The organism is Falsiroseomonas ponticola (assembly GCF_016805305.1).
Lineage (GTDB): Bacteria > Pseudomonadota > Alphaproteobacteria > Acetobacterales > Acetobacteraceae > Falsiroseomonas > Falsiroseomonas ponticola.
Genome location: NZ_JAERQN010000003.1, coordinates 337,913 through 449,653, shown reverse-complemented (window position 1 = coordinate 449,653; position 111,741 = coordinate 337,913). Strand labels below are relative to the sequence as shown.

110 protein-coding genes (2 of these 110 only partly in view) are annotated in these 111,741 nt (G+C 71.2%); 50 read left to right on the top strand and 60 right to left on the bottom strand.

The window, feature by feature from the left end; genetic code table 11:
- Both JJI54_RS32705 and JJI54_RS12650 read left to right on the top strand, forming a co-directional pair.
- Window positions 1-69 carry the 3' portion of a hypothetical protein gene (locus tag JJI54_RS32705; protein WP_264177176.1) on the top strand. 57 nt of this gene lie to the left of the window's left edge, so the window shows 69 of its 126 coding nt (coding positions 58-126); its start codon lies off the left edge, out of view; it ends in the stop codon at window positions 67-69.
- Window positions 70-85: 16 nt separating this feature from the next.
- The gene (locus JJI54_RS12650) at window positions 86-1,141 is read left to right on the top strand and encodes a C45 family peptidase (protein WP_203073348.1); all 1,056 of its coding nucleotides are present in this window, start codon (window positions 86-88) and stop codon (window positions 1,139-1,141) included.
- 6 nt (window positions 1,142-1,147) lie between these two features.
- Here the strand turns inward: JJI54_RS12650 and JJI54_RS12645 are convergent, their stop codons facing one another.
- The 12 genes from JJI54_RS12645 to JJI54_RS12590 form a co-directional block, all read right to left on the bottom strand.
- A complete protein-coding gene (locus tag JJI54_RS12645) occupies window positions 1,148-2,395 on the bottom strand; it encodes a molybdopterin molybdotransferase MoeA (protein WP_203073347.1) in 1,248 nt (415 codons plus the stop codon).
- Window positions 2,396-2,407: 12 nt separating this feature from the next.
- Window positions 2,408-2,926 (bottom strand): molybdopterin-guanine dinucleotide biosynthesis protein B, encoded by a 519-nt coding sequence (gene mobB / locus JJI54_RS12640; protein ID WP_203073346.1) that lies wholly within the window; start codon window positions 2,924-2,926, stop codon window positions 2,408-2,410.
- Between the two features lie 70 nt (window positions 2,927-2,996).
- A complete protein-coding gene (locus JJI54_RS12635; RefSeq protein ID WP_203073345.1) occupies window positions 2,997-4,028 on the bottom strand; it encodes a formate dehydrogenase subunit gamma in 1,032 nt (343 codons plus the stop codon).
- A gap of 16 nt (window positions 4,029-4,044) precedes the next feature.
- Window positions 4,045-4,641: a formate dehydrogenase FDH3 subunit beta gene (fdh3B, locus tag JJI54_RS12630; RefSeq protein WP_203073344.1), complete on the bottom strand. Its 597-nt coding sequence runs from the start codon at window positions 4,639-4,641 to the stop codon at window positions 4,045-4,047.
- A gap of 18 nt (window positions 4,642-4,659) precedes the next feature.
- Entirely contained in the window at window positions 4,660-7,581 is a 2,922-nt protein-coding gene (locus tag JJI54_RS12625; protein WP_203073343.1) for a formate dehydrogenase subunit alpha, read from the bottom strand.
- 18 nt (window positions 7,582-7,599) lie between these two features.
- Window positions 7,600-7,824, bottom strand: coding sequence for a twin-arginine translocation signal domain-containing protein (locus JJI54_RS12620; protein ID WP_203073342.1), 225 nt, complete (start codon window positions 7,822-7,824; stop codon window positions 7,600-7,602).
- A 26-nt stretch (window positions 7,825-7,850) separates the two neighbouring features.
- Window positions 7,851-8,450, bottom strand: a complete 600-nt coding sequence (locus JJI54_RS12615) for a TorD/DmsD family molecular chaperone (protein WP_203073341.1) — start codon at window positions 8,448-8,450, stop codon at window positions 7,851-7,853.
- A 159-nt stretch (window positions 8,451-8,609) separates the two neighbouring features.
- A complete protein-coding gene (locus tag JJI54_RS12610; protein WP_203073340.1) occupies window positions 8,610-9,302 on the bottom strand; it encodes a DUF3306 domain-containing protein in 693 nt (230 codons plus the stop codon).
- Window positions 9,299-9,919 (bottom strand): DUF3305 domain-containing protein, encoded by a 621-nt coding sequence (locus tag JJI54_RS12605; RefSeq protein WP_203073339.1) that lies wholly within the window; start codon window positions 9,917-9,919, stop codon window positions 9,299-9,301. The genes JJI54_RS12610 and JJI54_RS12605 overlap by 4 nt, the downstream gene beginning before the upstream one ends.
- Window positions 9,916-10,983, bottom strand: coding sequence for a DUF6352 family protein (locus JJI54_RS12600; RefSeq protein ID WP_226381689.1), 1,068 nt, complete (start codon window positions 10,981-10,983; stop codon window positions 9,916-9,918). The genes JJI54_RS12605 and JJI54_RS12600 overlap by 4 nt, the downstream gene beginning before the upstream one ends.
- On the bottom strand, window positions 10,980-11,543 hold the full coding sequence (locus JJI54_RS12595) for a DUF6505 family protein (protein WP_203073338.1): 564 nt from the start codon (window positions 11,541-11,543) through the stop codon (window positions 10,980-10,982). Before JJI54_RS12595 ends, JJI54_RS12600 begins: the two co-directional genes overlap by 4 nt.
- Window positions 11,540-12,262, bottom strand: a complete 723-nt coding sequence (locus JJI54_RS12590; protein ID WP_318987495.1) for a biotin/lipoate--protein ligase family protein — start codon at window positions 12,260-12,262, stop codon at window positions 11,540-11,542. The genes JJI54_RS12595 and JJI54_RS12590 overlap by 4 nt, the downstream gene beginning before the upstream one ends.
- A gap of 110 nt (window positions 12,263-12,372) precedes the next feature.
- Here JJI54_RS12590 and JJI54_RS12585 point away from each other — a divergent pair, with 110 nt between their 5' ends.
- From JJI54_RS12585 to JJI54_RS12575, 3 genes are all read left to right on the top strand, one after another.
- Window positions 12,373-14,418 carry a 4Fe-4S binding protein gene (locus JJI54_RS12585; RefSeq protein ID WP_203073337.1) on the top strand — a complete coding sequence of 682 codons (2,046 nt, stop codon included), beginning with the start codon at window positions 12,373-12,375 and terminating at the stop codon, window positions 14,416-14,418.
- A gap of 98 nt (window positions 14,419-14,516) precedes the next feature.
- A complete protein-coding gene (locus JJI54_RS12580; RefSeq protein ID WP_203073336.1) occupies window positions 14,517-15,533 on the top strand; it encodes an NADP-dependent oxidoreductase in 1,017 nt (338 codons plus the stop codon).
- Window positions 15,533-16,315, top strand: a complete 783-nt coding sequence (locus JJI54_RS12575; protein WP_203073335.1) for a lipase family protein — start codon at window positions 15,533-15,535, stop codon at window positions 16,313-16,315. The genes JJI54_RS12580 and JJI54_RS12575 overlap by 1 nt, the downstream gene beginning before the upstream one ends.
- Before the next feature lie 21 nt (window positions 16,316-16,336).
- On the opposite strand, the gene JJI54_RS12570 is transcribed toward JJI54_RS12575, so the two are convergent.
- From JJI54_RS12570 to JJI54_RS12560, 3 genes are all read right to left on the bottom strand, one after another.
- Complete coding sequence (locus tag JJI54_RS12570; protein ID WP_203073334.1) at window positions 16,337-17,047, bottom strand: pirin family protein; 711 nt, start codon at window positions 17,045-17,047, stop codon at window positions 16,337-16,339.
- Window positions 17,048-17,199: 152 nt separating this feature from the next.
- Window positions 17,200-19,200 carry a S8 family serine peptidase gene (locus JJI54_RS12565; protein ID WP_203073333.1) on the bottom strand — a complete coding sequence of 667 codons (2,001 nt, stop codon included), beginning with the start codon at window positions 19,198-19,200 and terminating at the stop codon, window positions 17,200-17,202.
- A 57-nt stretch (window positions 19,201-19,257) separates the two neighbouring features.
- Window positions 19,258-19,815 (bottom strand): GNAT family N-acetyltransferase, encoded by a 558-nt coding sequence (locus tag JJI54_RS12560; RefSeq protein WP_203073332.1) that lies wholly within the window; start codon window positions 19,813-19,815, stop codon window positions 19,258-19,260.
- A gap of 96 nt (window positions 19,816-19,911) precedes the next feature.
- Between JJI54_RS12560 and JJI54_RS12555 the strand changes: the two genes are divergently transcribed.
- Window positions 19,912-20,403, top strand: coding sequence for a DUF1203 domain-containing protein (locus JJI54_RS12555; RefSeq protein WP_203073331.1), 492 nt, complete (start codon window positions 19,912-19,914; stop codon window positions 20,401-20,403).
- On the opposite strand, the gene JJI54_RS12550 is transcribed toward JJI54_RS12555, so the two are convergent.
- The 5 genes from JJI54_RS12550 to pdxH form a co-directional block, all read right to left on the bottom strand.
- Window positions 20,387-21,025: a hypothetical protein gene (locus JJI54_RS12550; protein WP_203073330.1), complete on the bottom strand. Its 639-nt coding sequence runs from the start codon at window positions 21,023-21,025 to the stop codon at window positions 20,387-20,389. The genes JJI54_RS12555 and JJI54_RS12550 overlap by 17 nt on opposite strands.
- Complete coding sequence (locus tag JJI54_RS12545) at window positions 21,022-21,714, bottom strand: hypothetical protein (RefSeq protein ID WP_203073329.1); 693 nt, start codon at window positions 21,712-21,714, stop codon at window positions 21,022-21,024. Before JJI54_RS12545 ends, JJI54_RS12550 begins: the two co-directional genes overlap by 4 nt.
- A gap of 132 nt (window positions 21,715-21,846) precedes the next feature.
- On the bottom strand, window positions 21,847-22,725 hold the full coding sequence (locus JJI54_RS12540) for a universal stress protein (protein ID WP_203073328.1): 879 nt from the start codon (window positions 22,723-22,725) through the stop codon (window positions 21,847-21,849).
- Between the two features lie 32 nt (window positions 22,726-22,757).
- Window positions 22,758-24,239 (bottom strand): bifunctional aminoglycoside phosphotransferase/ATP-binding protein, encoded by a 1,482-nt coding sequence (locus tag JJI54_RS12535; RefSeq protein ID WP_203073327.1) that lies wholly within the window; start codon window positions 24,237-24,239, stop codon window positions 22,758-22,760.
- Window positions 24,236-24,778, bottom strand: coding sequence for a pyridoxamine 5'-phosphate oxidase (gene pdxH / locus JJI54_RS12530; protein WP_226381736.1), 543 nt, complete (start codon window positions 24,776-24,778; stop codon window positions 24,236-24,238). Before pdxH ends, JJI54_RS12535 begins: the two co-directional genes overlap by 4 nt.
- 213 nt (window positions 24,779-24,991) lie before the next feature.
- Between pdxH and fabI the strand changes: the two genes are divergently transcribed.
- A complete protein-coding gene (gene fabI / locus JJI54_RS12525; RefSeq protein ID WP_203073326.1) occupies window positions 24,992-25,840 on the top strand; it encodes an enoyl-ACP reductase FabI in 849 nt (282 codons plus the stop codon).
- A gap of 48 nt (window positions 25,841-25,888) precedes the next feature.
- On the opposite strand, the gene JJI54_RS12520 is transcribed toward fabI, so the two are convergent.
- The gene (locus JJI54_RS12520) at window positions 25,889-26,356 is read right to left on the bottom strand and encodes a hypothetical protein (protein WP_203073325.1); all 468 of its coding nucleotides are present in this window, start codon (window positions 26,354-26,356) and stop codon (window positions 25,889-25,891) included.
- A 109-nt stretch (window positions 26,357-26,465) separates the two neighbouring features.
- Between JJI54_RS12520 and aroC the strand changes: the two genes are divergently transcribed.
- The 8 genes from aroC to JJI54_RS12480 all read left to right on the top strand — a co-directional run bounded on the left by aroC (window position 26,466) and on the right by JJI54_RS12480 (window position 36,238).
- Window positions 26,466-27,569, top strand: a complete 1,104-nt coding sequence (gene aroC / locus JJI54_RS12515) for a chorismate synthase (RefSeq protein ID WP_203073324.1) — start codon at window positions 26,466-26,468, stop codon at window positions 27,567-27,569.
- A gap of 92 nt (window positions 27,570-27,661) precedes the next feature.
- The gene (locus tag JJI54_RS12510) at window positions 27,662-28,117 is read left to right on the top strand and encodes a hypothetical protein (protein WP_203073323.1); all 456 of its coding nucleotides are present in this window, start codon (window positions 27,662-27,664) and stop codon (window positions 28,115-28,117) included.
- Window positions 28,118-28,119: 2 nt separating this feature from the next.
- Window positions 28,120-29,787: an amidohydrolase gene (locus JJI54_RS12505; RefSeq protein WP_203073322.1), complete on the top strand. Its 1,668-nt coding sequence runs from the start codon at window positions 28,120-28,122 to the stop codon at window positions 29,785-29,787.
- A 109-nt stretch (window positions 29,788-29,896) separates the two neighbouring features.
- The gene (locus JJI54_RS12500) at window positions 29,897-32,761 is read left to right on the top strand and encodes a molybdopterin oxidoreductase family protein (RefSeq protein WP_226381688.1); all 2,865 of its coding nucleotides are present in this window, start codon (window positions 29,897-29,899) and stop codon (window positions 32,759-32,761) included.
- Window positions 32,758-33,495, top strand: coding sequence for a 4Fe-4S dicluster domain-containing protein (locus tag JJI54_RS12495; RefSeq protein WP_318987494.1), 738 nt, complete (start codon window positions 32,758-32,760; stop codon window positions 33,493-33,495). Before JJI54_RS12500 ends, JJI54_RS12495 begins: the two co-directional genes overlap by 4 nt.
- Before the next feature lie 159 nt (window positions 33,496-33,654).
- Entirely contained in the window at window positions 33,655-34,593 is a 939-nt protein-coding gene (locus tag JJI54_RS12490; RefSeq protein WP_203073320.1) for a dimethyl sulfoxide reductase anchor subunit family protein, read from the top strand.
- 134 nt (window positions 34,594-34,727) lie between these two features.
- Window positions 34,728-35,930, top strand: coding sequence for a hypothetical protein (locus JJI54_RS12485; protein ID WP_203073319.1), 1,203 nt, complete (start codon window positions 34,728-34,730; stop codon window positions 35,928-35,930).
- Window positions 35,931-36,079: 149 nt separating this feature from the next.
- Complete coding sequence (locus tag JJI54_RS12480) at window positions 36,080-36,238, top strand: peptide chain release factor 1 (RefSeq protein ID WP_203073318.1); 159 nt, start codon at window positions 36,080-36,082, stop codon at window positions 36,236-36,238.
- A gap of 3 nt (window positions 36,239-36,241) precedes the next feature.
- On the opposite strand, the gene JJI54_RS12475 is transcribed toward JJI54_RS12480, so the two are convergent.
- From JJI54_RS12475 to JJI54_RS12450, 6 genes are all read right to left on the bottom strand, one after another.
- Window positions 36,242-37,012: a TlyA family RNA methyltransferase gene (locus JJI54_RS12475; protein ID WP_318987493.1), complete on the bottom strand. Its 771-nt coding sequence runs from the start codon at window positions 37,010-37,012 to the stop codon at window positions 36,242-36,244.
- Between the two features lie 190 nt (window positions 37,013-37,202).
- Window positions 37,203-39,125, bottom strand: coding sequence for a 1-deoxy-D-xylulose-5-phosphate synthase (gene dxs / locus JJI54_RS12470; protein WP_203073317.1), 1,923 nt, complete (start codon window positions 39,123-39,125; stop codon window positions 37,203-37,205).
- Between the two features lie 5 nt (window positions 39,126-39,130).
- On the bottom strand, window positions 39,131-40,042 hold the full coding sequence (locus JJI54_RS12465; protein ID WP_203073316.1) for a polyprenyl synthetase family protein: 912 nt from the start codon (window positions 40,040-40,042) through the stop codon (window positions 39,131-39,133).
- Complete coding sequence (locus tag JJI54_RS12460; RefSeq protein WP_226381687.1) at window positions 40,042-40,296, bottom strand: exodeoxyribonuclease VII small subunit; 255 nt, start codon at window positions 40,294-40,296, stop codon at window positions 40,042-40,044. Before JJI54_RS12460 ends, JJI54_RS12465 begins: the two co-directional genes overlap by 1 nt.
- Before the next feature lie 161 nt (window positions 40,297-40,457).
- A complete protein-coding gene (locus JJI54_RS12455) occupies window positions 40,458-41,387 on the bottom strand; it encodes a histone deacetylase family protein (protein WP_203073315.1) in 930 nt (309 codons plus the stop codon).
- A 51-nt stretch (window positions 41,388-41,438) separates the two neighbouring features.
- The gene (locus JJI54_RS12450) at window positions 41,439-41,672 is read right to left on the bottom strand and encodes a sulfurtransferase TusA family protein (RefSeq protein WP_203073314.1); all 234 of its coding nucleotides are present in this window, start codon (window positions 41,670-41,672) and stop codon (window positions 41,439-41,441) included.
- An 82-nt stretch (window positions 41,673-41,754) separates the two neighbouring features.
- Between JJI54_RS12450 and JJI54_RS12445 the strand changes: the two genes are divergently transcribed.
- From JJI54_RS12445 to JJI54_RS12430, 4 genes are all read left to right on the top strand, one after another.
- On the top strand, window positions 41,755-42,633 hold the full coding sequence (locus JJI54_RS12445) for an ROK family protein (RefSeq protein ID WP_203073313.1): 879 nt from the start codon (window positions 41,755-41,757) through the stop codon (window positions 42,631-42,633).
- Window position 42,634: 1 nt separating this feature from the next.
- Entirely contained in the window at window positions 42,635-43,015 is a 381-nt protein-coding gene (locus tag JJI54_RS12440) for a hypothetical protein (RefSeq protein WP_203073312.1), read from the top strand.
- Between the two features lies 1 nt (window position 43,016).
- A complete protein-coding gene (locus tag JJI54_RS12435) occupies window positions 43,017-44,297 on the top strand; it encodes a DNA polymerase IV (RefSeq protein ID WP_203073311.1) in 1,281 nt (426 codons plus the stop codon).
- Between the two features lie 124 nt (window positions 44,298-44,421).
- Window positions 44,422-45,075, top strand: a complete 654-nt coding sequence (locus JJI54_RS12430) for a hypothetical protein (protein ID WP_203073310.1) — start codon at window positions 44,422-44,424, stop codon at window positions 45,073-45,075.
- On the opposite strand, the gene mmsB is transcribed toward JJI54_RS12430, so the two are convergent.
- A complete protein-coding gene (gene mmsB, locus JJI54_RS12425; protein WP_203073309.1) occupies window positions 45,065-46,114 on the bottom strand; it encodes a 3-hydroxyisobutyrate dehydrogenase in 1,050 nt (349 codons plus the stop codon). The genes JJI54_RS12430 and mmsB overlap by 11 nt on opposite strands.
- Window positions 46,115-46,670: 556 nt before the next feature.
- Here mmsB and JJI54_RS12420 point away from each other — a divergent pair.
- From JJI54_RS12420 to JJI54_RS32700, 5 genes are all read left to right on the top strand, one after another.
- Window positions 46,671-48,407: a hypothetical protein gene (locus JJI54_RS12420; protein WP_203073308.1), complete on the top strand. Its 1,737-nt coding sequence runs from the start codon at window positions 46,671-46,673 to the stop codon at window positions 48,405-48,407.
- Window positions 48,408-48,750: 343 nt separating this feature from the next.
- Window positions 48,751-50,256 (top strand): alkaline phosphatase D family protein, encoded by a 1,506-nt coding sequence (locus JJI54_RS12415; RefSeq protein ID WP_203073307.1) that lies wholly within the window; start codon window positions 48,751-48,753, stop codon window positions 50,254-50,256.
- A complete protein-coding gene (locus tag JJI54_RS12410; protein ID WP_203073306.1) occupies window positions 50,253-50,957 on the top strand; it encodes a hypothetical protein in 705 nt (234 codons plus the stop codon). The genes JJI54_RS12415 and JJI54_RS12410 overlap by 4 nt, the downstream gene beginning before the upstream one ends.
- A gap of 129 nt (window positions 50,958-51,086) precedes the next feature.
- Window positions 51,087-51,671 carry a hypothetical protein gene (locus tag JJI54_RS12405; protein ID WP_203073305.1) on the top strand — a complete coding sequence of 195 codons (585 nt, stop codon included), beginning with the start codon at window positions 51,087-51,089 and terminating at the stop codon, window positions 51,669-51,671.
- 35 nt (window positions 51,672-51,706) lie between these two features.
- Entirely contained in the window at window positions 51,707-52,438 is a 732-nt protein-coding gene (locus JJI54_RS32700) for a lytic transglycosylase domain-containing protein (RefSeq protein WP_264177175.1), read from the top strand.
- A gap of 261 nt (window positions 52,439-52,699) precedes the next feature.
- Here the strand turns inward: JJI54_RS32700 and JJI54_RS12395 are convergent, their stop codons facing one another.
- Both JJI54_RS12395 and JJI54_RS12390 read right to left on the bottom strand, forming a co-directional pair.
- On the bottom strand, window positions 52,700-53,089 hold the full coding sequence (locus JJI54_RS12395) for a PH domain-containing protein (RefSeq protein ID WP_203073304.1): 390 nt from the start codon (window positions 53,087-53,089) through the stop codon (window positions 52,700-52,702).
- 36 nt (window positions 53,090-53,125) lie between these two features.
- Window positions 53,126-53,830 carry an alpha/beta fold hydrolase gene (locus JJI54_RS12390; protein WP_203073303.1) on the bottom strand — a complete coding sequence of 235 codons (705 nt, stop codon included), beginning with the start codon at window positions 53,828-53,830 and terminating at the stop codon, window positions 53,126-53,128.
- A 620-nt stretch (window positions 53,831-54,450) separates the two neighbouring features.
- Here JJI54_RS12390 and JJI54_RS12385 point away from each other — a divergent pair.
- The 9 genes from JJI54_RS12385 to JJI54_RS12345 all read left to right on the top strand — a co-directional run bounded on the left by JJI54_RS12385 (window position 54,451) and on the right by JJI54_RS12345 (window position 63,732).
- Window positions 54,451-56,091, top strand: coding sequence for a DEAD/DEAH box helicase (locus JJI54_RS12385; protein WP_404817620.1), 1,641 nt, complete (start codon window positions 54,451-54,453; stop codon window positions 56,089-56,091).
- Between the two features lie 128 nt (window positions 56,092-56,219).
- Window positions 56,220-57,434 (top strand): acyl-CoA dehydrogenase, encoded by a 1,215-nt coding sequence (locus JJI54_RS12380; RefSeq protein WP_203073301.1) that lies wholly within the window; start codon window positions 56,220-56,222, stop codon window positions 57,432-57,434.
- 34 nt (window positions 57,435-57,468) lie between these two features.
- Entirely contained in the window at window positions 57,469-58,752 is a 1,284-nt protein-coding gene (locus JJI54_RS12375; protein ID WP_318987492.1) for a class I SAM-dependent RNA methyltransferase, read from the top strand.
- A gap of 106 nt (window positions 58,753-58,858) precedes the next feature.
- The gene (locus tag JJI54_RS12370; protein WP_203073300.1) at window positions 58,859-59,839 is read left to right on the top strand and encodes an MBL fold metallo-hydrolase; all 981 of its coding nucleotides are present in this window, start codon (window positions 58,859-58,861) and stop codon (window positions 59,837-59,839) included.
- 13 nt (window positions 59,840-59,852) lie between these two features.
- On the top strand, window positions 59,853-60,782 hold the full coding sequence (locus JJI54_RS12365; protein ID WP_203073299.1) for an MBL fold metallo-hydrolase: 930 nt from the start codon (window positions 59,853-59,855) through the stop codon (window positions 60,780-60,782).
- A 32-nt stretch (window positions 60,783-60,814) separates the two neighbouring features.
- Entirely contained in the window at window positions 60,815-61,507 is a 693-nt protein-coding gene (locus JJI54_RS12360) for a helix-turn-helix transcriptional regulator (RefSeq protein WP_203073298.1), read from the top strand.
- A gap of 48 nt (window positions 61,508-61,555) precedes the next feature.
- Window positions 61,556-61,927, top strand: coding sequence for a VOC family protein (locus JJI54_RS12355; RefSeq protein WP_203073297.1), 372 nt, complete (start codon window positions 61,556-61,558; stop codon window positions 61,925-61,927).
- Window positions 61,927-62,340, top strand: coding sequence for an EVE domain-containing protein (locus JJI54_RS12350; RefSeq protein WP_203073296.1), 414 nt, complete (start codon window positions 61,927-61,929; stop codon window positions 62,338-62,340). Before JJI54_RS12355 ends, JJI54_RS12350 begins: the two co-directional genes overlap by 1 nt.
- Window positions 62,341-62,388: 48 nt before the next feature.
- Entirely contained in the window at window positions 62,389-63,732 is a 1,344-nt protein-coding gene (locus JJI54_RS12345) for an alpha/beta fold hydrolase (RefSeq protein WP_203073290.1), read from the top strand.
- Here JJI54_RS12345 and JJI54_RS12340 read toward each other — a convergent pair.
- The gene (locus tag JJI54_RS12340; protein WP_203073288.1) at window positions 63,707-64,723 is read right to left on the bottom strand and encodes a hydroxyacid dehydrogenase; all 1,017 of its coding nucleotides are present in this window, start codon (window positions 64,721-64,723) and stop codon (window positions 63,707-63,709) included. The genes JJI54_RS12345 and JJI54_RS12340 overlap by 26 nt on opposite strands.
- A gap of 136 nt (window positions 64,724-64,859) precedes the next feature.
- Between JJI54_RS12340 and JJI54_RS12335 the strand changes: the two genes are divergently transcribed.
- On the top strand, window positions 64,860-65,060 hold the full coding sequence (locus JJI54_RS12335; RefSeq protein WP_203073286.1) for a KGG domain-containing protein: 201 nt from the start codon (window positions 64,860-64,862) through the stop codon (window positions 65,058-65,060).
- A 99-nt stretch (window positions 65,061-65,159) separates the two neighbouring features.
- The gene (locus JJI54_RS33110; protein WP_203073284.1) at window positions 65,160-67,793 is read left to right on the top strand and encodes a M10 family metallopeptidase C-terminal domain-containing protein; all 2,634 of its coding nucleotides are present in this window, start codon (window positions 65,160-65,162) and stop codon (window positions 67,791-67,793) included.
- A gap of 3 nt (window positions 67,794-67,796) precedes the next feature.
- Here JJI54_RS33110 and JJI54_RS12325 read toward each other — a convergent pair whose 3' ends face one another.
- The 9 genes from JJI54_RS12325 to JJI54_RS12285 form a co-directional block, all read right to left on the bottom strand.
- The gene (locus tag JJI54_RS12325; protein WP_226381685.1) at window positions 67,797-68,873 is read right to left on the bottom strand and encodes an MBL fold metallo-hydrolase; all 1,077 of its coding nucleotides are present in this window, start codon (window positions 68,871-68,873) and stop codon (window positions 67,797-67,799) included.
- Window positions 68,874-68,946: 73 nt separating this feature from the next.
- Complete coding sequence (locus JJI54_RS12320) at window positions 68,947-69,318, bottom strand: HesB/IscA family protein (protein ID WP_203073283.1); 372 nt, start codon at window positions 69,316-69,318, stop codon at window positions 68,947-68,949.
- Window positions 69,319-69,339: 21 nt separating this feature from the next.
- Window positions 69,340-69,693, bottom strand: a complete 354-nt coding sequence (locus tag JJI54_RS12315; protein ID WP_226381732.1) for an SUF system Fe-S cluster assembly protein — start codon at window positions 69,691-69,693, stop codon at window positions 69,340-69,342.
- A gap of 10 nt (window positions 69,694-69,703) precedes the next feature.
- The gene (gene sufU, locus JJI54_RS12310; RefSeq protein WP_456305582.1) at window positions 69,704-70,183 is read right to left on the bottom strand and encodes a Fe-S cluster assembly sulfur transfer protein SufU; all 480 of its coding nucleotides are present in this window, start codon (window positions 70,181-70,183) and stop codon (window positions 69,704-69,706) included.
- Window positions 70,180-71,421, bottom strand: a complete 1,242-nt coding sequence (locus JJI54_RS12305; protein ID WP_203073280.1) for an aminotransferase class V-fold PLP-dependent enzyme — start codon at window positions 71,419-71,421, stop codon at window positions 70,180-70,182. Before JJI54_RS12305 ends, sufU begins: the two co-directional genes overlap by 4 nt.
- Window positions 71,421-72,731 carry a Fe-S cluster assembly protein SufD gene (gene sufD, locus JJI54_RS12300; RefSeq protein ID WP_203073279.1) on the bottom strand — a complete coding sequence of 437 codons (1,311 nt, stop codon included), beginning with the start codon at window positions 72,729-72,731 and terminating at the stop codon, window positions 71,421-71,423. The genes JJI54_RS12305 and sufD overlap by 1 nt, the downstream gene beginning before the upstream one ends.
- Entirely contained in the window at window positions 72,728-73,474 is a 747-nt protein-coding gene (gene sufC, locus JJI54_RS12295) for a Fe-S cluster assembly ATPase SufC (RefSeq protein ID WP_203073277.1), read from the bottom strand. The genes sufD and sufC overlap by 4 nt, the downstream gene beginning before the upstream one ends.
- Window positions 73,475-73,490: 16 nt before the next feature.
- Window positions 73,491-74,990 (bottom strand): Fe-S cluster assembly protein SufB, encoded by a 1,500-nt coding sequence (sufB, locus tag JJI54_RS12290; protein WP_203073276.1) that lies wholly within the window; start codon window positions 74,988-74,990, stop codon window positions 73,491-73,493.
- Between the two features lie 10 nt (window positions 74,991-75,000).
- Entirely contained in the window at window positions 75,001-75,465 is a 465-nt protein-coding gene (locus tag JJI54_RS12285; RefSeq protein WP_203073274.1) for an SUF system Fe-S cluster assembly regulator, read from the bottom strand.
- 154 nt (window positions 75,466-75,619) lie between these two features.
- On the opposite strand from JJI54_RS12285, the gene JJI54_RS12280 reads away from it, so the two are divergent.
- Both JJI54_RS12280 and JJI54_RS12275 read left to right on the top strand, forming a co-directional pair.
- Entirely contained in the window at window positions 75,620-76,507 is an 888-nt protein-coding gene (locus JJI54_RS12280) for an alpha/beta fold hydrolase (RefSeq protein ID WP_203073272.1), read from the top strand.
- Window positions 76,508-76,524: 17 nt separating this feature from the next.
- The gene (locus JJI54_RS12275) at window positions 76,525-77,199 is read left to right on the top strand and encodes a Crp/Fnr family transcriptional regulator (protein WP_203073271.1); all 675 of its coding nucleotides are present in this window, start codon (window positions 76,525-76,527) and stop codon (window positions 77,197-77,199) included.
- Here JJI54_RS12275 and JJI54_RS12270 read toward each other — a convergent pair.
- Genes JJI54_RS12270 through JJI54_RS12255 form a run of 4 tightly spaced genes read right to left on the bottom strand, consistent with a single transcriptional unit; the run spans window position 77,196 to window position 80,245 of the window.
- Window positions 77,196-77,738 carry a chlorite dismutase family protein gene (locus JJI54_RS12270; RefSeq protein ID WP_203073270.1) on the bottom strand — a complete coding sequence of 181 codons (543 nt, stop codon included), beginning with the start codon at window positions 77,736-77,738 and terminating at the stop codon, window positions 77,196-77,198. The two genes, JJI54_RS12275 and JJI54_RS12270, sit on opposite strands and share 4 nt — an antisense overlap.
- 2 nt (window positions 77,739-77,740) lie before the next feature.
- Entirely contained in the window at window positions 77,741-78,700 is a 960-nt protein-coding gene (locus JJI54_RS12265) for an ABC transporter substrate-binding protein (RefSeq protein WP_203073269.1), read from the bottom strand.
- Window positions 78,701-78,723: 23 nt separating this feature from the next.
- The gene (locus JJI54_RS12260) at window positions 78,724-79,485 is read right to left on the bottom strand and encodes an ABC transporter permease (protein ID WP_203073268.1); all 762 of its coding nucleotides are present in this window, start codon (window positions 79,483-79,485) and stop codon (window positions 78,724-78,726) included.
- The gene (locus tag JJI54_RS12255; protein WP_203073267.1) at window positions 79,478-80,245 is read right to left on the bottom strand and encodes an ABC transporter ATP-binding protein; all 768 of its coding nucleotides are present in this window, start codon (window positions 80,243-80,245) and stop codon (window positions 79,478-79,480) included. Before JJI54_RS12255 ends, JJI54_RS12260 begins: the two co-directional genes overlap by 8 nt.
- Before the next feature lie 121 nt (window positions 80,246-80,366).
- On the opposite strand from JJI54_RS12255, the gene JJI54_RS12250 reads away from it, so the two are divergent.
- Genes JJI54_RS12250 through JJI54_RS12230 form a run of 5 tightly spaced genes read left to right on the top strand, consistent with a single transcriptional unit; the run spans window position 80,367 to window position 85,998 of the window.
- The gene (locus tag JJI54_RS12250; protein ID WP_203073266.1) at window positions 80,367-81,278 is read left to right on the top strand and encodes an SDR family NAD(P)-dependent oxidoreductase; all 912 of its coding nucleotides are present in this window, start codon (window positions 80,367-80,369) and stop codon (window positions 81,276-81,278) included.
- Window positions 81,278-82,429 (top strand): acyl-CoA dehydrogenase family protein, encoded by a 1,152-nt coding sequence (locus JJI54_RS12245; RefSeq protein ID WP_203073265.1) that lies wholly within the window; start codon window positions 81,278-81,280, stop codon window positions 82,427-82,429. The genes JJI54_RS12250 and JJI54_RS12245 overlap by 1 nt, the downstream gene beginning before the upstream one ends.
- Window positions 82,426-84,468 carry an acetate--CoA ligase family protein gene (locus JJI54_RS12240; RefSeq protein WP_203073264.1) on the top strand — a complete coding sequence of 681 codons (2,043 nt, stop codon included), beginning with the start codon at window positions 82,426-82,428 and terminating at the stop codon, window positions 84,466-84,468. Before JJI54_RS12245 ends, JJI54_RS12240 begins: the two co-directional genes overlap by 4 nt.
- Window positions 84,465-85,310, top strand: coding sequence for a nitroreductase family protein (locus tag JJI54_RS12235; protein WP_203073263.1), 846 nt, complete (start codon window positions 84,465-84,467; stop codon window positions 85,308-85,310). The genes JJI54_RS12240 and JJI54_RS12235 overlap by 4 nt, the downstream gene beginning before the upstream one ends.
- On the top strand, window positions 85,303-85,998 hold the full coding sequence (locus JJI54_RS12230; protein ID WP_226381684.1) for an NUDIX hydrolase: 696 nt from the start codon (window positions 85,303-85,305) through the stop codon (window positions 85,996-85,998). The genes JJI54_RS12235 and JJI54_RS12230 overlap by 8 nt, the downstream gene beginning before the upstream one ends.
- Before the next feature lie 27 nt (window positions 85,999-86,025).
- On the opposite strand, the gene JJI54_RS12225 is transcribed toward JJI54_RS12230, so the two are convergent.
- Genes JJI54_RS12225 through JJI54_RS12205 form a run of 5 tightly spaced genes read right to left on the bottom strand, consistent with a single transcriptional unit; the run spans window position 86,026 to window position 91,292 of the window.
- Window positions 86,026-86,910, bottom strand: a complete 885-nt coding sequence (locus tag JJI54_RS12225) for an MBL fold metallo-hydrolase (protein ID WP_203073262.1) — start codon at window positions 86,908-86,910, stop codon at window positions 86,026-86,028.
- A complete protein-coding gene (locus tag JJI54_RS12220; protein ID WP_203073261.1) occupies window positions 86,907-87,818 on the bottom strand; it encodes a DMT family transporter in 912 nt (303 codons plus the stop codon). Before JJI54_RS12220 ends, JJI54_RS12225 begins: the two co-directional genes overlap by 4 nt.
- The gene (locus tag JJI54_RS12215) at window positions 87,819-88,802 is read right to left on the bottom strand and encodes a DMT family transporter (RefSeq protein WP_226381683.1); all 984 of its coding nucleotides are present in this window, start codon (window positions 88,800-88,802) and stop codon (window positions 87,819-87,821) included. It abuts the gene before it with no gap.
- Window positions 88,795-89,637 carry an FAS1-like dehydratase domain-containing protein gene (locus JJI54_RS12210; RefSeq protein WP_226381682.1) on the bottom strand — a complete coding sequence of 281 codons (843 nt, stop codon included), beginning with the start codon at window positions 89,635-89,637 and terminating at the stop codon, window positions 88,795-88,797. The genes JJI54_RS12215 and JJI54_RS12210 overlap by 8 nt, the downstream gene beginning before the upstream one ends.
- Complete coding sequence (locus JJI54_RS12205) at window positions 89,634-91,292, bottom strand: hypothetical protein (RefSeq protein ID WP_203073260.1); 1,659 nt, start codon at window positions 91,290-91,292, stop codon at window positions 89,634-89,636. Before JJI54_RS12205 ends, JJI54_RS12210 begins: the two co-directional genes overlap by 4 nt.
- A 152-nt stretch (window positions 91,293-91,444) precedes the next feature.
- Between JJI54_RS12205 and JJI54_RS12200 the strand changes: the two genes are divergently transcribed.
- From JJI54_RS12200 to JJI54_RS12180, 5 genes are read left to right on the top strand one after another with little or no spacing between them, the layout of a single operon-like run.
- Entirely contained in the window at window positions 91,445-92,155 is a 711-nt protein-coding gene (locus tag JJI54_RS12200; protein ID WP_226381681.1) for a class I SAM-dependent methyltransferase, read from the top strand.
- A gap of 14 nt (window positions 92,156-92,169) precedes the next feature.
- Window positions 92,170-93,171 carry a glycosyltransferase family 2 protein gene (locus JJI54_RS12195; RefSeq protein WP_226381680.1) on the top strand — a complete coding sequence of 334 codons (1,002 nt, stop codon included), beginning with the start codon at window positions 92,170-92,172 and terminating at the stop codon, window positions 93,169-93,171.
- A 25-nt stretch (window positions 93,172-93,196) separates the two neighbouring features.
- On the top strand, window positions 93,197-93,547 hold the full coding sequence (locus tag JJI54_RS12190; RefSeq protein ID WP_203073257.1) for a DMT family transporter: 351 nt from the start codon (window positions 93,197-93,199) through the stop codon (window positions 93,545-93,547).
- Window positions 93,544-94,764, top strand: coding sequence for an MFS transporter (locus tag JJI54_RS12185; protein WP_203073256.1), 1,221 nt, complete (start codon window positions 93,544-93,546; stop codon window positions 94,762-94,764). Before JJI54_RS12190 ends, JJI54_RS12185 begins: the two co-directional genes overlap by 4 nt.
- Before the next feature lie 10 nt (window positions 94,765-94,774).
- The gene (locus JJI54_RS12180; protein ID WP_203073255.1) at window positions 94,775-95,173 is read left to right on the top strand and encodes a DUF3574 domain-containing protein; all 399 of its coding nucleotides are present in this window, start codon (window positions 94,775-94,777) and stop codon (window positions 95,171-95,173) included.
- Between the two features lie 3 nt (window positions 95,174-95,176).
- On the opposite strand, the gene JJI54_RS12175 is transcribed toward JJI54_RS12180, so the two are convergent.
- Entirely contained in the window at window positions 95,177-97,969 is a 2,793-nt protein-coding gene (locus tag JJI54_RS12175; RefSeq protein WP_203073254.1) for a phosphoenolpyruvate carboxylase, read from the bottom strand.
- 186 nt (window positions 97,970-98,155) lie between these two features.
- On the opposite strand from JJI54_RS12175, the gene JJI54_RS12170 reads away from it, so the two are divergent.
- Entirely contained in the window at window positions 98,156-98,713 is a 558-nt protein-coding gene (locus JJI54_RS12170) for a hypothetical protein (protein WP_203073253.1), read from the top strand.
- A 13-nt stretch (window positions 98,714-98,726) separates the two neighbouring features.
- Here JJI54_RS12170 and JJI54_RS12165 read toward each other — a convergent pair whose 3' ends face one another.
- Complete coding sequence (locus JJI54_RS12165; RefSeq protein ID WP_203073252.1) at window positions 98,727-100,271, bottom strand: ABC transporter substrate-binding protein; 1,545 nt, start codon at window positions 100,269-100,271, stop codon at window positions 98,727-98,729.
- 100 nt (window positions 100,272-100,371) lie between these two features.
- Here JJI54_RS12165 and JJI54_RS12160 point away from each other — a divergent pair, with 100 nt between their 5' ends.
- Window positions 100,372-101,910 (top strand): M81 family metallopeptidase, encoded by a 1,539-nt coding sequence (locus JJI54_RS12160; RefSeq protein WP_203073251.1) that lies wholly within the window; start codon window positions 100,372-100,374, stop codon window positions 101,908-101,910.
- Here JJI54_RS12160 and JJI54_RS32680 read toward each other — a convergent pair.
- The 7 genes from JJI54_RS32680 to JJI54_RS12125 form a co-directional block, all read right to left on the bottom strand.
- Window positions 101,850-104,099: an ATP-binding protein gene (locus JJI54_RS32680; protein ID WP_203073250.1), complete on the bottom strand. Its 2,250-nt coding sequence runs from the start codon at window positions 104,097-104,099 to the stop codon at window positions 101,850-101,852. The two genes, JJI54_RS12160 and JJI54_RS32680, sit on opposite strands and share 61 nt — an antisense overlap.
- A gap of 163 nt (window positions 104,100-104,262) precedes the next feature.
- Window positions 104,263-104,994: an SDR family NAD(P)-dependent oxidoreductase gene (locus tag JJI54_RS12150; protein WP_226381679.1), complete on the bottom strand. Its 732-nt coding sequence runs from the start codon at window positions 104,992-104,994 to the stop codon at window positions 104,263-104,265.
- Window positions 104,995-105,036: 42 nt separating this feature from the next.
- Window positions 105,037-106,167 carry a DegT/DnrJ/EryC1/StrS family aminotransferase gene (locus JJI54_RS12145; RefSeq protein WP_203073248.1) on the bottom strand — a complete coding sequence of 377 codons (1,131 nt, stop codon included), beginning with the start codon at window positions 106,165-106,167 and terminating at the stop codon, window positions 105,037-105,039.
- A gap of 14 nt (window positions 106,168-106,181) precedes the next feature.
- A complete protein-coding gene (locus JJI54_RS12140; RefSeq protein WP_203073247.1) occupies window positions 106,182-107,168 on the bottom strand; it encodes an NAD-dependent epimerase/dehydratase family protein in 987 nt (328 codons plus the stop codon).
- A 45-nt stretch (window positions 107,169-107,213) separates the two neighbouring features.
- Window positions 107,214-108,308, bottom strand: coding sequence for a dTDP-glucose 4,6-dehydratase (gene rfbB / locus JJI54_RS12135; protein ID WP_203073246.1), 1,095 nt, complete (start codon window positions 108,306-108,308; stop codon window positions 107,214-107,216).
- 85 nt (window positions 108,309-108,393) lie between these two features.
- Window positions 108,394-109,407: a potassium channel family protein gene (locus tag JJI54_RS12130; protein ID WP_203073245.1), complete on the bottom strand. Its 1,014-nt coding sequence runs from the start codon at window positions 109,405-109,407 to the stop codon at window positions 108,394-108,396.
- Window positions 109,404-109,754 carry a RidA family protein gene (locus JJI54_RS12125; RefSeq protein ID WP_203073244.1) on the bottom strand — a complete coding sequence of 117 codons (351 nt, stop codon included), beginning with the start codon at window positions 109,752-109,754 and terminating at the stop codon, window positions 109,404-109,406. Before JJI54_RS12125 ends, JJI54_RS12130 begins: the two co-directional genes overlap by 4 nt.
- Window positions 109,755-109,837: 83 nt before the next feature.
- Between JJI54_RS12125 and JJI54_RS12120 the strand changes: the two genes are divergently transcribed.
- The gene (locus tag JJI54_RS12120) at window positions 109,838-110,347 is read left to right on the top strand and encodes a YqhA family protein (RefSeq protein WP_203073243.1); all 510 of its coding nucleotides are present in this window, start codon (window positions 109,838-109,840) and stop codon (window positions 110,345-110,347) included.
- An 8-nt stretch (window positions 110,348-110,355) separates the two neighbouring features.
- Here the strand turns inward: JJI54_RS12120 and JJI54_RS12115 are convergent, their stop codons facing one another.
- Both JJI54_RS12115 and JJI54_RS12110 read right to left on the bottom strand, forming a co-directional pair.
- Window positions 110,356-111,228, bottom strand: a complete 873-nt coding sequence (locus tag JJI54_RS12115) for a metal ABC transporter permease (protein WP_203073242.1) — start codon at window positions 111,226-111,228, stop codon at window positions 110,356-110,358.
- Window positions 111,225-111,741, bottom strand: the 3' portion of a protein-coding gene (locus tag JJI54_RS12110; RefSeq protein WP_318987491.1) for a metal ABC transporter ATP-binding protein. The gene runs 224 nt beyond the window's last position; only the last 517 of its 741 coding nucleotides appear in the window; its start codon lies off the right edge, out of view — the gene reads right to left on this strand; it ends in the stop codon at window positions 111,225-111,227. The genes JJI54_RS12115 and JJI54_RS12110 overlap by 4 nt, the downstream gene beginning before the upstream one ends.

Here is a 111,741-nt window from a genome sequence, read left to right as displayed (position 1 = left end):
GTCGTGCTGGACCAGAACTTCCAGCGCACCGCCGACCAGCGCTTCACGACCGAGGGCGTGCGCCTCTGAGCTGAGGGCGGGGGCCATGGCGTCGCGCCGCATCCCGCTGCTGGATGCGCGCGGGGCCGCCCACCCCGCCGCCGCGACGGCGGCCGCGCAGGCCGCCGATGTCGCCGCCATCCTCGCCATCGCGCGCCGCCGCCACACCGCGGCCGGGCTGCGCCTCGGCGATGCGCTGTCGCGCCGCTGGCTGGCGCGCAACGCCTCGCCCCTCGGGCCGGAGATCGCGGCCGTCGCCCGGCAGATCGGCAGCCCCGGCGCCTGGCTGCTCAACCTCTCCTACGAATGGGCCTGCACCTGCGGCATCGAGGCGACCGGGGAGCCGGTGATGCTGCGCGTGCTGGACTGGCCGATGGAGGGGCTGGGGGAGGCGCTGTGCGTCATCCGCCAGGCGGGCCCCGCCGGCGAATGGTGGCATGTCGGCTGGCCGGGCCTGGCCGGCACCATCACGGCCCTGGCGCCGGGCCGCTTCGCCGCCGCCATCAACCAGCCGCCCCTGCCGCTGACGCGCCTCGGCGCCGCGGCGCGCGCGCGGGGCCTGGGGCTGGCAGGCATCGCGGCGGATTGGCTGGCCTCCCGCCCCGCCCTCTGGCGCAGCCGCGCCCTGCCCCCCGCCCATCTGCTGAGGGTGGTCTGCGACACCGCGCCGGATTTCGGCACGGCGCTCGCCATGCTGCGGGACACGCCGCTCGCCGCCCCCGTCGCCTTCACCCTGGCCGGCACCAGGCCGGGCGAGGCCGTCTGCATCGAACGCACCCCGGATGGCCAGGCGCAGCGCCGGGGCCCCCGGGTGGCGATGGCCAACCACTGGGACGGGCTCGGCCTGCCCGGCGCGGCGCGCTGGATGGAAAGCGGCACGCGCCAGGCGATGATGGCCGGATTGCTGGAGGCTGGCCCGCCGGAGGGCCTGGCCTGGCTCCGCCCGCCCCTGGTCAATCGCGGCACGCGGCTCGCCGCCGTGATGCGCCCGGCCGCCGGCCGCCTCTCCGTCGCCGGCTTCGCGGGTGAGCGGCAGGTGACCGCCCTGCTGCACCTGGCCGCCGGCGGCGCCGACCCGGCGCGGCGGGACGAGGCCGCCTGAGGGCGCTCAGAACACCGCGCGGAAGGGCAGGATGCGCAGCTCGTCGCCCGGCGCGACCGCCGTCACATCCTCCGGCAGTTCCGCGAAGGCGTCGGATTCGGTCAGGGAGGTCAGCAGCCCCGCCCCCTCCCGCGCATATTTCCGCGCCACCGGCAGCCCCGCCCCGAAGGCCAGGCGGACGCGGACATATTCGCGCCGCCCCGCCTTCTTGCGATAGGCGAAGTCGGCCCGCGCGGTGAAGCGCGGCAGGCTGTCCGGCGCCGCGCCCGCCAGGCGCAGCACCAGCGGCCGCGCCAGGTGCAGGAAGGTGACGACGGCCGCCACCGGGTTGCCCGGCAGCCCCACCACGGGAACGCCTTCGACGACCCCCATCGCCGCCGGCCGCCCCGGCTTGATGGCCAGCCGCCAGAACACCAGCCGCCCGCCCTGCCCGATCGCCGCCTTCACATGGTCGGCCTCCCCGGTCGAGACGCCGCCCGAGGTCAGCAGCAGGTCATGCCCCGCCGCCGCCCGCGCCAGCGCCGCCGCCGTCGCCGCCGGCTCATCCGGCAGGATGCCGAGGTCATGCGCCTCCACCGGCAGCCCGGCCAGCAGCGCCAGCAGGGTGAAGCGGTTGCTGTCATAGGTCTGCGCCGGGCCGAGCGGCATGCCGGGATCCGCCAGCTCATCCCCCGTGGAGAAGACGCCGACGCGCACCAGGGGCCTGACCGGCACGTCCCGGAAACCCAGCGCCGCGGCCAGCCCGATCGCCGCCGGGCCGAGCCGCGTGCCCGCCGGCAGCGCGACCTGGCCCGCGGCCACATCCTCCCCGGCCGGGCGGCAATTGGCACCGCGCTTGAGGCCGGGCACCAGCAGCACCGCGCCATCCTCCTCCCGCGCATCCTCCTGCATCATCACCGTATCCGCGCCATCGGGCATGGGCGCGCCGGTGAAGATGCGGATGGCGGTGCCGGGCGAAAGGCCCGCCGCCGCCTGCCCGGCCTGCAGCCGCGCGGCGATGGGCAGGCGCGTCGGCCCCTCCGCCGCCAGGTCGGCATGGCGGAAGGCATAGCCATCGACGGCCGAGTTGAAGAAGGGCGGCAGCGGCGTGCGCGCGCGCAGATCCTCCGCCAGCACGCGACCGGTGGCCTGGCGCAGCGCCACGCTTTCCCGTCCCCCGGCCGGCGGGATCCGCGCCTCGATCAGCGCCTGCGCCTCCTCCACGGACATCAGCTTCCCGCCGAAGGCGAAGCAGTCATCGCTGAGTTGCGCCATGGCTCCCTTCCCCTACCGCCGGAGAAACGCCTCCAGCGTAATCGCGTGGCCCAGCACCAGATCGGCGATCCCCTCGATCTCGTCCAGATGCGCGACCGGCAGCCGCGCCTCCGGCGGGGCGACGTCGCTGGCGATGGCGACGATATGGGGGTCCTCCGGGTGCAGCCAGGGCTTGCCGTTGGCGCCGCGATGCACCTCGATCTTCGGGTGGTGGTCGCGCTTGAAGCCCTCCACGATCACCAGGTCCACCGGCGCCAGCTGCGCCAGCAACGCCTTCAGCGGCGGCTCCGGCTGGCCCCGATGCTCCGTCATCAGCGCCCAGCGATGGGCGGAAGCCACCAGCACCTGCCGCGCCCCCGCCGCGCGATGCTCGTAGCTGTCCTTGCCCGGCCGATCGATGTCGAAGGCGTGGTGCGCGTGCTTCAGGGTGGAGACGCCGATGCCGCGCGCCGCCATGGCGGGGATCAGGCGCGTCATCAGCGTCGTCTTGCCGGCGCCGCTCCAGCCGGCCAGTCCGATCAACCGCGTCATGGGCATGTTCCAGACATGAAAAAGGCCGGCGCGGGGGAAACCCGGCCGGCCTGGTTGGCAGGGCGCGGGGTCAGTCCGCGCCAGCGGCCTTGGCGCCGGCGGGGCCGCCGATGGTCTCCCGCGCCTTCGCCATCTCCTCCTCCACCCAGAGGGAGTGGTGTTCCTTGGCCCAGTTCAGGTCCACCTCGCCCGACCCCATGGCATCGAAGGCGCCTTCCATGCCGACGGAGCCGATGTAGATGTGGGCGATCATCGCGGCCACCATCAGCACGGACAGCACGCCGTGCACGATGTGCGCCAGCTGCATCCCCGCGATGTCCGTGACCGTGAAGGGGAAGATCAGGATGTAGCCGGAAGCCGCGACCAGCGCGCCGCCCAGCACCGTGATCCAGAACACCATCTTCTGCCCGCCGTTGAAGCGGCCGGCTTCCGGGTGGTTGTGCCCGCGGCCCAGCAGCCCGCCACCCGCCTTGAACCAGGCGATGTCGCGCGCATTCGGGATGTTGTCCTTCACCCAGACCAGGAACAGCAGGACGATGCCGAGCGTGAAGGGGAAGGCCAGGTAGTTGTGGGCGATCTTGCCCCAGAGGCTGACGGCGGTGAACGCCTCCGGCCCGATCACCGGCAGCAGCAGGAAGCGGCCGAAGGTCAGGTTGAGGCCGGAGAGCCCCAGCACCACGAAGGACGTCGCCGTCATCCAATGCGCCGCGCGCTCGAACCCGTTGAAGCGCTTGATGGTGCGCCCCGCCGGCCCGGCATCGATGCGGATGCGGCCCTTGGTCATGTAGAAGACGACCAGGATGCCGAGCATGCCGAGCACGGCGATGCCACCCACCCAGGTCAGCGTCCTGTTGTGGAAGTCGCGCCATTCCCGGCCTTCCGGCTGGATCAGGCTGGCGGATTGCGCATCGGGGATGGAGACGCGCCCGGCGATGCGGCCGCCGTTCAGCGCCTTCATCAGCTCCAGCTCATCGGCCGTGCCGGGGCTGGTGATCGGGTTGCTCGGCGTGCCCGTCACGGGCCCGCCGATCTGGGCCAGCGCCGGGCCGCCCAGGCCGAAGGCCAGGACGGCGGCGGCAAGCGCCCGGGTGATGCAGTTCATCGCCATTCCCCCGGGATCAGACCGCGACATTCTCGCGATACGCCGTGCGCCAGCCCCAGGCGCCCGCGCCATAGCCGCGCTTCTGCACGCGCTCCCGGTAGATGGTGGCGATCATCTCGCCATCGCCGGCCAGCAGCGCCTTGGTGGAGCACATCTCCGCGCAGAGCGGCAGCTTGCCTTCCGCGATGCGGTTGGAGCCGTACTGCGTGTATTCCACCAGCGTGCCGTCCTGCTGCGGCCCGCCGGCGCAGTAGGTGCACTTGTCCATCTTGCCGCGGCCGCCGAAGTTGCCGACGCGCGGATACTGCGGCGCGCCGAAGGGGCAGGCGTAGAAGCAGTAGCCGCAGCCGATGCACAGATCCTTGTCATGCAGCACGATGGCATCCGCCGTCGTGTAGAAGCAGGACACCGGGCACACGGCGGCGCAGGGCGCGTCCGTGCAGTGCATGCAGGCCATGGAGATCGAGCGTTCGCCCGGCCGGCCGTCATTGATGGTGACGACGCGGCGCCGGTTGATGCCCCAGGGCACCTCGTGCTCGTTCTTGCAGGCGGTGACGCAGGCGTTGCACTCGATGCAACGGTCGCTGTCGCAGAGGAACTTCATCCGAGCCATTGGTTCTGTCCCCCCTGATCAGGCCGCGCGGATTTGGCAAAGAGTGACCTTGGTTTCCTGCATGAAGGTCACCGGGTCGTAGCCGTAGGTCGTGACGGCATTCACGCTTTCGCCGAGCACGATCGGGTCCGTGCCCTGCGGGTAGCGGCGCCGCTGGTCCTCGCCCATGAAGTGGCCGGCGAAGTGGAAGGGCATCCAGGCCACGCCCCGGCCCACGCGCTCCGTCACCAGCGCCTTCATGCGGGCGCGGGCCTGGTTCTCCGGCCCCGTCACCCAGACCCAGCCGCCGTCGCGGATGTTCCGCGCCGCGGCATCGGCCGGGTTGATCTCGACGAACATGTCCTGCTGCAGCTCGGCCAGCCACTTGTTGGACCGCGTCTCCTCGCCGCCACCCTCGTATTCGACCAGGCGGCCGGAGGAGAGGATGATCGGGAAGTCGCGCGCCACCTGGTGGCTGCGGTTCTGCACCGTCACGCCGAGATGCGGCATGCGGAAGCCGCGGCGGTCCGGCAGCGTCGGGTACTGCGCGATCAGGTCGGTGCGCGGCGTGTAGATCGGCTCGCGGTGCACCGGCACGGGGTCGGGCAGGTTCCACGCGACCGCACGGGCCTTGCCGTTGCCGTAGGGCACGCAGCCATGTTCCATGGCCACGCGGATGATGCCCATGGACAGGTCGGTGGCCCAGGAGAAGTTGCCGCCGTTGCTCTCGATCCAGTTCTTCTCCTCGGCGGTCAGGTCGTCATACCAGCCGAGGCGCCGCAGCACGGCGGTGGTGAATTCGGGGTAGCCGTCCTGGATCTCGGAGCCCTTGGACCAGCTGCCTTCCGCCAGCAGCGTCACGCCGTTGCGCTCCACGCCGAAGCGCGGGCGGAAGGTGCCGCCGCCATCCTTCACATGCAGGTTGGTGTTGTAGAGGATGTGGCTGCCCGGGTGCTTCCACTCCGCCTTGCCCCAGCACGGCCAGGGCATGCCGTAGAACTCGTTCTCCACCGGCGTGCCGGCGCGGCCGCGCAGCGTCACCAGGTCGAACTTGTCCTGGTGCTCCATGTGCAGCTTCAGGCGTTCCGGGGACTGGCCGGTATAGCCGGTGGACAGCGCGCCGCGGTTGATCTCCCGCAGGATGCTCTCGGCCGTCGGCGCGTTGTCCCGCACCTCGAAGGTCTTGAAGATCTCCTGCTGGAAGCGGATCGCCTGGTTGCTGCGCTGCGCCGCGCCGTCCAGCGCGCCGCAGAGCCGGTACATCATCTCGTAGTCGTTCTTGGATTCGAAGATCGGGTTGACGACCTTCGCGCCCCACTGGACGGAGCGGTTGGAGGCGGTGCGGCTGCCGTCGCATTCGAACTGCGTCGAGATCGGCAGCAGGTAGGTGTTCTCCCGCCGGTTGCCGAGCACCGCGAAGGTGGTGGGGTGCGGGTCGGCCACGACCAGCAGGTCCAGCGCCTCCAGCCCCTTCACCGCTTCCGGCATGCGGGTGACGGTGTTGCCGCCATGGCCCACCACCAGCATGCCCTTCACCCGGTCACGCTGCTGGATCTGGTCCTTGGGCAGGGTGATGGCGTCGAAGTAGCGCGTGGTCGGGATGCCCGGCGTGGTCATCATGGCGGGGCTGTCGAAGCGCGCCACCATGTCCTCGTAGCGCACGTTCCAGACGCGGCTCCAGTGACGCCAGGCGCCCTCGTCCAGCCCGTAATAGGCCGGCAGCGTCCCGACATCGAGGCCGAAGTCCGTCGCGCCCTGCACGTTGCAGTGGCCGCGGAAGATGTTGGCGCCGGTGCCTTCCAGGCCGACATTGCCCGTGGCCAGCAGCAGGATGGAGAAGGCGCGGACATTGGCCGTGCCGACCGTCTTCTGCGTGGCGCCCATGCACCAGATCAGCGTCGCGGGCTTCTCGGTCGCGAAGGTCTGCGCCACCTTCTTCAGCTGCTCGCCCGGCACGCCCGTGACGCGCTCGACCTCGGCCGGCGTCCACTTCGCCACCTCGGCGCGGATCTCATCCATGCCGAAGACGCGCTGCGCGATGAACTGCTTGTCTTCCCAGCCATTGGCGAAGATGTGGTGCAGCATGCCCCAGATGATGGGGATGTCCGTGCCCGGGCGGATGCGGACATAGTCCGTCGCATGCGCCGCCGTGCGGGTGAAGCGCGGGTCGATGACGATCAGCTTCGCGCGGTTCCGCTCCTTGCCGCTCAGCACATGCTGCAGCGAGACGGGATGCGCCTCCGCGGGATTCCCGCCCATGATGATCATGGTCTTGGAATTGCGGATGTCGTTGTAGCTGTTCGTCTGGGCGCCATAGCCCCAGGTGTTCGCGACACCCGCCACCGTCGTGGAGTGGCAGATGCGCGCCTGGTGATCGACGGAGTTGGTGCCCCAGAAGGCCGCGAACTTGCGGAACAGGTAGGCGCCCTCGTTGGAGAACTTGGCGCTGCCCAGCAGGAACATGCTGTCCGGCCCGCTCTCCGCCCGGATCTTCATCATCCGGTCGGCGATCTCGTTCAGCGCGACATCCCAGCTGATGCGCTGCCACTGCCCGCCGACGAGCTTCATCGGGTACTTCAGGCGGCGGTCGCCATGCACCAGCTCACGCACGCTGGCGCCCTTGGCGCAATGCGTGCCGCGGTTGATCGGGCTTTCCCAGGCCGGCTCCTGCCCCACCCACACGCCGTTCTGCACCTCGGCCACCACCGTGCAGCCGACGGAGCAATGGGTGCAGATGTTGCGGATGCGCTGGATGGGCTTGGACAGGTCGGCGACGCCGGTCGCCGCGCCACTCGCCTGCGCGCGGCCCGGCCCCATGGCGCCCAGCGCCGCGAGACCCGCGGCGCCGAAGCCCGCCTGGCGGAGGAAGCTGCGACGGTCGAGCCCGCCGGAGGAGAGACCCTGGTAGGCGGCGGCCAGGCGCTGGCGCGCGGCCTTGCCTTCGGAGCGCTTGATCAGCATGCGTGCGTCCCCCGTTTCCTATTCGTAGCCATTGGTGCGGTAGAAGGCCCGCACATGCGCCGAATCCGCCTTGTAGCGGGCGGCCAGGCGCTGCTGCTCATTCTCCTTCCGCGCATCGCGCGAGGGCACGCTATCCGCGCGCTGCGCCAGCGCGGGCGCCGCGGCGGCGGCTGCCGCCGTGCCCAGGCCCAGCGCCTTCAGGAAGCCCCGGCGGATGGACTTTTCCGTCCCTTGTTCGCTCATGGTACCCAACTCCCCTTGGAAACCCATCAGGCCGGCAGGTCGGCTGCCGCGGCCTCGATCTCGATCACGGTGCGGCCCAGCCGGCCCACCGCCTTGTAGAACCCCGCCATCTCCGCGCGTTCGAGGTCGGCGAAGAAGCGCCCGGCCCAGGGGCGCATGTGGCGGGTAAAGAATTCGTTCGCCTGCTCCGGCTCCGCCCCGAAGGCGCCCGCGATCAGCCCGGCCAGCACCTCGCAGACGAAGGCGATGTGGTCCTCGGGCTCCGCGATCCCCTCGGCCTTCTCCACGCCGAGCCGCCCGAGGTCGCCGCGCAGATCGGCCAGCGGCCGTTCATGCAGGAAGCCGGTCAGGTAGTAGGAGGCATAGGGCAGCAGCTCCCCGCGCCCGACGCCGATGAACAGGTCGAAGAATTCGCGCTCCGCGGCCTCGGCGGTGGTGGCGGCGGCGGCGGCGGAGAGCGCCGCATAGGCCTCCCCCAGTTCACCGGGCCCGGGCGGCAGCAGCTTGAGGCGCGCCAGCAGGGCCGCGTCCGGCGCATGCCCGAGGAGACGCCCGAGAAGCGCGAACAGGCGAGCCCGTTCCGCATCCACGGCATCGACCCTGGCCCTGCTTTCCTCGTTTGTCATCCCGCCGTCACGCTTCCCCAGCGGCGGTCCCCTATCGGATTCCGCCAGCGCACGCCAGAGCGTACCAAGTTTTTCGACATTATCCAACCGGGCTGATCGGAATGCAGGCCGGCCATGCCCCGAAAAACAGCACGGCCCCGGCGCCGGCCCCGCGCCAAGTCAGGCCGGCAGGGCCCCGCCATGCCGGCGGCGCAGGGCTGGCGGCGGTGCCCCCTCCTCCGGCGGCAGCGCGGCCAGCGTGGCGGAAGGCAGGGCGGTGGGCGCGGGCGCCGCCAGGGTCGCGTCCGGCGGCAGCATGGCCGGGGCCTGCGCGGGTGGCGCGGCCGCCGGCGCGGGCCCAGGCGCCTCCTCCGCGGGGGCGGCTTCCGGGGCGGTTTCCTGGGCGGTTTCCTCGGCGGTTTCCTGGGCCGGCGGCTTCTCCTCCACCTCCCCGATCGCCTGGGCCAGCAGCTTGCGCACATCGCCCACCAGCTCCGACGCGAAGCCATTGGGCAGCCCGCCGGGGGTGTTGAAGTCCCATTGGTATTCGACCGGGCCGATATAGTCCCGGATCGCCGGGTCCAGGCTCCACATCCGCCGCAGCGCAGCGGACCGCAGCGCCGCCGGGATGCCGGGCCGCAGGAAGGGCGCCAGGTCGCTGGTGACGGAGAGTTCCTCGATCGGCGGCAGGGTCGAAAGGTCGATCGGCTCCATCCCCGGGATGGGGCAGGTGCCGGACTTCGCGACCGGCGCGGGTTCGGGGGCGGCTTCGGGCGCCGCGGCGGCCTCGGCCGGCGGCGGCGCCTCGGCCTCGATCCCCCGCTTGCGGCGGGACCAGCGGCCGAGGAAGCCGGGCTCCTCCGTGCCGCTCACGCCTCATCCTCCGGCATCCGCCGCGCCTGCTCCGGTTTCGCGCTCCGCGGGAGGGCCTCCGGATTCGCGCTCCGCGCGAAGGCCTCCGGATCCGCGCTGCGCGCGAGGGCCTCCGGATTCGCGCTCCGCGCGAGGGCCTCCGGGTTCGCCTGGTCGCGCTTGCGCTTGTAGAAGCCGCGTTCCTTGTGGTGGCGGGCGACGAAGTCGGTCGCCAGGGCGCGCAGCCCCGGCGGCATGGGCAGCGCCTCCAGCAGGTCCTGCCCGACATCGGCGTGCAGATGCGCCTCCCCGGGATCGACCAGCACCGATTGCAGCGCCATGCCCGGCTCGGCCTCCGTCGGTCGCAGCAGCACCCAGACCAGGGGCTGCGCGGATTCCAGGTTGTGCTTGTAGTTGTCCGTGTCGGTGGGGTGCATCACCACCTCCGCGACGCCGGCGAAGAACAGCGCGCGGCCGCCCTCCTCCCGCAGCTTCGTCCAGGCGGGCACGGGGGGCGCATCCTCCAGCACCTCCACCGCCTGCCAGACATGCTCCACCCATTTCGTCACGCCCGGCCGGCGTTCGGCGATGACGGCGACCGGCACCGCGATGGAATCGGGGTGGCGCGGCACGCTCACGCCGCATCCTCCCTTGCCCGCAGCGGCAGCCCGGCCACCAGGTTCTGCGGCTTCATCCGCAGCTTCTGCGCCGCATCCATCGCCACCGCCAGGTACACCGGCTTGCCCGCGACGCGCGGCAGCACGCGCGACGCCTCCGCGAAGTCGAGCACGCCGAGCCAGATGATCCGCGCCAGCCTGGCCTGCTTCACCTTCTTGCCCTGCCAGAGGTCGTTGGCGATCGCCGTCGCCTCCGCATCCAGCCCGACATGCCAGGTCCAGTTGCGGTCCTCGATGACGGGCACGGGGCGGATCGTCACCTGTTCGCCGATGACATGGCCGATGAAGCGTTCCAGCGCGCGGGCCAGCCCGTGCTGCCCCGGCCGCCCCTCCGCGATGTCCAGCGCGAAGTCATGCGCATCCGACCGGCCGGGATAGAGATGGCCATTATCCTCGGAGAGGACATCGACCTCGACCTCCCGCGGCTGGGCGCCGGCCTCCACCAGCAGCTGTCCCAGCGCGCCATAGCCGCCATCGCCGCCCTTGTGGTCCAGGATCTCCTCATCCGCCACCAGCAGCGCGCCCTGGTGGATCGCGACGCGCTGGGTGCGGAACAGCAGTTCCGCGGCGCGCAGCGTGAAGGGATCGCCCACGCCTTCCAGCGCGGACCGCGTCACGAGATGCGTCAGCATCTGCAGGAAGATCGGCGGGATTCCCGCCACGCCCTGCCGGTACAGCGCCAGCCAGGCGGCTTCGAGGCAGGGCTCCGCCACCACGCGATCCCGGAAGCCGAGGAAGACGCGAAAATTCTCCTGCGCGTCGGGGTCGGCCAGCGCCGCGATCTCCGCCTCGCTGACCGCCCGCATCGGCTCCGCCATCAGCGAGGCATGCAGCGCCCGCTCCGCGTCGCAGGCTTCCTCCGGCGGCACCAGCTCCGGCCGGGCGCAGAAGGCGCGCCAGAGGTCCGGCGTGCCATGGATGCGCCCCTCCTCGTCCCGGTCGCAGAGGTGGTGGCCGGAGGCGACCCAGAAATCGCCCGGCAGAAGACCAGGGGGCATCAGCCCGGGCGGCGTGTTGCCGCTCATGCGCGGTCACCCCCGCGGGTACCGAGGTTCATCAGGTCAGGCCGCTCCACCGGGTCATCCTCGCCCTCCACCGTCACCATCCCGAAGACCGGAAGGGCGTTGAAGCTGACATGGGGCGTGTCGCGGAGGTGGAGCGTGCGGAACCGCTCCCGCACCTCCCCCTCCTCCAGGCTGCGGGACAGCGCCAGCACGGTGCCGACCTCATGCCCCTCGCAGAGGCTTTCCGCGAAGCCGATCTCCTCCAGCGCCGCCGCGCGGGCGGCGCCGTCGTCCGGGGCGCCATGCTGCGCGCGGATATGCCGCGCCAGCGCGCCGATGGCCGCCTCCCGCTGCGTGGCGGTCGCCGGCGCCACCTCCACCAGCGTGGACCAGCCGAAGCTCGCAAGCCCGAGGAAGCCCCCCCGGAAGGCCTGCCGCCGCTTGCCCGCCATCCCGGCGGGATCCTCGTCCCAGAATTCGAAGGCGCCGGGCACGGCCCATTCGCCCGGCTCCGCCGCCTGTTCGAAGATCACGGTGTCGGAGGGGTCGAGCCGCAGGGTGCGCGGCAGGCGGCCGCTCATGCCGTCACCGCCAGCGCATCGGCCAGCGGGTAGCGGCTCCGCGTCCCCTCATCCTCGAGCACCAGGTCGCCCGTCGCCGGGTCGATCCCCCGCCGCGCCTCCCCCATCCAGGCCTGGCGCGCCAGCCGGGCCAGGTAGCGCTCCGCCATGCGGGAGAAGCCGGAACCCGGCCCCGTGCGCTGCCATTCCGCGAGGTTCGCCATCAGGTGCCGCGCCCAGGCGGCGGTCAGCTGCGCGGCGGAGACCTCCTCCTCCGACCAGCCTTCCTCGAACACCGCGGTCTGCTGCAACCCGTGGCCGGGCTCCCAGCCCCGCGGGAAGGACAGCCGCGCCTCCATGCCCAGCACCAGCCAGGCGGGCTCCCGCGCCTCGGCCGCGCCCTCCGGCCAGGCCAGGCGGATGCGCCCCACCTGGCCCTCATTCACCAGCACGATCCCCGGCCAGTGGAAGGTCAGCGGCACTTCCGGCGGGCCATAGGCCGCCAGCGCATCGCCCAGCGCGCTGGCGCCGGCGAAGATCGCGCCCCGCGCCGCGGCCAGCGGCATTTCGGGCTCCAGCACCACCGCGGCCTCGATGCGGGACGCGGATCGCACCCAGGCCAGCGTCCCCGCCCCATGCCGGGGCGCCAGCGCGACCGCGCGCGCCATGGCGTCGCCCCCCTCGCGCAGCGCGACCACGGGATCGAAGACGGACGGCAATTCGGGCAGTTCTGACGCCACGGCGGGCTCGCTTCCTCCGGCATCCCTCGCATCGGCGAGAGGACGCGCATATATGCGCGCCCTGTGCCTGGGCCTAGACCCGGCACCTGCCGAGGACGCCCGGGATCCCAATGACCAGCACCGCCGCCAGCAACGGGCGCACGACCTTCGTCTGCTCCTGCGAGGATACGATGCCGCTCGATGGCCGCGCCATCGCCCGCGGCTGCGCCACCCAGCCCCGCCTGGCGGAGCAGCTCTGCCAGGCGCAGCTCGACCGCTTCCTGGCCGCGCTGGCGGAGGACCGCCCCGTCACCGTCGCCTGCACCGCCCAGGCGCCGCTGTTCCAGCAGGAAGCCGAGGCCGCCGGCTTCACCCGCGACCTGTCCTTCGTGAACATCCGGGAGACGGCCGGCTGGTCCGATGACGCCAGGGCGGCCGGCCCCAAGATGGCCGCGCTGCTGGCCGCCGCCGCCGTCCCCATGCCCGCCACGGCCCTGGTCCCCCTGCGGAGCGAGGGCGTGACCCTGGTGCTCGGCCGGGACGAGACGGCGCTGACGGTCGCCGCCCGGCTGGCGGAGACGCTGGACGTGACGGTGCTGCTGGCCGGCGGCGCCAAGGTCGCGCCGCTGCGCAGCGCCGATTTCCCCGTCGCCCGCGGCCGCGCCCGCGCCGCGACCGGCTGGCTCGGCGCCTTCGAGGTCACGGTGGATGGCTACGCGATGCCCCGCCCCTCCTCCCGCGCCTCCTATGACTGGGGCCCGGCGCGGGATGGCGCGACCAGCCGCTGCGACGTGCTGGTGGACCTCACGGGCGGCACGCCCCTGTTCCCGACGCATGAGGTCCGGCAGGGCTACCTCCGCGCCGATCCCGCCGATGCCGCCGCGGTGGAACGCCTGGTGGCCCGCGCCCGCGACCTGGTGGGGGAATTCGACAAGCCCCGCTTCGTCAGCTTCGAGGCCTCGCTCTGCGCCCATTCCCGCAACCGCCGCACCGCCTGCACCCGCTGCCTCGACCTCTGCCCGACCGGCGCCATCACGCCGGGCAAGGACAGCGTGCAGATCAGCGCGGAGATCTGCGCGGGCTGCGGCGCCTGCGCCGCCGTCTGCCCGACCGGCGCCGCGCAATACGCGCTCCCCTCCTCCGAAGCGCTGCTGCGGCGCGTCCGCACCCTGCTGCTGACCTACCGGGAAGCGGGCGGGGAGGCGCCCGCCCTGCTGGTGCATGACGCCGAGCATGGCGAGCCGCTGATCGACGCCCTGGCCCGCCACGGCGATGGCCTGCCCGCCCGCGTGCTGCCGCTGCGGGTCAACGAGGTCTCGCAGCTCGACCTCGCCTTCTTCCTCTCGGCCTTTGCCTGGGGCGCGGCGCAGATCCGCGTGCTGATGAAGGGCCGGCGCGCCCATGGGGCGGAGGGTGTCTTCCGCAACATCGACTACGCCACCACGGTGCTGGCCGGCCTCGGCGTGCAGGACCACGGCGCCCCCCGCGCCGCGGCGATCGAGACCGACGACCCCTTCACGATGGGGGAGGCGCTGCGCGCCCTGCCCCGCCGCGGCCTGCCCTTCCCCCCCGCCACCTTCGCCGCCATCGGCCAGCCGCGGGAGATCCTGCGCCAGGCCGGCCGCGCGCTGGCCGAGGGCGCGGAGAAGCGCGAGGCCGTCATCCCCATGCCGGCGCTCGCCCCCTTCGGCATTGCCAGGGTCGAGACGTCCGGCTGCACCCTCTGCGTCGCCTGCACCACCGTCTGCCCGACCGGCGCGCTCTCGGCCAATCCCGAGAAGCCGCAGCTCCGCTTCCTGGAAGACGCCTGCGTCCAATGCGGCCTCTGCGCCACCACCTGCCCGGAGAAGGTCATCACGCTGGAGCCGCGCCTCAACCTCTCCCCCGCCAGCGCGCAGGTCGCGGTGGTGAAGGAGGAGGAGCCCTTCTGCTGCGAACGCTGCGCCAAGCCCTTTGGCGTGCGGAGCCAGATCGAGCGCGTCTCCGCCAAGCTGACCGCCAGCGGCCACTGGATGTTCAGGGACGGCAAGCAGCTCGCGCTGCTCCGCCTCTGCGAGGATTGCCGCGCCTTCGCCGCGACCGACGGCAAGATGGACCCCTATGCGGGGCCGGAGCGGCCCACCACCAAGACCACCGAGGATTGGCTGCGGGAGGCCGAGCGCGCGAAGCGGCAGTAGCGACGGCGCGTTGTCCCGGGGAAGGCGCCGCCTTCCCCGGACCCCATCCGCCAGGGGCGAGACGCCCCTGGACCGTCTCCAGTGAAAGAGATCGCTCGATGACCAGCAACCACCAGATCCTCCTCGCCCGCCGCCCGAAGGGCGCCCCGGTGCCGGAGGACTTCAAGCTGGTCGAATCCGCCATCCCCGAACCGGCGGAGGGCGAGGTGCTGGTCCGCCACCGCTTCATCTCGCTCGACCCCTACCAGCGCGGGCGGATGGATGACGCGAAATCCTACTCCAAGCCCGTCGAGCTCGGCGCCGTGATGGAATGCAGCGCCGTCGGCCAGGTCGCCGCCAGCCGCGACGCGCGCTTCAAGGAAGGCGACTGGGTCATGGGCGGCTATGGCTGGCAGGCCTTCTCCGCCCGCCCCGCCAGGGCGCTGATCGCCATCGACCCGAAGGAAGCGCCGCCCTCCACCGCCCTCGGCGTGCTCGGCATGCCGGGCCTCACCGCCTGGGTCGGCCTGGAAGACATCGGGGAGCCGAAGGACGGCGAGACGGTCGTCGTCTCCGCGGCCTCCGGTGCCGTCGGCCAGGTGGTCGGGCAGCTCGCGAAGATCCGGGGTGCCCGCGTCATCGGCATCGCCGGCGGCCAGGCCAAATGCGCCTTCGTGAAGGACACGCTGGGCTTCGATGCCGCCATCGACCACCGCGCGGCGCTCGACCCCGCGCTCGATGCCGCCTGCCCCGATGGCATCGACGTCTATTGGGAGAATGTCGGCGGCGCGGTGCAGGCGGCCGTCTTCCCGCGCCTCAATGATTTCGGCCGAATGGTCATGTGCGGCATGATCGCGCAGTACAACACCGCCAGCGGCGCCGCGGCCGCCGGCGCGCCGCCCGGCCCCAATCTCGGCCCCGTGGTGCGCAAGCGGCTCCGCATCCAGGGCTTCATCGTCAGCGACAAGGGCTGGCAGCGCTACGCCCGCTTCCGGGCGGAGATGCTGGGCCACATGGCCGCCGGCCGGATGCAGTGGCGGGAGGATGTGGCCCAGGGCCTGGCCAATGCCCCCGCCGCCTTCATCGGCATGCTGGAGGGGCGGAACTTCGGCAAGCAGGTCGTCGCCCTCGATTGATGGACGACCAGGCCCTCGCCAGCCACCTCGCCGGCACGCGAATCCTGCTCTGCTACGGCCTGCTGGGGGAGGTGATGGCCGGGCTGCGGCCGGTCGGCCTCGACTACATGGCGGGGCAGATCGACTGGCTGCGGCGCATCGGCGTCGCCGCGCAGGTCATCCGCCTGCCGACGGTCGCGCCCATCGGCGTCAATGCCGGGCGGATCGCGGAAGCCGCGCTGGACGGCGACGGCCCCTTCATCCTGGTCGGCCATTCCAAGGGGGGCGTGGAGGCGCTGGCCGCGCTGCTCCGCCCCGGCATGGCTTCGCGGGCGCGGGGCTTCATCGCGCTGCAGGCGCCCTTCCGCGGATCACCCGTGGCGGACCGCATCCTCCGCCTCGGCGCCATCCATGTCGCGGTGCATCACGCCGCGCGCCTGCTCGGCCTCGGCAGCCGCCGCGGCGCCAAGGACCTGACGACCCCGGTGCGGGAAGCCTGGATGCGCGACCATGAGGCCGCGATCGCCGCCCTGGTGCAGGCCGTGCCGGTCGCGACACTCGCCACCGCCATCGGCCCGAACCCAGCGCCGCAGGACCGCGCCCATGCCCCCGTCGCCCGCTGGATGGAGGCATCGGGCGCCGGGCCGAGCGACGGGCTGGTCCCCGTCGCCTCCGCCCTGCTGCCCGGGGCGCGCCAGCTTGTGCTGAAAGGCGGCCACCGGGCGCTGGTCGCCGCGGGCCCCGGGCGGGACCCGATCGGCGTGCTGCGGGGGGAACTGGCCCGCCTGCCGCCGATCAGGTGACGGCGCGGCGGGCCATGCCGGTCATTCCTCCGCGACCTCGACCATGACGATCTCGGCATCCTCGGTCGCGGTGATGGTCACCGCCTCCTCCCGCGCGATGCCCACGCCGTCACGCTCGCCCAGTGCCGCACCGTTCACCGTGGCGGCGCCGCGGGCCAGCACCAGGTAGGCGGCGCGCCCGGCGGCCAGGGGCTGCGTCAGCGTCTGGCCGCGGGCGATGGTGGCCGCCATCACCGCGCCATTCACGTTGATGGGCAGCGCCCCCGTCCCCGCATCGCCGGGACGGCCGGAGGCCAGGACCTCGAAGGCCGCCTCGCGGTTGGCCTTGGGGAAGGTCTTGGCGCCCCAGTTCGGCTTGGCGCCGCGCTGGTCCGGCATGATCCAGATCTGGAAGATCTTCGTCGTCTCCGGCTCCAGATTGTATTCGGCATGCACCACGCCCGTGCCGGCGGACATGATCTGCACGTCGCCCGCGGCGGTCCGGCCCTCATTGCCCAGGTTGTCGCGATGCGTGATCGCGCCTTCGCGGACATAGGTGATGATTTCCATGTCGCGGTGGGGATGCGCGTCGAAGCCCGTGCCGGCCGCGATCTCGTCATCGTTCCACACGCGCAGCCGGCCCCAGTTCATGCGCTTGGGGTCGTGGTAGTTGGCGAAGGAGAAGTGGTGCTTCGCCTTGAGCCAGCCATGGTTCGCACCGCCGAGGCTGGCGAAGGGTCGGACGTCGATCATGGGATATCTCCCGTTCCTGTGGCCTGGGAATGTCCCTTGGCCGTCTTGTCGGGCGGAGAGATAGGACGGTCCTGCGCCTTTCCACAGCCGGCATGTCCGGATCACCCCCATTCAGGCCGTGAATGAAAGGCGTCGGCCCGGTTGAGGGCGACTCAGGCGAAGATGAAGTCGGCCCCGCCCAGGCTGGCGACATTGGCGACATGCCCCACCAGCTCATCCGCCGCATCGTAGCGCCCGTTGCGGTTGAGGTCCGCCAGGATGCCGAGGCCCGCCACGCCGCCCAGCGTCATCGACGCCAGGAAATAGGTCGCCACGTCGTCGGAGAGCTGGATGCGGTCGCCGCGCGTGAAATCCATGATCTGTGCGTAGTCGCCCCGGCCCGCATTGGCGGCGGCGCCATCGTCGTAGAAGACGCCGCGCGCATCGCCGAGGATGAAGGTGTCGTTGCCCGCGCCGCCCGTCAGCCGGTCGATGCTGCCGCGGCCCAGCGTGCCGGCGCCGGCCGGGATGCCGCAGATCACCTCCGCCGCCGCGGTGCCGGCCAGCACGTCGTTCCCGCTGGTGCCGATGATGGCGGCGGGCGTCGCGGGCGGCGTCGGGGTCGTGCCGGGGACGGTCGCCATCAGCGCCCCGATGTCGAGCCGCCCGCCCGTGGCATCCGCCCCCTGCATGGAGGGGGTGGCGGCCGTGCTGCCCAGCAGCGCCGCCTTGATCTGCGCCGCGCTCGCATTGGGGTTGGCCGCGGCATAGAGCACCGCCGCCCCCGTCACATGCGGCGCGGCCATGGAGGTGCCGCTGTAGCTGCCATAGGAATCGCCCGGCAGGGTGGAGAGGATGCCCTGCCCGGGCGCCGCGATATCGACCGTGCTGGCGCCGTAGTTGGAGAAGCCGGCCCGCGCGCCCGTGCTGGTCAGCGCCGCGACCGAGATCACGGCATCATACCCCGCCGCCGCCGAGGTGTTGTGGTTGGACGGCCAGTTGGCGAGGACATCGTTGTTGTCCCCCACGCCATCCGCGCCGCCATTGCCGGCGGCGGCGATGAACAGGATGTCCTGCCTCGCCCCCCGCGCCACCGCATCCGCCACCGCCTGGGAATAGGCGCCGCCGCCCCAGGAATTGTTCGTCGCGACGAAGTTCTCGCCCTTCGTCGCCGCCGCCGCGGCACTGGTGAAATAGTCCAGCGCGCGCACGGCGGCGGAGGTGCTGCCCGACCCGTTCGCGGCCATGAACTTCAGCGCCACCATCTGCACGTTCCACGCGACACCCGCGACGCCCACGGCATTGCCGCCACTCGCGCCGATGGTGCCGGCGACATGCGTGCCATGGCCGTTGTCATCGAAGGGGTCGTTGTCGTTGTTGGCGAAGTCCCAGCCGACCAGGTCGTCGCGCAGGCCGTTGCGATCCTCGTCGATCCCGTTCTCCCAGCGCGAATCGTTCAGCAGGTCACCCGCATCGATGCGGCCGTTGCGGTTGATGTCGCTGACCAGCTTCGCATTGGCGCTGGCGTTCAGGTCGCGGAAGGTGATCAACCCGTCGCGGTCGGTGTCGCTCAGCTGCGACCGCAGCAGCGCCGGGATCTCGTTCTGGTTCAGCCAGACATTCAGGTAGAGGTCCTGGTGGCGGTAGTCGATGCCGGTATCGACCACGCCGACCACCGTCTTCATCGACCCCAGCTGCCCTGCCGCCCAGGCCTCGTTCGCCTGGCTGCCGAAGGCATTCTTCAGCGTGCCGGTATCGCCCAGCATCCCCCACATCCCGCCATTGGCGTAGCGCGGGTCGTTGCTGACGGCGGCGATGGAAAGCTCGGCATCGGCCTCCGCGAAGCTGATGCCGGCGATCGGCGCCAGAAGCTCGATCGCCGCCTCCGCCGTCATGCCCGGCCCGGCCGAGACCGCCGCCAGCGGCCCGGCGCCAGGCTCCGCCGCGCGCAGCCACTGCGTCACCTCCCCGCCCAGCGCCTCCAGCGCCGCCCGGACCGTGGCGGGCGTCGCCTCCGGCGCGAATTGCACGATCAGCCCGGCGGGCTCCGCCAGCGTCGCCATGGCCGCCACCCCGGGCTCCGCCGGCGCCGGGGGCGGCGCCACGGACCAGAGGCGGGGCGCCGTCTCCTCCACGGTCTCGGACAGGGGCGGCAGGGGGGCGATGGGAAGCACGCGGCAGACCTCGGCAAGGAATGCCTCAAAATTTAGACCGCTCGCCTGAACGGATCACTAAAGCGTGATCCGCCAGCGCAGCGCCGCCCCCCCGCCATGTGAGGCCGTCTTGGTGAAGCGCTCCACCAGCACGCCGCCCTGCGCCCGGATCACCGCGATGGAGGCCTCATTGGCGGGATCGGTGGTCAGCTCCACGAAGGGCAAGCCGAGCGGCGCGATTTCCGCCAGCAGCAGGCCGAGCGCCCGGGTCGCATGCCCCTCCCGCCGCCGCCAGGGCACCACGCCGTAGCCGACATGGCCCAGCACATGGGCGGGAAGCTCCGCGGTGCCGGGCTGCCAGCGCATGTTCACGACGCCGCAGAACCCATCCGCCACGATCCAGCGGGAGAAGCCGGGCAGCCGCTTCACCGCGCTGCCATCGGGCAGGATGACCGGCGCGCCCTTCGCCGCCCGGTCATCGAGCGAGGCGAGGAAGGCCGCGCGGTCCGCCGCGATGGCCGCCAGGTGCCGCTGGCGCAGCGCCTCCGGCGCCACCGTCGTCGGCGACCAGAAGCGGGCGAGCGCGGCCTCGTATTCCGGCAGCAGCGCGGCATCGGGGATGCGGAGTTCGGTCATGCCGCCAAGGCTGCCCGGCGAGCATGCCGCCGCAACGCGCGGATGGCGAAGCGCGGCCCCGCGCCGCCAGCATGGCGCCATCGCAGGAGCCCCCGCATGACCGCCTTCCGCTGCATCCCCATCCCCGCCGAAACCGCCGCGCGCTGGCGCGCCACGGGCCGCGACGATCGCGGCAATGCGCTGATCCGGCGCACCGTCGATGGCCCCGGCTTCCCCTGCCGCCACTGCCTGCGGCTGGGCCAGCCCGGCCAGGTCATGCTGCTCGGCAGCTACGACCTGCCGCGCCCGCTTGGCGTCTATTGGACGCCGAGCCCGATCTTCCTCCACGCCGAGGAGGCCGACTGCCCGCGCTTCGAGGAGGCGGACCGCATCGCGCCGACGGTGCTGGCCAACGGCCTCGTCTCCGTCCGCGCCTATGACGGCGACGACCTCTGCCTCTACGATCTGGGCCAGGTGACGGAGGGGGCCGATGTGGCGGCGCCGCTGGCCCGGGCGCTCGCGGACCCGCGCACCGCGCATGTGAACATCCACACCGCACGACCGGGCTGCCTGCTGGTGGCGGTCGCGCGCCTCAGCGATCCAGCATGAAGGGCGCGTAGTGCGCGAGGATGCCGTCGATGGCGCCCTCCCCGTGCTCCTCCTCGATCCCCTCCACCACATCGGCCGTCGCCGCCGCGCCGATCGCCTCGGGAGGCAGCGCTGCGCGGATGAAGTCTTCGGGCCCTGCATAGACGGCGTAGTCGCCCTCATTCGCATGGATGGCGAAGGAAAGGTCTTCCGGGAACAACATGTGGAAGCCCGCGTAGTGCGCCTCGAAGAAGCGCGATGTGGGGTCAGGATCGGCGGACACCCTCCAGACCGCGGACACGCGCAGGAAACCAGGCTGAACCGTGGTGCCCAACAGGAAGTCGTGGCCACGCCGGCGAGTCGCCGCGACAAGGGGAGCGACCCATTTTTCCTCCCACATGTGGTAGTGACCCACGATCTGTACGCGCCACGCCTTCTGCCCGAGCCAAGCATTGGACAGGCGCGTTCCCTGTCGCCCGGCAGGCGTCTCGTAGAGTTCGAGCATTGTCCAGGCGCCATTCTGTAAAGCGATCTGCTGCTCGGGCGTGCCGGCGCGCGGCATCGGACCAAGCGGTTCCATGAAGCATCCCGGACGCGGTTCGGCAGATGGATCATTGGTCATGGAAATGTTCACCTTGCTCACGGATAACGAAACTTGTCGGTCGCGATGAACCGGCCGTTGGCTGCTGGCTGGCCTATTTCGATCGTTGCAACGCCGTTGCTGCCCGGCGATGTGCTTGGCCTCACCATGGCGATCCGGCCATCTTCAAGGGAATAACGAAATACGCCAGGCTCGACCTCCTCCGGGCCGCCTCGCGGCCGCAGGCGCTCCATATCCCGCGCACGACCTGCCTCGCCGCCCGGGCGGTACCAATGATCTATATCCTTCCTGAGGATCCGATCGAACCGCGTCTCCGGATCCGCCCGCAACTCCTGCACCCTGTCGCGCCCATCCGGGCCATAGGTTCGCTGGCCCCGGTCGCGGATCGGCTGCCGCCCACCCGTCCTGGGCCCACCGCCGCCGCGCCCATCCGCCGGGGCGCGGCGCAGCCGGTTGCGCAGGATCGCAGAAAGCCAGCCGACCTGGCGCACCGGCCCGTCATCGGCACCGCGCCCGCCGTCGCGCATCGGCGCGGCACGCCAATGGCCCTCCACGGGATGCCCATCCCGGCGATAGGGCCGCACCCAGACCATCGGGCGCGCTGCGCCGTCGGCGGGATAGAGGCCCTGCCACCCCGTCGTCACCCAATCCGACCAGGCCTGCCGCTCCGGATGGCCGGGCTGCCAATAGCAGCGATCCCGCATCGCCTCCCGCAAATCCTGCTCCGTCACCGGAACCGTCATGCCGTGCCATCCTCCACGACACCGGAGGATTTTCTGAGAACAAATCAAGAACTATCGCAACGAAAAAATGCCCGGCGCCAGCCCCCGAAGGGCCAGCGCCGGGCGTGCCGCCTCAGCCGCTCAGCGGCACATCAGGATCGGGATCTCGCTGTTCTCCAGCACATGCCGCGTCACGCCGCCCAGGATCAGCTGGCGCAGGCGGGAATGGCTGTAGGCGCCCTGGCACATCAAATCGGCGCCGAAATCCCGGGCGGCGCCGAGCAGTCCCGCGCCCACTTCCCGCGTCGCCGGCTTGAAGGGCACCACCTCCGCCTCGATCTCGTGCCAGCGCAGATAGGCGCGGATGCCCTCCGCCAGCGGCCCGCGGCGCTGGTAGTCGTCGGAGCAGAGGATGCGCACCGCCTGCGCCCGGTGCAGCCAGGGCAGCGCCGCGGCGACCGCCGCCGCGCTCTCCGCGCTGCCGTTCCAGGCGATGCAGACGCGGGACCCGATGACGGCGGGCGCCTGGCGCGGCGCGATCAGCACGGGCCGCCCGCTGTCGAACAGCACGGCATGCAGCGCATCGCTGCTGCTGACATCCTCATCGGCCTCGGGATGCGGCACCACCGCCATGTCGTAGAGGCGCGATTGCTGCGCCACCACATCCTCCTCCCGCCCCGCGATGGCTTCGAAGGAGATGGTGACACCCGGCACCTTCAGCGCGGTGTTGGGGTCGGAGGCCAGCGTCAGGTCGCCATGGACGGAGGCGAATTTCTCGAACAGGGACCGCACGCGGCCGGCCCGCTCCCCGCTCTCGCGCTCGGTCGCGGCCATCATCTCCTCGATCATCGCGCCGGACAGGCCCTCGCCCGCCAGGGGCGCGACATCGCGCGCATCCACGCGCACATGCAGGCAGTGCAGATGCGCGTTCCAGATCCGCGCGATCATCAGCGCGGTCGTCATCGCGGCCTCCCCGGTCGCGGTCCCGGTCAATGGCAGCAGCAGGCGGCGATAGGCCATCGCGCCCTCCTCTCTTTGCAAAGCCTTCCCGGTTAACTGTATGCGCCGATTCCGCCAGACAAGGCCAGGGCCGCCCGCGCGGGGTCCAGCGGCGCGGTCGCGTCCAGGCGTTGCCAGGTGATCACGCCGGGGTCGGCGGTGGCCGCGCTTTCCAGCACCGCGACGGTGGCGTCCGAGGCATCGCCCACCCGATTCCCGACACGCTCCCGCAGCAGCGCCATCGGCGCTTCCAGCCAGAAGCCGGTGAAGGGGTGGGGCGCCGCCACCGCCTCGGCCTCCGCCCGCCGGGCCGGGTTCAGGAACACCGCGTCCAGCACCACCGAATGCCCCGCCGCCAACGCCTGCCGGGCCGCGTCGAACATCGCCGCATGCACCGCCTGGCTGACCGATGCGCCATAGGCGGAGGCTGGCAGCCTCTCCTCCGGCGCGACGCCCGCCTGGCGCTTCCTGATCTCGTCGCTGCGCAGGTGCAGCGCGCCGGGCGCCACGCCGATGGCCGGCGCCAGCGCGCGGGCCAGCCAGGTCTTGCCCGTGCCCTGCAGCCCCCCCACCGCGACCAGGCGCGGCGCGACCGGCGCCAGATGCGCCTCCGCCGCCGCCAGGTAGGCCAGGCCATCGCCGCCCCGCCGCGCCTCCACATGCGCCCGCACCATGGCCCGCAGCGCCATCCAGAAGGGCAGCGCCGCCAGCATGCCGATATCGGCATCGCGGGCCAGGTAGCGGTTCATCACCCGGTTCGCCGCGCCCCGCTGGCCGCGCCGCAGCAGGTCCATCAGCAGGAAGGCCAGGTCGTAGCCGGTATCGGTGGTGGCCAGCGCCTCGTCGAATTCCAGCGCGTCGAAGGGCGTCGGCCGCCCCGCCAGCAGCACCAGGTTGCCGAGGTGCAGGTCCCCATGGCAGCGCCGCACCCGCCCGGCCGCCGCCCGCGCCCGCAGCAGCGGCGCCAGCGCCTCCAGCCGCGCGCGCATGGCGGCGCCCAGCGCCTGCACCCGCGCCTCCGGCAGCCCCGTCGCCAGGCAGTCCCGCACATTGCCGGCCAGCACCAGCCCCGCGCGCCCCGGCGCATCGAAGCCCGGCGCCACCGGCACCGCCGCCGCGTGGCTGGCCAGCACCGCATCCGCCGTGGCGTCCAGCAACGGCCCATCCAGCCCGCCCCGATCCGCCACGGCATCCAGGAAATCGGCGGCGGGCACCGGCGCCATGCGCAGCACCCAGTCCACCACCGGGCCCTCGCCGCCCAGCGCCAGCGCGCCATCGGCGCCCCGCGTCACCGGCACCACATCCCGGTAGAGCCCGGGCGCCAGCGGCTGGTTCAGCGCCAGCTCCCGCCGCGCGAATCCCTCCCGCGCCTCCAGGGGCGCGAAGTCCAGGAAACCGAGCGTCACCGCCTTCTTCAGTTTCCAGGCCGTGTCGGCGCCCACGAAGACGGCGGAGATATGCGTCTCGATCGGCTCGGCGCCGGACAGGCGGCGGAGCAGCGCGGCGACCTCGGCCTGCCCCGCCGGGATGCTCACGGGTACAGCATCTCCATCTCCCAGCCCTCGCCGACGCGGTGGAAGACGCGGCGCTCATGCAGCCGGAAGGGCATGTCCCGCCACAGCTCCATCCGGTCCGGCACCAGGCGGAAGCCGGACCAGAAGGCCGGGCGGGGAATCTCGCCGAGGCCGAATTTCAGCGTGTATTCCGCCACCGCCTTCTCCAGCGCGAAGCGGCCCTCCAGCGGGCGGGACTGCCGGCTGGCCCAGGCGCCGATGCGCGACCCCCGGGCGCGGGAGGCATAATAGGCATCCGCCTCCTCCGCGCTCACCGCCTCCACCCGGCCCTCGACCCGGACCGATCGCTGCAGCGTCTTCCAGTGGAAGCACAGCGCCGCGAAGGGGTTGGCCGCCAGCTCCCCCCCCTTCCGGCTCTCGAGGTTGGTGTAGAACACGAAGCCGCGCGCATCGACGCCCTTCAGCAGCACCATCCGGGCACTCGGCCGCCCCTCCGGCGTGGCGGTCGCGAGGCAGACGGCGTTGGGGTCGTTCGGCTCCGTCTTCGCCGCCTCCGCCATCCAGGCCTCGAAGCCTGCGATGGGGTCGTCGGTGGCGGGGATGCGGGTTGCGGGCGTGTCCACGGGTATTCTCCTGGTGCGGCAGGTCGAGGTGGCGGCGCCCCCCGCTTTGGGAAGGGGCCCCCGGCCCGGGTTCGGCACGGCCCCCTTGCCGGGGGCAGGGCCATGTGCCACCACCCCCGGGCCTCCGCAACCACTGCCGGTCCCATTCCCATGCCCGATGCCGAGACGCCCGATACCGCCGCGACTGGCGTGCCCCGCGGCACGCTGATGGCCGGCAAGCGCGGCGTCGTCATGGGCGTCGCGAATGACCGCTCCATCGCCTGGGGCATCGCCCAGGCCGTCGCCGCCCAGGGGGGCGAGATCGCCTTCACCTACCAGGGGGAGGCGCTGGAGAAGCGCGTCCGCCCGCTGGCGGAGGGCATCGGCAGCAGGCTCGTCCTGCCCTGCGACGTCTCCGACGATGCCAGCATCGACGCCGCCTTCGACGCCATCAAGGCGGAATGGGGCGGCATCGATTTCGTCGTCCACGCCATCGGCTTCGCGGACAAGCAGTTCCTGCGCGGCCGCTACATGGACACGCCGAAGGGTGCCTTCCTGCAGGCCATGGACATCTCCGTCTATTCCTTCGTGGCCGTCGCCCAGCGCGCCGTGCCGCTGATGAAGCCGGGCGGCAGCCTGCTGACCATGTCCTACCTCGGCGCGGAGCGTGTGACGCCGCACTACAACGTCATGGGCGTGGCCAAGGCGGCGCTGGAGGCCAGCGTGCGCTACATGGCCGCCGACCTCGGCAAGGCCGGCATCCGCGTGAACGGGATCAGCGCCGGCCCGATCAAGACGCTGGCCGCCAGCGGCATCGGGGACTTCCGCTACATCCTGAAGTGGAACCAGTACAACGCGCCGCTCGAGCGCAACGTCACCATCGAGGATGTGGGCGGCTCGGGCCTCTACCTGCTGTCGGACCTCTCCTCCGGCGTGACGGGCGAGGTCCATCACGTCGATTGCGGCTACCACATCGTCGGCATGAAGAACCCGGACGCGCCGGATATCGCGACGGTGTGAGACAAGGGGGAGCGCCGCTCCCCCTGAAACCCCCTCGCCAGGGGGGGGCTAGCCGCGCAGCAGGCCCAGCAGCGAACCCAGCGTCAGCCCGGCCAGCAGCAGCCCGACCACCGCCGCGGTGATGGTGCGGTTCCACAGCGTCGATAGCGCCAGGTCCGTCGTCAGCAGTTCCGGCCGCGCCGGATCGGCCATCACCGCGACCGTATAAGCGCCGGTATGGAAATCGGCGAAGACGTAGTTCACCGCCCGCGTGTAGCGCCCGGATTTGGACTGCACCGACAGCGTCGCGTTGCAGACATGGATGAAGACCTTGCTGCTGCAGGATCCCTGCGTCACCCGCGCATCGGCATAGGGCATGGCACTGCCCCGCACCTGCCAGTCGGACACCAGGTTCGGCAGCGTGTAGACCGCCAGCGCGATGGTCATGCCGCCGAAAAGCAGCAGGCCCAGCAGGCTCTTCAGCACATCCCCCCATCGGCGGCGCAGCGGGGCGACAGGTTCCGGATTCATCTGCATGCCGCAGCGTTACCGAACCCGGTCCATCCCCCAAGCTGCGGTTTGGTTAAATCCCCGCGATCCGGCCCCCTCGCCCGTCGCCGGTGCTTGCTGTAATCCCGCCGGCACCATGAGCCACAACACCTTCGGCAGCCTGTTCCGCTTCACCACCTGGGGCGAGTCCCACGGCCTCGCCATCGGCTGCGTCGTCGATGGCTGCCCGCCGCGCATCGGCCTGACCGAGGCCGATATCCAGCCCTATCTGGACCGCCGCCGCCCCGGCCAATCCAAGTTCGTGACCCAGCGGCAGGAGCCCGACCAGGTGAAGATCCTGTCCGGCACCTTCGAGGGTGCGACCACCGGCACCCCCATCGCGCTGCACATCGAGAACACCGACCAGCGCAGCAAGGACTATGGCGAGATCAAGGACCGCTTCCGCCCCGGCCATGCGGACCTGACCTATGAACTGAAATACGGCATCCGCGACTATCGCGGCGGCGGCCGGTCCAGCGCCCGCGAAACGGCCATGCGCGTCGCCGCCGGCGCCATCGCCCGCAAGGTGCTGGAAGGCGTGACTATCCGCGGCGCCCTGGTCTGCATGGGCGGGGACTGGATCGACCGGTCCCGCTTCGACTGGGCGGAAGTGGACAACAACCCCTTCTTCTGCCCCGACCCCATCGCCGCCGCGCGGTGGGAGGAGAAGCTGACCGCCATCCGCAAGGCCGGCTCCTCGGTCGGCGCGATCGTGGAGGTGGTGGCGGAGGGCGTGCCCCCCGGCCTCGGCGCGCCGATCTACGGCAAGCTCGATGCCGATATCGCGGCCGGCCTGATGTCCATCAACGCCGTGAAGGCGGTCGAGATCGGGGATGGCTTCTCCGCCGCCTCCCTCTCCGGGGAGGGCAATGCGGATGAGATGCGCATGGGCCCGGATGGAGAGGTCGCGTTCAGCTCCAACCACGCCGGCGGCATCCTGGGCGGCATCTCCACCGGCCAGCCCGTGGTCGCCCGCTTCGCCGTGAAGCCGACCAGCTCGATCCTCACGCCCCGCGCCTCCGTGGACCGCTTCGGCCAGGAGGTCGAGGTGCTGACGAAAGGCCGCCACGACCCCTGCGTCGGCATCCGCGCGGTGCCGGTGGGGGAGGCGATGCTGGCCCTGGTGCTGGCCGACCACCTTCTGCGCCACCGCGCCCAGAACCCGGACGCGCCGCTGCGGGCCAGGCTGCCGCGGAACTGAGGGCGGCCAGACGGCCAGCACCCTTCCCGCCCCGTTCCCCCGCGCGATAGCCTTCCCCCTCAGCGCCCGAACGGCGCGAGGGGAGATGTTCCATGAGCCATCCGCGCATCCTCGGCCGCCGCGCCATCATCGCCGCCGGCACGGGGCTCGCCTGCACCGCCATCGCCGCCGCCACCCCCACCCGCGCCGCCACCACGACGCCGCTGCGCGATCTCTACGACGAGGCCGGCTCCGCCCCCTCCCCGCTCGCGAAGCGGCTGGCGGGCAGCCGCGTCACCCTCACCGGCCTCGTCGCCCCCGTCCCCACCGCCGCCCCCGGCTGGCTCGCGCTGGGGGAGGCCGCCCTCGTCCCCTGCCAGCTCTGCGGCGGCGCGCATGACTGGCCGGTTGGTGTCGTCGCCGTCCACGCCCCGGGCCTGCCCCACATCGCGGACCCCTACACGCGCGTGACGCTCACCGGCGTGCTGGACCTCGGCGACGCCGCCCGCGCCCCCACCGGCCTGCCGGACCGCCTGGTGCTGCGCGACGCCGGCCTGGCCAGCGCCTGACCATGCGGAGCCTCCTCCTCGCGCTGCTGGCGCTCGCCCCGCCAGCCCTGGCGCAGCCGGCGGAGACCCTCCTCCGCAACGGCCGCATCCACACCCAGGATTCCAGCGAAAGCACCACCACCGCCGTCGCCATCCGGGACGGCCGCTTCGTCGCCACCGGCGCCGCCGCCGAAGCCCTGGCCGGCCCGGCGACGACGGTCATCGACCTCGCCGGCCGCACCGCCATCCCCGGGCTGATCGACAGCCATGTCCACCAGCACCAATGGGGCATGAACCTGCCCGCGGTGCAGCTGCTGGACACGCGCTCCATCGCCGATGTCCTCGCCCGCATCGGCGAACGCGCCCGCGCCACGCCGCCGGGCGAATGGGTCATCGCCTCCTCCCTCTGGCATGAGAGCATCCTGGCCGAGGGCCGCCTGCCGACGCGCTGGGAACTCGACAGCGTCGCGCCGGACAACCCGGTCTTCATCCCCCGCGGCGGCCATGTGGTCGCCGTCAACAGCCAGGCCCTGGCCCGCGCCGGCGTGACGCGGGACACGCCCCAGCCCATGGGCGGCGTGATCGTGAAGCGGGAGGATGGGGAGCCCACGGGCGTCCTCCTCATCGCCGGCGCCACCGCCCTGGTCCGCCGCGTCCTGCCGCCCCCGCCCCCGATCCCGGAGCAGACGCGCCTGGTGACGGAGGCGATGAGGGAGCTGAACGCGCTGGGCGTCACCACCGTCGTCGAGCCCGGCATCACGGACGAGATCGCCGGCATCTACCGCGAACTCCGCGATGCCGGGCAGATGACGGTCCGCACCTGGCTGCTCTGGCGCGCCGCGACGGGGGAGCAGATCCGCCGCGGCATCGCCGCCCAATCCGGCTGGCCGCAGCACCCCATGCTCCGCACCGGCGGCATCAAGTGGCTGCTGGATGGCGGGGTGGAGGGCGGCCGCATGAACGACCCCTACCGCATCGTGCCGGGCGAGCAGACCAACCCGGACTACCGCGGCATCCTGCTGCTGCCCGCGGGCGGCGAGCCCGAATTGCTGGAGGGGCTGCGCGCCATCCACCGTGCCGGGCTGCAGATCCAGACCCATGCGGTGGGCGACTACACCATCGACCTCATCACCCGCCTCTACGGCCAGGTGGACCGGGAACTCGGCGCGATCCGCCCGCTGCGCTGGACGGTGATGCACATCTTCCTGCCGACACCCGCCGCGCTGTCGGACATGGCGCGGCTCGGCATCATGGCCACCGCGCAGAACCACCCCGTGCTGCTCGGCCACAACCAGCGCCGCTGGTGGGGCGATGAACGCGCGGCCTATTCCATCCCGATCCGCCGCATCCTCGATGCCGGGGTGCATGTCGGCGGCGGCACGGATGCCCCGGTGGTGCCGGGCGATCCCTTCCAGTCCATGTGGTGGATGACCACGCGCGGGACGCTGGCGGGCTATCGCCTCGGCCCCGAGCACGCGATCACGCCGCGGGAGGCGCTGCGCCTCTACACCATCAACAACGCGGTGCTGCTGGGGGCGGAGGCCGAGCTCGGCTCCATCGAGCCCGGCAAGCGCGCCGACCTGGTCGTGCTGTCCCAGGACATCCTGGCCGTGGAACCGGAGCGGATCCGCGAAACCCGCGCCCTGCTCACCCTGGTCGGCGGCCAGGTGGTGCACCGCCAGGGAATGTGAACGCCGGCACGGGGCGGGAAGGAGGGAAAATCTTCTCCCGCCCCAGGGCTTTGCGACAAGCCGCCCCCATGCGCTAATCGGGCCAGCAAAGAATCAGGCAAGGCCCGTCATGCCGGATACCAACCTGCCCAGCCGGATGACCGGCCATGGCGAGGTGATCGACACCCAGGCGCCGATCGGCGACGAGGTGAAGACCACCACCTGCTACATGTGCGCCTGCCGCTGCGGCATCAAAGTCCATCTGAAGGACGGCCGCGTCCGCTACATCGAGGGCAATCCCGACCACCCCGTGAATCGCGGCGTGCTCTGCGGCAAGGGCAGTGCCGGGATCATGACGCAGTATGCGCCGGCCCGGCTGCGCGCGCCGCTGAAGCGCGTCGGCCCGCGCGGCTCCGGCGAATTCGCGGAGATCAGCTGGGCGGAGGCGATGGAGATCGCGACGGGCTGGCTCGGCCATGTCCGCCGCACGGATCCGAAGCGCCTCGCCTTCTTCACCGGCCGCGACCAGTCGCAGTCGCTGACCGGCTTCTGGGCCGCGCAGTTCGGCACGCCCAATTTCGCGGCCCATGGCGGCTTCTGCTCCGTCAACATGGCGGCCGGCGGCCTCTACACCATCGGCGGCAGCTTCTGGGAATTCGGCGAGCCGGACTGGGATCTCGCAAAATACTTCGTCATGTTCGGCGTGGCGGAGGACCATGACAGCAACCCGATCAAGATCGGCCTCGGCAAGCTGAAGGCGCGCGGCGCGAAGTTCGTCAGCGTCAACCCGGTCCGCACCGGCTATTCCGCCATCGCCGATGAATGGGTCGGCATCCGCCCCGGCACCGACGGCCTGTTCATCATGGCCCTGATGCATGAGCTGCTGCGGACGGATCGCGTCGATCTGCCCTTCCTCGTCCGCTACACCAACGCGACGTGGCTGGTGGTGCGCAACCCCGGCGGCGCGGATGACGGCCTTTTCGCCCGCGACGCCGATGGCAAGCCGCTGGCCTGGGACCGCGTGGCGGGCGCGCCGCGCGATGCCGCGACCGCGGAGATGCAGCCCGCCATCGTCGGCGACTACACGCTGCCCGATGGCCGCAAGGCGGTTCCCGTCTTCCAGCTGATGGCGGAACGCTACCTCGGCGCGGAGTATGCGCCGGAGGCGGTGGCGGAGCGCTGCGGCATCGATGCCGCCCGCATCCGGCGCATCGCGAACGAGATCGCGGACATCGCCTTCAAGCAGACCATCACCCTCGACGTGGCCTGGACCGATGCACTCGGCCGGCGGCATGACAAGATGGTCGGCCGCCCCATCGCCTTCCATGCGATGCGCGGCATCTCCGCGCACAGCAACGGTTTTCATACGTGCCGCGCGCTGCACCTGCTGCAGATGCTGCTCGGCGCCGTCGATACCCCCGGCTCCTGGCGCTACAAATCGCCCTTCCCGCGGCCCATCCCGCCGGGCCCCGGGCCTGCCGGCAAGACCACCGCGCCCAACACCCCGATCGCGGGCAACCTCCTCGCCTTCCCGCATGGGCCGGACGACCTGCTGGTGGATGACGCCGGCACGCCGCTCCGCATCGACAAGGCCTTCTCCTGGGAAGCGCCGCTCGGCCTGCACGGGATGATGCACACCGTCATCGGCAATGCCGGTGCCGAGGATCCCTACTCCATCGACACGCTGTTCATGTTCATGGCGAACATGGCCTGGAACAGCGCGATGAACCCGCTCGAGATCATCCGCATCCTGACGGAGCAGAAGGCGGATGGCGAATACCGCATCCCGCACGTCATCTATGCCGATGCCTATTTCAGCGAGACGGTCCCCTACGCCGACCTGATCCTGCCGGACACCACCTACCTGGAGCGTTGGGACGCGATCAGCCTGCTCGACCGCCCCATCGGCAATGCCCACGGCCCCGGCGATTCCATCCGCCAGCCCGTCATCAAGCCCGATCGCGACGTGCGCCCCTTCCAGGACGTGCTGATCGAGCTCGGCGCGCGCCTCGGCCTGCCCGCCTTCACCAAGGAGGACGGGACCCCGAAGTTCAAGGACTACCCGGACTACATCGTGAACCACCAGCGCATGCCCGGCATCGGCCCGCTGGCGGGATGGCGGGGCGAGGACGGCACCAAGAAGGGCGTCGGCGAGCCGAACAAGGACCAGCTTCAGCGCTACATCGAGAATGGCTGCTTCTGGAAGCACCACCTCACGCCCGAACAGAGCTACTTCAAGCACGCCAACCGCGCCTACCTGGACGAGGCCAAGGCCATGGGCCTGATGGGCGCGGCCAACCAGATCGTCATGCAGATCTGGTCAGAGCCCTTGCAGAAGTTCCGCCTGGCCGCGCAGGGCCATGGCGCGAAGCAGCCGCCCGCGCATCTGCGGAAGCGGGTCGAGACCTATTGCGACCCGCTGCCCATCTGGTACGCGCCGCTGGAACAGGCGGGGCATGACACCACGCCCTACCCCCTCTCCGCCGTCACGCAGCGGCCCATGGCGATGTACCATTCCTGGGGCTCGATGAACGCCTGGCTCCGCCAGATCCATGGCGCCAACCGCCTCTACATGGCGCGCTCCACCGCGACGGCCCAGGGCATCGCGCAGGATGACTGGGTCTGGGTCGAAAGCCGCAACGGCCGCGTGAAGGGCCAGGTGACGCTGATGGAGGGCGTGAACCCCGACACCGTCTGGACCTGGAACGCCATCGGCAAGCGCAGCGGCGCCTGGCAACTCTCGGAAGACAGCCCGGAATCCGCCAAAGGCTTCCTGCTCAACCACGTCATCAGCGAATGGCTGCCGGCGCAGGAGGGATTCCGCGGTGCCAACGCCGACCCGGTCACGGGCCAGGCCGCCTGGTACGACCTCCGCGTCTCCGTCACCAAATGCGCGCCGGAGGAAGCGGCCATCACCGCGCCCCACCCCGCCACGCTGAAGGCCCCGCCCAACATGCCCGCGGTGCCCCTCATCATCCGGGAGCCCGGCAGGTGACCGAACTTCCGCCCGCCAGCGCGAAGAAGCTGGGCCTGGTCATCGACCTCGACACCTGCGTCGGCTGCCAGGCCTGCGCCACCAACTGCAAGCAGTGGAACGCCGGCGGCCACCTGGCGCCCCTGCCCGACATGAAGCCCTACTCCGCGGGCGCGGAGGGCGTCTGGTTCAACCGCGTCCATTCCTACGAGGCCGGCGAGGGCGCGGAAGGCCGCACCGTCCACTTCCCCCGCTCCTGCCTCCACTGCGAGACGCCTGCCTGCGTCACCGTCTGCCCCACCGGCGCGTCCTACAAGCGCGCCGAGGACGGCATCGTGCTGGTGAACACCGATACCTGCATCGGCTGCGGCCTCTGCGCCTGGGCCTGCCCCTATGGCGCGCGCGAACTCGACGAGGATGAGGGGGTCATGAAGAAATGCACCCTCTGCGTCGACCGCATCTACAACGAGACGATCCCGGAGCCCCAGCGCCAGCCCGCCTGCGTCATCACCTGCCCCGTCGGCGCCCGCCATTTCGGCGACCTCGGCGACCCCGGCAGCGATGTCAGCCAGCTCGTCGCCGCGCGCGGCGGCTTCGACCTGATGCCGGAGATGGGCTACGCGCCCACCAACAAGTACCTGCCGCCCCGCCGCCCCATGGCCCCCAACCCCAACCCGCCCGCGGAAGCCGAGCCCACCACGCTTGACATCAAGCACCCGCTGATGCGCTGGCTGGACCGGGCGCTGAGCCGGTGAGGACAGCGATCACCCCCACCCAACCAGCCTTCGGCGCTGCGGCCGTGCCGCAACCCCCCGCAACCGCGGGCGAAGGCTCAACATCGACGCCTCCCTGCCTCCCCCTTCCCCGCCATTGCGGGGAAGGGTCGGGGTGGGGGTCACGAACCGGCTGAGCCCATGAACCCCGCCCCCTCCATCGTCTTCTTCACCACCGCCTCCGGCGCCGGCTACGGGCTGCTCTTCTGGCTCGGCGTGCTCCGCCCGCTGCGCCTCCTGCCCTCCAGCCCCTCCTTCGCCCTCATCGCGCTCGTCCTGGCCCTGCTGCTCATCAGCGCCGGCCTCGCCTCCTCCCTCCTCCATCTCGGCCGGCCGGAACGCGCCTGGCGGGCGCTGTCGCAGTGGCGCTCCTCCTGGCTCTCGCGCGAGGGTGTCGCCGCCATCGCCACCTACATCCCGGCCGGCATCATGGGCATCGCCCTGCTGGCGGACCGCCCGGGCCTCGCCACCGTCGCCGGCATGGCGGCCGCCCTCGGCGCCGCCATGACGGTCTGGTGCACGGGCATGATCTACGCCTCCCTCAAGACCGTGCGGCAATGGCACCACCCCTCCGTCGCGCCGGGCTACCTGCTCTTCGCCGGCTTCACCGGCGCCGCGCTGCTCGCCGTGCTGGGCGCGCTGGCGGGCCGGCCCGTGGTGCCGGCCATGCTCGCCATCCTGCTCGCGCTCTTCGCCCTCTCCGCCAAGCGGTCCTACTGGAAGGCGATGGACGCGCCGAAACCCGCCACGGCGCCCACCATCGAATCCGCCACCGGCCTCGGCTTCATCGGCCGCACCCGGCCGCTCGACCCGCCGCACACCGAACAGAACTGGCTGCTGCGGGAAATGGGCTTCCGCATCGCCCGCAAGCACCGCCTCAAGCTGCGGAACCTGGTCCAGTTCGGCTTCCTCGCCCTCATCCCGCTGGCGCTGCTCGGCATGCTCGCCGGCGGGCCGATCGGCGCGGCGCTGATGATCCTGGCCGCCCTCGCCGCCCTCGCCGCCATGCTGGTGGAGCGCTGGCTGATGTTCGCGGAGGCCACCCACACCGTCACGCTGTATTACAACGGGGAAAGCTGAGCGCCCGCCCCGCGCCACCGCCCCGGAATCCCTCGGAAAAGTGCCAATTCCGATAAACGTGCTATGAATTGTAAGCTTGACGGTCCCCCCCTCGAAAGGGTTAGGGATGGAAGCATTCATTCACGGGGCGCGACATGCCATTCGCCGATCAGCGGCCCTCCCCGGCCGTCCTGGATCGCTTTCGCTCGCTCTGCGGTGCACGCCTCTGGGCCAAACGCCTGGATGAGATCACGCAACGCGCCCGGCAATCCAGCCAGACCGGCCGCGCCGCCCAGCAGCGCCACGCCCTGGAACTCGCCCTTGCCCGCCTGGCCGATCCCAAGGCCATGGCCCGCGCCAACCAGGCCGAACGCCGCGTCATCGGCTTCGCCCGCGAAGCCGTCGCCCTGGCCGAGACCCTGCCCGCCCCCCGCCGCAACCGCCTGCGCGAACAGCTGGAAGCCGGCCTGACCGGGGAAGCCACCCTCGTCCCGCTCTTCCACCTGCTGCACACCGCCGCCCTGGCGCGCTCCCGCGGCTTCGCCGTCGAATACACCGGCCTGGCCGGCGAAACCCCGCATGACCTGGTCATCACCCGCCAGGGCGTCAGCGCGGAAGTGGTCTGCGAAAGCGTCTCCGCCGAGGAAGGCCGCCCCGTGCACCGCGGCGAATGGTGCCAGCTGGTGGACCGGGTGAACCCGGACCTGCAGACCTGGCTCGCCGCCCATCCCGGCCGCTACCTCCTCAAGATGACGCTGCCCGGCGGCATGGCGACGGATGAACAGGTCTCCGAACTCCACCGCAAGATCGCCGGCCTGCTCCAGGCCGAACGCCGCCAGGATGCCAGCGCCGACGCCATCCTAAAGCTCGACCCGCTGGTCCTCGCCGGCGCCCAGGCCGCCGGCCAGGGCCTGCCCGCCCAGCTCCGCGCCCAGTTCGGGGAGGAAGCGCACCTCGCCGTCACCGCCATGCCCGGCGGCGGCTCTGTCTTCGTCATGGCCGCCCGCGCGGGGCAGGAGAACAGCATCGCCGCCGCCGTCGCCCGCCGCTGCGGCCTGGTGGCGCAAAGCCGCCTGAGCGGCACCCAGCCCGGCATCCTCGCCATGCTGGTGGAGGATGTGGAACGCGCCGAATGGCGCGGGCTGCGGGAGCGACTCGAACTGGAAGGCGCCGCCCGCCGCTGGATGACGGACCCCGCCGCCCGCCACGTCGTGGCCGTGACCTGCGCCAGCCGGATGGAGCTGTTCGGCGTGGCACCACCCGATGGCGCGCCGGATGGCGAACTCCGCTTCCGCAACCCCGGCCACCCCGCGGGCAAGCACCCCGCCCTGGCCCCCGCGGTCGTCTCCTCGCCCTGACCACCCCTGGGGTCGCGACATCGTGAGCAACGCGACTCAACGCAACCGCCACCGCGAAGCCACGTTCGTGCTGTGATGTCGTGGTGCAGCATCCCGCCGGGAAGATCCTGGCGACGCTGCGCCGGGGACTCCCACAGCAGGAACGCCCGATGACCGAGCGAGAGTTCGAGACCAAGCTGGCGGAACTCGACCGCCTGCTGAACGACCCCGAAATCCGCATGGACGCGCACCGCGTCTGGGCGCTGCTGGCCGAACTCAGCGCCAAGGCACGCCCCGGCCCCGGCAGCTTCGGCACCGCCGCGGCCTGACCCTCAGCCCTTCCGGGCGGCGATCAGGAACTCCCGGTTCCCCTCGGGGCCGAGCAGCGGGCTCGGCTCCACCCCCAGCACCGTCCAGCCCGGCAAGCCCGCCCACCAGTTGCGGATGGTGCCGCAGACATTGGCGTGCACCTGCGCATCCCGCACCACGCCACCCTTGGCGACATTCGGCCCCACCTCGAATTGCGGCTTGATCAGCGCCACCGCCCAGGCACCCCTCGCCGCCAGTTCCAGCGCCGCCGGCAACACCGTCCGCAACCCGATGAAGCTGGCATCGCAGACCACGGCACCCGGCGCCTCCGGGATCACGCTGGCATCCAGGTAGCGGGCATTCACCCGCTCCATCACCACCACCCGCGCATCATTCCGCAGCTTCCACGCCAGCTGCCCATGCCCCACATCCACGGCGAACACCTTCGCCGCCCCATGGTGCAGCAACACATCCGTGAAGCCGCCGGTGGAAGACCCCACATCCACCGCCACGACCCCCTTCGCCACCAGGCCGAAATGGTCGATCGCATGCGCCAGCTTCACGCCGCCCCGCGACACCCAGGGATGATCCTGCCCCCGGACCTCGAGCGCCTGGCCCTCCTTGATCTGATCCCCCGCCTTGGTGACCCGGGCCTCCCCCGAGAACACCTTCCCCGCCAGGATCAACGCCTGCGCCCGCGTCCGCGTCTCCGCGAGGCCACGGTCAACCAGGGCCTGGTCGGCGCGCTGCTTGGCGGTCAGGGCGTTGATCGCAGGGGGCTTTGCCCCCCGCACCCCCCACCAGGGTCCAGCGGGACCCTGGACCGCGTCGTGATGGGATCGGGGATGAGGGGCCGGAACGCGCCCCGGACATGCGCTACCACCGGCCCCTCATCCCCGATCCCATGAAGGGGGTTCAAAGGGGCCGCTGCCCCTTTGCGGGGAGCGCGAGGGGCAGAGCCCCTCGCGGACAGAGCCCCGACCATCAGGCGCGCGCCGGCTGGGCCTTGGCTTCCGCGACGCCGAGGGCGGAGAGCGCGGTGGCCACGATGTGGCGGGCGTTCAGGCCGGCCTGGTCGTATTGCACCTTGGGCGCCGCGTGGTCGATGAAGCTGTCCGGCAGCACCATGGGGCGGAAGCGCGTCTGCCCGTCCAGCAGGCCCTGGCTGAGCAGGTGGTGTGCCACCTGGGTGCCGAAGCCGCCGATGGAGCCTTCCTCGATGGTGACCAGCACCGGGTGTTCCCGCGCCAGGCGTTCGATGAGCTGGGTGTCGAGCGGCTTGGCGAAGCGGGCATCCGCGACGGTGCAGGACAGGCCCTGTGCCGCCAGGTCGTCCGCCGCCTTCAGGCATTCGGCGAGCCGCGTGCCGTAGGACAGCAGCGCCACCGCATTGCCTTCCCGCAGGATGCGCCCCCGCCCGATCTCGAGCGGCGTGCCCCGCGCCGGAACGGCGACGCCGGTGCCCTCGCCGCGGGGGTAGCGGAAGCCGCAGGGCCGGTCGTCGATGACGGCGGCGGTGGCGACCATATGGGCGAGTTCCGCTTCGTCCGCGGCCGCCATCAGCACCATGTTCGGCAGGCAGCCGAGATAGGCGACGTCAAAGCTGCCGGCATGGGTGGCGCCATCGGCGCCGACCAGGCCCGCGCGGTCCATGGCGAAGCGCACGGGCAGCGATTGCAGCGCCACGTCATGCACCACCTGGTCATAGGCGCGCTGGAGGAAGGTGGAATAGATCGCGACGAAGGGCTTGAGGCCTTCCGTCGCCATGCCCGCCGCGAAGGTCACGGCGTGCTGTTCGGCGATGCCGACATCGAAGCAGCGCTTCGGGAAGCGCTTGGCGAAGAGGTCGAGCCCCGTGCCCGCCGGCATGGCCGCGTTGACGGAGACGATGCGCTCATCGGCCTCCGCTTCCGCGATCAGGGCATTGGCGAAGACCTTGGTGTAGCTCGGCGGGCCGGGCGGCGCCTTGGCCTGTTCGCCGGTGATGACGTTGAACTTGGCGACGCCGTGGTACTTGTCGGCGCTGGCCTCGGCGGGCGCGTAGCCCTTGCCCTTCTGCGTGACCACATGCAGCAGGATGGGCTGGTCTTCCTCCGCGTCGCGCAGGTTGCGCAGCACGGGCAGCAGGTGGTCCAGGTCATGCCCGTCGATCGGGCCGACGTAGTAGAAGCCCAGCTCCTCGAACAGCGTGCCGCCGGTCAGCAGCCCGCGCGCGAATTCCTCGGCGCGGCGCGCCGTGCGCTCGATCGGGCGCGGGAAGCGCTTGGCCAGCCGCCCCATCACGTCCCGCAGCGACAGGAAGGGGCGGGAGGAGATGAGGCGCGAGAGGTAGGCCGACATGGCGCCGACGGGCGGCGCGATCGACATGTCGTTGTCGTTCAGGATGACGATGAGCCGCGCCTTGGCGGCGCCGGCGTTGTTCATCGCCTCATAGGCCATGCCCGCGGACATGGACCCGTCGCCGATGACCGCGATCACCTGCCGGTCGTCGCCCTTCAGGTCGCGGGCCATCGCCATGCCGAGCCCGGCGGAGATGGAGGTGGAGGAATGCGCCGCGCCGAAGGGGTCGTATTCGCTCTCGGACCTGCGGGTGAAGCCGGAAAGCCCGCCTTCGGTGCGCAGCGTGCGGATGCGGTCGCGCCGCCCGGTCAGGATCTTGTGGGGGTAGGCCTGGTGGCCCACGTCCCAGATCAGCCGGTCGCGCGGCGTCTCGAAGATCGCGTGGATCGCGACCGTCAGTTCCACCACGCCGAGGGAGGCGCCGAGATGCCCGCCGGTCTGGGACACGGCGTGGATCGTCTCCGCCCGCAATTCCTCGGCCAGCTGCTTCAGCTGCTCCCCCGACAGGTTCTTCATGTCCGAGGGGTATCGGACCCGGTCCAGCAGGGGGGTGGCGGGTGGCGCCATGGTTTTCAGCTCTTCCTCTCGATGGTGTAGGCGGCAAGGTCCCGCAGCAGATCGGCACGCTCCCCGAAACTGTCGAGATGCTCCCTCGCCTGCGCGACCAATCGTTCCGCCTGCAACCGGGCACGCTCGATGCCGAGCAGGCCGACCAGCGTGGCCTTTCCGGCCTCCGCATCCTTGCCGGTCCGCTTGCCGGTTTCCTCGGCCGAGGCCGTGGCGTCCAGCAAATCGTCCGCGATCTGGAACGCCGCCCCGACATCCCGCCCATAGGCCGCCAGCGCCAGGCGCTGGGGCATGGGGGCCTTGCCGAGGATCGCCCCCGCTTCCGCCGAGAATTCGATCAGCCGTCCGGTCTTCAGCAGTTGCAGCCGACCAACGGCGGCCTCGTCCAGCGGTTCCGCGGCGGCTTCCGCCAGCATGTCCAGCATCTGCCCGCCGCACATGCCCCGCGCGCCGGCCGCCCGCGCCAGGCAGCGCACCAGCTCCACCCGCACCGCCGGGTCGGCATGCGTGTCCTCATCCGCCAGCGTGCCGAAGGCCAGCGTCTGCAGCGCGTCCCCGGCGATGATGGCGGTCGCCTCGTCGAAGGCCTTGTGGACGGTTGGCTTGCCGCGGCGAAGGTCGTCATCGTCCATCGCGGGCAGGTCGTCATGCACCAGCGAATAGGCGTGCAGCATCTCGATCGCCGCCGCGACGCGCAGCGCCGCCTGGCGGGAGACGTTGAACTGCCGCGCCCCTTCCAGCACCAGGAAGCCCCGCATCCGCTTGCCGCCGCCGATCACGGCGTAGCGCATGGCGGCCAGCAGCGGCGCTTCCGGCCCTTCCGCCGGCGGCAGGATGGCGTCCAGCGCCTGGTCGATCTCCGCCGCCGCCTGGGCCAGGGCGTCCTTCAGCGCGGGGCCCTGCATGGTGTCGCCCATCAGCTCATGTCACGCAGGCCGGCGGCCTCGCCGCTGCCCGCTTCCACAATCTTCTGCACCTTGGCCTCGGCGTCGGACAGCTTGGCCTCGCAATGCCGGCGCAGCTCCGCTCCCCGCTGATACGCCGCCACCGCTTCCTCCAGCTTCCCCTTGCCGCCTTCGAGGTCCTTCACGATCCCCTCCAGCTCGGTGAGCGCCTCCTCGAAGGAGAGGGAGGCGACCGGCTTTGCCGTGTCAGGTTTAGTTGACGTCATATCGGGCATCCTGGGAAGAAAAAACGTAATGCCCCGTGCCGGCCGGACGGGGCAAGGGCCGGAAATCAGCGGATTGCCGGGATTCCTGCCACGCTACCCTCCCGCGATGGGAAGGAAGTCGCAGGTGTCAATCCAGCCTGTCACTCCTGCGGAATCGGTCCTCACGCATGCATCAGGGCGCGCACATGGGCGGCGGTGGAGGCCGCCAGCGCCTCCAGGTCGTAGCCGCCTTCCAGCAGGCTGACCACCTTGCCCCCGAAGGCCCGGTCCGCCAGCCGGCAGAGTTCCGTCGTCAGCCAGCCGAAATCGGCCTCCCGCACCCGGAGCTGCGCCAGCGGGTCCCGCGCATGGGCGTCGAAGCCGGCGGAGATGATGACGAGGCCCGGCCGGAAGGCCTCCAGCGCCGGCAGCAGCGTGTCCGCCCAGGCCTGGCGGAAGGCGGCGCCATCGGCGCCCGGCGGCAGGGGCGCGTTGACGATGTTGCCGACCCCCGTCTCATGCGCCTCCCCGGTGCCGGGATAGCAGGGCGACTGGTGGCTGCTGGCGTAGAACAGGGTGGCGTCGGTCTCGAAGCAGGCCTGGGTGCCGTTGCCGTGGTGGACGTCGAAATCGACGACGCCGACGCGTTCGACGCCATGCACCGCCTGCGCATGGCGGGCCGCCACCGCGGCGTTGGCGAACAGGCAGAACCCCATCGGCCGGTTGGGCTCCGCATGGTGGCCGGGCGGCCGCACCGCGCAGAAGGCGCGCCGCACCTCCCCCCGGCAGACCGCATCCACGCCGGCGATCCCGGCGCCCGCCGCCCGCAGCGCGGCTTCCGCGCTGCCCCAGCTCATCACCGTGTCGCCATCCAGCGCCACGCTGTCATCCGGCTCCGGCCGGATGCCGAGGATGGCCTCCACATAGCGTTCGGGATGCACGCGGGAGAGCTGCTCCACCGTCGCCTGCGGCGCCTCGTCCCGGATCAGGTCGGAGAATTCCTCCGTATCCAGCGCCTTCAGCACGGCGCGCAGCCGGTCCGGGCATTCGGGATGGTGCGGCCCGGGGTCGTGGTGCAGGCAGGCCCGATGGCTGAACAGCAGGACGCTCATTCCTTGATCCTCCCCGCCGCGGAGCGGCGAAACGTCATCCCGCGTCGGGGGTCAGCCGTCCTCGCGCTTGCGCAGCGTGAAGCGATAGACGCCCTTCTCCTCCGAGAACCCCACCAGCGCATGCCCCGTCTCCGCGGCATAGGCCCGGAAATCCTTCACGCTGGCCGGGTCGGTCGCCAGCACGGTCAGCCGCGCCCCCGCGGCCAGGGATCGCAGGGCCTTGTTGGCCTTCAGCACGGGCAGCGGGCAGGTCAGCCCCTGCACATCCAGCAATGTCTCGCTCATCCGCTGATTCCACCACCGCCGACCGCCCAGGGCAAGCGACCCGTTCTTGATTCGTCGCCCCCGCCCCGCCACCCTGCGTTGCATGACCTGGCGCATCGGCATCGACCTCGGCGGCACCAAGACGGAGATCGCGGCCCTCGACCCCGGCGGCACGATCCGCCTCCGCCGCCGCGCCCCCACGCCAGCGGGCTACGCGGCGACCGTCGCCCAGATCGCCGCCATGGTCGCCGCGGCGGAGGCCGAGATCGCCAGCACCGCCACCATCGGCATCGGCATCCCGGGCAGCGAGAACCCGGTCACGGGCCTGATCCGCGGCGCCAACTCCACCTGCCTGAACGGCCAGCCCCTGGCCCGCGACCTCGCCGCCGCCATCGGCCGCCCGGTCCGCCTGGCGAATGACGCCAATTGCCTGGCGATGAGCGAATTCCATGACCGCCCCGGATCGGGCTTCGCCGTCATCCTCGGCACCGGCGTCGGCGGCGGGCTGGTGGTGGAAGGCCGCCTGGTGCAGGGCCGCAACCGGGTCGCCGGCGAATGGGGCCACAACCCGCTGCCCTGGATGACGCCGGCCGAACACCCCGGCCCCGCCTGCTGGTGCGGCCAGCGCGGCTGCATCGAAAGCTTCCTCTGCGGCCCCGCGCTCGCCGCCGATGCCGATGGCCCCGGCGCGCGCGACGCATCCCAACTCCCCGCCCGCGCCGCCGCCGGCGATGCCCGCGCCCGCGCCGCGCTGGACCGCCATGCGGACCGCCTGGCCCGCGCGCTCGCCGCCGTCATCAACCTGCTGGACCCGGAGGTCATCGTGCTGGGCGGCGGGCTGTCCAACATGGCGCATCTCTACGAGGCCCTGCCCCGCCTCATCCCGCGCCACGTCTTCTCCGATGTCTGCACCACGGCGATCGAGCCCGCGCGCCATGGCGACAGTTCCGGCGTGCTCGGCGCCGCGCGCCTCTGGCCCTGAGATGACGGTCGCCGCCGGCTGCTTCTGGTTCGCGGCGGTCTTCGCGCTGGGCTTCCTGCTCGGCCCCATCCGCATGCTGGTCCTGGAACCCGTCCTCGGCCCCGCCGGCGCCGTGGCGGTGGAGGCCGTGCCCATGCTGGCCGCCATGGTCGTGCTCGCCCCCCGCATCGCCCGGCTGTTCGAGGTTCCGGCCGAACCGCGCCCGCGGCTGCTGATGGGCCTGACCGGCCTGGCCCTGACCGTCGCCGCCGAGACCGCGCTGGTGGCGCTGCTGCGCGGCCGCGGCCTCGGCTTCTGGGCGGAACGGGTGGAGACGCCGGAGGGCTGGATCTATCTCGGCCTGCTCGCCGCCTTCGCCCTCATGCCCCTGCTCCGGCGCTGAGATGCCCACGCTCTGCCGCGACTGCCTCTGGATGGCGGAGGCCGAACGCCCGCCGCCCTGCCCCGCCTGCGGGTCGCGCCGCCTCGTCGCGCATCCCGCGCTCTTCAGCCTCTCGGTCGCGCATGTCGATTGCGACGCCTTCTACGCCAGCGTGGAGAAGCGGGACCGCCCCGAACTCGCCACCCGCCCCGTCATCATCGGCGGCGGGCGCCGCGGCGTGGTCTCCGCCGCCTGCTACGTCGCCCGCACCAGCGGCGTGCGCAGCGCCATGCCGATGTTCAAGGCGCTGGCCGCCTGCCCGGACGCCGTCGTCATCAAGCCCGACATGGCGAAATACGTCGCCGCCGCCCGCCAGGTGCGCGAACTCATGGAAAGCCTCACCCCCCTGGTCCAGCCGCTCTCGATCGATGAGGCGGTGCTGGACCTCTCGGGCACCGCGGCGCTGCACCGCGCGCCCCCCGCCGCCACCCTCGCCCGCTTCGCCCGGGACGTGGAGCGCCAGGTCGGCATCACCGTCTCCATCGGCCTCGCCCCCAACCGCCTGCTGGCCAAGCTGGCCGCGGAGCGTGACAAGCCCCGCGGCTTCGCCGTGCTGGCGCAGGAGGAAGCGCGCGCCTGGCTGGCCGGCCAGCCCGTGACCCTGCTGCCCGGAATCGGCCCCGCACTGGCCCGGCGATTGGAGGCTTCCGGCTTCACCCGGCTGGGCCAGTTGGCGCTGCTCGACCCCCGCGACGCCGCGAAGCGCTTCGGGGAGGATGGCCCGGCCCTCGCCGCCCGCGCGCGCGGCGAGGACAATCGCCGCATCGACCCGGCGCGGGAGGCCAAGAGCATCTCCGCCGAGACGACCTTCGACACCGACCTCCGCGACCTCGCCGCGCTGGAGGCGCCGCTCTGGCGGCTCTGCGAGAAGCTCGGCCGCCGCCTGGCGGAAAAAGGGCTCGCGGCCTCCGGCGTCGTCCTCAAGCTCAAGACCGCCCAGTTCCAGACCCGCACCCGCAATGTCCGCCTGCCGCGCCCGACGAAGCTGCCCGAGACGCTCTTCGCCGCCGCGAAACCCCTGCTGGCGAAGGAGGCGACGGGCCCGGCCTTCCGCCTGATCGGCATCGGCGCCCAGCCGCTGGCGCCCGCGGACCAGGCGGACCTGCCGGACCTGGCGGACCCCGATGCCGGCCGCCGCGCGGCCCGCTGGGCGGCGGTGGAGAAGCTGCGCGCCCGCTTCGGGGCGGATGCCATCGGCAGCGGGCGCGGCCTGCTGCCCGGCGGCCGGCCGCCCAAGGGGTGATGCCCGCGCCCCGCCGCCGGCGGGCCGGGCGCGACGCCGCTGTTGCGGCGACAGCCCGCGATGCGGGAGGATGGCCGCCGGACCACAACCGAAACTCCCCGCCCGCAGGCCTGTTCCGGATGCCGTGACCATCGCCGCCCCACCCCGCCCCGCCCGCCCCGCCGCCCCTTCCGGGACGCTCCGCGCCACCACCGTGGCGCCGGGGAACCGCTTCGGCCGCCTGGTGGTGACGGCGGAGGAGGAGCCCTATCTCTGGCGGGGCCGCTTCTCCCGCCGCCGCTGGGCCTGCGACTGTGCCTGCGGCGGCAGCGCGGTGGTGCGGGAGGACAGCCTGCTGTCCGGCCACACCACCAGCTGCGGCTGCCGGCGGGATGACGTGGTGCGGGACCGCGCGACGCGGCACGGCGCCCGCAGCGGGGACCGGCGGCGCCCGGAATACCAGGCCTGGCAGACCATGCGCCTGCGCGGCGCCGCCCCGGTCTGCGCCCGCTGGCAGGCGCCGGCGGGGCGGGGATTCCAGAATTTCCTGGCCGATCTCGGCCGCCGGCCCAGCCCCGCCCACCGCCTGGTGCGGCTGGACCCGTCCCGCCCCTTCGCGCCCTCCAATTGCCGCTGGGCGAAGAACCCGCCCCGCGCCGGCGTGCCCCGCCGCCTGATCACCGTGCGCGGCCGGCGGATGACGCTGCGGGAAGCCGCGGCCGAGGCCGGGATCGCCTATGCCACGCTGTGCAAGCGGCTGGAGCGCGGCTGGAGCACGAGGGCCGCCCTCACCCCCTGATCTGGCCCCCCTTGGCCTGCCTCAGATGGTCGATGATGCCGGAGAAGTCGCGCCCCCCGCCGCCCTGTTCCACGAAGGCCTGGTAGAGCTCGAGCGCCCGCGCGCCGACCGGCGTCGCCACGCCCCCCGCCTCCGCCGCGCCCACCGCCAGGCCGAGGTCCTTCAGCATGAGCGCGGCCGAGAAGCCCGGCTGGTAGCCGCGATTGGCCGGGCTGCCCGGCACCGGGCCGGGGACGGGGCAATAGGTCGTCAGGCTCCAGGACTGGCCGGAGGATTTGGAGGCCACGTCGAACAGCGCCTGGTGGGACAGGCCGAGGCTTTCGGCCAGCACGAAGGCCTCCGCCGTCACGATCATGGTGGCCGCCAGCATCATGTTGTTGCAGGCCTTGGCCGCCTGGCCGGCGCCGGCGCCCCCGCAATGGATCACGGCGCGGCCCATCTGCTGCAGGATCGGCGCCGCCTTGGCGAAGGCGCTGTCCTCGCCGCCCACCATGAAGGTGAGCGTCGCCCCCTCCGCCCCCATCACGCCGCCGGAGACCGGTGCATCGAGGAAGGCGCGCCCGCACCGCTGCGCCACCGCGCGCGCGGTCGCGACATCGATGGTGGAGCAGTCGATCAGCAAGGCTTCGGGAGGGGAGGAAGCGGCGATGCCCCCCGCGCCGAGCACGGCATCCCGCACATGCTGGCCGGCGGGGAGCATGGTAATGACGAAGTCGGCGCCGGCCACGGCCTCCGCCGCGCTGCCCACCGCCCGCGCGCCGGTGACGGCCGCCATGGCGGCGGCGGAGAGGTCGAAGCACGCGACCTCATGCCCCGCCTTCACCAGGTTGCGCGCCATCGGCCCGCCCATGTTGCCGAGGCCGATGAATCCGATCCGGGCCATGCGCGGCTCCCTCCCGATGCGTTGGTGGGGTGACTGTCCCACAGGGCGCGGCGGGGGGCTATCGGAGGGGATGGGGTGATGGTCGCGGGGAAACGTAGTTAGGAATATTTGCTTGAAATCCGCACCGTTTCGTGCGCTGAATAGCCCGCCCAGCATCGGCTTGCGTCCAGGCCATCGCGGAGGAGTCGAGGTCCAGAACCCGGCGGCGGGGCGCCTGCGTCGCCATGACCTGATGAGTCCCGACCGCTTGTCCCGTTGCCACCAGGAACACCGAAGTGCCGCCCCGGATCGGGCCGAGGGATAAATGCCGTCCTGAAGGCGCCCTTGGTTGCGCACCCGTCCAGGTGATGAGCAACTGAACGACACAGCGCTTGACCGCTATGGGGACTCCGAGAAGGGCGGGGAGCGGATGTAAGTGCTGCAGCCTCGAGTTGCGCAGCCATTGATTAACCAGACACGGCGTGTCGCGGTGCCTTAACAAGACTAGCTAGAACGTCGTGATTGTTCACAGAGATCGCGCTCAGATGTCGGCGCGGTTCTTTCCTCTCGGGTACGACTTGGTGGGCCGCCCTCTCCTTTTTCGACTGCTGCCCCGGCTATCGATACAATGACGGCGCTGACCTGTTCGAGTGAAAACATCAACCCATCGCTAGACGCGCGAACTCGCGTCGTGATGTAATCCTGGGCAGTGCGTAACCGGGGGGGGGACTGAATGGTAGAGCGTACGGATGACGATCCGCTGTCAAGGCTTATAGGCCGCTGGGGCGTCTCGTATGAAATCTTTGAAAATACAGACGGTCAACTTCTGGTTGTCAAATCGAACGATGTTTCTCGGGTTATAGCAGGATCCAAGCAGAGGCTGCTTGCAGCAAATTTAGACCACGAAAGACTACAGCCAATCACGCGATCTGAAATCGAGCAACTCAGGCCCATCCAAACACATGACTATAACGGTGACATTTCTGTGGTGATTAATAGAGTGAACGAACTAATCATGAAGAGGAATTATTCAGAGGCGCCATATTATGCTGTATTTTCGGGTTCAAGAAGGGCTCATTTCAACGTTCACTCCTTACCCCGTCAACGCATTGCGAATTGCTCGGAGCAGCGGCATCTAGTCTCAGTAAGCTGCGACGGGCATTCAACGAACATTTTCTCTCCGAACTTGGACTCGGAAGACAAAAGACTGATTGAAATCTGGGCGGCGGGGCGCGAAGAACGACGAAATGCTCAGGGAGGCGCCCGCTTAAGGAGCGAATTCGAAATTCGCTCGCTTGCCTATGCCCGGCTAGCAGAAAAATTAGTGCTTTCATTTTACAGAAATGCGCTCGGACTTGAGGCAAAAGACATTTCAATCACGCAAATAAATGGGCGCGGAGATCTATGGCGGTCGTGCGACATCGAAACGGATGTGCTGATCGATGTCAAGAACGCGACGAACTCGGGATCGCGCACGCGGCATATTTTCGTCGACAAGTTTAAGATGGTAAGCGGGGAGAGTGTAGAAATTGCCGGCGTTATTTCTGCGACCCATCTTGAAGCAATAATGCGCGGCAGGGGCAAGAAGGCTCGGCAGACCGGAGAATTTCGAAAATATGCAAATCAAACCTTCCTTGGTGTCACACGGAATACTTCTCTCGAGAGCGTACAAAATGCCGTAAATTTACTGCCAGGTCGCCCACAAGAAATTCGACTTTCTTTCTATGAAAACAATCTGCCGCCCTGGGCGTTCGAATTACCTGGCGCCGGAGTGAACTACGAGCTCTTATTCTCGCTCTCAGAGCTCTTCGCACAAAAACCCGAAACCATTTTAAGTACCTCCATCGCCTGTGGTCGCCATGCGAGGACTGGAACCTACTCGCGCCTAAGCGATACTCAGAAAGATATCGTTCATAATTTTTCGACTGTAATCGTGACTTGTGGAGTTAGTAAGGCGTCAATTGCCCTGTTTACAATATCAGAATTTATTAATCGTTTATTGCTCGGACAAAACCCGACTCATTTTATTAAATTTATGCGAAAAATTGTTTATATAGAGGGCTTTAGTGACTTGGCCCAGGAAAATGATTACGATGCTTTTATTGACATTGAAGAAAGTCACTGTTTGGGGCTTTACGATCCAACGAATTCTATTCTGGATCTTTTCAACCTGCTGAGCGACTGTGCTGACTCCATTCTCGGCCAAGATATAACCTTTGTGCATTTCAATGTTCCTCATCCGCATCTGATGATCGGTCGAACGGAGCAGGGAAGATATCTGACAGTATACGCTTATTGTGGCGGCAAACTTCCCTCTGGATCGTGGTGCAGTCGCTTCCCGCTAATAATCGGCGAGCACAAGAACTGTGGCGAATGTGGCAAACTGATTTGCGACCAGTGCGATTTTTGTACCGAGGGATGCGCTCGGCCGCGGCAGCGACGAGTTGCCAAAAAATTTGCTTGCGACTGACCTTGGCTCCGGCAGTCCAGCGTTGGGTCCTTACCCGTAGGTCCGCTTCGGGTCGCAAGCAGACCCATAGTGCCTATGCCCAGTAGGCGCCCGACTCGCGTTTCTACCCGGCCACGCCGTGCGCCGGTCGTCGCCCGGGGACGCGACCGCGACGACACGCGTCGCCGCCTCAGCCAGGACCGGGACGCCCCCTACAGCGCCCCCACCTTCCTCGGCCTCTGCTGGTTCCACCGCCCCCGCGAAAACGGTGCTAAACCCGCATAATCGGCATAATCGGCTAAAGTCATAGTACTGACCCAAGCCCCGCCTTGGCGCCCGCCCCCGATCCGGGGGAGACTGCCCCATGCGCCGCCGCAGCCTCCTCCTCGCCGCCCCCGCCCTGGCCCTCTCCCTGCCGGCCCGCGCCGCGGCCGCCACGCCCTTCGCCCTCGGCGTCGCCTCCGGCGATCCCGGCCACGCCGGCTTCGTGCTCTGGACGCGGCTGATGCCCGCCCCCGGCGCCGCCCTGCCCGACCAGCCCGTGCCGGTCGAGTGGATGGTGGCGGAGGATGAGGCCTTCCGCCGCCCCGTCGCCCGCGGCCAGGCCATGGCGCTGCCGGCCGAGGCGCATTCGCTGCATGTCGAGGTCCAGGGCCTCCGCCCCGGCGCCTGGTACCACTACCGCTTCACCGCGATGGGAGAGGCCAGCCCCGCCGGCCGCGCCCGCACCGCCCCCGCGCCGGGTGCGACGGACCCGCTGACCATCGCCGTCGCCAATTGCCAGCAATACGAACACGGCTTCTACGCCGCCCACCGCCACATCGCGGCCAGCAACCCGGACCTCGTCGCCTTCCTCGGCGACTACATCTATGAGGCCAGCTGGGGCCGGAACCTGGTCCGCAGCCATGCCAGCCCCACGGCCCGGACGCTGGAGGATTACCGCGCCCGCTACGCGCTCTATCGCAGCGACCCCGACCTCCAGGCCGCCCACGCCGCCTGCCCCTGGGTCGTCACCTGGGACGACCATGAGGTCTCCAACGACTATGGGGGCGAGATCGGGGAGCGGGAGCGCGGCGCCCCCTTCCTGGCGAGGCGCGCCGCCGCCTACCAGGCCTTCTGGGAACACATGCCGCTGCCGCGATCGGCGAAACCCAACGGCGCCAGCGCCCGCATCCATCGCCGCATCGGCCTCGGCGGGCTGGCGCAGATGCATGTGCTGGATGACCGGCAATACCGCCATCCCCAGGCCTGCCAGCCCCCCGACCGCGGCGGCGCCACCCGCGTCACCTTCGACCAATGCGCCGAACTGGCGGACCCCGCCCGCAGCCTGCTGGGCGCGGAGCAGGAGGCCTGGCTCAGCGAGGGCCTGGCCCGCGAATCCGTGCGCTGGACCATCATCGCCCAGCAGACCCGCATGGCCCGCCTCGGCAGCCGTCAGACGCCCCCGGTCTATTGGACCGATGGCTGGGACGGCTACCAGCCCGCCCGCGCCCGCCTGCTCTCCCAGCTTGCGACGCGCCGGCGGGACCAGGGCACGCCGCTCGTGCTCGGCGGCGACATCCACGCCTTCCTGGCCGCCGAGCTGCGCCCGGATTTCGACCGGCCGGAGACACCCGCCTGCGCCGTCGAATTCGTCGCCACCTCCATCACCAGCCAGAACAACGCCCGCTACGCCCTGCCCTTCCCCAACGATCCGCATGTGACTTACGCCGATGCCTCCCGCCGCGGCTGGCTCTCGCTCCGCCTCACGGCGCGGGACGCGGTGGCCACGATGATGGCGCTGGACAACCCGCTCGATGCCGCCAGCGGCGCCTCGGCGCTCCAGCGCTTCGCGGTGGCGCAGGGCATGCCGCGCCTGGAGGCCGCATGATCTTCTCCCGCTCCCGCCGCTTCGTCTTCATCCACCTGCACAAGACCGGCGGCACCAGCTTCGAACAGGGCTACGAGCCCTTCGCCCGCTGGGACGACCTCATCCTCGGCTCCACGCCCCATGGCGAACAGGCGAGCACCTACTTCCAGCGCCGCTTCGGCCTCTACAAGCATTCCGGCCTGGACGAGATCGAGGCCGCGATCGGCCCGGAAACCCTCGCGGGCTTCCGCATCCTGGCCTTCGTCCGGCATCCGAAGGCGCGCATCGCCAGCCTCTACAACTTCGTGGGCGGCATCGTGCTGGGCTGGGCGGAGAAGCACGGCACCACGCTCGCCGCCATCCGGGCGGACTGGGCCACCCTCTCCGCCCAGCACGCGCAGCTCCGCTGGCCGGCCTCGCGCGCCTTCATCGAAAGCGACGATTTCAGCGGCTTCATCCGCAACCGCCACCTGCACTACGACGCCGCCTTCCGCCCCCAGGCCGCCAAGACCCGCACCGCGACCCACGTCGCGGAGGCGCTGCGGATCGAGGACATGGCCGGCAGCACCCTCCTCCAGGAGCTGGTGGACCCCGCCTTCGTCCTGCCCCACGCCAACCGCAGCGCCCGCATCCTGATCCGCTCGGCCGAGGTCACCCCGGCGGACGCCGCCTTCCTGGCCGATCACTTCCGCGAGGACATGACGGCCTTCGGCTACGACTGAGGCCCCGCGTCACAGGCGGACACGCGGGCGACACAATCGCGCCACGCGCGGGCGGCAAAGGGCGTATGGGCGCCCCGCGCAGGTTGCGTGGTGACAGGGCGGCCCGCCCTCGCCTACAGGAACACCGCCATGCCGGGACCCCGAAACCTCCTCCCCCTCGCCCTGCTCGCCCCGCTCGCGCTCGCCGCCTGCCGGCCGAGCTACTCGGCGGATGACTACGCCACCCGCGCCGTGCAGCAGATGAACCGCGTCGAACAGGCCGTCATCATCGGCGTCCGCCGCGTGACCGTGACGGCGGATGGCAATACGGGTGCCGCCACCGGCGGCGCGGCCGGCGGCATCGTCGGCGCGCAGACGCCAGGCGGGAACATGGCCAGCGCCATCGGCGCCGTCGGCGGCGCGCTGGTCGGCGGGCTGCTCGGCGCCGCCACCGAACGCGTGGCCGGCGACACCACCGCCTATGAATACATCGCGCGGAAGGAGAACGGGGAGCTCTTCACCGTCACGCAGCGGGACACCACGCCACTCGCCATCGGCCAGCGCGTGCTGATGATCGGCGGCACCCAGGCCCGCATCGTGCCGGACTACACCGCCGCCCCCGCAACCCCCCCGGCCACCACGCCCGCCCAGGCGGAAGCGCCCCCCGCCGCCACGCCGCCGGCCGAGCCCCCCGCCGCCGAAGCCCCGCGCCCGCCGGCCGAACCCATCCTGTAGCGCCCCCCTGGCACGGGGCTTGCCCCCGGCCAGGCATGAAGCGCCTCCTCCTCCTCGCCCTGCTCCTGCCCCTGCCGGCCGCGGCCGAACCCGGGCGCCTCTGCCGCGGCGCCATCCAGGCCGCGGAACGCGCCGCGGGCATCCCGGCCCACCTGCTCAGCGCCATCGGCCGCGTTGAATCCGGCCGGCGAGACCCCGAGACCGGCGCCTTCCACCCCTGGCCCTGGACCATCAACGCCGAAGGCCGCGGGCAATTCTTCACCACCAAGGCGGCAGCGATTGCCGAGGTGCAGGCACTCCAGGCCCGAGGCGTCCGCTCCATCGACGTGGGCTGCATGCAGATCAACCTGCGCCACCACCCCAACGCCTTCGCCAATCTGGACGAAGCCTTCGACCCCACCGCCAACGCCACCTACGCCGCCCGCTTCCTGACGGAACTGCAGGCCGCCCGCGGCGGAGACTGGCAACGCGCCGCCGCCGCCTACCACAGCCAGACCCCGGAATTCGCCGAACCCTACCGCGCCCGGGTCCTCGCCGCCTGGGCGACCGAACAAGGCAACCCCCACCCGCCCGTCCCCGCCCCGACCGTGACCGCCGCCACCATCGCCCAACCCGGCGGCGGCGGCGCCTTCCTCTCCAACAACGCCGACCGCGCCACCACCCTGACCAACACCAACACCCCCGGCCGCGGCCTCGACGCCTACCGCGGCATGCCGGTCCCCATCGCGAGCCGCACCCCACCCCGGCTGGCGCTCATCGGACGGTAGCAGGCAGCGCCCGTGGCCGCGGAGAGGGGCTGCGCGCCCCTCTCCGCACCTCTCCCGCGCCAGGAGGCAGCGGCCTCCTGGACCGCGAGATTATCGGTGGATGGAGGGAGGGGCATGGGACGCGCGTCGGACATGCGGTCGCGCGGTGCCCCTCCCTCCATCCACCGATCTCATGGGTTCCCAAGGGCCGCCGGGCCCTTGGCGGGGAAGGGGTTACGGGGAAGGGGCGGAGCCCTTTCCCCGGGCCACCAGCGCCACCCGCTACCCGTCGATGTTCGTCGCCGATCGCGGGCGGGCCGATTGGTTCCAGGCCTGGCGGATGGCTTCGGAGACGGCGATGGGGTCGGGCACGCCGCGGAGCGTGTGGCGTTCCTCGGTGCGGCCTTCGGTGGCCTTGATGACGACGTCGCCGATGCCGAGCAGGCGGTGCCAGAGGGGTTGGGTCGTGACCACGTCGCGGATGCGGAAGACTTCGACGTCGTCGCGCACCTTGGTCAGGAAGCCGCTTTCGATGATGACGCGTTCGGTCGTCACCTGGATGCGTTGCCGGCCCAGGAAGGGCAGGCCGAGGCAGAGGATGGCGATGGTCCCGCGGACCAGGCCGTAGGACCGCTTGGTTTCGCGGGTGACGAGGATGTCGGTCTCGGCCATGGGGATCTCCGTTGTGGCCGCGAATCTAGGGGCCCTTCAGGCCCGCAGCCAGTCCCGCATCGCGGCGGTGACGGCGGCGGGTTCTTCCATCGTCGGCAGGTGTCCGGCGCCGGCGATGCGGGCCAGGGTGGCGCCCGGGATGCCGGCGGCGATCTCCTCCGCCAGGTGGGGTGGTGTCAGCGCGTCATGTTCGCCCACCACGACCAGGGTGGGCACGGCGATGCGGGGCAGGTCGGGGCGGCTGTCGGGGCGCTTGAGGATGGCGCGCTGCTGCCGGTGGAAGGCGGCGCGGCCGACGCGTTCCGCCATGGCCGTGACCTCGGCGCCGAGGGGGGTCGAGAGGTTGTGGGGGGCGAGCAGGGTCGGCAGCAGCCGGGGCGTCACGCCGCGGAACATGCCGGATTCGGACAGCGCCAGCAGGGCGCGGCGGCGGCGGGATTGTTCCTCCGTGTCGGGCCGGGCGGAGGTGTCCATCAGCGCCAGGCGGGCGATGCGCCCGGGGGCCTGGCGCATGATCTCCAGCGCCACGTAGCCGCCCATGGAAAGGCCCGCGATGGCCAGGTCCTGCGCCTCGCCCACCGCGGCCAGGGCGCGCCGTGCCATGGCGGGCAGGTTGTCGTCATGCGTCAGGTCGGCGACCACGCAGCGCCATCCGGCGCCGAGCGCGGCGGCCTGGTCGCGCCACAGCCGGGCATCGCAGAGCAGGCCGGGCAGCAGCAGGAGCGTGGGCTGGTCGGTCATGCCGGGGCTGCTAGGCGCTGCGTGCTGGGCTCGCAAGCCGTCCCGCCTTGATTTCCGCGCGTTTCCGGCGCATATGGCCGTCGTCCCGCCCGGCCCCGCCGTTTGCGCCCCTTGCGCCAGCGGGGCATCCCCACCCGAAGACGGGCCTCGGCTTGAAGCCGGGGCACGCCAAGGTGTCGGGCTGGTCCGAGGCAGACAGAGAACCAATCACGTTGAGCGATCACAGCGACGCGACCGTAACGGGCGCGGCCGATCCCGGACACAAGGACACCGCCACGGCTGCGCCGGAGGCGGTTGTCGCGGTTGAGGCAGCGGCCGCCGCGCCGACCGAGCCCGAGCCCGCCCCCATCCTGGCCGAAGCCCCGGCGGCGGAGCCCTCCGCGCCGGTCGAGGCCACCGCCGGCGACGATGCCGCGGCCCGGGAGGATGACCGGGACGATGATGGTCGCGAGGAGGATGATCGCGACGACGACGACCGGGAGGATGACGACCGGGACGACGACGAGGACGAGGACGATCCCCGCAGCGAGGCCGAGCGCGCCTATGACGAGCAGGATCCCGAGGAGCCGGCCCGCACCACCTTCGCCGATCTCGGCCTGTCGGAGCCCATCCTCCGCGCGGTGACCGAATCCGGCTACCTGCACCCGACGCCGATCCAGGAAGCCGCGATCCCGATCGTGCTGATGGGGCGGGACGTGCTGGGCTGCGCGCAGACCGGCACGGGCAAGACCGCCAGCTTCACGCTGCCGATGCTCGACATCCTGGCGGGGTCGCGCGCCAAGGCGCGCATGCCGCGCAGCCTGATCCTGGAGCCGACGCGCGAGCTGGCGCTGCAGGTGGCCGAGAACTTCGTGAAGTACGGCAAGCACCTGAACCTCACGCACGCCCTGCTGATCGGCGGCGAGAGCATGAACGAGCAGCGCGACGTGCTCGACAAGGGCGTCGATGTGCTGATCGCGACGCCGGGGCGGCTGCTCGACCTGTTCGATCGCGGCCGCATCCTGCTGGCGGATTGCAAGGTCCTCGTGATCGACGAGGCCGACCGCATGCTGGACATGGGCTTCATCCCGGATGTGGAGCGCATCGTCTCCCTCCTGCCCCGGATGCGGCAGACGCTGTTCTTCAGCGCCACCATGGCGCCGGAGATCCGCCGCCTGGCCGATGCCTTCCTGCAGAACCCGAAGGAGATCACCGTCAGCGCCCCCGCGACGGTGGCCACCACCATCACGACCGGCCTGGTCTGGGTGCGGGACATGGACAAGCGGGAGGCGCTGCGCCGCCTCCTGCGGCGGGAGGCGGTGCAGAACGCGCTGATCTTCTGCAACCGCAAGATCGACGTGGACATCCTCTACAAGTCGCTGAAGCGCCACGGCTTCTCGGTCGGCGCCCTGCACGGGGACCTCGACCAGTCCACCCGCTTCGCGACGCTCAACAAGTTCAAGGCGAATGAGCTGCAGCTGCTGGTGTGCAGCGATGTCGCGGCGCGTGGCCTCGACATCGGCGGGCTCAGCCACGTCTTCAACTTCGACGTGCCCTTCCATGCGGAGGATTATGTCCACCGCATCGGCCGCACCGGCCGCGCCGGGCGGGAAGGCCATGCCTATTCGCTGGCGGCGCCGGAGGATGCGCGCTCCGTCGCGGCGATCGAGAAGCTGACGGGCAAGCCGATCCCGCGCATGGAGATCGACGGGCTCGACCCCGTCTCCGCCGAGGAGATCGCCGAGGGCGCCAAGGCCAAGCGTGGCCGCGGCGGCCGGCCGGCACCCGGTGGCCGCGATGGCGGCCGGGGCGGGCGCGATGGGGGCCGGGACCGCGGGCGCGACCGTGGCGGCCGCGAGGGCGGCCGTGACCGGGGCGGGCGCGATCACGATCGCGGGCGCCGCCCGCCGGTCGAGACCATCGAGACGGCGGCGGATGACGTGCCGCTGCGCGAGGCCCGCCCGCCGCGCGGCCCCCGCCGGGATGAGGCCCACCGTGACGAGGCGCCCCGCGACCGCGCCCCGCGCGAGGGCCGGCGTGACGATCGCGGCCCGCGCCGCGATGGCCGCCCGGGCCGCGACCTGCCGCCGCGCGAGGAGATGCAGAGCTACGCCGCGCGGCGCGAGGAATTCCGCCGCGAGCGGCGCGAGGACCGGGAGGCCGGCCCCTCGCCGCGCGGCTTCGGCGATGCCGTGCCCGCCTTCATGCTGCTGCCCCTGCCCCGCCCGAAGCGGGACAGCGCACCGGAAACCGATCCGGGTCCGGACGCGGAAGCGGCCTGATCCCGCGAAGGGGGCGCCTCGGCGCCCCTTTTTGCTTCCACGCGCCGGTTGCCGGATGCCGGCACCCGCGCCAGATTGCAGCCGATACCAGCCGAGGCCCGCCCACCCGCCGGAGCCAGGAGAAAGCCATGAACGTCGTCACTCCCGTCACCACCCCGAAGAAGTCCAGCACCGCCCCCTTCACCTGGGACGATCCGCTGCTGCTGGATGAGGTGCTGACCGAGGATGAGCGGATGATCCGCGACGCGGCCCGCCAGTTCTGCCAGGAGAAGCTGCAGCCCCGCGTCCTGATGGCCTTCCGGAACGAGAGCTTCGACCGGGAGATCATGAACGAGTTCGGCGAGATGGGCTTCCTGGGCGCGACGCTCGATGGCTATGGCTGCGCCGGCGTCTCCTACGTCGCCTATGGGCTGATGGCCCGCGAAGTCGAGCGCGTGGACAGCGGCTACCGCTCCGCCTTCTCCGTGCAGTCCTCGCTCGTGATGTTCCCGATCCATGCCTATGGGTCGGAGGCGCAGAAGCAGAAGTTCCTGCCGAAGCTGCGCACCGGCGAATGGGTCGGCTGCTTCGGCCTGACGGAGCCCGATGCGGGGTCCGACCCCTCCTCCATGCGCACCCGCGCGAAGAAGGTGGATGGCGGCTACCTCGTCAGCGGTTCCAAGACCTGGATCACCAACTCCCCCATCGCCGATGTCGCCGTGGTCTGGGCGAAGGATGACGAGGGCGTGCTGCGCGGCTTCCTGCTGGAGCGCGGCATGAAGGGCCTGACCTTCCCGAAGATCGAGGGCAAGTTCTCGCTCCGCGCCTCCGTCACCGGCATGATCATGATGGATGAGGTCTTCGTCCCGGAGGAGAACCGCCTGCCGGGCGTGAAGTCCCTGGCAGGCCCCTTCTCCTGCCTCAACCGCGCGCGCTACGGCATCGCCTGGGGCGCCATGGGCGCCGCCGAGTTCTGCTGGCACGCCGCGCGCGACTACACGATGGGCCGCAAGATGTTCGGCCGCCCACTGGCCCAGACGCAGCTGGTGCAGAAGAAGCTGGCCGACATGCAGACGGAGATCACGCTCGGCCTGCACGCCGTGCTGCGCGTCGGCCGGCTGTTCGACGAGCACAAGGCGGCGCCGGAGATGATCAGCCTGGTGAAGCGCAACAATTGCGGCAAGGCGCTGGATATCGCCCGCGTCGCGCGCGACATGCATGGCGGCAACGGGATCGTCGACGAGTATCACGTCATCCGCCACATGGTGAACCTGGAGACGGTGAACACCTATGAGGGCACGCATGACGTCCATGCGCTGATCCTCGGCCGCGCCCAGACCGGGCTGAACGCCTTCGGCGGCTGAACGAGAGCCCCGGCGTCGGGGCCAGGATGACCCCGTGCCCGACGCCACCTCGATCACCCAGCGCCTGACCGTCACGCGCCTCGGCTCCGCCGGGGATGGCGTGGCGGAAACGCCGCAGGGCCCCGTCTTCATCGCCGGCACCCTGCCTGGGGAGGCGGTGCTGGCCGATCTCGGCCCGCGGCGCGGGGATGGCATCGCGGCCACGCTGGCCGCGGTGGAGACACCGAGCCCCGACCGCGTCCCACCCCCCTGCCCCCATTTCCTGGTGGAATGCGGCGCCTGCGCGCTGCAGCACATGGCGCTGCCCGCCTACCACGCCTGGAAGCGCGACCGCCTGGTGGAGGCGATGGCGCGGGCGGGCATGGCGGTGGAGGTCGCGCCCCTGGTCGCGGCACCGCCCGGCACGCGGCGGCGGGCGGACCTCGCGCTGCGGCGCGTGCCGCATGGGGTGGCGCTCGGCTTCCACCAGCGCGGCGCCAGCGCCATCGCGGACCTCTCCACCTGCCATGTGCTGGACCCGCGCCTGGTGGCGCTGTTCCGGCCGCTGCGGGAAGTGCTGAAGCGGCTCGGCGCGCTGAAGCGGGAAGGCTCGGCGGTGCTGAACCTGCTCGACAGCGGGCCCGACCTGCTGCTGCGCACCGATGGGCCGCTGGACGCGGCGCAGCGCGCCATCCTGGCCGCCTTCGGCATCGCGCATGGCATCCCCCGCATTGCCTGGGCGCGGGGCGACGGCGTGATGGAGACGGCGGCGCAGGCCGGCCCCGTGCACCTGATGCTGGGCGGCGTGAAGGTGGCGCCGCCGCCCGGCGCCTTCCTGCAGGCGGCGCCGGAGGGCGAGGCCGGCATCGTCGCCGCGGTGTGCGCCGCGCTGCCGCGCAAGCTCTCCCCCAAGGCGCGGATCGCGGACCTCTATGCGGGGATCGGCACGCTCTCCTTCCCGCTGGCCGCCACCCATCGCGTCGCGGCCTATGAGGGGGAGGCGGGCGCCGTGGCGGCGCTGGATGCCGCCGCGCGCAAGGCGGGCGGGCGGGTGGAGGCGGTGAAGCGGGACCTGGCCTATCGCCCGCTGCTGCCGGCGGAACTCGATGCCTTCGGGGTGGTGGTCCTGGACCCCCCCTACAATGGCGCGGTGGAACAGGTGGCGCAGATCGCGCGCAGCAAGGTCCGGCACGCCATCTACGTCTCCTGCAACCCGGTCGCGCTGGCGCGCGATGCGGCGGTGCTGGGCCGCGCGGGGTTCACGGCGGTCTCCGCCGTGCCGGTGGACCAGTTCCCCTGGTCGCCGCACCTGGAATCGGTCGTCGCCTTCGCGCGCTGAGCGCGCCCCCCGCGAAAGATGCTTGCGCCAGGGGCGCGCTTGGGGGTTGCATCCCGCGCCCGCCGCCCAACGTCGCGGCGAGCCAACCGTCCCGGAGGGAAGAAGCATGATCCGCAGGTCCATTGTCATGGGGGCGGCCGCCGCCCTGGCCGCGCCGGCGCTGCTGCGCGCGACGCCCGCCCTGGCCCAGGCCCCGGCGGCGCCGGCACCGCTGGCCCAGGCGCCCGGCTTCTTCCGCTTCCGGCTGGGGTCGCGGACCGTGACCATGCTGCATGACGGCAGCCGCGCCATCCCGCTGAATGCGGGCTTCGTGCGCAACGCGTCCCTGGAAGACGTGCAGCGCGTGCTGGCGGAGAGCTTCCTGCCCACCGACACCTTCCGCATCCCCTTCACCCTGACCTGCGTGGAGACGCCGAACGGCCTGGTGCTGTTCGACACCGGCAACGGCCCCTCCGGCCCCAATGCCCCGGTCGGGCTGCTGACGGCGAACATGCGCGCGGCGGGGCTGGACCCGGCCCGCGTGACCACGGTGGTGTTCAGCCATTTCCACGGCGACCACGTGAACGGCCTGCTCAACGCCGATGGCACCCCCGCCTTCCCGAATGCGGAGCTGGTGGTGCCGGCGCCGGAATGGGCCTGGTGGATGGATGGCGGGAACGAGACGCGCAGCCCCGAATTCCAGCGCGCCAACTTCGCCAACAGCCAGCGCCGCTTCGGCCCCTACGAGGGCAAGGTGCGGCAGATCGCCCCGGGGGCGGAGGTGCTGCCAGGCATCACCAGCATCGCCGCGCATGGCCACACGCCGGGCCACACCATCTACCGGATCTCGGACGGCAACGAGCAGCTGGTCTTCCTGGCCGACATCACCAACCGGCCGGAAGTCTTTGCCCGCCGCCCCGATTTCCACCTGGTCTTCGACTTCGACGCGCAGATGGCGGAAGCCACGCGCCGCCGCGTCTTCGACATGGTCTCCACGGACCGCATCCGCGTCACCGGCTACCACTTCCCCTTCCCCTCCACCGGCTTCATGGCGAAGGAGGGCAATGGCTATCGCTTCGTGCCGGCCGACTGGGCGGCGGCGGGCTGAGGGAGACGCGACCATGATGATCGATCGTCGCGGCCTGCTGGCCGCCGGTGCCGGCCTCGCGCTTGCCCCCACCCTCGCCCCGTCTGCCGCCCAGGCGCAGGCGCCGACCTTCCACCGCGTGGCGGTGGGGGGGCTGGAGGCCTTCATCGTCACGGATGGCTCCGTGGTGCGCGCCGATGCCACCCAGGGCTTCGTGCTGAACGCCACCCCCGCCCAGGTGGCCGCCACCATGCAGGCCGCCGGCATGCAGGGCACGGCGCTGGACAATCCCTTCAACGTCACGGTGGTGCGGACGCCGCGCGGCCTCATCATGCTGGATGTCGGGCGCGGCGCGCCGGGCAGCACCATGCTGGCCAATATGCGCGCGGCGGGGCTCGACCCCGCGCAGGTCATCCTGGTGGTGCACACGCATTTCCATGGCGACCATATCGGCGGGCTCACGGATGCGCAGGGCCAGGCGCTGTTCCCCAATGCGCCGGTGCTGGTGCCGGCGCGGGAATGGGCCTTCTGGACCGATGCGGGGGAGGAATCCCGCGCCTCCGAAGCGCGGCGCCCCGGCTTCGCCAATGTGCGGCAGAAATTCGCCCCCTATCGCGACCGCGTGCAGACCTTCGAGCCGGGTGCCCAGGTGGCGCCGGGCATCACCGCCATCGCGACCAACGGGCATTCGCCCGGCCATGCCTCCTTCCTGATCGCGGATGGGCGGGACCAGCTGCTGGTGATCGGCGACGCGGTCAACGCGCCCGCCTTCTTCATGACCAACCCGGAATGGCATCCCGTCTTCGACATGGACGCCACCCAGGCCGTGGAGACGCGCCGGCGCCTGCTGGACCAGGCGGCGACGGACCGGGTGCCGGTGGTGGGCTACCACTTCCCCATGCCCGCCACGGGCCGGGTGGAGCGCGCGGGCACGGGCTATCGCCTGGTGCCGTCCAACGCGTGACGTGATGGCGGCGGTCCGGTAAGGCCGCCGCCATGTCCCGCAGCGCCCGGCTCCTCGACCTGCTGCAGGCGCTGCGGCGCCGGCGCCACCCCGTGCGCGGGCAGGCGCTGGCGGAGGAGCTGGCCGTCTCGCTGCGCACCCTCTACCGCGACATCGCCACGCTCCAGGCGCAGGGCGCGGCGATCGAGGGCGAGGCCGGCATCGGCTACGTCCTCCGCCCCGGCTTCACCCTGCCGCCGCTGATGTTCGGGGAGGAGGAGGTGGAGGCGCTGGTGCTCGGCGCGCGCTGGGTGATGGAACAGGGCGACCCGGCGCTGCGGCGCGGGGCGGAGGATTCCCTCGCCAAGATCGGCGCCGTGCTGCCCCCCGCGATGCGCGACAGGCTGGAGCAGAACGGCCTGCTGATCGGCCCCACCCTGGCCGCCCCCGCCAGCCCCGGCCTGCCGCTGATCCGCCAGGCGATCCGGGAGGAGACGATCCTCGCCATCGCCTATCGCGACGGGGCGGGTCAGGAGACGCGGCGGCGCCTCTGGCCCTTCGCGCTCGGCTTCTTCGAGAGGGTCCGCGTGCTGCTGGCGTGGTGCGAGCTGCGCCAGGACCTGCGTAGCTTCCGCATCGACCGCATCGCGAGCCTGGAGGCGACCGGCCAGCGCTACCCCCGCCGCCGCGCCGCCCTGCTGCGGGAGTGGAAGGCGCGGGAGGGGATCGCTGCTGACAGGAACTGACAGCGCGGGCGCGTAGCAAGGGGTCATCGCCAACCAGGGACGGACCCCATGCCCGAGATCAGCTTCAGCATCCTCTATGTCGAGGACACCGCCCGCAGCGCCGCCTTCTACGCGGCCGCGCTGGGCCGCCCGCCGGTCGAGGCCTCCCCGGGCTTCGCCATGATCCCGGCCGGGCCCGGCCATATGCTCGGCCTCTGGCGCCGCGCCGGCGTGGTGCCGGCGGCGGAGGGCACCGGCGGCGGGGAGCTTTGCGTGACGCTGCCCGACGCCGCCGCCGTCACCGCCTGCCACGCCGAGTGGGCGGCGCGGGGGGTTCCGATGGCGCTGCCGCCCAGCACGCTCGATTTCGGCTTCGGCTTCGTGGCGCTGGACCCGGATGGGCACCGGCTGCGGGTCTTCACGCCGGGGGGTGCCGCCTGATGGCCGCCTGGATCGGGGTCTCCAGCGCCAACCATGTCGCGCGCGGGGTCGCGGGCGGTTTTCTCCAGCTCTGCCACGGGAAGGCGGGCCCCGTGCGGCGGCTGCGGCCGGGCGACCGCATCGCCTACTACGCGCCCACCGCCACCTTCGGGCTCAAGGACACGCTGCGCGCCTTCGTCGCCATGGGCACCGTCGCGCCAGGCGATCCCTGGCAGGCGGAGATGGCGCCGGGCTTCCTGCCCTGGCGCCGTGCCGTGGCCTGGGCGCCGTCGCGGCAGGCGCCGGCCGCGCCGCTGTTGCCGCATCTCAGCGTGGCGCGGGATGGCGGCTGGGGCGCGCGGCTGCGCTTCGGCCTGGTGCCGATCACCGACGCGGACTGGGACGTGATCGCGGCCGCCATGGCGCCGGCGTGATGGGAGGGGCGTTCCAACGGGCGGCAGGCTTCGCTACCCTTCCGCCCAATGGAAACGTCCCGACGCACCCTTCTTCTCGCCGCCGGCGCGCTGCCGCTGGCCGCGCCTCGCCTGGCCCGCGCGCAGGCCCTGCCCCCGCCGATCCTCTTCGTGCATGGCAATGGCGACCATGCGGCGCTGTGGCTCACCACGCTCTGGCGCTTCGAATCCAACGGCTATCCGCAGGACCGCCTGCTGGCCGTGGACATGCCGGACCCGCTGGCGCGGGACGATGACGCAGTGCCCCAGGCGGGCCGCAGCGGCAGCGCGGAGCAGACGGCGCGCCTGGCCGCCTTTGTCGCCGAGTTCCGCGCGCGGCATGGCGGCGCGCGGATCGCCCTCGTCGGCAATTCCCGCGGCGGCTACCCGATCCGCGACTTCGTCGTGCACCAGGGCGGCAGCGACGCCGTCTCCCACGCCGTGCTCTGCGGCACGCCGAATCGCGGCGTCTATGACTGGCCGGAGATCCGGAACCGCGAGTTCAACAGCCAGTCCGACTTCCTGCGCCGCTTGAACGGCGGCACCACCGACGTCGTCCCCGGCACCGCCTTCCTGACCATCCGCAGCGCCTGGAACGACGTCTTCGCCCAGCCCCGCGCCATCTGGTCCACGACGCCCGACCGGCCGACCGGCACCGATGTGGACGGGCCGGAGCTGCGCGGCGCCACCAACCTGGTGCTGGGCGCGCTGGACCACCGGGAGGTCGCCTACCACGCCCGCGCCTTCGCCAAGATTTTTTCCTGGATCACCGGCCGCGCCCCCATGCGGCTGTCCGTCGAACCCGAGGCGCGGCCGGTGTTGGACGGGCGCGTCACCAACACCGCGGGCGGCGTCACCAACCGCCCCGTCGCGGGCGCCACCGTCGAAGTCTTCCGGGTCTCGCCGGAGACGGGCGAGCGCATGGGCGAGGCCCTCCATCGCCGCGTGACGGAGGAGGATGGGAAGTGGGGCGGCGTGCCGGTCGGGCCGGACTGGACGCTGGAGTTCGTCGTCGCCGCGCCGCGCCACCCCATCACCCACATCTATCGCGGCCCCTTCCCGCGCGGCTCCACCGTGGTGAACCTGCGCCCCGCCCGCGCGCCGACCCAGGCGGAGCGCGATGGCGGCGGTGGCGTGGTGCTGTTCCAGCGCACCCGCGGCTATTTCGGCATCCCGCGCGACGCCATCCTGCTGGATGGCCGCGTGCCGCCGGAACTGCGCCCCGGCGTCGCCATCTCGGCGCTGGCCACGCGGCAGATCCCCGGCGCCGAACTCGGCAGGCCCGTGGTCGGGATCTTCAACGAGGAACGAATCGTCTCCCGCGCCTGGCCGGCGGCGGAGAACCGGATCACGCTGGCGGAGCTGACCTGGTAAGGACCTGGGGGTTCACCACCGCATCGGCCGGCGGCGTGCGGCCGAGCAGGATGTCGAGCAGGTGGCGCGCCGCCGTCTCCGCAGTCGCGGCGCGGGCAACCGTGGTGGCGGCGCCGACATGCGGGCTCAGGATGGCGTTGGGCAGGCCGAGCAGCGGGTTGTCCCGCGGCGGGGGCTCCTGCGTCAGCACATCGATGCCCGCCCCCCAGATGCGGCCTTCCCGCAGCACCTCGGCCAGCGCGGCTTCGTCCACCAGGCCGCCACGGCCGGTATTCACCAGGATCGCCTCCTTCCCCATCAGCGCGAGTTCCCCGGCGCCGATCAGGTTGCGGGAGGTCTCGGTCAGCGGGATGTGCAGCGACAGCACGTCGCAGCCGCGGATCAGCTCGTGCAGCGTCGCGGCGCGCGTCACCGGCGCGATGTCGCCGGCCTTGTGGAGGTTGGGGCTCCAGGCGGAGACCCGCATGCCGAAGGCCTGGGCCAGCGCCGCGACCTTCTGCGCGATGCGCCCATAGCCGACCAGGCCGAGCCGCCGCCCGCGCAGTTCAAGGCCGAGCCGCGCCCGGTCCCACCCGCCGGCCTGGATGGCCGTGTTGTGGCGCGCGATGTTGCGCGCCACCACCAGCATCAGCCCCATCGCGTATTCCGCGACGGATTGCGAATTGGCGCCGACCGCCGTCAGCACCGGGATGCCCTGCGCCGTGGCCGCCGCCATGTCGATGTTGTCGTAGCCTACCGCCGCGCGGCTGATGACGCGCAGCGTCGGGCAGCTGCGCATCGCCGCGCCGCCGATCGGGATGATGCGGGAGATCACGCCATCGAAGGGGATGGTCGCCAGCAGGCGCTCCACCTCCGCCCGGCCATTCGCCGCGGTGACGACGCCGCTGCCATCCGGCGTCAGCACATGCACCTGGCAACCCGCTTCCTCCAGCAGGCCGAGGCCGGGCTGGTCGAGATGGGTGTGGGTGACGAGAACCTGGAAGCGGGCCATGTCCCCTCCTCGCGCTTCGGCCCGTCGCGGTCAATACGCGCCCGGCGTTCCGCCTGTGACGCCGAACCCGCCATCGGCGCAAGGCGTTTCCCCCGCGCGGCGCAAGCGTGGTGCGCCGCCCAAGGAGGATGCAGCGATGGCAGGCCAGGACATGAACAAGGGCAAGGATGGCGCCGGCGACAAGGCCGGCGGGCACGGCGCGGAAGGCCAGAAGGGCGTGTCGCAGGACACGGTCGGCGCGGGCAAGCGGAAGGATCCGAACAACTTCGCCAATGACCCGCAGCGCGCGGCGGAGGCCGGGCGCAAGGGCGGGCAGGCGCGCGGGACGAAAGACTGACGCCGGCACGGTCGCGCAACATCCGGTTAAGGAGGCTCGTCAAGGCTGCCGGGGCGCGGGGCGACCGGCTTCGCGCCCTTGGGTAAGGGGCCGGCAGCCATGGCGACGACACGGGCGGTTGCCGCGACCGGCAACAAGTATATCGACGGGGTGCTGTCCGGCACCGCCTGGCAGGGGCCGCTGACCTTCAGCTTCCCCGATGCGGTGGGCGATTTCGAATCGCCCTATGGCAACAACGAACCGGGCAGCGGCTTCGCGCAGGTGTCGCTGGCCACGATGCAGGCGGCGCGCCATGCGCTGGCCGGCACCAGCGGCGTGGCGGGCGGCAATGCGGTGCTGCGCGGCGCGGGGGTGGCGGATTTCACGCAGCTCGCGATCACCGATGCGGGCTTCGATTCCGCCGATCTGCGCCTGGCCCAGTCCAGCCTGCCCGGCACCGCCTATGCGCGCTATCCCGGCGGCGGGTCGGGCGGCGATGTCTGGTTCGGCACCGCCTACAACTACCGCAACCCCACGCTCGGCAACTACGCCTACCACACCACGCTGCACGAGATCGGCCATGCGCTGGGGCTGAAGCATTCGCAGGAAACGGGCGGGCCCGGCGCCACCGCCGTGCCGGCGGATCGCGACAGCATCGAGTTCTCGGTGATGAGCTACCGCAGCTACACCGGCGGCCCGGCCGGTGGCTACACCTACGAACAATGGTCCGCGCCGCAATCCTACATGATGCTGGACATCGCGGCGCTGCAGGTGATGTACGGCGCCGACTTCACCATGCAGGCGGGCGACACGACCTACAGCTGGAACCCCGCCACCGGGCAGATGTCCATCAACGGCGTCGGCCAGGGAACGCCGGGCGGCAACCGCATCTTCCTGACGATCTGGGATGGCGGTGGGCGCGATACCTATGACCTCTCGGCCTATGCCGGTGGCGTCAGCATCGATCTCTCGCCCGGCGGATGGTCCGTCGCCAGCACGGCGCAGCTCGCGATGCTCGGCACGGGCAGGATGGCGCGCGGCAACGTCTTCAACGCGATGCAGTACCAGGGCGATGCGCGATCGCTGATCGAGGATGCGATCGGCGGCGCGGGGCATGACCGCATAACGGGGAACGAGGCCGCGAACTGGCTGCGCGGCAACGCGGGCAACGACACGCTGCTGGGCGCGGGCGGCGCCGATACGCTGGAAGGCGGCACGGGCGCGGACAGCCTGGCGGGCGGCCTCGGCGATGATTGCTACGTCGTGGCCGATGGCGCCTGCGTGGTGGTGGAAGCCACGGGCCAGGGCACGGACCTGGTGCGCGCCGCCGTCAGCTGGACGCTGGGCGCGAATCTGGAAGCGCTGACGCTGACCGGCACGGCCGATATCGACGGCACGGGCAACACGCTGGCGAACGTCCTGGTCGGCAATGCCGGCGCGAACCGGCTGATGGGCGGCGCGGGCAACGACCTGATCCAGGGCATGGGCGGCGCGGATGTGCTGGATGCCGGGCTCGGCGCCGATACGCTGGCGGGCGGTGCGGGCGACGACCTGTACTACGTCCAGGCGATCACCCAGCGCGTCATCGAGCAGGCGGCCGAGGGCGCGGACACCATCGTCTCCACCGTCGCCTGGACGCTGGGCGATGCGGTGGAGGACCTGGTCCTGTCCGGCACGGCGGGCAATGCCGGGACCGGCAATGCGGCCGCCAATGTCATCACCGGCAATGGCGGGGCGAACCGCCTCTCGGGGCTGGGCGGCGCGGATACGCTGCTGGGCGGCGCCGGGGCCGATACGCTGGATGGCGGGACGGGGGCGGATCGCCTGGCCGGGGGCCTCGGCAATGATGTGCATGTCGTGGACGATGCCGGCGACGTGGTGGTGGAGGAGGCGCTGGGCGGCACCGACCTGGTGCTCGCCAGCGTGGACTGGACGCTGGGCAGCGAGGTGGAGCGGCTGACGCTGACCGGCAGCGCCGGCCTGGCCGGCACGGGCAATGCGCAGGCCAACCTCATCGCCGGCAATGCGGGTGACAACCGCCTCAGCGGGCTGGAGGGCGCCGATACGCTGACGGGGGGCCTTGGCAACGACACGCTGGATGGCGGCGCGGGAAATGATTCGCTGGCCGGCGGCGCGGGCGATGACCGCTACGTGGTGGACAGCCTGGGCGACAAGATCACGGAAGCGGCGGGCGGCGGCAACGACACCATCTGCGCCAGCTTCTCCTTCGTGCTGGGCACGAACCAGGAGGCGCTGGAACTGGCGGGCAGCGCCGCCATCAACGGCACCGGCAATGCGGTCGCGAACACCATCACCGGGAATGCGGGCGCCAACATCCTGCTGGGCCTGGCGGGCAACGACACGCTGCTCGGGCTCGCGGGCACGGATACGCTGCGCGGCGGCCTCGGCGCCGATGTGCTGGCCGGCGGCGATGGCGCCGATGCCTTCCGCTTCGCCGCCACCACGGAGGGCGGCGACCGCATCCTGGACTTCATCACGGGCGAGGATGTGATCGAGATCTCCGCCGCGGGCTTCGGCGGCGGGCTCGTGGCCGGCATGAACCTGGCGGCGTCGGGCCGGCTGCAGATCAGCAGCGCGGGCACGCCGCTGCGCACGCCGGCGCAGCTGCTGTTCGACACCGACACGCATCTGCTGAGCTGGGACAGCAATGGCAGCGCCGCCGGCGGCGTCATCCTGCTGGCGGAGCTGGTGGATGCGACGCCGGCCGCGGCTTCCTTCGTGGTGATCGCCTGAGGATCAGGCGGCCGCGTTGGTCCAGACGAGGCCCGGCCGCGCGGCGATGAAGCGGGCGGGATCGACGCCCTTGGCCGCCAGCGCCGTGGCGAGGTCCGCCGGGGGAGCGTCCACGCCCTCATTCGTCAGGTTGAAGGTGCCCCAGTGGTAGCCGAGCGCCTGGCGGGCGCCGAGCAGTTCGAAGCCCTGCACGGCATCATCCGGGTTCATGTGCTGCGCCACCATGAACCAGCGGGGCTCATAGGCGCCGATCGGCAGCAGGGCGAGGCCGAGGCCGGGATGGCGCTGCGCGACGCGGCGAAAGGGGCGGCCCTGGTCGAAACCCGTGTCGCCGGCGAAGAAGATGCCATCGCCGATGCCCTTCAGCACGAAGCCGCCCCACAGCGCGTGGTTGCGGTCGAACAGCCCGCGGGCGGACCAGTGATGCACCGCTTCCAGCGTCGCCGTGACCCCGCCGCCTAGGTCCCGCTGCTCATGCCAGTCCATCGTCTCCACCACCATGGCGGGGTGGTGGCCGCGCAGGATCACGTCATTGCCGAGCGGCGCGAGGATGCGGGGCCGGTCGCGTTCCCACAGCCGTCGCAGGCTCTCCACATCCATGTGGTCGTAGTGGGCGTGGGAGAGCAGGACGACGTCGATCCTCGGCAGCTTCGCGAAGTCGATGCCGGGCGCGTTCACGCGCTTGGGGCCGTAGAAGCTGAAGGGGCTCGCACGGTCGGAGAAGACCGGATCGGTGATGATGTTGAGGCCCGCGCCCTGGATCAGGAAGGTGGCGTGGCCGACGAAGCTGACGCGCAGCGCCTGGCCCGCCACGCGGTCGGGCGGCGTGTCCTGCGGGAAGGGGCTCGGGAAGGCATCCGGCCAGGCGGTGCGGGTTTCCGTCAGCTGCCAGCGCAGCAGTTGCGTGAAGCCGCGCGGCGCCTCGCCATCCGGGTTGAAGAAGCGGCTGCCGTCGAAATGGTCCGAGATCGGGCCCGCGTAGTAGTCGCTGCCGCCGCGCATGCTCACGCAGGCGCCGAGAAGGGGGATCGCGGCCAGCAGCGTGGCCAGCTTGCGGCGGGTGATGGCGTGGGGAGGCAAGGGCAGGCTTCCAAGGTGGGAAGCCCGGATGTGGCGCGGCGCCCAGGCCGCGCCAAGGTGGCGTAACAATCCGTCAGACGTGGAAGCTTTCCCCGCAGCCGCAGCGGCCCTTCTCGTTCGGATTGGTGAAGGTGAAGCCCGCGGACATGGCCTTCACCTCGTAATCCATCACCGTGCCGATCAGGAACAGCGTCGCCTTGCGATCCACCAGGATGGTCAGGCCCTTGTCGGTCACGACCTCATCCCCCGGCCCCGCGCCATCGACCCAGGACAGGTCGTAGGACATGCCGGAGCAGCCCTTGGTCTTGACCGCGATGCGGAGCAGCTTGCCCGCCTCGCCCTTCTCGTAGAGGCCGCGCAGCCGCTCCGCCGCCGCATCGGACAGCGTCATCAGCGGCGGCAGGGCCCGCCTGGGGCGGACGGGCGCGTCGGTGGCGATGGTCATGGTTTCACCCTCACGCTGGCGTCAGTACATGTTGAGGGCGAGGCGCGCATCCTCGCTCATCCGGCTCTGGTCCCAGGGCGGATCCCAGACGACCTCGACCGTCACATCGGTCACGCCGGGGACGGCGCGCACCGCTTCCTCCGCCTGGCTCGGCAGTTCCTGCGCCGAGGGGCAGGAGGGGGTGGTCAGCGTCATCTCGACCTTGACGTGCCCGTCATCGCCGATCTCGATCGCGTAGATCAGGCCGAGTTCGTAGATATCGACGGGGATTTCCGGGTCGAAGACCGTCTTGAGGACGGCGATGACCGCATCCTCATGCACCTTCACCGGCGGCTCGGTGGAGCCTTCCGGCGTCCAGGCGCCGTGGTTAGGCAGGGTCGGCGTTTCACTCACTGCTCGCCTCCTTCGCCTCGCCGTCGAGGGCGGCGTTCAAGGTGTGCCAGGCCAGCGTGGCGCACTTCACGCGGCTCGGGAAGTCATGCACGCCGGAGAGCGGCGCGAGGCGTTCCATCTCCTCCGCGATGTCGCCGCCGCATGCCGGGCAGGTGCCGGTCATGGCCAGCGTGCGGAAACCGTCGCTCATCGCATGGGCCTGCGCGGGCGTCTTGCCCTTGACCGTGTCGGTCATGAGCGAGGCCGAAGCCATGGAGATGGCGCAGCCGCGGCCCTGGAAGGCGGCATCCGCGATGGTGCCATCCGGCGCCATCTTGAGGAACAGTTCCATCCGGTCGCCGCACATCGGGTTGTCGCCGCGCGCGGTGCGGTCGGCATCGTCCAGCCGGCGGAAGTTCCGCGGCTTGCGGCCATGGTCCAGGATGACTTCCTGGTAGAGGTCGCGAAGGTCGTCGAACAATCCGCCGCTCATCGGAAGAACTCCCTCGCCTGCCCCAACGCATCGGCGAGGAGATCGACTTCCTCCGGCGTGGTGTAGAGGCCGAAGGAGGCGCGGCAGGTGCTCTCGACGTTGAAGCGGGCGTGCAGCGGTTCCGCGCAATGGCGGCCGGACCGCACGGCGATGCCGGCGCGGTCCAGCAGCGTGGCCACGTCATGCGCATGGGCGGTATCGAGCGCGAAGGCGAAGACGCCGCCGCGATCCTGCGCGCGGCCGAGCAGCGTGACACCCTCGATATGCGGCAGGCGGGCCATGGCGCGATCGACCAGGGCGCGCTCATGCGCCTCGATCGCCGGCATGCCGATCGCCTCGACATAGTCGATGGCGGCGTGCAGGCCGATGGCCTCGATGATCGGCGGGGTACCCGCTTCGAACTTGGCCGGGATGGGCGCCCAGATGCTGCGTTCGAAGCTGACTTCGGCGATCATGTCGCCACCGCCGAGGAAGGGCGGCATGGCTTCCAGCAGCGCGGCCTTGGCGTAGAGCACGCCGATGCCGGTCGGGCCGTAGAGCTTGTGGCCGGTGAAGACGTAGAAATCGGCGTCCAGCGCCCGCACATCCACGCGGCGATGCACGGCGGCCTGGCTGCCATCGAACAGCACCTTCGCACCGGCCTCATGCGCCATGCGCGCGATGCGCTCCGCCGGCGTCACGGTGCCGAGCACGTTGGACATATGCGTGACGGCGACGAGGCCGACCTTGCCATCCGCGAGCTTGGCGGCCAGGTCGTCCATGTCCAGCTCACCGGCATCGGTGATGCGGCAGACCCGCAGTTCGATGCCATGCGCGTCGCGCAGCATCTGCCAGGGCACCAGGTTGGCGTGATGCTCCATCTCGGAGATCACGACCGCCTGGCCCGGCTTCATCACGCCGCGGCCATAGCTGTGGGCCACCAGGTTGATGGCGTTGGTGCTGCTGCCGGTGAAGACGATCTCGCGTTCGTCGCCCGCATTCAGGAAGCGCTGCACGGCGCGGCGCGCGGCCTCATAGGCCTCGGTCGCCTGCTCGCTCATGTGGTAGGCGCCGCGATGGACGTTGGCGTAGGCCTTCTCCATCATCCGCACCATGGCGCCGATCACCTGCCGCGGCTTCTGGGCGGAGGCGCCGCTGTCGAGGAAGGTGAAGCGCTTGCCGCGCACCGTCTCCGACAGGATCGGGAAATCGGCGCGGATCGCGGCGAGGTCCAGCACCGGCGCCATGGACCCGTCCATCACGCGACCTCGATCCCGCCCGCCACGCCCTGGCGCTGCCACCAGCCGGCAACGGCGCCGGACAGCGCCTCTCGGATGGCCTCGTCGGCCACGGCTTCCACCGCCTCCGTCAGGAAGGCCTCGACCAGGATGGCCTTGGCCTGGTCCAGCGGGATGCCGCGGGCGCGCAGGAAGAACAGGTTGTCGGCATCCAGCTCTCCGACGGTGGCGCCGTGGCTGCACTTCACGTCGTCGGCGTAGATCTCCAGCTGCGGCTTGCTGTCGATCTCGGCCTCCGGGCTCAGCAGCAGGGCCTGGTTCATCTGGTAGCCATCGGTCTTCTGCGCGATCTTGCGCACCAGGATCTTGCCCTGGAAGACGCCGCGCGACCGGCCGGCCAGCACGGTCTTGTAGGTCTGGCGGGAGGCGCAATCGGGCGCCGCGTGGTCCAGCGCCGTCGTCGTATCCGCATGCTGGCCATCGGCCACCAGCTGCACGCCGTTCATGTGACATTCGGCCTTGGGGCCGGCCAGCGCGACATGGATCTCGTTCCGCGCCAGGCGGGCGCCGGCATTCAGCGTGAAATTGTCATAGGCACCGCCCTCCGCCACGCGGGCATAGACGGTGGAGAGGAAGAAGGCGTCGTGGCCTTCCTGCTGCAGCCGCCCGTGGTTCAGGCGCGCGCCGGCGGCGACCTCGATCTCGAAGACCGGGTTGTGCAGGTAGCGCGCGGCGGCGGGGCCGGAGGCCGTCTCGATCAGCGTGAGCGAGGCGCCTTCCTCCAGCCGCACCAGGTGGCGCGGGTGGTAGGCGGGGGCGCGGTCCGACAGCGCCGCGAAGGACAGCAGTTCCAGCACGCCGCCGTCGACGCCGGCGGGCACGGTCACCACCAGCCCGTCCTCGAACAGCATGCCGTTCAGCGCGGCCAGCGCCTGTTCCGCCGGGCGCGCGACGGCGCCGAGGCGCCCTTCCAGCGCCGGCAGCGCGGCCGCCAGGCTTTCCGCCGCATAGGCCAGCCCGTCCAGCGTCGAGAGATCGGCGCGGAAGCGGCCATCGACGAAGACGGCGCGGGGGTTGGTGGTGGCGGGCAGCGCCAGCGCATCATCCACGCCGGTCAAGGGCTCGCCGAACACCGTTGCGGTCAGCGCGGCGAGATCCGTGTAGCGCCAGGCCTCGATGCGGCGGGTCGGGAAGCCCTGCGCGCGGAAGGCCTCCGCCGCGGCTTCGCGCTGCGCCGCGACCCAGGCCAGGTCAGCGCCCGGCAGGCGGGCGCGCAGCCCCTCATGCCGCGCCAGGAAGGCGGCGGCGCCGGTGGTGCCGAGCGCCGTCATGCCGCGGCCACCGAGGCGGCGTAGCCCGTCGCCTCGAGCTCCTGCGCCAGTTCCGGCCCGCCGCTGCGGATGATGCGGCCGGCGGACAGCACATGCACATGGTCCGGCACGATGTGGTTCAGCAGGCGCTGGTAATGCGTGATGACCAGCGCCGAGAAATCCGGCCCGCGCAGGCTGTTCACGGTATCCGCCACCATCTTCAGCGCATCGATGTCGAGCCCGCTATCGGTCTCGTCCAGCAGCGCCAGCTTGGGCGAGAGCATCGCCATCTGCAGCATCTCGTTCCGCTTCTTCTCGCCGCCGGAGAAGCCGACATTGACCGGGCGCTTCAGCATGTCGTCCGGCATGTTCAGCACCTTCATCCGCGCGCGGGCGAGCTTGAGGAACTGGATCGCGTCCACCTCGCTCTCCCCCTTCGCGCGGCGCACCGCGTTCAGCGCCGTGCGCAGGAAGTTGGCGTTGCCGACGCCGGGGAGTTCGACGGGCGCCTGGAAGGCCAGGAACACACCGGCCACGGCACGTTCCTCCGGCTCCATCGCCAGCAGGTCCTGGCCCATGAAGGTGACGGAGCCTTCCGTGACCTCATAGCCCTCCCGCCCCGCCAGCACGTAGCTCAGCGTGGACTTGCCGGAGCCGTTCGGGCCCATGATGGCGTGCACCTCGCCCGGCGCGATCGACAGCGACAACCCCTTCAGGATCGGCTTGCCCTCGACGGTGGCGTGCAGGTTCTCGATCTTCAGCATGATATCAGGCGATCCCTTAACCGACCGAGCCTTCGAGGCTGATCTGCAGCAGCTTCTGCGCTTCCACGGCGAATTCCATCGGCAGCTCCTTCAGGACCTCCCGGCAGAAGCCGTTGACGATGAGGCCCACGGCATCTTCCTCGCTCAAGCCACGCTGGCGGCAGTAGAAGAGCTGGTCCTCGGCGATGCGCGATGTCGTCGCCTCATGCTCCACCTTGGCGGACATGCAGCGATTCTCGATGTAGGGCACGGTATGCGCGCCGCATTCGTCGCCGATCAGCAGGCTGTCGCACTGCGTGAAGTTGCGCGCGCCGGCGGCCTTGGGGCTGATCTTCACCAGGCCGCGATAGGTGTTCTGCCCGCGGCCGGCGCTGATGCCCTTGCTGACGATGGTGCTGCGCGTGTTGCGGCCGATATGGAACATTTTCGTCCCGGTATCGGCCTGCTGGCGGTTGTTGGTGATGGCGACGGAATAGAACTCGCCCACGCTGTCATCGCCGCGCAGGATGCAGGAGGGGTACTTCCAGGTGATGGCGGAGCCCGTCTCCACCTGCGTCCAGCTCACCTTGCTCCGCGCGCCGCGGCAATCCGCCCGCTTGGTGACGAAGTTGTAGATGCCGCCACGGCCCTCGGCATCGCCGGGGTACCAGTTCTGCACCGTGCTGTACTTGATGGTCGCATCGTCCAGCGCGACGAGTTCCACCACCGCGGCATGCAGCTGGTTCTCGTCCCGCTGCGGCGCCGTGCAGCCCTCGAGGTAGCTGACCGTGCTGCCCTCATCGGCGATGATCAGCGTGCGCTCGAACTGCCCCGTGCTCTTGGCATTGATGCGGAAATAGGTGGACAGCTCCATCGGGCAGCGGACGCCCTTCGGGATGTAGACGAAGCTGCCATCGGTGAAGACGGCGCTGTTCAGCGCGGCGAAGTAGTTGTCGCCCTGCGGCACCACGGTGCCGAGGTACTGGCGCACCAGCTCCGGATGCTCCTGCACCGCTTCGCTGATCGCGCAGAAGATGATGCCGTCCTTCGCCAGGCGCTCCTTGTAGGAGGTGGCGACGGAGACGCTGTCGAACACCGCATCGACGGCGATCGGCATGCGGCCGCCATCGGCGGGCGTATCGCCCGCGCCCTCCACGCCCGCCAGGATGGCCTGCTCCTTCAGCGGGATGCCGAGCTTGGCGTAGGTCTTCAGCAGTTCCGGATCGACCTCGTCCAGCGACTTCGGCTTCGTCTTCTGCGTCGGCGCCGCGTAGTAATAGGCGTCCTGGTAGTCGATCTTCGGGTAGGAGACGGCGGCCCATGCGGGCTCCTCCATCTTCTTCCACATCGCGAAGGCCTTCAGCCGCCATTCCAGCAGCCAGGCGGGCTCATTCTTCTTCGCGGAGATGAAGCGGACGATGTCCTCGTTCAGGCCCTTGGGCGCGAACTCCATCTCGATGTCGGTCTCGAAACCCCATTTGTAGCCGCCCTCGGTGACGGACTGGACGGTTTCGAGCGTCTCGGTGACGGCGGGCATGGAACTTGTCCTACTCGGCCAGAAGGGCAGGCACGGGGGTGGCGGTCAGGTGCGCGGGCAGCGCGGCGCGGCCGGGCGGCGTCGCGATCTCGCTCACCATGATGGCGGAGAGCGCGCCGCGGATGGCGGCATTCACGGGGTCCCAACGGCCGCGGACGGGGCAGGTATTCTCGGCCTCGCAAAGACCGAATCCGCCATCGACACAGGCGGTCAGCGCGATCGGGCCATCCACGGCCACGATCACGTCCGACAGCGGCAGGGATGACAGCGGGCGCAGCAGGCGGTATCCCCCGCGGGCACCGCGCAGCCCCTCCACCAGGCCCGCCTGGGCCAGCATCTTCAGCACCTTGGCCACCGTGGGCTCGGCGATGCCCGTGCCGCCAGCCAGGCCGGGCGCGGTCTGCACGCCCCCCTCGGCTTCCAGCCGGCTCAACACCACCACGGCGTAATCGGTGAATTTCGAGACCCGCAGCACGCGGCGTCGCTCCCGCTCCTGAAAGGGGACCCATCGGGTCCGGATTGGCAGATGCGCTCGCCCCCCTCCGGAGTCAAGGTGCCGTCCCAGGGTTGCCGACTCGATGCCCCGGCGCCACGATCCGGCGCCTTCCCGGGACCAGATTGGAGAGACGATGCCGACGATCCGCACCGATGACGGGGTGAGCCTCTATTACGAGGAAGCGGGCTCCGGCACCCCCATGGTCTTCGTCCATGAATATGCCGGCGACCATCGGAGCTGGGAGGCGCAGATGCGCTTCTTCTCCCGCCGCTACCGCTGCGTGACCTATGCCGCCCGGGGCTATACCCCCTCCGAGGTGCCGTCCGACCCCGAGAAGTACAGCCAGGACCGCGCGACGGACGACATCGCCGCCGTCATCAAGGGGCTCGGCCTCGGCAAGACCCATGTGGTGGGCCTGTCCATGGGCGGCTTCGCGACGCTGCATATGGGCCTGCGCCATGCGGATCTCTGCCGCAGCCTGGTGGCCGCGGGCGTCGGCTACGGCGCGTCGCCGGACAAGATGCCGCAATTCCACAAGGAGACGGACGCCGCCATCGCCCGCATCCGGTCGGAGACGATGGCGAAGTTCGGCATGACCTACAGCCGCGGCCCGACGCGCCTGGTCTTCGAGGAGAAGGACCCCCGCGGCTACAAGGAATTCCAGGACCAGCTCTGCGAGCACAGCACGGAGGGATCGGCCCTGACCATGAACGGCGTGCAGCGCCGCCGCCCTTCGCTGTTCGACCTGAAGGACGGCTTCAGCCGGATGGAGGTGCCGACCCTGGTCATCGCGGGCGACGAGGATGACCCGACGCTGGAGGCCAGCATCTACCTGAAGCGCACCATCAAGAGCAGCGCGCTGCTGGTCATGCCGAAATGCGGGCACACCATGAACCTGGAGGATCCGGACGCCTTCAACCGCGCGGTGCTGGACTTCGTCACGCAGGTGGATGGCGGCCGCTGGACCAACCGCATCCCGGCCAGCCTGTCCGGCGGCATCATCGCGGCTTCCGAGAAGTAGCGGGACCAGGCGCGGCGATGTCGATCGAGGCCCGCCGCGCCATCGACCGCCTGCCGCTGTTCTCCGGCGTGCCGGAGGCCGCGCGCGCCCGCCTGGCCGCGGCTGCCCGGCCCGTGCGGTACCGGGAGGGCGAGGTGGTCTTCCGCCGGGGCGATTCCGGCGCGGATGGCATGCTGTTGGTGCTGGACGGGCTGGTGCGGCTTCACCTGGCGACCGGCGCCGGGCGGGAACTCACGCTCGGCCTGGCCGGGGCCGGGGAGCCGGTGGGCGAGGTCGCGCTGGTGGATGGCGGGCCGCGCAGCGCGGATTGCACGGCGCTGACGCCGGTCTCCGCCCTGCTGGTCCGGCATGCCGATGCGGCCGCGGTGCTGGCGGAGGATCACGCCACGGCGCTGGCGCTGCTGCGCACCCTGGCGGCACGGCTGCGGCGCACCACGGAGCAGGTGGAGGCGGTGGGGCTGCGGCCGCTGCCACAGCGCCTGGCGGCGGCGCTGCTGAAGCTGGCGGCAGCGGACCCGGCGGGGCTGGTGCGGCTGCCGCAGGGCCAGCTGGCGGCGCTGGTGGCGGCGACCAGGCCCAAGGTGAACCTGGCGCTGGTGGAGTTCCGCGCGGCGAGGCTGGTGGAGCCCTCGCGCGCGGGCCTCCGGATCAGCGACCCGCCAGGGCTGCGCGCCCTGGCGGAGACGGATTAGCGGCTGAGGCGGATATCGATCTCCGCCTCGACATGGCACCACTCCTCGCTGGCGCGGAGGCGGGCGAGCAGCGCCTCGAAGGCCGGTTCATCCCCCGGCGCGTATTCGAACCAGGTCAGGAAGTCGAAGGGCTCGCCCAGGTCACGGCTGTGGTGGAGCCGGCGCGCGATGGCCGGCAGGTATTCCATGCCGATGGCGTTGTGGCGCGACCGCGTCTCCATGATGGCGCGCCGCTCATCCTGCGCCATCGCCCACCAGGCGGCGGTCTTGCGGATGGGGATGAGGGCGGCGCGGGTGGCTTCGGGCCGGCCGAGCCCCTGCTGCCGCGCGGCGAGGGCGGCCAGTTCCTCGGCGGTGGTATATCGGATGTTGCTGACCACGCCGCGCAGCGTCCAGGCGCCGCGCGGCTGGGGATCCGTCCCGGTCGTGACGGCAAGGCGGGGTGCGGCTTCCAGGCCCGCACCCCGGATCGGCGTGATGGCGCTGATCCTCCAGGCTCCCTGCTCGCCGGCCGTGAAGGCGACGGGCAGCGGCGCCATGGTCAGATCGTCACGCGGCCGGCGGCGGCGGCGGCGAGTGGCGCCTTCCAGATCACCTGGTCCGGCGTCACTTCCCGGGACAGGCGGTTCATGCCGCGCAGCTGGTCGATGGCCAGCTGGATGTTGCCGACGCTGTCGGGCGTCAGGTTCATCTTGTACTCGACCTTGGTCATCAGCTCCGCGATGAAGGCGCGGTCCTGGCGCAGGAAGCGCGCGGCCTGGGCGGCGGCCTCCGCCGGGTTGCTGGCGATGAATTCCTGCGCCTGGATCAGGGCGCGCATGAAGCGCTGCGTCGCATCCTGGTTCGCCTCCGCCCAGCCCTTGTTCATGTAGACGAAGTTGCGGACGATCTGGATCTGGTCGTTGGAGAGCAGGATCTTCGTGTTGGGGATGGCGCGCATGGCGCGGGTCGGCCAGGGTTCCCACACCGCGAAGGCATCGATGTTGCCGCGCTCCAGCGCCGCCACCATCTCCGGCGCCTCGACATTCACGATAGTGTAGTCGGCCGGGTTCAGGTTGAGCTTGGAGACGACGGAGAGCCAGAAGGTCTCGCTGCCCGTGCCGCGGGCGACGCCGACACGCTTGCCCTTCAGCGCCTCCATGTTCTCCACATTGCGGCCGAGCACGCTGATCCAGCGCAGCAGCGCCGTGCCTTCCGCCACCGCGACGACGTTGGGATCGACCAGGTGGGCGGAAACGCCGGCCTGTTCCGCGCCATAGGCGGAGTTGATCTGGTTGCCGACGAGGAAGGCGATCATGGCGGAGCCGGAGGGGCCGGTATTCACCGTCACCTCCAGCCCGTTGCGCTGGAAGAAGCCGCCTTCGCGGGCGACGTAGTAGGGCGCGAAGGACGGATCGACGCCCGTCGCGATGGTCATGCGGATGGGCGCGCCCTGCGCGAAGGCGGGCATGGGCAGCGCGGCGGCGGCGCCCGCGGCGATCAGGCTGCGACGGTTCAGCATGGTTTCTCTCTCCCTGTTCGTGGTCACATGGTCGGGTTGAAGCGGCCCGCGAAGGCGCGGATCAGCAGGCGGAAGCTGCGGTCGGTGGCGAAGCCCAGCAGGCCGAGCGAGATGAGGGCGACGAAGATGTCCTCCACCTGCATGAACAGGCGGGCATCCCACAGCATCTTGCCGAGCCCGTCATTGGAGGCGACGAGTTCCGCCGCGACGATGGTGACGAAGGCATTGGCCATCGCGAGCCGCATGCCCGTCAGGATGTAGGGCACGGTGGCCGGCAGGGCGACGAGGGCGAAGACCTGGAAGCGGTTCGCGCCCAGGCATTGCGCCGCGCGGATCTTGTCCTTCCCCACGGCGCCGACGCCGGCCGCGGTCGCGATGATGACGACGAAGACCGTCGTATACGCAATCAGGAAGATCTTGCTCTCCTCCCCGATGCCGAACCAGATCACGGCGACGGTGATCATCGCGACGGCGGGGATGAAGCGGAAGAATTCCGTCCAGGGTTCCAGCAGCAGCCGCACCGGCTTGAAGCTGCCCAGCGCCAGGCCGATCGGGATTCCCAATGCGCTGCCGAGGAGAAACCCCTGCAGGATGCGGCGCATGGAGGCGATGACCGCTTCCTGCAGCAGCCCATCCTCGATCAGCACCACGGCGCGTTCGAAGACCGGGAAGGGCGAGGGGAAGAGGACGGAGCGCACCAGGAACTGGCTCGCCAGGTGCCAGATGGCGAAGAGCAGGACGAAGCCGGCGACATAGCCGCCGATGGTCGCGGCGCGGTTATTCATGAGGGTGGATCTCCTCATGGATCAGCGCATGGACCTGGCGGAATGTCTGCATGAAGCCGTCCGAGGTGCGTTCGCGGGGAAAGGGAAGATCGACCGGCACCACGGCCTTCAGCGTGCCGCCCGGCCCGCGCTTCATGACGCCGACGCGGGTGGAGAGCGCGACCGCTTCCTCGATGTCATGGGTGATGAAGAGCACGGTCTTCCGCGTCTCCGCCCAGATGCGGGAGAGTTCGTTCTGCAGCACGGCGCGCGTCATCGCATCCAGCGCGCCGAAGGGTTCGTCCATCAGGAGGATGCGCGGATCATTCGCCAGCGCGCGGGCGATCTGGATGCGCTGCTTCATGCCGCCGGAGAGTTCGGAGGGGTGCTTGGCCCCCTGCCCCGTCAGCCCGACCATCGTCAGGAAGCGGTTCGCGACCGCGCGGCGCTCCGCCTTCGCCATGCCGCGCAGGCGCAACCCGAAGGCGATGTTGTCCAGCGCGGTCAGCCAGTCATAGAGGCTGTCATGCCCCTGGAAGACCACGCCGCGATCGGCGCCGGGGCCGCGCACGGGCTTGCCATCCAGCAGGATGCGGCCGGCTGTCGGCGCCTCGAACCCCGCCAGCATGTTGAGGACCGTGGTCTTCCCGCAGCCGGAGGTGCCGAGCAGGCAGAAGAACTCGCCCTCCGCCAGTTCCAGGGAGAAGTCGCGCACCGCCTCCCACGCGCCCGTGCGGCCGCGGAAGGTCTTTCCGACCCCTTCAAGGGCAACCAACGCCATGCTGTTTCCCTGACCCGGCTACGCGAGAACAGAATAGTGCGCGCCGCGATCCGGGCAACCCGGCTTCACGACCCGATCGCAGCGGCCTAGAACGCCTCTGCGCAAGAGGGAGGCAGCCGGCATGATGCTCGAAGGCAAGGTCGCGGTGGTGACCGGGGCGGGCGGCGGGATCGGGCGGGAAATCGCCCTCGCCATGGCGCTGGCGGGGGCCGCGGTCGTGGTCAACGACATCGGCGCCAGCCTGACGGGCGAGGGCCCGACCAGCACGACGCCGGGCGAGCAGACCGTCGCCATCATCCAGCAGCGCGGCGGGCGCGCGGTGGTGAATACGGACAGCGTGGCGGAATGGGCGAATGCCCAGCGCATCGTACAGACAGCGCTGGATTCCTTCGGCCGCATCGACATCGTCGTGAACAATGCCGGCATCCTGCGGGACCAGATCTTCCACAAGATGTCGCCGGAGGAATGGCTGGCCGTCATCAACGTCCACCTGAACGGCAGCTTCTTCGTCAGCCGCGCCGCCGCCGAGCATTTTCGCAAGCAGGGCAGCGGCGCCTATGTGCACATGACCTCGACCTCGGGCCTCATCGGCAATTTCGGACAGGCCAACTACTCGGCTGCGAAACTCGGCATCGCAGCGATGTCCAAATCGATCGCGCTCGACATGCAGCGCTTCGGCGTGCGGTCCAACTGCATCGCGCCCTTCGCCTGGTCGCGCATGACCAGCTCCATCCCCGCCAGCACGGAGGCCGAGCGCGCGCGCGTCGCACGGCTGCAGCAGATGACGCCGGACAAGAACGCGCCGCTCGCGGTGTTCCTGGCCTCCGATGCGGCGAAGGACGTCACCGGCCAGATCTTCGCCGCCCGGCACAATGAGCTGTTCCTGTTCAGCCAGCCGCGCCCGATCCGCAGCACGCATCGCGGCGAGGGCTGGACGCCGGAAGCCATCGCGGAGACCGCGCTGCCGGCGCTGAAGTCGCATTTCCTGCCGCTCGACCGCAGCGGCGACGTGTTTTCGTGGGATCCCGTCTGATGCATTTCGGCCTGACCGAGGAACAGATCGCCTTCCAGGACAGCGTGCGCCGCTTCGCGGAGACGCATCTGGCGAAGGACGCCGTGGCGCGGGCGCATGACGAGCGCTTCCCCTGGGACGTCGCCAAGCTGATGGCGGAGAACGGCCTCTTCGGCATCATGCTGCCGGAGGAGGATGGCGGCCAGGGCGGCACGCTGTTCGATGCCGTGCTCGCGATGGAGCAGATCGCCTATGTCTGCCCGCGCAGCGCGGATGTGCTGCAGGCCGGCAATTTCGGCGCCTTCCGGACCTTCGCGGAATACGCGACGCCCGGGCAGAAGGAGAGGTACTTCACGCCGCTGCTGAAGGGCGAGACGATCGCCGCCGTCGGCATGACGGAACCCGATGCGGGGTCGGCGCTGACGGACCTCAAGACCACCTGCACGAAGGATGGCAACGGATACCGGCTGAACGGCGGCAAGGTGTTCACGAGCAACACCGAGGATGCCGGTGTCTTCGTCATCTATTGCCGCTTCGGACCCGGCGTGAACGGCATCGGCTCCGTCATCGTGGAACGCGGGATGGAGGGTTTCCGCCTCGGCCAGCCCAGCCGCTACATGAATGGCGAGACCTGGTGTGCGCTCTACTTCGACAATGTCTTCATCCCCGCCGAGAACGTGCTGCTGGGCGAGGGCGGGTTCCGCAAGCAGATCGCGGGCTTCAATGTCGAGCGCTGCGGCAACACGACGCGCGCGCTGGCGCTCGGCGAATACTGCTTCCGCCAGGCCAAGGCGCATGCCGAACAGCGCAAGCAGTTCGGCCGCGCCCTGATGGAATTCCAGGGCCTGCAATGGAAGTTTTCCGAAATGCGGGTGGCGCTCGATGCCGCGCAGTTGCTGCTGTATCGTGCCGCGGTCGGCGCCGGCGATGGCCTGCCTGACGCCCAGCAGATCGCGATCGCGAAATACGCGTGCAACCAGGCTGGCTGGATGGCGTCCAACGAATCCATGCAGATCATGGGCGGCACGGGCTACAGCCAGGACCTGCTGATCGAATACTGCGTGCGCAAGACGCGGGGCTGGATGATCGCGGGCGGCAGCCTGGAGATGATGAAGAACCGCATCGCGGAAGGCATCTTCGGCCGCAGCTTCTCCCAGAGGCCGTCCAAGTGACCTCGCTGGCGCAGGCGCTGCTGAACCCACGCCGCATCGCGCTCATCGGCGCCTCCGCCGATGAGGGGAGGCTGACGGCGCGGCCGCAGCGCTACCTGCGCCGGCATGGCTATACCGGCGAACTCTTCCCGGTGAATCCCCGTGCCGCGGAGGTGCTGGGCGAGCGCGCCTATGCCTCGATCGAGGACATCCCCGGCGCGATCGACTTCGCCTACATCCTGCTCGGCACCGACAATGTCGAAGCGCAGGTCGCGGCCTGCGCCAGGCGTGGCATCCCGCTGGCCTGCGTGCTGGCCGATGGCTTCGCGGAAGCGGGGCCGGAAGGTGCCGCGCTGCAGGCCCGCGTGCTGGAAGCGGCGAAGGTGGGCGGCATGCGGCTGCTCGGGCCGAACTCCATGGGCGTGGTCAATGCCAATGCGCGCACGGCGCTGACGACCAATGCGGCGCTGGAAGCCGAAGCGCTGCCCGCAGGCCGCGTCGCGCTGATCTCCCAATCCGGCTCCATGATGGGCGCGCTGCTGTCCCGCGGCGCGGCGCGGGGGCTCGGCTTCTCCCACCTCATCGGCACGGGGAACGAGGCCGACCTGACGGCCGGCGAGATCGCGTCGCTGGCGCTCGATGATCCCGATGTGGATGTGGTCTGCCTGTTCCTGGAGGCGATCCGCGCGCCGGAGCAGATGGCGGCCGCGGCAGCGAAGTCGCATCGCCTCGGCAAGCCCATCGTCGCGCTCAAGCTCGGCCGCAGCCCCTTCGGCGCGGAGCTCGCGAACAGCCATACCGGCGCGCTGGCCGGCAGCGATGCGGCGGCGGACGCGTTCTTCCGCGCGCATGGCATCCTGCGCGTGACGATGCTGGAAGCGCTGCTCGAATTGCCGCTGCTGGTGGCAGGACGCCGTCCCGCCGCGCGGGTGCATCGCGGCGTCGGCGTGATGACGACGACGGGTGGCGGCGGTGCACTGGCCGTGGATGCGCTGGGCGTGCTGGGGATCGAGGCGAAGAAGCCCGATGCCGTCGCCTCCGCGAAGCTGGAGGCGGCGAAGCTGCCGCACCATGCGCGGCTGCTCGACATGACGCTGGCCGGCACGCGGCCGGACCGCGTGATGGCGGGCCTGGACGCGCTGCGCAGCGCGGAGGACACGGACCTCGCCCTGGTCGTCGTCGGCTCCTCCGCCCAGTTCCGACCCAAGGATGCGGTCGGCGGCGTGGTCGAAGCCGCGACGATTCCCGGCAAGCCGATCGCCGCCTTCCTGGCGCCCCAGGCCGAGGCCTCGCTGCGCATGCTGGCGGAAGCGGGCATTGCTGCCTTCCGCACGCCGGAGGGTGCGGCCGACGCCATCCGGGCCTTCTGCGACTGGCGCGCCCCCGCCGCCGTGCCGGACCTTCCCGCACCCGCCGTCACCGTGCCAGCGGCGCCGGACGAGGCCGACGCCCGCGCCCTCTTCGCCGCCCTAGGCCTCGCTTCCGACAGCCAGGTGATGCAGGAGGAGCCGCCGGTGGGGCTCCGCTACCCCGTCGCGCTGAAGATCCTGTCGCCCGACCTGGCGCACAAGACGGAGGTCGGCGGCGTCGCACTGCATATCGCCGATGCCGCGGCGCTGCGCGAAGCCGCCACCGCCATGCGCGCCCGCGTCACGGCGGCCGCCCCCACGGCGCGCCTCACCGGCATGCTGGTGCAGCCCATGGCGAAGGGCCTGGCTGAGGCGATCCTGGGCTTCCGGCGGGACCCGGAAGTGGGGCCGGTGGTGCTGCTCGGTGCCGGCGGCGTGCTGTCCGAACTGCATCGCGACATCGCGCTGCGCCTGGCGCCGGTCGGCCTCGCCGAAGCCCATGCGATGATCGGGGAGGTCCGCGCCATGAAGCCCCTGACGGGCTGGCGCAACCTGCCGAAGGGCGATGTGGAGGCGCTGGCCGCCGCCATCGTCGCCGTCTCCGCCCTGGCCGCGGTGCCGGAAGTGGCGGAGGCGGAGATCAACCCGCTGATCATCGGCCGGCCGGGCGAGGGCGTGACCGTCGCCGATGCCTGGGTGGTGCGGGCGTGACGGCGCCCGCGCCCGGTGCCACCCTGTCGGCCATGGATGCCGAAGCCCTGATCCGCGCCCGCTACGGCGCGCTGCCCTTCACCCCGGCGGAGGTGCCGGAAGCCCTCGCGGCGCTGCTCGGCCGCAGCGTGACCCGGCGCTACACCGCCGATCCGGTGCCGGATGCGCTGCTGGATACGGTGCTGGCGGGCGCGCAATCGGCGCCCGCCAAATCGGACCTGCAGCAGTATTCCATCCTGGTGACGCGGGACGCCGCGAAAATCGCGGCCATCGCTGATGCCATCGGCACCATGCCCTGGATCAAGGAAGCGCCGATCCTGCTGGTCTTCTGCGGCGATGTGCGGCGCGGGCGGCTGGTCTGTGCCCATCACGGCCGCGCGCACGCCAATGACAGCGTCGATACCTTCCTCAACGCCACCGCGGATGCGGCGCTGGCCATGGGGTTCGGCATCATGGCCGCGCATCATGCGGGGCTCGGCACCTGCCCGATCTCCTATGTGCGCAACCACCTCGACCTCATCGCCTCGCTGTTCGGGCTGCCCGATGGCGTCTTCCCCGTGGCGGGGCTGACGCTGGGCTTCCCCGCGGCGCGCAACGCCACTTCGCCCCGCCTGCCGCCTTCCGTCGTCGTGCATCGCGAAGGCTATGACGACAGCGGCCTGGCGCCCGCCCTGCCCGCCTATGATGCGCTGCGCCCGCCGGGCAAGCCGCGATATCCGGAGGTGCATGGCCCGAAGCCGGAAGGCTGCACCTGGAGCGAGAATGCCGCGCGGCAATTGTCGGTGCCGGAACGCGCGAACCTTCGCGCCTGGCTCGCCTCGAAGGGTCTGAACCTTGACTGACGCCAAGCCCAAGGACCCGGCGGCGGACAATCCCGGCGGCGCGGACCTCGTCCCCGCCAAACCCGCGAAGAAGCACGCGGTGAAGCCGCGCCACGCCGCGAGCCTGATCGTCTGGCGAGACGGCGGGGAGGAGCCCGAGATCCTGATGGGCATGCGCCACGCCAAGCACAAATTCATGCCGAGCGTGCTGGTCTTCCCCGGCGGCCGCGTCGATCGCGCCGACCATGGCGTCAAGGCGCTGTCCGAGTTGAAGCCGGAGACCCTGGCCCTGTTGGCACATCGCGCACCGCCTTCCCTCGCCCGGGCGCTGGGCGTGGCGGCGGTGCGTGAATTGTACGAGGAAACCGGGCTGCTGATGGGGGAGGTGAAGGGCAAGCGGCTGATGGCCGACCTCTCCGCGCTCGACTATCTCTGCCGCGCCGTCACGCCGACGACGCGCAGCATGCGCTTCAACGCCCGCTTCCTGATCGCCCCGGCCAGCGCGGTGCGGGGGGAAATTGCGGGCTCCGGCGAATTGGAAGGGCTGGACTGGTATCCGCTGTCGAAGGCGCTGGATGCGAAGCTCGCGAACATCACGGAGCGCATCCTGGTGGAGTTCCAGGCCTGGCATGCGACGCCACCGGCCGCGCGCGCCGCGCTGCCGAAGATCGTCTATCGCGGCAACGACAACCGGATGAGCGACGAGTAGAGCGCAAAAGCGCCTACGAGTAGCGGCTCACCGCGCCTCGAAGCTCTCCCCGTCCCGCACCGCTTCGCCCTCCGAGGCCAGCTTGATGAGATGCGCCAGCAGGCTGCGGGCCGCGGCCGGCACCAGGCGCGGATCGAGCGACGGGCCATAGGCGGCCGGCACCAAATCCAGCGCCGTCGCGCGGCCCGCCGCGCGCAGCGAGTCCAGCACCTTCGCCTCCCGCTCCCGCCGATGCGCATGCAGCGCGGCGACGAAGCCCGCGGGGTCCGGCAGGGGCGGGCCGTGGCCGGGCAGATAGAGGTCATGCTCCCGCGCCGCGAGTTTCGCGAGTGACGCCATGTAATGCGCCATGTCGCCATCGGGCGGGCTGACCACGGTGGTGGACCAGCTCATCACATGATCGGCGCTGAACAGCGTGCCGGCGCCGGAATCGTTCTCCAGCGCGAAGCAGAGGTGGTTGGCGCAATGGCCCGGCGTGTGCAGCGCCGTGACGCGCCAGTCATCGCCCTCCACCACCGCGCCGTCGGGCAGGGTGATTTCGGGGCGGAAATCATGGTCGCCCCCCTCCCCGCCCTGGTCGGGCGGCGTCACATGCGGGCCGAAGCCGAGGCTTGGCGCGCCCGTGGCGGCAGCCAGCGCGGCGACGCCCGGCGAATGGTCGCGATGCGTGTGGCTGACCAGGATGTGCGTGATCGCCTCCCCCGCCGTCGCGCGCAGGATCGCCTCGCATTGCGCGGCATCGGCGGGGCCGGGGTCCAGCACGGCCACGCGGCCGCGCCCGATCAGGTAGGTATTGGTGCCGCGCCAGGTGAAGGGACCGGGATTGCCGCAGAGGATGCGCCGCACGCCGGGGGCGACATGCTGCACGATGCCGACTTCCGCGCTGTCCTCGCGCAGGAACGGGATGCTCAAGGCTTCTTCCTCCCGCGCAGCAATTCGCGATGCATGATGTAGAGGCTCGCCGCCACGATCGCCGAGGCGCCGGCCAGCGTCCAGAGGCTCGGCACATTGCCGAAGAAGATCATGCCGAACAGGATCGCCCAGAGCAGCGAGGAATAGGAATAGGGGGCGAGCGCCGAGACCTGCGCGCTGGCCCAGGCTTCCGTCAGCAGCGTCTGCGCCACGCCCCCCAGCGTGCCGATCGCCATCAGCAGCAGCAGGTCCTGCCAGCTCGGCGTCACCCAGACGAAGGGCAGCGCCAGGCCGATGATCCCCGTCATCAGCAGCGACTGCCACATGACGATGGTGGTGGAGGCCTCGGTCGCCGAGAGGCTGCGCACCATCAGCGTCGTGATGGCGGAGAAGACGCCATGCGTCGTCGCCGCGATGATGCCCATGCGCGCGGCGCCGCCATAGTCGCCGGTGAAGGCGCCCTGGCCGAAGGCGATGATGAGGATGCCGAGGAACCCCGCCAGCACCGCGCCCGCACGGTGCAGCCCCACCTTCTCCCCCAGGAAGGGGATCGACAGGATCGTGACGAAGAGCGGCGTCGCATTGGTCAGCGCCTGGTGTTCCGCCAGCGGCAGCACGCCGAGCGCGTAGAAGGAACAGGCGGTGGCGCAGACGCCGCTCAGCGCCCGCACCACATGGCCGCCGAGGCGCTTGGTCTTCAGCACCGTCGCGAAGCCGCCGTTCAGCCCCGTCCGCCGCAGCACGATCAGCGCCACCACCGGCAGGGCGAAGGCGCTGCGGAAGAACATCTGCTCCTGGAACGGGATGCGGCCGGACAGCGACTTCACCAGCACGGACATGAAGGCGAAGAGCGCGCAGGCCGAGAGCATGAAGACGATGCCGCGGCGAAGGTCGTGGCGGAGCGGCATTCAGGGCCTCGGTCCATAGGCCGCGTCGCGCGTTGCCGCCTCGGCCTCCCGCTTCCGCACATGCTCCCGGTGCAGGTTGTAGAGGCCCGCGGCCATCACGATCAGCGCGCCGACCAGCGTGTTCAGCGCCGGCACCTCCGCCCACAGCAGGAAGCCCAGGATGCCGCCCCAGAGCAGCGTCGTGTATTCGTAGGGCGCGAGCGCCGAGACCGGGGCGATGGCGAAGGCGCGGGCGAAGAGGAAATGCGCGCAGCCATTGGCGAGGCCGAGGAAGCCCAGGCAGAGCGCGATGTCCCAGGCAGGGATCACCGGACCGAGCGGCGGGAAGACCGGCAACAGGAGAAAGCCCGTCGGCACATGCGCCGCCAGCAGGGCGAAGGCGATGGCCTGGGGCGTGTCGGTGCGGGCCAGCACGCGGGTCCAGATGCGGGTCAGCGCCAGCAGCGCGGCGGCGGCCAGCAGCATCCCCGCCTCCCACCGCCACAACTCGCCGCCGGGCTGCAGGATGACCATGACGCCCGCGAAGCCGACGCAGGTGCTGGTCCAGCGCCGCCAGCCCACCTTCTCCCCCAGCAGGGGGATGGCGAGCAGCGTCATCATCAGCGGCGCCGCCGCGTTCACGGCGTAGGACCCGCCGAGCGGGAAGCCGCGGAACCAGGCCAGGTAGAAGGACACCGTGACCGCGCAGTGCAGGATGGATCGCAGCGCCAGCAGCGGCCGCCGCACCGGCACCAGGCCGCGGCCGCGCGACAGGATGGCGATGGCGATCATGCCAAAGACGCCGCGCCAGATCATGGCGACGGCGACGCCCACTTCCGGCAGCGCCCATTTCACCGCGGCATCGGCGCCGGAGATGACGCCATAGCCCAGCGCGATGATCGCGATGCCCTTGATCGTGTCCTGCGTCAGCGGCAGGCGCGGGCGCGACGACCGGGCAGCCCCAGGGGCAGCCCCCGGCGTCGCGCCGGGTGTTCGATCAGCCAAGTGGCTGGCCTTCGACCACCGCTTCGGCCTGCATGCAGGTGGCGCCGGTGTCGTCGCGCGTTTCCAGCAGCACCTGGCCGCCTTCCTCCCGCCGCAGCACGGTCAGCGGCCGGCCGTCGAAGCAGGGGCGGCGGCCGCGATAGGCGAAGCGGGCGAGGCGCGCGTCGGGCGCCGCATGGTCCATCGCGTGATGGGCCATGAAGGTCGCCTGCAGCGGGCCGTGCACGACCAGGCCCGGATAGCCTTCCTCCCCCGTCACATAGGGGTGGTCGTAGTGGATGCGGTGGCCGTTGCCGGTCAGGGCGGAATAGCGGAACAGCATGACGCTGTCCGGCACCACCGTCGTGGCGATGGCGTCCGGCCAGGCGGGGGCGGGGTCCGCCGCCTTCACCGCGGCACCCTCCGCGCCGCGATAGACGATGTCCTGCTCCTCCTCCACCGCCACGCCGGCGGGGCCTTCGACCCGGTGCTGGACGGTGACGAAGACGAGGCGCCCGGCGCCGCCCGACTTCTCCGCCACCTTGAGGATGGTGCTGGTCCGGCGCACGGCGTCGCCCAGGCGCAGCACGGCGCCGGGGAAGCCGACGCGCCCGCCGGCCCACATGCGGCGGGGCAGGTCATGCACGGGCGGCAGGAAGCCGCCGCGCTTCGGGTGGCCATCGGGGCCGATGCCGTCCGGCATCACCCAGTCCTGGAACAGCATCCAGTGCCACAGCGGCGGCAGCGTATCCGGCACCGGCCGGCCCAGCGTCGCGGCCAGGCCGCGCACCAGGCGGGCATCCAGCGTGTCCTCCCGGATGTCGGTTTTTCCGACATAGTCCTCGTAGGCCATCATTCCTCGCGCAGGTAGAGCAGGTAGTTGTCCAGGTGGACGATGCGGGTGTAGCGCCGCCAGGTCTCCTCGAAGGCCGGGTGGCGGGAGAAATAGGCGATGGGGTCGAACTCCTCCGCCCCGCAGCGCGGAATGCCGGACCGCTTGGCCACCAGCACGGCGCCGGGCGGGGCGCGGGCGAAGTCCTCCGCCACCGTGCGATAGACCAGGAATTCGGGGCGCGACATCTCCCAGGGCTCGCGGTAGCGGGCGGCGCCTTCCGGGCAATCGGGATAGGCGCCGACCAGCAGCCAGAGGTTCATGGTCCGCAGCGTCGATCGCGCCCTTGCGTAGTTCAGCGCGGGATAGACCGGGTAGATGTCGGGGGAGAGGACCAGCAGCCGCTCCCCGGCCACTTCCCGCTTCAGGGCGGCGGCGAGCTGGCCGTCGGACAGCGTCGTGTACCAGATCTGGCGCCAGGGGCTTTCGCCGCGGATATGCACGGCGGCGATGGCGAAGGTGCAGGCGATGGCCAGCATCGGCGCGGCGGCGATGGCGCGGCCGGATGGCAGGGCGCGGTCGAACCAGCGCGCCGCCACCCAGCCGCCGGCCAGCGCCGTGGCCATGGCCATGGGCACCACGTGGTAGGACCAGCCCTTGTGCTGGACGATGGCGGACAGCATGCCCCCCACGGCGACGGCGCCCAGCGCCCGCGCGCCGGGCCCCGCCCCGCGCCAGGCCAGCATCGGCAGCAGCAGCAGCACCGCCACCACCGCCGATCCCATCTTGTCCGTCAGCAGCACGGCGAAGACGCCGAGCCCCCCGGTGCCGAGGTAGAAATCCATCACCAGCGGCACGACGTGGCCGAGGTAGTCCGGGAAGATCAGCGGCAGCGTCGCCAGGTAGAGCAGCCAGACGGTCGCCATCAGCCAGGGCAGCGGGTCGCGCAGCGCCGGCGCCGACCCGCGGCGCCACAGCACCAGCGCCTCCACCAGCAGCGGCACGGCCAGGAAATGCGGCTTCAGCGCGAAGGCCAGCGCGGCGGCCAGGGTGACGCCAAGGGCGAGGCCCGTCGGCGTCGCCTGCCCTTCCATCCGCCGCGCGGCCAGCAGCGCATAGGGCAGGGCGAACAGCGCCATCAGCTGTTCGCGCTGGCCGACATCGTAGGCCGCCAGCAGACAGGTCAGCGGCACCAGCGCATCCAGCACCGCCGCTTCCACCGGGCCCTCCCGCTGGTCCCGCCGCAGCGCCACGCAGAAGCGCCAGGCCAAGGCGCAGCAGCCCAGCACGCAGGCCTGCAGCGCCTGCACGGCATCCAGCGGCGTGAAGCGGTCGATCAGCGCCGGGATGGCGGTCAGGACGAAGATCAGTGGCGGGTTGACGTCGATCAGGTCCCGGTAGAGCCGTTCGCCCGCCACCCATCGCTCGGCGAAATTCAGGATGGCCGCGACATCGTGATTGAGCGGCGGGGCCAGCACCATCAGCAGGAAGGCGACGGCCGGCGCCAGGGCCAGGGCGCGCAGCAGGCGGGCGCGCGTCTCCGCCTCCATGGTCATGGCGGGGCGCTCCGGCTGCGCGGCTTCGGCCGCGCTGGCGCGCGCGGGCGCCTCCGCGCCATGCAGGGGGTGGGCACCCCTGGCCTGGGCGGCCTGGTGCGGCGGGGTGGTCGGCGGGGTCATCGGCGGGCGCATCCTCGGGCCGCAGGGGTTAAGGTGCAACCGCATTGCGGCGTCCTTGCGGCGGGTCTGCCCTGCGCAGGTCGCGGTCCCGCCTTGCCCTCGCCGCGGTCCACGGCCACAACGGTTGCGTGGAACCCGCCGAATACGCCCTGATGGACGCCGCCGAGGATGGCATGTGGTGGTTCAAGGCCGCCCATGCCCGGGTGCTGGACGCGCTGCGCGCCCGCCCCGGCCCGGAAGGCCCCGTGCTGGATGCGGGGTGCGGCACCGGCGGCTTCCTGCGCCGCCTGCGGGACGCCATGCCCGGCCGCGGCGCGATGGGCCTGGAATACCTGCCGGATGCGGCGCGCCGGGCGATGGAGAAATCCGGCTGGCCCGTGGTGGCCGGGGATGCCAACGCCCTGCCCTTCGCCGATGCCAGCTTCGGCGCCGCCGTCAGCATCGACGTGATCTGCCATGCCGGCGTCGATCCCGCCCGGGGCCTGGCGGAGCTGCATCGCGTGCTGCGCCCGGGCGGCACGGTGGTGCTGAACCTGCCGGCCTTCGAATGGCTGCGCAGCGCGCATGACGCGCGCGTGCACACCGCCCGCCGCTACACCGCCGCCGGTGCCGCGGCGATGATGGAACAGGCGGGCTTCACCGCGATTGTATCCCGGTACTGGAACGGGCTGCTGCTGCCTCTCATGGCCCTTCAGCGCAAGGTCCTGCACCGCAAGCCCGATGCCCCGAGCGACGTCACCCACTTCCCCCCCTGGATCGACCGAACCCTGCACGCCGTCGCGGAGACGGAGCGGCGGATCGGCCTGTCCGGCATCCCGATGCCGGCGGGCGGCTCCGTGCTCGTCATCGCCACGCGCCCGTGATGGAGACCGCAGACATGACTGACATGACCGGCCGCCCGGTCGGCCTTTCCATCGTGGTGCCCGTCTATCGCGGCGCCACCACCGTCGGCGCGCTGGTGGAGGCGCTGTCCGCGCTGCGCCCCGCCGGCGGGATCGAGATCGTGCTGGTGAACGACGGCAGCCCCGACAATTCCGGGGAGGTCTGCCGCAAGCTCCAGCGCAGCGCGACCGTGCCGCTGACCTACATCGAGCATGCCCGCAACTTCGGCGAGCACAACGCGGTGATGACCGGCCTGCGGCATGCCCGCGGCGCCTACGTCATCACCATGGATGACGACCTCCAGAACCCGCCGGAGGAGGTGATCCGCCTCTACGACCATGCGCGCCTCGGCGGCTGGGACGTGGTCTATACGCGCTACGCGAAGAAGGAGCATGAGGGCTGGCGCAACCTCGGCAGCCGCTTCGCCAATGGCGTGGCGGATCTGCTGCTGGACAAGCCGAAGGGCCTCTACCTCTCCTCCTTCCGCTGCATGTCGGCGCTCGCCGTGCGGGAGGTCACGAAGTACAGCGGCCCCTACCCCTATGTGGACGGGCTGCTGATGCAGGTCACGCAGCGGCTCGACAGCATCGAGGTGAAGCACCTGCCGCGGGCGGAGGGGCGCAGCAACTACACGCTGAAGCGCCTGGTGCTGCTGTGGATGAACCTGGCCACCAACTTCTCCGTCCTGCCGCTGCGCATGGCGATCCTGGCCGGGCTGGTCATGGGCATCCTCGGCCTGGTCGCCGCCGCCATCGTGATCTTCGAGGGGCTGAGCGGGGAGACGCCCTCGGGCTGGGCCTCGATGATGACGGTGGTGCTGCTGGTCTCCGGCGTGCAGTTCCTCATCCTCGGCGTGCTCGGCGAATATGTCGGCCGCGCCTTCCTCTCCGCCAACGGCAAGCCCCAGGGCGTGGTGCGGGAGGTGATGCCCGCCGCGGAGCCGGAGGCGGAGGCGGCGCCGGCGGCCGAGGCGAACCGGGTGCGCGTGGTGTCGTGACGCGCCGCGTGGAGGGACAGCCCCGATGCTGAGCGCCTGGATCACGCTGGCCGCGGCGATCTCCACCTCCCTGATCGGGCAGGTGCTGCTGAAGGCGGGCGCCTCGGGCTCCGTCGCGGCGGAGACGGGGTTCCTCGACCAGCTCTTCCGCTGGCAGACCATCATCGGGCTCGGCGCCTATGGCGGCGCCGCGCTCCTCTACATCATCGCGCTGCGCAAGATCCCGATGAGCGTGGCGCTGCCCTGCACGGCGGCCAGCTACGTCGTCATCGCCGTGATCGGCTGGGCGGTGTTCGGGGAGAGTCTCGGCGCCCAGAAGCTGGCGGCGATCGGGCTGATCTCCGCCGGCGTGCTGCTGCTCGCCACCACGGCTTGACGACAAGCCCCGCGCCGGGGCGAGGGACCGCGTCCCCGCCGGAGCGAGGGACTGCGTCCCCGCCGGGCTGGGCCGTCGTCGCGGCGCTCGGCGTCTCGCTCATCCTGGGCTGGGGCACGGGCTACTTCGTGCCCGGCGTGCTGGGGCCGGCGATCGAGCGTGACCTCGGCCTGCCGGCCGGGACCAGCTTCCTGATCGTCGCGGTGCAGCTCGGCCTGGCGGGGCTGCTGGCGCCGCCGGTCGGGCGGCTGATCGACCGGCGCGGGCCGCGCGCCGTGATGGTGGCGGGCTCCGCCTTCTATGCCGCGGGGCTGGTGGTGCTGGCCGCCGCGCCGGGCCCCTGGGTGGCGCTGCTGGCCTGCCTGCTGCTGGGCATCGCCGCCGCCATGACCCTGTCCGAAGCCAGCAACGCCGCGCTGGCGACGCTGGGGGCGGAGGGCGCGCGCCGGCGCATCGCGGCGCTGGCCGCCATCTCCGGCCTCTCCGCCGCCGTCGCCTGGCCCTCGCTTTCCTGGGCGGAGGCGCATTGGGGCTGGCGGGTCGCCGTGCTGGGCGCGGCGGCGTCCCACCTGGTGTTGGCCCTGCCGCTGCATGCCTGGCTGGTGCCGCGCGGCAGCCGGGAACGGGCGCCGCGCGGCCGGGCACCGCGGCTGCCGGCCAGGCTGCGCTGGCTGTCGGCGGCCATGACCACGCAGGTGCTGGTCGGCTCCTCCCTGCTGGCCAACATGGTCGCGGTGGTGGAGGCGCTGGGCATGGATCGCGGCAGCGCCATCTTCTGGGCCTCCCTCACCGGCCCGGCGCAGGTGGCGGCGCGGCTGATCGACATGCTGGGCGGCGCGAAGCTGCGGGCGATGACGGTCGCCTCCCTCGCGCTGCTGGCCATGCCGGCCTCCATCCTGCTGCCGCTGGTCGGGCATGTCCTGGCGCCGGGGCTCGGCCCCGCCATCACCGTGCCGGTCTTCGTGCTGTGCTACGGCCTGGCGTCGGGCGTGATGAGCGTGATGCGCCCGGCGACGCTGATCGAGCTGCATGGCACGGATGGCTACGCGACCGTCGCGGGCAAGGTGATGGCGCCGGTCACCTTCGCCATGGCGGTGGCGCCCGTGCTGTTCGCGCCGCTGCTGCTGAATGCGGGGGCGGATGTCGCGCTGCCGGTCATCGCCGCGATCTGCTTCGGCGGTTTCCTGATGCTTCGCCGCGCCGCGCGGGGGCTGTAGGCTGCGCGCCATGCGCCCTGCCCTGCTGTCCCTGCTGCTGCTCGCCGGCTGCGCCACGCAGCCCCCCTGCCCGCCCGGCCTCGGCCCCGCGACGGTCGCCAGCGCCTATTTCGGCCGGACGGCGGGCGGCGAGGAGATCGTCACCGACGCCGAATGGGCCCGCTTCATGGACCAGGCCGTGACCCCCGCCTTCCCCGATGGCCTGACGGTGCTGGACGGCGCCGGCCAGTGGCGCGGCCGCAGCGGCGCCATCAGCCGCCAGCGCAGCAAGGTGCTGGTGGTGGCGCTGCCGGATGGCGATGCGGCGGAAGCGCAGCGGCGCCTCGCCCCCGTCATCGCCACCTATCGGGAGCGCTTCCGGCAGGAGAGCGTGATGGTCACGACCGAGGCGGTGTGCCTCGGCTTCTGAGGTTCATCCGAAGGCCCCCACCTCATGCACGATGGCCGCGCTGCATTCGCGGACCAGCGCGAACAACTGCCCCATCGGCTGGAACAGCGTCGCATGTTCCGCCGCATAGGAATTGCTGGTGCGCTCCGGCGCCGGCTCGTGGAAATCGAGCCCCGATGACGGGTCGGGATTGGCCGGGAAGACCTCCGCCAGCAGCTTGAGGGCACGCTCCACGTCGAGTTGCAGGATCCCCGCCACCAGGCTGTCCCGCGTCGCGCCGTGGCGCGGGCTGAATTCCGGCAGCGCCACGGCCAGCAGCCAGATGCGGTGGATCAGCGCGAGGCGCAGCGCATGCAGCAGCACCAGCCGGTCCGGCATGCGCGGCAGGTCCGGCCAGGCGGCGCGCAGCGCCAAATGGTCCGCCTGCAGGCGCCGGAACATCCGCACCACCACGGCGGAGAGGTCGAGCTTCTCCAGCGCCTCCGCCACCGCCATCAGCTCCTCCCGCCGCCCGGGGCGCTGGGTGGCGCCGGCGCGGTCCAGCCAGGGGCCGGGGTCCAGCGTATCGACCGCCGCGCGCAGCACGCCGATATCGGAACTCGCCGCCGCCCGCGCCGCCATGGCCAGCGCGCGCGCGAAGCGCGGGCTGCGCGCGCGGAGGTCCGCGAAGGCATCGGGGTTCGCCGCCGCTGCGGCGCCGAGGCCGTGCAGCGTGTTCGCCAGCCACCCCATCTGCTGGAGGATGGCGTTGTTCGGGATGGCGCGAAGCTGGCTCGGATGCGTGATGCGGGACGGCCCGCCCATGTCCGATTGCCGCGCCGCGGGGCGTGACCCCGTGCGGTCCAGCAGCCCGGGCCCGAAGGCGCCGAGCAGCGCGGCATAGCCGGGGTCCTCCACCAGCGCCTGCATCTCACGCCGGATGGTGGCGAAGAAATCGGCGGCCCAGTCGCTTTCGGCATAGATCGGATCGGGCTCGCGCTCCGGCGCCGCGAAGGCGTGCTCCGCGATGCGGGCGATGGTGGCGGCGGCCAGTTGCGGCGTGCCGAACAGCAGGTAGCCATCGCCGCCCTGGAAGCTGCTCTCCTCCCGCAGCTTGAGCCCGACCTTGGTCAGCGCCGCCCTGGCCTGGGGGGGCGAGAGGTAGTCGAGCCGATCCGCCAGGCTGTCCGGATGCCCGCCGCGGCCGATGCTCTCCCCATGCGTGTCGAACAGCACGAGCTCGAGATCCGCCAGCCCATGGCGGCGCAGCTGGTCCGCCAGCCGCAGCTTCAGCCGTTCCGCCAGGTAGCTGGCCGGCAGCTGGCCGACATAGCGGCCGGAGTCGGAATAGCCGAATTGCAGGCAGAGCCGGCCATGGGCGCGCAGGTAGTCGCGGAAATGCGGGCTGCGCAGCGCCTCCTCCACCACCCGGTCGCCACGCTCCAGCGCCTCCGCCGTCTCGAAGAGCGGCGAGATCTCGATCCGCTCCGCGATGCCGAGGCGCTTCGCGAGCCAGAGCGCGCCGAGCAGCGTGTAGCCCGTCTCCGTCTCCGCGATCAGGAAGCGCACGGGCTGGGAGGAATCGACGTGCTTGGTGATCTGCGCCACCGTCATCATCAGCTTGGCGGCGGAGGCCTGTTCCGCCAGCAGCGCGCCGAAATCGACGGGCTGGGGCACGACCTCCGCCAGCGCCTGGTTGATCTGCGCCAGCAGGCCGCGGCGGCTCGCCATGTCATCCGGCGCGGCCGTCAGGCCAAGGCGCTGGCGCAGCGCATTGTGGATCTGGCTGGCATTGAGCCGCGTATGGGTATGCGCCAGCGCCAGCCCATGCGCGGCGAGGCCCGCGCGCGCGACCGCGAGCTTCATGCGCGCCGCATCATCCGGCGCGGCCGCCATGGCCGCGGGGAACAGCGCCAGCAGCGGCGCGGGGTCCACCATGGCGTCGTCGCGCCGCCCGACCAGCACGGCGGCGAAGGCCTGCACCTCATCGGGCTTCGGCCCGCCGGGCAGGGCTTCCAGCTGCGCGGCCACCGCTTCCTCCGCCAGCGCCAGGCGGGCGGCAAGCGCGGCGGCACATTCGCCGAGCGGCGCCAGTTGCTGGGCCAGGCGCTGCAGCTGCAGGCGCTTCATCGTCAGCCGCAGGCCGATCGTGTCCCACCAGCCGATATCGGTGCGCCCATCCGTGTCGTAGCCGACCCAGGTGGAAAGCAGCACGGGCGCCGGCCGCAGCTGCTGCCAGCGATCGCCCCAGACGCCCTGCGCCGCCAGCAGCAGCGCGGCCGCCAGCTCATCCAGCGCATCGCGGCCGCGGGCGATGGCGGCGGCGGCCTGGACGAATTCCTCCGTCAGCGTCGGCGCGGCGGGGCGATGGGCCAGGCCGCGCGGCATGGTGCCGCCGGAAGCCGCCGCCGCCACCGCGGCATTGGTGCCGGGCGGCAGGGAGAAGGTGGGATGCGCCGTGAAGACGGCGGCGAAGCGCGGGCGCTCCACCGCTTCCCGGTAGGCGGCGAAGGGGACGGGGCTGTCATCCGGGTCCGGCCGCACCAGCCGCGCCGCCAGCGCATCCAGCCCGCCGGCGCGGTCCAGCCCCACATACCGCGCCAGGCGCTGCGCACGCTCCGCGGCGGCGTCATCGGCGATGCGGCCGATCAGCGCGGCGATGGCGGGCGCATCCAGCCGCCCGTCATCCAGCCGCCGGCTGACGGCCAGGGCCATCAGCAGCACGGGATCGCCGAAGGGGTCGTGGGCCGCCGCCTCCCGCGCCTCCTTCAACCGCGCAAGCAGCTCGGCCAGGGTGTCGGCGACGCGGTCGGGGGCGGGGGCTTGGACGTCGGGCATGCGCGGGATGCTGCACCTGCGAAGCAAGGCGGCGCCAGCGCGAAATCGGGGGGCGAGCCGCCGGCCCGACGAAACCGCCGCGCTTTCAGGCAGGGCGGCGCGCCGGCCGCCGAATCGTTGCGCTTTTTTTCGTTGCCGCCCTGGCGCGCCCTCGCGACCATGCGCCTTGGCTTCAGGGAGGCTGCCATGCCCTTCGACCTCGACCGCTTCCTCGCGGATTGCAGCGACGCCGCGGAGGCCGGGCACCCCCGCGCGCTGCGGGAGGTGGTGGCCCGCGCCGTGGCCGACCCCGCCGCGCTGGTCGCCCGGCTGGGCGAGCCGCAGAGGGCGGGCGTGCAGAAGCTGCTGCACCGGCCGGGGCTGACGGTGCTGAACCTGGCCTGGGGGCCGGGCATGACCATCATGCCCCACAACCACCGGATGGAGGCCGTGATCGGCATCTTCTCCGGCCGGGAGGACAACATCTTCTGGCGCCGGATCGAGACCGAGGACGGCCCACGGATCGAGGCCGCGGGCGCCAAATCCCTCGGCGCGCGGGACTGCATGCCGATGGGGCGCGACATCATCCATTCCGTCACCAACCCGCTGGGCCGGCTGACGGGGGCGATCCATGTCTATCTCGGCGACTTCTTCGCCGCCGAGCGCAGCGAGTGGGAGCCGGAGACGCTGACCGAACAGCCCTATGACGTGGTCAAGAATGTCGGGCTGTTCGAGGCCGCGAACCGGCGCCTGGCCCAAGCCTAGTCAGGTTTCAAGCCTAGTCCGGCCGCATCATCAGCGCGTTGAAGCGCCGCTCCGGCCGGCTGGTGATGGTGATGCCGCGCTTGGCCGCGAAGTCCCAGGAGGGATGGAAGACCGGGATCAGCGCCACATCCTCGAAGGCCGCGTCGATCGCGGCGTGCAGCTTCGTGCGGCGGCGATCCGGGTCGATCTCCGCCATCGCTTCCTGGATCAGCGCATCGACGCGGGGGTTGGAATAGCGCGTGCGGTTGGCGTTGCCGTAGCCGCGCCCGGCCTCGAAGCTGTGCACCACGGCGCGCGGGCCCTCGCCGGCCTCGTTGGTGCCGTATTGCGCGATGAAGGCGGAATAGGCCTGGCGCGTCGCCTCCGTGAAGAAGACCTGGCCCGCGACGCCGGCGACCGAGGCCTGGATGCCGGCGCGGTTCCACATCTGCGCGATGGCCTGGGCGATCTGCTCATCCTTCGGGTAGCGGTCGGTCGTGGCGTGCAGGGTCAGGCGGAAGCCCTGGGGGAAGCCCGCTTCCGCCAGCAGGGCGCGGGCGCGGGCGGGGTCGAAGGGGGTGGGGCGCAGGTTCGGGCTGGTGCCGTCGATGCTGCTGGGCAGGAACTGGCTGGCGGCGGTGGCGCTGCCCTCCATCAGCCGCGTCACGATGGCGTTGCGGTCGATCGCCATCGACAGTGCCTGGCGCACGCGCACATCCATCAGCGGGTTGCGCACCGGCGTGCCATCCCGCCCCTGCACGAAGGGGCTTTCCGCCCGCGCGCTGTCGAGCGCGATGTAGTGCACGACGGCCGCCGGGCCGCTGAACAGGCGGAAGCGCGGATCGGCGGCGATGCGCGCCTTGTCGCCCGTCGGCACCTGGTCGATCGCATCCACATCGCCCGCCAGCAGCGCCGCGACGCGGGAGGGATCGCGCGCGATGGTGCGGATGGTGACGTTGCCCCAGGCCGCGCGCGGGCCCCAATGCGTGTCGGCGCGCGTGAGCGACAGGCTCTCGCTGTTCACATAGCCGGCGAAGCGATAGGGGCCGGTGCCGTTGACGCGGCCGGCATTGAACTCGCTGGTGGTCTGCCCGGCATCCCTGGCCGACAGCAGCAGCACGCGGGCCAGGTCGCCCGGCAGGGTCGCGGTCGGTGTGGAGGTCGTGATGCGGATGGTGGTGTCGTTCACCACCGTCACCTCGCGCACGGGCCGGATGAAGCTGGTGAACAGCGCGGGGCTGTTCGGCACGTTGGGCACGCGCGCGAAGGTCGCGGCGATGTCGGCGGCGGTGAAGGGCGTGCCGTCATGGAAGCGCACGCCGGGGCGGAGGTCGAATTCCCAGGTATTGGCATCGATCAGCCGCCAGGCGGTGGCCAGCGCCGGCTTCACCTGGAGGTTCTCGTCGATCTCCGTCAGCCCGTCCCAGATCTGCGGATGGGCGGACCCGGCCGGAAAGCCGTTGAAGAAATGCGGGTCCATCGTGTTGAGCGACAGGCTGGTCGCGATGGTCAGGTTCTGCGCGGCCGCGGCGCCCGCCCCCAGCGCCAGCATCGCGGCGGCGATCATCGTCTTCTTCATGGATCGGGCCTCCCGTCGCCCCGCCTGCATCCTGCCCGCCCCCGCATGGACGCGCCAGCGCCCCGGCCATAGGCTTCGCCCGCTTCAGGGGAAACGCATCATGGCCGGACCACGCATCGCCCTCGGCGGCTTCATGCTGGAGAGCAACGGGCACGCGCCGGTCGCCACAAGGGCGGAGTTCGAGGCTTCCTGCTGGCTGGAAGGCGAGGCCCTGGCGGCGGACCTCGCCAAGCCCGCGCCCCGCGCGCCGGCCGGGCTTTCAGGCTTCATCCGCGCCATGGATGCCGGGCGGCCCTGGCAGCCCGTCTTCACCATCGCCGCGACGGCCGGCGCCTCCGGCCCCATGGACCAGGATGTCTTCGACGATGTCGTGGCGCGGCTGGAGGCGGCGCTGCGGGCGGCCATGCCGCTCGATGGCGTCTTCCTCGCGCTCCATGGCGCCGCGACGGCGACGGTGGACCGGGACCCCGATGGCACGCTGCTGAGGCGCGTCCGCGCCATCGTCGGGCCGGATGTGCCCGTCCTCGGCACGCTCGACCTGCACGCCAATGTCGCCTGGTCGATGGTGGAGGCCGCCGACATGCTGGCCGCCTACATCACCAACCCGCATGTGGACCAGGCGGAGCGGGGCGCGGAATGCGCGGCCGTGATGCGCGCCATGCTGGGCGGCATGCGGCCGCGCAGCGCCTTCGTGAAACTGCCCTTCATCCCGCCCGCCACCAGCCAGAACACCACCGCCGGCCCCTATGCCGACGCCATCGCCCATGGCCAGCGCTACCTGGACCATGAGGTGCTGAACGTCTCCATCTCCTCCGGCTTCTCGCTCGGCGATACGCCGAAGAACGGGCTTTCGGTCATCGTCACCACCCGCACCGATGGCGACCGCGCGCGGCAGGTGGCGGCGGAGATCGCGGACTGGATCTGGTCCACGCGGGAGAGGTGGATCACCAACCTGACGAGCCTGGAGGACGCGACCGCGTTGGCACTCGCCGCCGGGCGCGACCCCGCCGCGCCCTCCCTGCTGTTTGCCGATGTCGCCGACAATCCCGGCGGCGGCGGGCGCGGCAATACCGCCTTCATCCTGGAATCCTTCGTGCGCGCGGGGGTGGAGGGCGCGGTCTTCGGCATCCACAACGACCCGGCGCTGGCGGCGGAAGCCCATGCGCTCGGCCTGGGTTCGCGCTTCACCGCCCGCTTCAACCGGGACGAGACCAACATCTTCTCCAAACCCTTCGAGGCCGAGGCGGTGGTGGAGGCGCTGACCGATGGGGAGGTCGTCGGCCGCCGCGGCATCTATCGCGGCCGCAGCGTCTCCACCGGGCCCACGGCGCTGCTGCGCATCGGCGGCGTGCGCGTCGCCGTCGTCACCAACCGCCGGCAGCTGGCGGAACCGCGCATGGTGGAATCCCTCGGCGTCGATCTCCGCGCCGTGCGGTCGCTGGTGGTGAAGTCCCGCGGGCATTTCCGCGCGGGCTTCGACGACATCTGGACGCCGGACCGGATCATCGAGGTCGATGTCCCCGGCCTGACGACGGTGGTGCTGACGCGCGTGCCGTGGCGGGAAGTGCCGCGCCCGATCTATCCGCTGGATGCCGGCATGGAATGGAAAGCCGCCGGCGTCTCCCTCCGCGGCGGCTGATCCGCGGCCGTCGCCTCCCGCAGCGTGATGGTGAAGACGGCGCCCTCCCCCTCGTTCCGCGCCGCGATCCCGCCGCCCATGGCCTTCACCAGGCCATGGCAGATGGACAGGCCGAGCCCCGTGCCCTTGTCCACGCCCTTGGTGGTGACGAAGGGTTCGAAGATGCGGGCCAGCACCTTGGGCGCGATGCCGCCGCCGGTGTCGCGCAGCAGCAGCTCCACCCGCCCTTCCGGCGGCGTGGCGCCGAGCGCGATGGCGATGTGGCGGGGCCGTCCCTCCGGCAGTTCCTCCATGGCGTGGCAGGCATTCATCAGCAGGTTCACCAGCACCTGCTCCAGCGCCACCAGATGCCCCATCACGACGGGCGAGGGCGCGCCGAGTTCCACGGAGACGGCGACGCCGGCATCGCGCAGCGACCCGCCGACCAGCGTCATCGCCCCCTCCACCGCGGAGTCCAGCGGCACCGGCTCGGGCGGCGCGGCCTCGTCCGACCCGCGGGCGAAGCGGCGCAGATGCTCGATGATGTTCCCGGCGCGGGCGGATTGCTCGACGATCCGCTCGATCCGCTGGCGCGCCGCGGAAAGCCGGCCGGAATCCAGCGCCTTCTGCAGGTTCTGCGCCGCCAGCGACATGATCGTCAGCGGCTGGCGCAGCTCATGCGCCAGGCCCGTCGCCATCTCGCCCAGCGACGCCAGGCGCCCCGCCGCCGCCAGCTGGCCCGCGCGTTCGCGTTCCGCGCTGACATCGGCGGTGTAGCCGACGATCTCCACCACCCCGTCGCCGCGCCGTTCGGACACGGCCGCCACGGTGCGCAACCAGCGGCCGCCGCCATCGGGCTGGCGCAGGCGGAATTCGCGCTCCGCCCGTCCCTCCCGCGCCACGGTCAGCATGAACTCCTCGAAGGCATCGGGCTCCGGCGCGCGCAGCGCGGCCCAGCCGCCGGGCGCCTCGATCACCGCGGCGGGCCAGCCCGTCACCGCCTCCACATTGCCGCCGATGCGGCGGTAGCGCGGGGGCGCGCCGGGGGGCAGTTCCACCTGGAACATCAGGGTCGGCACGCCATCCAGCAGCCGCGACGTCTCCGCCCGGCTGGACCGCAGCAGCGCCGTCTCCCGCGCCGCCATCTGGTGGCGCTCCTCCGCCGCGCGGGCGGCATCCTGCTGGGCCTGCACCAGGCGGCTGAAGCGGATCATCACCGCCAGGCAGAGCAGCGTGACGACGGCCAGCACGCCGATGCCAAGCCCGAGTTCCAGCTGGTGGCGATGCACCGGCGCCATGATGACGTCGAGCGCCCGCGACACCTCCACCACCATCATCCCGGTGGCGGTCACGCCGAAGGCCGCCGTGGCGGGCGTGCCGGTGCTGTCCTCCACCGCCTGCAACCCGGTATCGAGCCGCGGCAGGTAGTCCCGGAACAGCCAGGCGGCGGGGTTCGCCACGCCGATCCCCCCCACCCCGCCATCGGACCGCGCCAGCAGCACGGAATCCAGCCGGTGGAAGCGGACGGAGACGTTGAAGGCCTCCGCCGCGCGCTGGCCGATAGCGGTCAGGTATTCCGGGTTCATCAGGGCGATGACGAAGCCGCCCGGCAGGCCGTTCGGGTCCAGGATCGGGCGCAGCAGCGGGATGCTCCAGCGCCCCGCCTGCTGGATGGTCTGGCCGGGCCGGCCGAAGAACCGCCCCGGCTCCGGGCTGCCGATGGCGAGCTGGGAGGTGCCGCTCGGCGAGACCTCCAGCCACCGCCGGTCCGCCAGCGAGGTGCCGAGCAGCGCCTCCTCCGTCGAGAAGACGATGCGCCCTTCCGCATTCACCACCGCCGCGGCGCGCAGATGCGGCAGCTGCGCCAGGCGCATGCCGACGCGGTCGATCTCCCAGGGCTGGCCCCGCTGCTCGATGCCGCGCACCATCTCGATCAGCAGGATGTCGGTCGTCTCCAGCGCGCGGGTCAGCTGGTCCACGACGCTGGCGAGCACGCCGATGACGTCCCGCCGCGCTTCCTCGGACGCCGCGCGCTCCTCCCGCTGCCCGAGCAGGATGAAGAGGGAGAGGAAGCAGATGGCGAGCATGACGCCGGCGAGGACGCCGAGCGCCCGCGCCCGGCCGGGGCGCGAGACCCAGGCGCGCAGGAGGCGGAAGCGGAAGGCCTCCGCTTCCGTGATGCGCGCCGGGCCGTCCTGCTCCGCTTCCATCGCCCCCAATGCCAAGACCCGCCATGCCGTGATGCCGTCAGGGCCGGGGGCGTGTGGTCGCCGGCCCGTCCGCAGGCCTTCGACCCCTCACTCTAGTGTCATATTCGCGCGAGGCTGTGTCCAAATTCTTGACGGCGCCCCGCGCGCCGCCGCGCGGGGGCGATCAGGTCTCCGCGCCGCCATTCACCGCCAGCATCTGCCCGTTCACATAGGCGCCGCCCGGGCTGGCCAGCATGCGGACCACGGCCGCGACCTCCGCCGGCTTGCCCATGCGCCCCACCGGCACCTTGGCGACATAGCCGTGGCGGTGGGTCTGCACGCCGGGCTGGTCGTCATCGGCCTCGATCGGGCCGGGGGAGATGGCGTTCACCGTGATGCCCTTGGGGCCGAATTCCTTGCCGAGCGACTTGGTCAGGCCCCAGAGGCCATGCTTGGCGACGGAAACCGGCGCGCGGCCGGCATAGCCATGGATGGCGTTCATGCCGGTGAAGTTCACGATCCGGCCCCAGCCGCGTTCCAGCATCCCCGGGATGCAGGCCTGGGACAGCCAGATGGCGCCTTCCAGGTCCACCGCCATGACGCGGCGGAACTCCTCCGGTGTCAGTTCGAGAAACTTGTGCTGCGGGCGGAGCGCCGCGTTGTTCACCAGCACATCGACGGCGCCGAAGGCGGCGATCGCCTCGGCCGCGATGCGCCGGCAATCCTCGGGATTGCCGACATCGCCCATGGCGACCAGGGCCTGGACGCCCTTCGTTCGGACCTCCGCCGCCACGCCCTCGGCGGCCGCGCGGTCGGAGGAGCCGTTGACGACGATGTTGAACCCATCCTCCGCCAGGCCGAGGGCGATGGCGCGGCCGATATTGCGGCCCGCGCCGGTGATGAGGGCGGTCTTCATCGTCATTTCCTGGGATCCCCGGTGGTTCGGTGATCCCGATTGCTACAGCCCCCGGAGCACCGTGCAAACATGCCCGACCTGGGCATCGGTGAGTTCCGGGAACATGGGCAGGCTCATCACCTCCGCCGCCGCCCGCGCCGTCTCCGCGCAGCCGGCCGGGCCCAAGGGCGTGCGGCCGCGATAGGCGGGCTGCAGGTGGACGGGGGACGGGTAGTGGATGGCGGTGGCCACCCCTTCCGCCCGCAGCCTGGCCATCAGCGCCGCGCGTTCCGGCACCCGCAGGACATACTGGTGGAAGACATGGCCGGAGCCCTCACGCCGCGCGGGCGGCGCGTAGTGCGTGCCGGACAGCGCCTCGTCATAGGCCGCCGCGATCGCCTGGCGGCGGGCATTGCCGGCATCGAGGTAGTTGAGCTTCACGCGCAGGATGGCGGCCTGGATCTCGTCCAGCCGGCTGTTCACGCCGACGCCGTCGCTGATGTAGCGCTCCTTCCAGCCGTACTGGCGGATGGCGCCGATGCGGTCGGCCAGTGCCTCGTCATCCGTGGTCAGCACGCCGCCATCGCCGAGCGCGCCGAGGTTCTTGGTGGGGTAGAGGGAGAAGCAGGCGGCGTCGCCCATCGTGCCGACCTTGCGGCCGGTCAGGGTCGCGCCATGGGCCTGGCTGCAATCCTCGATCACCTGCACACCATGGGCCTTGCAGGCCGCGAGCATGGGGTCGAGGTCGCAGGCCTGGCCGTAGAGATGCACCGGGATGATGGCGCGGATCGGCGGCAGGCCGGGCGGCGGATCGTCCAGCACCGCGACCAGCTCATCCGGGTCCATGGTGAAGGTGTCGGGGTCGATATCGACCAGCAGCGGCGTCGCGCCCGTCATCTCGATCGCCGCCACGGTCGCGACCGCGGTGTGGGAGACGGTGACGACGGTGCTGCCCGGGCCGATGCCCATGCCGCGCAGCGTCAGCGCCAGCGCATCCGTGCCGTTGGCGCAACCCACGGCGCGCTTCTGGCCCTGCCAGGCGGCGTATTCACGCTCGAAGGCCTCGCCTTCCTTGCCCAGGATGTACCAGCCGGAGCCGAGCGCGCGCAGCGCGGCGGCGTCGATCTCCTCCTTATGGGCGCGGTAGCCGGCGCCGGGATCGGCCTGCGGGACGGTGATGGTGGTGGCGTTCATGATCTTGGGCCCCCTCAGGCCACGTATTCGTCAAGGCGCGGACGGTACCAGTCGAGCGAACGGCGCAGGCCCTCATCCACATCCACCCGCGGCCACCAGCCGGTGGCGGCGCGGAAGGCGCGGTCATCGGCGGCGTAGCTGCCGATGTCGATCTGCGCGCGGTCGGCCGGGAATTCCTTCATCACATAGCTGCCCTTGCCGCCATTCGCCGCGACCAGGCGATCCGCCAGGTCCTTCAGCGAGAGTGGGGGCGGGCCGCCGATGTTGAAGACATGGCCATTCACCTGCGGCTCCGTCGCATGGCTGGCGGCGCGCAGGAAGGCATCGGTGACGTCGTCGAGGTAGGTGAGGTCGCGCAGCTGCTCGCCGCCCCAGACCTCGAAGGCCTCCCCTTCCAGCACCCGGCGGATCCAGATGCCGAGGAAGGTCTGCCGCGCATCCTTGATGCGCAGGCGCGGGCCGTAGCAGTTGGTCAGGCGGAGGCTGACGACCGGGCGGCCATGCACCCGGTTCTCCAGCAGCCAGTACTGCTCCCCGGCCCATTTGGAGACGCCGTTGGAATCCGGCGGGTTGACCATGTGCTTCTCATCGACCGGCAGGTATTGCGGCCGGCCGTAGAACTGGCGGGTGGAGGCGTGGACGACGATCGCCTTCGGCGCCACTTCCCGCATCACGCCGATCAGCCGCACCTGCGCCACCGCATTGATGGCGATGTCGGCGACGGGGTCCTTCTGCCCGCCCATATGGCTGGTCTGGGCAGCCATGTTGAACAGCACGTCGATGCCCTGGCAGAGGCTGTGCAGCTCGGCATCGCGGATGTCGCCGCGCACCAGCATGACGTTGCTGCCCTCGAGGTTGAGGGCATTGGCGCCGCCATCCGGCACCATGGCGTCCAGCGCCACCACCCGCGCCCCCTGCGCGGCGAGCGCGTGGCAGAGGCCGCTGCCCAGGAAGCCCGCGCCCCCCGTCACCAGAACCCGCTTGCCGCGCCAACTATCCATGGCCACCGAAATCGTTTCCTTCCGCCGTCGTTCCGCTGCCGCCGTTCACGTCGCCGTGGCCGCATGGCCACCCGGCGGCGTGTTCACGCCGCCGAGCCGCTGCCCGGCATAGCGCCGCGCCCGGATCGGGCCCCACCAATCCTCATGGTCCAGGTACCAGCGCAAGGTGTGTTCCAGCCCGCTCTCGAAATCATGTTTCGCACGCCAGCCCAGCGCCACCTCCGCGCTGGTCGGGTCCATGGCGTAGCGGAAATCGTGGCCCGGGCGGTCCTTCACGAAGGTGATCAGCCGCTCCCGCGGCCCCGCGGGGTCCGGGCGCAGCCGGTCCAGCACGGCGCAGATGGTCTTCACGACCTGCAGGTTGCTGCGTTCCTGCCGCGGGCCGATGCAGTAGGTGCCGCCGGGCTTGCCGGCATGGAGGGCGGCCAGCACCAGCGCCTCCGCATGGTCCTCCACATGGATCCAGTCGCGGATGTTCGACCCGTCGCCATAGACCGGCAGGGTCTTGCCCTCCAGCGCATTGAGGCTGACCAGCGGGATCAGCTTCTCCGGGAATTGCCAGGGGCCGTAATTGTTCGTGGTGTTGGAGACGAAGGCCGGGAAGCCATAGGTGTGGTGCCAGGCCCGCACCAGGTGGTCGGAGGCCGCCTTGGAGGCGCTGTAGGGGCTGCGCGGGTCATAGGGCGTGTGTTCGTCGAAGGGTTTTTCCTCGGTCGATTCCAGGCTGCCGAACACCTCGTCGGTCGAGATGTGGTGGAACCGGAAGGCCGCCTTGCGGGGGGCGTCGAGGCCCGCCCAATAGGCGCGGGCCGCTTCCAGCAGGACCTGGGTGCCCACCACATTGGTGCGGATGAACTCGGCCGGGCCGTCGATGGAGCGGTCCACATGGCTCTCGGCCGCCAGGTGCATCACCACCTCCGGCTGCCATTCCGCGAAGGCGGCGGCCATGGCGGCGGGGTCGCAGATATCGGCCTTCAGGTGGACGTGGCGGGCGTGTCCGCGCGCCTGATCCAGCGCCTCATGGCTCGCCGCATAGGTCTCCTTGTCCACATTCACCACCACATGGTCGGTGGTGGCGATCAGGCGGCGGACCACGGCGGAGCCGATGAACCCCAGGCCACCCGTCAGCAGGATACGCATGTCCACTCCTCGGTCGCCGATAGTAATGCCGGTCAATTAAGGCAGGCCCGCGGCCCGTGCGTGTCCGCTTCGCGGTCCCGCTGCCTCAGTCGCCACCATGCCGGTGCGGCGGCGGAGAATGCCCGGCGGCTCCATCGGGGTCCACATGCGGGTCCCGCACCCGGCTCCGCCCGGCCGGCCCCTCCGCCCGCACCCGGCGGCTGCGCATGATCTCGGCGAAGCCGAACAGCAGCAGGAGCTGCCCCGCCAGCACCTCCAGGCTCGCCAGCACCCGCGCGCCATCGTCGGAGGGGCGGATATCGCCGTAGCCCACCGTGGACAGGGTCGCGATGGAGAAGTGCAGCGCATCCGAATAGCTCAGCCGGATCGGCCCCTCCGGCCCGTGGAACAGGGCGTGGTGGCTCAGCCCGTCGGCGATGCGGTAGGTGGCGCCGAAGCCGATGACCAGCACGGCATACATCAGCAGGAAGGCCACGATCGGCACCGCCAGGTGGCGGGCGCGGTTGCCGAGTTCCTCCATGATCAGCGCGACATCGACCAGCAGCCGGACCACGTCCCGGACCGACAGGGCCACCACCCCGCCGATCACGGCCATGGCCGCCATCAGGATCGCCGCCTGCCATTCCGGCGCCAGGCGGTTCACCGGCAGGGCGAAGCAGATGACCCCGACGGCCGAGACGCCGGCCAGCCAGCGCGCGGCATAAGGCAGCAGGTCCAGGCTCTCCGCCTCCTGCTTCTCCGCCACCTCCGCCAGCTCGCGTCGGCGCCAGAACACCGTGCCGAGGAAGGCCAGCACGGGCAGCAGGAAGGCGATGGGCCGGGACCAGTCGGCCGCATGGGGGAACTGCGCCCGCCCCAGCACGACGAAGAGCGTGGCGTAGAGCGCGAGCCCCGTCGCCGTGCCGAAGGCGAAGTGCAGCCCGCGCGGGAACAGCCGGTAGAGCAGCCCGAGCCCGAGCCCCGCCACCCCCAGCACCACGGCGGAGAGCACCAGCCCCTCATCCCCCACCCCCAGCGCCACCAGCAGGGACAGCGCCACGGTGAAGGCGACGGACCGCGCCCAGGCCTGCCGCAGGCGGTGCGGCGGCAGCGGGTTCACGGGGCGAGCGCCACGCCGGTGATCTCCACCTTCCAGCGCGGATCGACCAGCGCGGCCTCGATCGTCATGCGCGCGGGCTTGGCGGCGGGGTCGAGCCAGGCGTCCCAGGCGCGGTTCATCGCCGGCGCGTCGCGGATATCGGCCAGCACGATGGTCACCGACATCAGCGCGCGCTTGTCGGTCCCGGCCTCCGCCAGCAGGGCGTCGATCTGGGCCAGGATGTCGGCCGTCTGCCCCTCCGCATCCAGGGTCGGGTCATCCGCCACCTGGCCGGCCAGCCACAGAAGGCCGCCCCCCAGCACGGCGCCGGACAGGCGCTGCTCCTCGGCGATGCGGCGGATGGTCATGCTTCTCTCCTGCAATCTTCCATGGCGCCAATCTTCCAAAGACCGGGACCGAGTGCCACATGGCGCGCGACCGGGAGACTGACATGCAAAGCATGATCGACAAGGCCATCATCGCCAGCCGCTACCTGCTGGTGGTGTTCTTCGGTGGGTTGGTCGTCGCGCTGGCGGTCTATGCCGTCGGCTTCCTCGCCAAGCTGTGGAAGTTCGCCTCCAACGCGACCAACGGGTCGGACAACCGGCAGCTGATCGACCTGCTGCACCTGCTCGATTCGGCGCTCGTCGCCTCCCTCGTCGTCATGGTCGCCATCTCCTCCTATGACAGCCTGGTCTCCCGCCTGGCGCCGCGGGACGGGGACAAGGAGGTGGGCTGGCTGGCGGCGGTGGACCCCGGGAACCTCAAGCTGAAGCTGGCGACGGCGCTGATCGCCATCTCCTCCATCCACCTGCTGCAGATCTTCATGGAGATCGGCAGCTATGACGACCGGGCCGTCACCTGGGGGCTCGCGATCCACGGCATGTTCCTGGTGGGCGCGCTGGTGCTGGGGCTGGTGGACCGCATCACCGCCGCCAGCAAGAAGCCGGGCAAGCTGTAGCCGGGGCGCTACCCCGCCAGATGCGGGCGCCGGACCCAGCGGGCGAGCAGCCCATCGACCGGCCCCGCCACCACGGACAGCACCCAGAGCAGCCCCGCCGCCAGCACGATGGCGGGGCCGGAGGGCAGGTCCAGGTGGTAGCTGCCGAGCAGCCCCGCCAGGCTGGCCGCCGCGGCGAGCCCCACCGCGGCATAGGCAAGGCCTGACAATTCCCGCGACCAGTGCCGCGCCGCGACGGCGGGCAGCATCATCAGCCCCACCGCCATCAGCGTGCCCATGGCCTGGAAGGCCGCCAGCACGTTCAGCACGACGAGGCCGAGGAAGGCCAGGTGCCAGGCGCCGCCGCCCACGCCCTCCGCCTGCGCGAAGCCGGGGTCGAAGCATTCCAGCGCGAGCGGCCGCCAGCCCAGCGCCAGCGCGGGCAGGGTCAGCGTGGCCACGCCGGCCATCAGCAGCAGCGCCGGGTCATCCACCCCCAGCACCTGGCCGAACAGCAGATGCGTCAGGTCCCCCGTATCGCCCCGCAGCGACACCAGCGTGACGCCGAGGGCGAGGGCGATAAGGTAGAGCGCCGTCAGCGCCGCATCCTCCCGCCCACCCGTGGCGCGGGAGAGCGCGCCGGCGCCGACCGCGACGGCCAGCCCCGCCACCAGCCCGCCGACCGACATGGCGGGCACCGACAGCCCGGCGATGAGGAAGCCTGCCGCGATGCCCGGCGTCACGCCATGGGCCAGCACCTCCGCCGTCAGGCTCGTCCGCCGCAGCATGAGGAAGACGCCGAGCAGCGGCGCGGAAACCGACAGGGCAAGGCAGCCCACCAGGGCGCGCCGCATGAAGCCGAATTCGAGGAAGGGGCCGAGGATCGCGTCCAAGACGCTCACGCCGCGCAGGCGGGGGCGGCTTCGTCCCAGGATTCCGCCATCCGGCGGGCCCGCATCCGGTTGGCGGCAGACAGCACCTCGGCCGTCGGGCCGCTGGCGACGCATTCGCGGGCCAGCAGCAGGCAGTGCGGGAATTCGTCCCGCACCAGGTCCATGTCGTGCAGCACGGCCATCACGGTGCGGCCCTCCCCGTGCCAGCGGCGGACCACGGCCAGCAGGTCGGCCGCGGTGCGGGCATCGACGGCGTTGAAGGGCTCGTCCAGCAGGATCAGGTCGGCGTCCTGCACCAGCAGGCGGGCGAAGAGCAGGCGCTGGAACTGGCCGGCGGACATGGCGCCGACCGGGCGGCGGGCGAAGCCGCCAAGGCCCACCGCCTCCAGCGCCGCCTGGGCGCGGTCCCGGTCCGCGGCGCTGGCCGCGCGCAGCGCGCCGAGCCGCGACCACATGCCCTGCATCACCACATCGAGGCAGAGGATCGGGAAGGCGCGGTCCATGCCGGATTGCTGCGGCAGC

Bases quoted from the DNA above. Each gene is read 5' to 3' on its own strand.
- JJI54_RS12340 (WP_203073288.1), bottom strand. From the start codon at position 64,723: ATGGCCCGCTTCCAGGTTCTCGTCACCCACACCCATCTCGACCAGCCC.
- JJI54_RS12560 (WP_203073332.1), bottom strand. From the start codon at position 19,815: ATGACCGAACTCCGCATCCCCGATGCCGCGCTGCTGCCGGAATACGAG.
- JJI54_RS12600 (WP_226381689.1), bottom strand. From the start codon at position 10,983: ATGAGCGGCAACACGCCGCCCGGGCTGATGCCCCCTGGTCTTCTGCCG.
- JJI54_RS33110 (WP_203073284.1), top strand. From the start codon at position 65,160: ATGGCGACGACACGGGCGGTTGCCGCGACCGGCAACAAGTATATCGAC.
- fabI (WP_203073326.1), top strand. From the start codon at position 24,992: ATGCCCGATGCCGAGACGCCCGATACCGCCGCGACTGGCGTGCCCCGC.
- JJI54_RS12620 (WP_203073342.1), bottom strand. From the start codon at position 7,824: ATGAGCGAACAAGGGACGGAAAAGTCCATCCGCCGGGGCTTCCTGAAG.
- JJI54_RS12585 (WP_203073337.1), top strand. From the start codon at position 12,373: ATGACCAGCACCGCCGCCAGCAACGGGCGCACGACCTTCGTCTGCTCC.
- sufD (WP_203073279.1), bottom strand. From the start codon at position 72,731: ATGACGGCGCTCGGCACCACCGGCGCCGCCGCCTTCCTGGCGCGGCAT.
- JJI54_RS12650 (WP_203073348.1), top strand. From the start codon at position 86: ATGGCGTCGCGCCGCATCCCGCTGCTGGATGCGCGCGGGGCCGCCCAC.
- pdxH (WP_226381736.1), bottom strand. From the start codon at position 24,778: ATGGCGGAGGCGGCGAAGACGGAGCCGAACGACCCCAACGCCGTCTGC.
- JJI54_RS12415 (WP_203073307.1), top strand. From the start codon at position 48,751: ATGCGCCGCCGCAGCCTCCTCCTCGCCGCCCCCGCCCTGGCCCTCTCC.
- JJI54_RS12595 (WP_203073338.1), bottom strand. From the start codon at position 11,543: ATGAGCGGCCGCCTGCCGCGCACCCTGCGGCTCGACCCCTCCGACACC.
- JJI54_RS12320 (WP_203073283.1), bottom strand. From the start codon at position 69,318: ATGACCATCGCCACCGACGCGCCCGTCCGCCCCAGGCGGGCCCTGCCG.
- JJI54_RS12125 (WP_203073244.1), bottom strand. From the start codon at position 109,754: ATGACCATCCGCCGCATCGCCGAGGAGCAGCGCCTGTCCGGCGCCGTG.
- JJI54_RS12510 (WP_203073323.1), top strand. From the start codon at position 27,662: ATGAGCCATCCGCGCATCCTCGGCCGCCGCGCCATCATCGCCGCCGGC.
- JJI54_RS12440 (WP_203073312.1), top strand. From the start codon at position 42,635: ATGACGGTCGCCGCCGGCTGCTTCTGGTTCGCGGCGGTCTTCGCGCTG.
- JJI54_RS12445 (WP_203073313.1), top strand. From the start codon at position 41,755: ATGACCTGGCGCATCGGCATCGACCTCGGCGGCACCAAGACGGAGATC.
- JJI54_RS12250 (WP_203073266.1), top strand. From the start codon at position 80,367: ATGATGCTCGAAGGCAAGGTCGCGGTGGTGACCGGGGCGGGCGGCGGG.
- dxs (WP_203073317.1), bottom strand. From the start codon at position 39,125: ATGGCGCCACCCGCCACCCCCCTGCTGGACCGGGTCCGATACCCCTCG.
- JJI54_RS12160 (WP_203073251.1), top strand. From the start codon at position 100,372: ATGGCCGGACCACGCATCGCCCTCGGCGGCTTCATGCTGGAGAGCAAC.
- JJI54_RS12350 (WP_203073296.1), top strand. From the start codon at position 61,927: ATGGCCGCCTGGATCGGGGTCTCCAGCGCCAACCATGTCGCGCGCGGG.
- JJI54_RS12360 (WP_203073298.1), top strand. From the start codon at position 60,815: ATGTCCCGCAGCGCCCGGCTCCTCGACCTGCTGCAGGCGCTGCGGCGC.
- JJI54_RS12420 (WP_203073308.1), top strand. From the start codon at position 46,671: ATGGTAGAGCGTACGGATGACGATCCGCTGTCAAGGCTTATAGGCCGC.
- rfbB (WP_203073246.1), bottom strand. From the start codon at position 108,308: ATGCGTATCCTGCTGACGGGTGGCCTGGGGTTCATCGGCTCCGCCGTG.
- JJI54_RS12255 (WP_203073267.1), bottom strand. From the start codon at position 80,245: ATGGCGTTGGTTGCCCTTGAAGGGGTCGGAAAGACCTTCCGCGGCCGC.
- JJI54_RS12200 (WP_226381681.1), top strand. From the start codon at position 91,445: ATGGACGCCGCCGAGGATGGCATGTGGTGGTTCAAGGCCGCCCATGCC.
- JJI54_RS12220 (WP_203073261.1), bottom strand. From the start codon at position 87,818: ATGCCGCTCCGCCACGACCTTCGCCGCGGCATCGTCTTCATGCTCTCG.
- JJI54_RS12570 (WP_203073334.1), bottom strand. From the start codon at position 17,047: ATGATCGACGTCCGACCCTTCGCCAGCCTCGGCGGTGCGAACCATGGC.
- JJI54_RS12450 (WP_203073314.1), bottom strand. From the start codon at position 41,672: ATGAGCGAGACATTGCTGGATGTGCAGGGGCTGACCTGCCCGCTGCCC.
- sufU (WP_456305582.1), bottom strand. From the start codon at position 70,183: ATGAGCGGCGGATTGTTCGACGACCTTCGCGACCTCTACCAGGAAGTC.
- JJI54_RS12305 (WP_203073280.1), bottom strand. From the start codon at position 71,421: ATGGACGGGTCCATGGCGCCGGTGCTGGACCTCGCCGCGATCCGCGCC.
- JJI54_RS12390 (WP_203073303.1), bottom strand. From the start codon at position 53,830: ATGACCGACCAGCCCACGCTCCTGCTGCTGCCCGGCCTGCTCTGCGAT.
- JJI54_RS12335 (WP_203073286.1), top strand. From the start codon at position 64,860: ATGGCAGGCCAGGACATGAACAAGGGCAAGGATGGCGCCGGCGACAAG.
- JJI54_RS12520 (WP_203073325.1), bottom strand. From the start codon at position 26,356: ATGCAGATGAATCCGGAACCTGTCGCCCCGCTGCGCCGCCGATGGGGG.
- JJI54_RS12615 (WP_203073341.1), bottom strand. From the start codon at position 8,450: ATGACAAACGAGGAAAGCAGGGCCAGGGTCGATGCCGTGGATGCGGAA.
- JJI54_RS12490 (WP_203073320.1), top strand. From the start codon at position 33,655: ATGAACCCCGCCCCCTCCATCGTCTTCTTCACCACCGCCTCCGGCGCC.
- JJI54_RS12195 (WP_226381680.1), top strand. From the start codon at position 92,170: ATGACTGACATGACCGGCCGCCCGGTCGGCCTTTCCATCGTGGTGCCC.
- JJI54_RS12275 (WP_203073271.1), top strand. From the start codon at position 76,525: ATGTCGATCGAGGCCCGCCGCGCCATCGACCGCCTGCCGCTGTTCTCC.
- JJI54_RS12635 (WP_203073345.1), bottom strand. From the start codon at position 4,028: ATGAACTGCATCACCCGGGCGCTTGCCGCCGCCGTCCTGGCCTTCGGC.
- fdh3B (WP_203073344.1), bottom strand. From the start codon at position 4,641: ATGGCTCGGATGAAGTTCCTCTGCGACAGCGACCGTTGCATCGAGTGC.
- JJI54_RS12575 (WP_203073335.1), top strand. From the start codon at position 15,533: ATGGACGACCAGGCCCTCGCCAGCCACCTCGCCGGCACGCGAATCCTG.
- JJI54_RS12625 (WP_203073343.1), bottom strand. From the start codon at position 7,581: ATGCTGATCAAGCGCTCCGAAGGCAAGGCCGCGCGCCAGCGCCTGGCC.
- JJI54_RS12380 (WP_203073301.1), top strand. From the start codon at position 56,220: ATGAACGTCGTCACTCCCGTCACCACCCCGAAGAAGTCCAGCACCGCC.
- JJI54_RS12365 (WP_203073299.1), top strand. From the start codon at position 59,853: ATGATGATCGATCGTCGCGGCCTGCTGGCCGCCGGTGCCGGCCTCGCG.
- JJI54_RS12245 (WP_203073265.1), top strand. From the start codon at position 81,278: ATGCATTTCGGCCTGACCGAGGAACAGATCGCCTTCCAGGACAGCGTG.
- JJI54_RS12150 (WP_226381679.1), bottom strand. From the start codon at position 104,994: ATGAAGACCGCCCTCATCACCGGCGCGGGCCGCAATATCGGCCGCGCC.
- JJI54_RS12345 (WP_203073290.1), top strand. From the start codon at position 62,389: ATGGAAACGTCCCGACGCACCCTTCTTCTCGCCGCCGGCGCGCTGCCG.
- mobB (WP_203073346.1), bottom strand. From the start codon at position 2,926: ATGACGCGGTTGATCGGACTGGCCGGCTGGAGCGGCGCCGGCAAGACG.
- JJI54_RS12180 (WP_203073255.1), top strand. From the start codon at position 94,775: ATGCGCCCTGCCCTGCTGTCCCTGCTGCTGCTCGCCGGCTGCGCCACG.
- JJI54_RS32700 (WP_264177175.1), top strand. From the start codon at position 51,707: ATGAAGCGCCTCCTCCTCCTCGCCCTGCTCCTGCCCCTGCCGGCCGCG.
- JJI54_RS12465 (WP_203073316.1), bottom strand. From the start codon at position 40,042: ATGGGCGACACCATGCAGGGCCCCGCGCTGAAGGACGCCCTGGCCCAG.
- mmsB (WP_203073309.1), bottom strand. From the start codon at position 46,114: ATGCTGGGCGGGCTATTCAGCGCACGAAACGGTGCGGATTTCAAGCAA.
- sufB (WP_203073276.1), bottom strand. From the start codon at position 74,990: ATGCCCGCCGTCACCGAGACGCTCGAAACCGTCCAGTCCGTCACCGAG.
- JJI54_RS12355 (WP_203073297.1), top strand. From the start codon at position 61,556: ATGCCCGAGATCAGCTTCAGCATCCTCTATGTCGAGGACACCGCCCGC.
- JJI54_RS12205 (WP_203073260.1), bottom strand. From the start codon at position 91,292: ATGACCCCGCCGACCACCCCGCCGCACCAGGCCGCCCAGGCCAGGGGT.
- JJI54_RS12210 (WP_226381682.1), bottom strand. From the start codon at position 89,637: ATGATGGCCTACGAGGACTATGTCGGAAAAACCGACATCCGGGAGGAC.
- JJI54_RS12270 (WP_203073270.1), bottom strand. From the start codon at position 77,738: ATGGCGCCGCTGCCCGTCGCCTTCACGGCCGGCGAGCAGGGAGCCTGG.
- JJI54_RS12555 (WP_203073331.1), top strand. From the start codon at position 19,912: ATGACCGCCTTCCGCTGCATCCCCATCCCCGCCGAAACCGCCGCGCGC.
- JJI54_RS32680 (WP_203073250.1), bottom strand. From the start codon at position 104,099: ATGGAAGCGGAGCAGGACGGCCCGGCGCGCATCACGGAAGCGGAGGCC.
- JJI54_RS12170 (WP_203073253.1), top strand. From the start codon at position 98,156: ATGCCCTTCGACCTCGACCGCTTCCTCGCGGATTGCAGCGACGCCGCG.
- JJI54_RS12410 (WP_203073306.1), top strand. From the start codon at position 50,253: ATGATCTTCTCCCGCTCCCGCCGCTTCGTCTTCATCCACCTGCACAAG.
- JJI54_RS12540 (WP_203073328.1), bottom strand. From the start codon at position 22,725: ATGGCCTATCGCCGCCTGCTGCTGCCATTGACCGGGACCGCGACCGGG.
- JJI54_RS12460 (WP_226381687.1), bottom strand. From the start codon at position 40,296: ATGACGTCAACTAAACCTGACACGGCAAAGCCGGTCGCCTCCCTCTCC.
- aroC (WP_203073324.1), top strand. From the start codon at position 26,466: ATGAGCCACAACACCTTCGGCAGCCTGTTCCGCTTCACCACCTGGGGC.
- JJI54_RS12120 (WP_203073243.1), top strand. From the start codon at position 109,838: ATGCAAAGCATGATCGACAAGGCCATCATCGCCAGCCGCTACCTGCTG.
- JJI54_RS12455 (WP_203073315.1), bottom strand. From the start codon at position 41,387: ATGAGCGTCCTGCTGTTCAGCCATCGGGCCTGCCTGCACCACGACCCC.
- JJI54_RS12145 (WP_203073248.1), bottom strand. From the start codon at position 106,167: ATGAACGCCACCACCATCACCGTCCCGCAGGCCGATCCCGGCGCCGGC.
- sufC (WP_203073277.1), bottom strand. From the start codon at position 73,474: ATGCTGAAGATCGAGAACCTGCACGCCACCGTCGAGGGCAAGCCGATC.
- JJI54_RS12480 (WP_203073318.1), top strand. From the start codon at position 36,080: ATGACCGAGCGAGAGTTCGAGACCAAGCTGGCGGAACTCGACCGCCTG.
- JJI54_RS12260 (WP_203073268.1), bottom strand. From the start codon at position 79,485: ATGAATAACCGCGCCGCGACCATCGGCGGCTATGTCGCCGGCTTCGTC.
- JJI54_RS12395 (WP_203073304.1), bottom strand. From the start codon at position 53,089: ATGGCCGAGACCGACATCCTCGTCACCCGCGAAACCAAGCGGTCCTAC.
- JJI54_RS12405 (WP_203073305.1), top strand. From the start codon at position 51,087: ATGCCGGGACCCCGAAACCTCCTCCCCCTCGCCCTGCTCGCCCCGCTC.
- JJI54_RS12265 (WP_203073269.1), bottom strand. From the start codon at position 78,700: ATGCTGAACCGTCGCAGCCTGATCGCCGCGGGCGCCGCCGCCGCGCTG.
- JJI54_RS12190 (WP_203073257.1), top strand. From the start codon at position 93,197: ATGCTGAGCGCCTGGATCACGCTGGCCGCGGCGATCTCCACCTCCCTG.
- JJI54_RS12580 (WP_203073336.1), top strand. From the start codon at position 14,517: ATGACCAGCAACCACCAGATCCTCCTCGCCCGCCGCCCGAAGGGCGCC.
- JJI54_RS12280 (WP_203073272.1), top strand. From the start codon at position 75,620: ATGCCGACGATCCGCACCGATGACGGGGTGAGCCTCTATTACGAGGAA.
- JJI54_RS12140 (WP_203073247.1), bottom strand. From the start codon at position 107,168: ATGGATAGTTGGCGCGGCAAGCGGGTTCTGGTGACGGGGGGCGCGGGC.
- JJI54_RS12165 (WP_203073252.1), bottom strand. From the start codon at position 100,271: ATGAAGAAGACGATGATCGCCGCCGCGATGCTGGCGCTGGGGGCGGGC.
- JJI54_RS12485 (WP_203073319.1), top strand. From the start codon at position 34,728: ATGCCATTCGCCGATCAGCGGCCCTCCCCGGCCGTCCTGGATCGCTTT.
- JJI54_RS12435 (WP_203073311.1), top strand. From the start codon at position 43,017: ATGCCCACGCTCTGCCGCGACTGCCTCTGGATGGCGGAGGCCGAACGC.
- JJI54_RS12175 (WP_203073254.1), bottom strand. From the start codon at position 97,969: ATGCCCGACGTCCAAGCCCCCGCCCCCGACCGCGTCGCCGACACCCTG.
- JJI54_RS12645 (WP_203073347.1), bottom strand. From the start codon at position 2,395: ATGGCGCAACTCAGCGATGACTGCTTCGCCTTCGGCGGGAAGCTGATG.
- JJI54_RS12370 (WP_203073300.1), top strand. From the start codon at position 58,859: ATGATCCGCAGGTCCATTGTCATGGGGGCGGCCGCCGCCCTGGCCGCG.
- JJI54_RS12505 (WP_203073322.1), top strand. From the start codon at position 28,120: ATGCGGAGCCTCCTCCTCGCGCTGCTGGCGCTCGCCCCGCCAGCCCTG.
- JJI54_RS12500 (WP_226381688.1), top strand. From the start codon at position 29,897: ATGCCGGATACCAACCTGCCCAGCCGGATGACCGGCCATGGCGAGGTG.